Genomic DNA, 113,830 nt, shown 5'->3' on the forward strand with positions numbered 1-113,830 from the left:
CGAACGGCGAGAAGACCATCGTCCAGCTCATCCACGACGGCGAGGTCGACCTCATCGTCAACACCCCGTACGGCACCGGCGGCCGACTCGACGGCTACGACATCCGTACGGCGGCCGTGGCGCGGTCCGTGCCCTGCCTGACGACGGTCCAGGCGCTCGCCGCCGCCGTCCAGGGCATCGACGCCCTCAACCACGGTGATGTGGGCGTGCGTTCACTGCAGGAACACGCCGAGCATCTGACCGCGGCCCGCGACTAGCAGCCCTGAGGGGGACACCGGAGACGGTGTCCCCCTCTTCATGAGGCGCACGAGGCTTCAAGAGGACCAAGAGGACCAAGAGGGACACGGTCATGTACAAGCTTTTCTTCCGCCTGGTTTTCAAACGGATGGACCCCGAGCAGGCCCACTATCTGGCCTTCCGGTGGATTCGACTCGCCGTCCGCATCCCGGTGCTGCGCACCTTCGTCGCCGCGGCGCTGGCGCCCCGCTACGAGGAACTGCGCACCGAGGCCTTCGGGCTGCGCATGCACGGCCCCTTCGGGCTGGCCGCCGGCTTCGACAAGAACGCGGTCGCGATCGACGGGATGTCGATGCTGGGCTTCGACCACGTCGAGATCGGCACGGTGACCGGGGAGGCGCAGCCGGGCAACCCCAGGAAGCGGCTGTTCCGGCTCGTGAAGGACCGCGCGCTCATCAACCGCATGGGCTTCAACAACGAGGGCTCGCTCGCCGTGGCGGCCCGTCTGGCGTCCCGTGAGCCGGTCTTCAGGACCGTCGTCGGCGTCAACATCGGCAAGACCAAGGTCGTCCCGGAGGAGGAGGCCGTCGGCGACTACGTGAAGTCGACCGAACGGCTGGCGCCGTACGCCGACTACCTGGTCGTGAACGTGTCCTCGCCCAACACGCCCGGCCTGCGCAATCTGCAGGCCACGGAGGCCCTGCGGCCGCTCCTGAGCGCCGTCCGCGAGGCCGCCGACCGTACGGTGACCGGCCGCCGTGTGCCGCTGCTGGTGAAGATCGCGCCGGATCTCGCCGACGAGGACGTCGACGCCGTCGCCGACCTGGCCGTCGAGCTCGGCCTGGACGGGATCATCGCCACGAACACCACCATCGCGCGCGAGGGCCTCGGTTTGAAATCCGAACCCTCGCTGGTGAAGGAGACCGGCGGCCTGTCGGGTGCGCCCCTGAAGGCCCGCTCCCTGGAGGTGCTGCGGCGCCTGTACGCGCGTGTGGGCGACCGGATCACCCTCGTGGGCGTTGGCGGCATCGAGAACGCCGAGGACGCCTGGCAGCGCATCCTCGCCGGCGCCACGCTCGTGCAGGGATACAGCGCGTTCGTCTACGAGGGGCCCTTCTGGGGCCGAACCATCCACAAGGGGCTCGCCGCGCGCCTGCGCACCAGCCCGTACTCCACCCTCGCCGACGCGGTCGGCGCCGACGTGAGGAAGACCGCATGACCGAGTCCTTCGGTGCACGACTGCGCCGCGCCATGGACGAGCGCGGCCCCCTGTGCGTCGGCATCGACCCGCACGCCTCGCTGCTCGCCGAATGGGGCCTGAACGACGACGTGGCGGGCCTGGAGAGGTTCAGCCGTACGGTCGTCGAGGCGATGGCCGACCGGGTCGCCGTGCTCAAGCCACAGAGCGCCTTCTTCGAGCGCTTCGGGTCGCGGGGCGTCGCCGTCCTGGAGAGGTCGGTCGAGGAGGCGCGGGCGGCCGGTGCGCTGGTGGTGATGGACGCCAAGCGCGGCGACATCGGCTCGACCATGGCCGCGTACGCCGAGTCCTTCCTGCGCAAGGACTCCCCGCTGTTCTCGGACGCGCTGACCGTCTCGCCCTACCTCGGCTACGGCTCGCTCTCCCCGGCGATCGCGCTGGCGCGGGAGAGCGGCTCGGGCCTGTTCGTGCTGGCGCTGACCTCGAACCCGGAGGGCGGCGAGGTCCAGCACGCGGTCCGCGCGGACGGCCGCAACGTCGGCGCGACGATGCTGGCCCACCTGGCGGCCGAGAACGAGGGCGAGGAGCCCATGGGCTCCTTCGGGGCGGTCGTCGGCGCCACGCTCGGCGACCTGTCGAACTACGACCTCTCGATCAACGGCCCCCTCCTCGCCCCCGGTATCGGGGCCCAGGGCGCCACGCCTGCGGATCTGCCGGGCGTCTTCGGCGCCGCGGTGCGCAACGTCGTCCCGAACGTCAGCCGGGGCGTGCTGCGGCACGGACCGGACGTCGTCGCGCTGCGTGAGGCCGCGTCACGCTTCGCCGACGAGATCACCAGTGCTGTGTCGGGTGCCTGACCGTCGTCAGGTGCGTTCGAGCCGGTCGGGGAGTCGTCCGATGTGAGGTCGGCGGCGGACTTGAGTCTGGATACATTCTCAAATCCGGGGCATTATGTCCTAAATGTCCGGCCTGACGGAGGCTGACCAGGACTTTTCCGCTGTTCTCGCTGACTCTGGCGGACTTGGCCGCTAGTCTCCGACGAGTGAGGGCGCCTCCCACGCCCTTCAGGCAGTGGGGGAGAACGGGCAGCGTGTTGCTCGTGTCTCCCCAGGTGTGGGGCGACTAGGTTCCTCACCGGTCCGTATCCGACAGTTCGACATCCGAGGTGACGTAGGCGTGGCTCTTCCGCCCCTTACCCCTGAACAGCGCGCAGCCGCGCTCGAAAAGGCCGCCGCGGCTCGCCGGGAGCGGGCCGAGGTCAAGAATCGACTCAAGCACTCCGGCGCCTCCCTTCACGAGGTCATCAAGCAGGGCCAGGAGAACGACGTCATCGGCAAGATGAAGGTCTCCGCACTGCTCGAGTCCCTGCCGGGCGTGGGCAAGGTCCGCGCCAAGCAGATCATGGAGCGACTCGGCATCTCCGAGAGCCGCCGCGTGCGTGGTCTCGGCTCGAACCAGATCGCCTCCCTGGAGCGTGAGTTCGGCAGCACCGGCTCCTGAGTCCGCGCTCTTGAGACAGGGAGTCCCGGGCACTCCGGGATTGCTGGAATAATCGCTGCATGGCTGCAACATTCCGGGGGACGACCCCCGAGCCCCCGGACGTACGTCCGCGGCTGACCGTGCTCTCCGGCCCCTCCGGGGTCGGCAAGAGCACGGTCGTCGCCCATATGCGCAAGGAACACCCCGAGGTCTGGCTCTCGGTGTCGGCGACGACCCGCAAGCCCCGCCCCGGCGAGCGGCACGGAGTCCACTACTTCTTCGTCACCGACGACGAGATGGACAAGCTGATCGCCAACGGGGAGCTGCTGGAGTGGGCCGAGTTCGCCGGCAACCGCTACGGCACGCCGCGTGCGGCCGTGCTGGAGCGGCTGGAGGCGGGTGAGCCCGTCCTGCTGGAGATCGACCTCCAGGGTGCGCGGCAGGTCCGCGAGTCCATGGCCGAGGCTCAGCTGGTGTTCCTGGCCCCTCCCTCCTGGGAGGAGCTCGTGCGCAGACTCACCGGACGTGGCACCGAGCCGCCCGAGGTGATCGAGCGTCGCCTGGACGCGGCGAAGATCGAGCTGGCGGCCGAGCCCGAGTTCGACATGACCTTGGTCAACACCTCCGTCGAGGACGTGGCGCGCGAGCTGCTAGCCTTGATGGACGTTGTGTGATCGTCTCTGATCGTTCACACTGAATCTTTCCCATCCATCGGAAGGTAGAGCGTGTCCTCTTCCATCTCCGCGCCCGAGGGCATCATCAACCCGCCGATCGACGAGCTCCTCGAGGCCACCGACTCGAAGTACAGCCTCGTGATCTACGCGGCCAAGCGGGCCCGCCAGATCAATGCGTACTACTCGCAGCTCGGCGAGGGCCTCCTCGAGTACGTCGGTCCGCTTGTGGACACCCACGTGCACGAGAAGCCGCTCTCGATCGCCCTGCGCGAGATCAACGCGGGTCTGCTGACGTCCGAGGCCGTCGAAGGCCCGGCGCAGTAAGTAGTATTTTCAGCTTTCAGCTGGCTTTTCCACAGGCCCGGCAGCGCGACTGTCGGGCCTGTGGTCTGCTCGGGGGCGCGGGGGTTGCCTCCCGCTGTGATGCAGCATGGAGTCGTCGGTTCAACGAGTGGGAGGCCCGGTGGACAAGCCGAAGGTCGTTCTGGGGGTCAGTGGCGGCATCGCCGCGTACAAGGCCTGTGAGCTGCTGCGCAGGCTCACGGAGTCCGGCCATGACGTCCGGGTCGTGCCCACGGCCTCCGCGCTGCACTTCGTCGGCGCCGCCACCTGGTCCGCGCTGTCCGGCAACCCGGTCTCGACGGAGGTCTGGGACGACGTCCACGAGGTCCCGCACGTCCGCATCGGCCAGCACGCCGACCTGGTGATCGTCGCCCCGGCCACGGCCGACACCCTGGCCAAGGCGGCGCACGGCCTCGCCGACGACCTGCTGACCAACACCCTGCTCACCGCCCGCTGCCCGGTCGTCTTCGCCCCCGCCATGCACACCGAGATGTGGGAGCACCCGGCCACTCAGGAGAACGTGGCGACACTGCGCCGGCGCGGTGCGGTCGTCATCGAGCCCGCCGTCGGCCGCCTCACCGGCGTCGACACCGGCAAGGGCCGGCTGCCCGAGCCGGCGGAGATCTTCGAGGTCTGCCGCCGGGTGCTGGCCCGGGGTGTCACCGAGCCGGACCTCAAGGGCCGGCACATCGTGGTCAGCGCCGGTGGCACACGCGAGCCCCTCGACCCCGTCCGCTTCCTCGGCAACCGCTCCTCCGGCAAGCAGGGCTACGCCCTCGCCCGCACTGCCGCCGCCCGGGGCGCCCGCGTCACCCTGGTGTCCGCCAACACCGGGCTGCCCGATCCGGCGGGCGTGGACATCGTGCGGGTCGGCACGGCCGTACAACTGCGGGAGGCGGTCCTCAAGGCGGCCTCGGACGCCGACGCGGTGGTCATGGCGGCGGCGGTCGCCGACTTCCGCCCGGCGACATACGTCGCAGGAAAGATCAAGAAGAAGGACGACCAGGACCCCGAGCCCATCGTCCTGGTGCGTAATCCGGACATCCTCGCGGAGATCTCCACCGACCGCGCCCGCCCCGGTCAGGTGATCGTCGGGTTCGCCGCCGAGACGGACGACGTCCTCGCCAACGGCCGTAAGAAGCTGGAGCGCAAGGGGTGCGACCTGCTCGTGGTGAACGAAGTGGGGGAGCGCAAGACCTTCGGCTCGGAGGAGAACGAGGCGGTCGTGCTGGGCTCCGACGGCAGCGAGACGCCCGTACCGCACGGCCCCAAGGAGGCCCTGGCCGAAACCGTGTGGGACCTGGTGGCGCGACGGTTGGGGTGAATTGTTTGATGCGGGCGGGCCTCTCCGGTGGCTCCCTGGATTCGGGTGTGGCGTCCCTGGTCAAGGGTGTGTGACAGTGGGCAGAATGCCCGTGCCGCAGGTCACAGCGCTCCCGAGAGGCGAGACAGGGGGTCCGTGACCGAGCACGACAGATAAACTGTCCTCGGACGACGCCGGGCGCAGCCCCCGTCCCGTCCGCCAATGATCAGCCAGCAGCCGCTGCAACCACAGGGAGCGTTGTGTCCCGTCGCCTGTTCACCTCGGAGTCCGTGACCGAGGGTCACCCCGACAAGATCGCTGACCAGATCAGCGACACCATTCTCGACGCGCTTCTGCGTGAGGACCCGGCCTCCCGGGTCGCCGTCGAGACCCTGATCACGACCGGCCTGGTGCACGTGGCCGGAGAGGTCACGACCAAGACGTACGCGGACATCGCGACGCTGGTCCGCAACAAGATCCTCGAGATCGGCTACGACTCCTCGAAGAAGGGCTTCGACGGCGCCTCCTGCGGTGTCTCGGTCTCGATCGGCGCGCAGTCCCCGGACATCGCGCAGGGCGTGGACACGGCGTACGAGACCCGGGTCGAGGGCGACGAGGACGAGCTGGACCGCCAGGGTGCCGGCGACCAGGGCCTGATGTTCGGCTACGCGTCGGACGAGACGCCCACTCTGATGCCGCTGCCGATCTTCCTGGCGCACCGTCTGTCCAAGCGCCTGTCCGAGGTGCGCAAGAACGGCACGATCCCGTACCTGCGCCCGGACGGGAAGACGCAGGTCACCATCGAGTACGACGGCGACAAGGCGGTCCGTCTGGACACGGTGGTCGTCTCCTCGCAGCACGCGTCCGACATCGACCTGGACTCGCTTCTGGCCCCCGACATCCGGGAGTTCGTGGTCGAGCCGGAGCTGAAGGCGCTGCTGGACGACGGCATCAAGCTGGACACCGAGAACTACCGCCTGCTGGTGAACCCGACCGGTCGTTTCGAGATCGGCGGTCCGATGGGTGACGCGGGGCTGACCGGCCGGAAGATCATCATCGACACGTACGGCGGCATGGCCCGCCACGGTGGCGGCGCGTTCTCCGGCAAGGACCCGTCCAAGGTGGACCGTTCGGCGGCGTACGCGATGCGCTGGGTCGCCAAGAATGTCGTCGCGGCCGGTCTTGCCTCGCGCTGCGAGGTGCAGGTGGCGTACGCGATCGGCAAGGCCGAGCCGGTGGGCCTGTTCATCGAGACCTTCGGCACGGCCAAGATCGACGCCGAGAAGATCGAGAAGGCCATCGACGAGGTCTTCGACCTGCGCCCGGCCGCGATCATCCGGGACCTGGACCTGCTGCGCCCGATCTACGCCCAGACCGCCGCGTACGGGCACTTCGGCCGTGAGCTGCCGGAGTTCACCTGGGAGCGGACGGACCGGGTCGAGGCGCTGCGGAAGGCCGCGGGGCTGTAGGACCTGACGTCACGGGTTTGTGCGAGGCCCGGTGTCCCCTGGCGGGGCGCCGGGCTTCGGCGTTTCCCGGTGCGTCCCGATGCCGGACCGGCACCCCCCGCGGGAATCCGGGAAATCCGGCCGGGCGTCGGTTGTCAGTGGGGTTTGGTAAGAATGCAAGCGTGAGCAGCGAGAACGGGACTGGTGGCGGCGGGGCCGAGGGGGCGTCGCCGGAGCAGCTCGCGCTCATTCGGGAGAGTGTGCGGAAGGCCAAGGCGCCGAGGGCGAAGCCGAGGACATGGCGGGGGGCCGGTCTCGCCAAGGAGCTGCCTGTCGCGCGGGTGCTGGTCGACAAGGGTGTGCTGCATCTTGATCGGTACTTCGACTACGCCGTGCCCGAGGAGCTCGATGCCGATGCGCAGCCCGGGGTGCGGGTGCGGGTGCGGTTCGGGGCCGGGCGGCATCGGGTGCGCGAGGGGCGGCGTGAGGGTGGCGGACTCATTGACGGGTTCCTGGTGGAGCGGGTCGCGGAGTCCGACTACTCCGGGCCGCTGGCTGCTCTTGCCCAGGTCGTTTCCCCCGAGCGGGTGTTGAGCGAGGAGCTGTTGGGGCTCGCTCGGGCCGTTGCCGACCGGTATGCCGGAGGGCTTGCCGATGTGTTGCAGCTGGCCGTGCCGCCACGCAGTGCGCGCGCCGAGCAGCGGCCCTCGCCGGAGCCGCTGCCACGGCCCGGGGCGCCTGAGGCGGGGTCATGGGCGCGGTATGAGCGGGGGGCCGGGTTTCTGGAGGCGCTCGCCTCCGGGGGTGCGCCGCGGGCCGTGTGGAATGCGCTGCCCGGGCCCGAGTGGAGTGAGGAGCTGGCTCGGGCCGTCGTCGCCATGCTGGCCTCCGGGCGTGGGGCCCTGGTCGTGCTGCCGGACGGGAGGGCCGTCGCTCGGGTCGACGCCGCCCTGACCTCGCTGATGGGCCAGGGACGACACGCGGTGCTGACCGCCGACGCCGGGCCCGAGAAGCGGTATCGGGAGTGGCTCGCGGTGCGGCGGGGGAGTGTGCGAGCCGTTGTCGGGACTCGGGCCGCCATGTTCGCGCCCGTCCAGGATCTTGGGCTGGTCGCACTCTGGGACGACGGCGACGACAGCCACAGCGAGCAGCATGCCCCGCAGCCCCATGCGCGCGAAGTGCTGCTGCTGCGGGCCGCGCAGGACAAGTGCGGCTTTCTGCTGGGGAGTTGGAGCTGCACCGTCGAGGCCGCCCAGCTCGTGGAGAGCGGCTGGGCCGGGCCGTTGATCGCCGCGCGGGAGCAGGTGCGGGGAGCCGCTCCGCTCGTACGGACCGTGGGGGACCAGGATCTCGCCCGCGACGAGGCCGCCCGGGCCGCTCGGTTGCCCACTCTCGCCTGGCAGGCGGTGCGGGACGGGCTGCGGCAGGGGCCGGTACTCGTCCAGGTGCCCCGACGGGGGTACGTGCCGCGTATGGCCTGCGCCAACTGCCGTGCGCCGGCTCGGTGCCGGCACTGCTCCGGGCCGCTTGAGGCGCAGGGGTCCGGGGCCGAGCTGCAGTGCGGGTGGTGCGGGCGCGAGGAGGGAGCCTGGCACTGCCCGGAGTGCGGTGGGTTCCGGCTGCGCGCCCAGGTGGTGGGGGCGCGGCGGACCGCCGAGGAGCTGGGGCGGGCCTTTCCCGCCGTTCCGGTGCGGACCTCGGGGCGTGAGCATGTGCTGGACACCGTGCCGGGCACGCCCTCGCTGGTCGTGAGCACGCCGGGCGCCGAGCCCGTCGCCGAGGGCGGGTATGCGGCGGCCCTGCTGCTGGACGGCTGGGCGATGGTGGGGCGACCCGATCTCAGGGCGGGTGAGGACGCGTTGCGGCGGTGGATCGGGGCTGCCGCCCTGGTACGGCCGCAGGGTGCCGGGGGGACGGTGGTCGTCGTCGCCGAGCCCACGTTGCGGCCCGTGCAGGCGTTGGTGCGCTGGGATCCCGTCGGGCACGCGGTGCGGGAGCTCGGCGAGCGGGCCGAGCTGGGGTTTCCGCCGGTGTCCCGGATGGCCTCCGTGGCCGGGCCGGGGGAGGCGATCGCCGAGTTCCTTCGTACGGCCGAACTGCCGCCGGAGGCCGAGGTGTTGGGGCCGGTGCCGCTGCCTGTCACGGCGGCGGGGCGGCCTCGGCGGGTGGGGGCGCCGCCGCCGGGGGAGCATTGGGACCGGGCGTTGGTCCGGGTTCCGCCGGGGAGCGGGGCCGCGTTGGCTTCCGCGCTGAAGGCCGCGCAGGCTGCTCGGATGGCGCGTGGGGGTGGGGCTGGGGCTGGGGAGGCCGCGGCGGTTCGGGTTCGGATTGATCCGCCGGATATCGGGTGACGGCGCTCAGCTTGAGTGCTGGTGTGGCCCACCGACCCCGGCAGGGCCCCGGAACGGCCCCGGCAAGGCTCCGGAATGGCTCCGGCAAGGCCCCGGAATGGCTCTGCCCTCCCGGGTGCGCTCCGGGAGGGCAGAGTTCAGGGGGGTCAGCCGTTGCGCGGGCCCGGGAACGCCGTGGGCCTGGCCTCGTCGCGGAGGCCGGGGCTGCCTGCTGTCGGCTGGGTGGGCATGGAGCGGGCGGCGGGCACCGTCGGCACCGTGGGAAGGGTGGTGGAGACGTTGACCGTCCGGCTGCCTGCGGGATCCGCGGTCCGCTCGGCCTCGGCCGCCGCCTGAGTGGCGGCGCGGCGCGCGCCGTAGCGGCGATGGACGGCCTGCTTGGTGACGCCGAGGGCGCTGCCCACCGCGTCCCAGGAGAAGCCGAGTGAGCGGTCGAAGTCCACGGCTGCCGTGACCAGGGTTTCGACACTGTCCCGCAGCTCCTGGGCGAGACGCACCGTCGGGGCGGGAGCGCGTCCGTAGACGACGAAGCCCGTGGAGGGACCGGAGCGGCGCGGGCGGTAGACATTGCCCAGTTGCGCGGTCAGCGTGCGCAGTGCGTCCACCTGCCGGCGGACCCGCTCGATGTCCCGCACCAGCAAGTGCAGGCTGGCCCGAGCCTGGGCGTCGTGGGTTGCGTGGTCGGCCATGAACAAGCCTCTCGAACCGGCGTTGAAGGAGTGGGCCGCGAATACAGATGCGGCGCATGCGGCCCGTTGTGGTCAACTCTTTCTTGACCAACGCGGCAGCGCTCCGCTGGTCACGCACTGGGGGCGTGTGGGCATATGCCTACGCCCCTGAGTGGGGGGTCCGCGCGCCTTGGTGCCGTGGCCTTCGAGCTCGGCACGTTGCCGGGGGTGAGCCCCTGCGCCGTGCACCAATAGACTTGTGAGCTGCTCCTGCCCACCCCGCCCGAGAGGCCCGTGCCCACCCATGAAGCTTGTCTTCGCCGGTACCCCCGAGGTCGCCGTTCCCGCTCTGGACGCTCTGATCGCCTCCGGGCGGCACGACGTGGCCGCCGTCGTCACGCGGCCGGACGCGCCGGCCGGGCGGGGGCGCAGGCTGGTGGCGAGCCCGGTGGCCGAGCGGGCCGAGGAGGCCGGGATCGAGGTGCTGAAGCCCGCCAAGCCGCGGGACCCCGAGTTCCTGGAGCGGCTGAGGGAGATCGCGCCCGACTGCTGCCCCGTCGTCGCCTACGGCGCCCTGCTGCCGCGCGTCGCCCTCGACATCCCGGCCCACGGCTGGGTGAACCTGCACTTCTCGCTGCTGCCCGCCTGGCGGGGGGCCGCGCCCGTGCAGCACTCCATCATGGCGGGCGACGAGATCACCGGGGCCTCCACCTTCCTCATCGAGGAAGGGCTGGACTCCGGGCCCGTCTACGGCACGGTCACCGAGGAGATCCGCCCGACCGACACCAGCGGTGACCTGCTGACCCGGCTCGCCTTCGCGGGCGCCGGGCTGCTCGCCGCGACCATGGACGGGATCGAGGACGGCACGCTGAAGGCCGTACCGCAGCCGTCCGACGGGGTCACCCTCGCCCCCAAGGTCAACGTCGAGGACGCCCACATCGACTGGAGCGCCCCTTCCCTGCGCGTCGACCGGGTCGTGCGGGGATGCACGCCCGCGCCGGGTGCCTGGACCGTCTTCCGTGGTGAGCGGCTCAAGCTCATCCAGGTCCAGCCCGTGCCCGGACGGGACGACCTCGCCCCCGGTGCGCTTTCCGTCGGGAAGAACAACGTGTACGTCGGGACCGGGTCGTACGCCGTCGAGTTGCTGTGGGTGCAGGCGCAGGGCAAGAAGCCGATGCGGGCCGCCGACTGGGCGCGGGGCGTGCGGATCGGCGACGGGGAGCGCCTCGGGGCGTAACCGGACGTACGCGGGGTCGACCGTGCGACGTAGGCTGGGCGTACATCTCATCCAGTAATCCGGAGCACCTTTTCGTGAGCGACACCTCCCGTCGGCCCCGCAGAACCGGCAAGCCCTACCGTCGGCCCCAGAAGGACCCCGTCCGCATCCTCGCCTTCGACGCGCTGCGCGCGGTGGACGAGCGGGACGCGTACGCCAATCTCGTACTGCCGCCGTTGCTGCGCAAGGCGCGGGAGAAGGGCGACTTCGACGGGCGGGATGCCGCGCTCGCGACCGAGTTGGTGTACGGGACGCTGCGGCGGCAGGGGACATACGACGCGATCATCGCCGCGTGCGTGGACCGGCCGCTGCGTGAGGTCGACCCGCCTGTGCTCGATGTGCTCAGCCTGGGTGCGCATCAGCTGCTGGGGACGCGGATTCCCACGCATGCCGCGGTGTCGGCGTCCGTCGAGCTTGCCCGGGTCGTGCTGGGTGACGGGCGTGCCAAGTTCGTCAACGCCGTGCTGCGGAAGGTCGCTCAGGACGATCTCGACGGGTGGATCCAGCGGGTTGCGCCGCCGTACGAGGAGGATGCGGAAGACCATCTGGCCGTTGTGCACTCGCATCCGCGGTGGGTCGTCTCCGCGCTGTGGGACTCGCTCGGTGGTGGACGGGCCGGGATCGAGGCGTTGCTGGAGGCCGACAACGAGCGGCCCGAGGTGACGCTGGTCGCGCGGCCGGGGCGGGCCACGCGCGACGAGCTTCTTGGTGAGGAGGCCGCGGTGCCCGGCCGTTGGTCGCCTTATGCCGTGCGGCTTGCCGAGGGTGGGGAGCCGGGGGCGATCGAGGCTGTGCGGGAAGGGCGGGCGGGGGTGCAGGACGAGGGGAGCCAGTTGGTCGCGCTTGCCCTGGCCAATGCTCCGCTCGACGGGCGTGATGAGAAGTGGCTCGACGGGTGTGCCGGGCCCGGGGGGAAGGCGGCGCTGCTCGGTGCGCTGGCTGCTGAGCGGGGGGCTGCGTTGCTGGCCTCCGAGAAGCAGCCGCATCGGGCGGGGCTGGTGGCGAAGGCGTTGGACGGCAATCCGGGGCCGTATCAGGTCATTGCCGCGGATGGGACTCGGCCGCCTTGGCGGGCCGGGAGTTTTGACCGGGTGCTGGTGGATGTGCCTTGTACCGGGCTGGGGGCGTTGCGGCGGCGGCCGGAGGCGCGGTGGCGGCGGCGGCCGGAGGATCTGGACGGGTTTGCTCCGCTTCAGCGGGCGTTGTTGCGTGGGGCGATCGAGTCTGTGCGGGTGGGGGGTGTGGTCGGGTATGCCACCTGTTCACCGCATCTTGCTGAGACCCGGGTGGTTGTGGACGACGTGATGAAGGAGCGGGGTGGGGTTGAGCTGGTGGATGCTCGGCCCTTGTTGGTGGGGGTGCCGGAGTTGGGGGAGGGGCCTGATGTGCAGTTGTGGCCTCATCTGCATGGGACCGATGCGATGTATCTGGCGTTGATGCGGCGGGTGGGCTGACGCCCCGCTGGAACTGCCGCCCCAGTCCCCGCTTCGGCCCTTGAGTGGCCTTGTCTGGCCTTGTCCTCAAACGCCGGACGGGCTGGGGTGCGCACCGTCATCCTCCCGCGCCAGCCGATGCGGCCACCAGATCTTCGGGCCCACGTCCAGGAACAGCGCCGTCACCAGTACCGAGCGGACGATGAACGTGTCCAGCAGTACCCCCAGGGCCACCGCGAAGCCGATTTCGGCGAAGGCGACCATGGGGAGGGTGCCCAGGGCGGCGAAGGTGCCGGCCAGGACCAGGCCGGCCGAGGTGATGACCGCTCCCGTGGCGGCCAGGCCTGTGATGACGCCGGGGCGCGTGCCCTGGTGGGTGGCCTCCTCGCGGATGCGAGTGGTGAGGAAGATGTTGTAGTCGATGCCCAGGGCGACGAGGAAGACGAAGACGAACAGCGGGAAATCGGTCGACTCGCCCGCGTAGTCGAAGAGGTGCCGGAAGGCCAGCGCGCTGATGCCCAACGCGGCCGTGAAGGAGAGGATCACCGTGCCTATCAGCAACAGGGGGGCCAGGAGGGCACGGAGCAGGGCCGCGAGGATGAGCATCACCACGCCCAGCACCAGCGGGATGATCAGGATGTTGTCGTGCGTGGTCGCCCTGTCCATGTCCAACAGGGCTGCCGTACCGCCGCCCACCTGGGCGTCCGCGTCCGGCACCGCGTGCACGGCGTCCCGTACCCGCTCGACCGTCTGCTTCGCGGCCTCGCTGTCGGCGGGAGCGGTCATCGTCGCCTCGAAGAGCACCTTGCCGTCGTACGACGGTTTGGTGGCGGGTGGCAGGCCCAGCGAATCGGGGACGACACCCTCGGTGTCGGCGACCGCTCGGCCCACCTGCCGCGCCTGCGCCTGGTTGCTGACGATGACCAGGGGGTCGCCGCTGCCCGCCGGGAAGTAGCGCTCGGAGATCTCCTGGCCGGTGATGGACTCCGGCTTGTCGGTGAACGCGTCGGCGTTGCTCAGGCCCTCGGCCCGCAGTTGGATCAGGCCCAGGGAGCAGACCGCGAGGACCGCGGCCGTGATGGCCCAGGTCATGCGGGGGCGCCGGGCGATACCGCGGCCCGTGCGGGCCCAGACGCCGCGCTCGTGCGGGTTCTCCGCACCGACATGGGGGATCATCGGCCAGAAGATCCAGCGGCCGCAGATCACGAGGAGTGCGGGGAAGAGGGTCATCATCGCCAGCAGGCCCACCGCCACGCCGATCGCGGCCACCGGGCCGAGACCGCTCGTCGAGTTCATCTCCGCCGCCAGCAGCACCAGCATGCTCAGCACGACCGTCGCGCCGGAGGCGAGCACCGCCGGGCCCGCGCGGTGCAGCGCCAGGGCCATTGCCTCGTGGCGGTCCTCGTGACGGCGTAGTTCTTCCCGGTAGCGGGCGACGAGGAGCAGTGCGTAGTCGGTGCCCGCGCCGAAGACCAGGACCGTCAGGATGCCCGCGCTCTGGCCGTTCACCGTCAGGCCCGCGTGTTCCGCCAGCAGGTAGATGAGGGCCTGGGCGGTGAACAGGGCGACGATCACGGCGACCAGGGGGACCAGGAGCAGGGTCGGGCTGCGGTAGGTGATCAGGAGTATGACGATGACGACCGTCATCGCCGACAGCAGGAGGGTGGAGTCGATGCCCTCGAAGGCCTCGGCGAAGTCGGCCGATGTGCCGCCCGGGCCCGTGATGTGCACGGTGAGCCCGCCGCCGCCCTCGCCGACGATGTCCCGGATGGAGTCGACGGCGGGGGCGATACGGTCCCAGCCCTGCTCGTCCATCGGGACCTGGACCTGGACCTGGGCCGCGCGCGGGTCCACCTTGCGGTCGAAGACCGGGCCCCGCGTCTCGGCGCCGCGAATGCCGTGGTCGGTCAGCTGCTTGAGCTGGGGAACGTCCTCGGCGATCGCGGCCCGGTCCTGTGCCGTGAGGCCGTCGGCGCGGGCGTAGACCACGACCGCGGGGATCTGCTCCGGCCTGAAGTTCTCGGAGATCTCCAGGACTTGGGTGGATTCCGCGGACCCGGGCAGCCAGGAGGCCGCGTCGTTGTCCTGCGCGTCGCTCAGCTTCTGCGCGAGCGGTGCGGTCACGAAGAGCGCCGCCAGCCACAGGACGAGCACCACCCACTTGGCCCGCCGTCCGCAGACCAGGTGCGCGATGCCCTGCTGCCCCGACCTCGGCGTCCGCTTCTTCTCCTGGATCTCCGTCATGGCCACCCCCGCAGCCGCACAACGATCCGGTGGGCGGCCCAGCATGGCACGCCAGACCCGGACACAACATCCGATGAACGCCTTAGGTCTGGACCGGCGCGAACATTCGTGCCCGGACATGGCAGGCTTGGGTCATGGCCGCGCAGATCAACCCCAGCATCCTGTCCGCCGACTTCGCCCGCCTCGCGGACGAGGCGAAGGCGGTCGAAGGAGCCGACTGGCTCCACGTCGACGTCATGGACAACCATTTCGTCCCGAACCTCACGCTCGGCGTGCCGGTCGTAGAGTCTCTGGCCCGTGCGACGGACACTCCGCTGGACTGCCATCTGATGATCGAGGCCCCCGATCGGTGGGCGCCTCAGTACGTGGAAGCGGGGGCCTCCTCCGTCACCTTCCATGTCGAGGCGGCCGCGGCCCCGGTGCGGCTGGCCCGGGAGATCAGGGCGAAGGGCGCTCGTGCCGCCATGGCGCTCAAGCCCGCGACGCCCATCGAGCCGTACGAGGATCTGCTGCCCGAGCTCGACATGCTCCTGATCATGACGGTCGAGCCGGGCTTCGGTGGTCAGGCGTTTCTCGACATCATGCTTCCGAAGATTCGCCGCACCCGCGAGTTGATCAGCAAGCACGGCCTCGAGGTGTGGCTCCAGGTCGACGGCGGTGTCTCGGCGTCGACGATCGAGCGGTGCGCGGAGGCGGGCGCGGACGTCTTCGTCGCCGGTTCCGCGGTGTACGGGGCGGACGACCCGGCCGAGGCGGTCCGCGCGCTGCGTGCTCAGGCGGATGGCGTGACGAAGTCCGCTGCCTGGGCATGCGACCACTGAGCCAAGGGAACGTGAACGCCGCCCATCAGGGGCGGATCAAGAGCGCCGGATCTGCAAGGATGAACGGCGAATCCAGAGTGTGAACAGCAGTGAGGAGATCGCCGTGTCGGGTATGTCGGCGGGCCGGTCAGCCATGCGGATGGGACCCGCTGAGCTGGTGCAGGCGGCGGCCATGGCCCGCCGCTTCTACCTCGAGGGCAAATCCAAGATCCAGATCGCGGAGGAGTTCGGCGTCAGCCGCTTCAAGGTGGCCCGGGTCCTGGAGACCGCTCTCGAACGGGATCTGGTGCGCATCGAGATCCGTGTGCCGGCCGAGCTGGACGCCGAGCGCTCCGACGCGCTGCGTGCCCGGTACGGCCTCAGGCATGCCGTCGTGGTCGAGGCCCCGGCCGAGGCCGATGAGTCGCCCGACCCGGAGAACCTGGGAGAAGTGGCCGCCGACCTGCTCGGCGAGCTGGTGAACGAAGGGGATGTGCTGGGTCTGGCATGGGGCCGGTCCACCATCAACATGGCGGCCGCCCTCGACCGGCTGCCGCCCTGCACGGTGGTGCAGCTGACGGGCGTGTACGACGCCGGGACCGCCGAGCGCGGTTCGGTCGAGGCCGTGCGCCGTGCCGCGCAGGTCTCCGGCGGCGACGCGCACCCCATCTACGCGCCGATGCTGCTGCCGGACGCGGCCACCGCGGCGGCGCTGCGCCACCAGACCGGAATCGCCCGGGCCTTCGAGTACTTCGACAAGGTCACGGTCGCCTGTGTCTCCATCGGCTCCTGGGAGCCGGGCATCTCGACGGTGCACGACATGCTCAGCGACGAGGAGCGGGCGCACTACGCCTCGCTCGGCGTCGCCGCCGAGATGTCCGCGCACCTCTTCGACGCCGAGGGGCGCCGGGTCGGGCGGGACCTCCAGGAGCGGTGCATCACGGTCAAGGCCGACCAGCTCCGCCGTATCCCCGAGGTCGTCGCCATCGCGGGCGGACAGCGCAAGGCGGCGGCGATCGACGCCGTGCTGCGGTCCGGGCTCGTCACCTCCCTGGTGACGGACACCTCGGCGGCGGACTACCTGATGACGGCCGGTCCGACGCCGAAGAACACCCTCAACAGGGCCGACCCGGACGGGAACTGACGGGACGTCACGAGGGGGCGGCCGCAGGGGCCGTCCCCAGTCGTCCCCTCCTTCAGGGACGATCACTACGACCTGGGCGGTAACGGAATGACGGAGCTCGTGCTCACGCTGGACCTCGACGGGGTCACGGACAAGGCGGGCCTGATGGACCGCTGCGCCCGCGACCTGCGGCTGCCCGACTGGTTCGGGCGCAACTGGGACGCGCTGGCCGACTCCCTCTCCGACCGCGCCGTGTGGCCCGAGGGCGCCGTGGATCAGGGCATGCGGATCGTCGTACGGAACTGGCAGCCGTATGCGAAGGCGCGGCCCGACGAGTGGCGGATCGCCGAGGAGGTCTTCACCGAGGCGGTGGACCGCACGTCGGCGCTCTCCGTGCTGCTGGCCCTTGGAGGATCCTCCTAAGGGGCCTCTGACCTGCTTGGATGATGTGACCGTACAGCGCATTCCGGTCAGCATGGGACAATGAAGTACGTGCTCTTCCCCCTGGCTGACCTGTCCGGGGGCCACCTCTGATCGACTGGGATGTGCAGCACGTGCGTTTCCTCAATGACATCCAGCCCGCGTACGACCTGACGTACGACGACGTCTTCATGGTCCCGAGCCGCAGCTCGGTCGGCTCGCGGCAGGCGGTGGACCTCAGCTCCCCGGACGGCACGGGCACCACGATCCCGCTGGTCGTCGCCAACATGACCGCCATCGCCGGCCGCCGTATGGCCGAGACGATGGCCCGGCGCGGCGGCCTGGTGGTCATCCCGCAGGACATCCCGATCGACGTCGTCACCGAGGTCGTCTCCTGGGTGAAGAGCCGCCACCACGTCCTCGACACCCCGATCGTGCTGGCCCCGCACCAGACGGTCGCCGACGCGCTGGCCCTGCTGCCCAAGCGAGCCCACAACGCCGGTGTGGTCGTCGACGAGGACGGCAAGCCCATCGGCGTGGTCACCGACTCCGACCTGTCCGGCGTGGACCGCTTCACGCAGCTCGAAGTGGTCATGTCGCGCGACCTGCTGCTCCTTGACGCCGACATCGACCCGATCGAGGCCTTCAACACCCTCGACCACCACAATCGGCGTTACGCCCCCGCCGTGGACGCCGACGGCCGTCTCGCGGGCATCCTGACCCGCAAGGGCGCCCTGCGCGCCACGCTGTACACGCCGGCCGTCGACGCCGACGGCAAGCTGCGCATCGCGGCCGCCGTGGGCATCAACGGCGACGTCGCCGGCAAGGCCAAGCAGCTGCTCGACGCGGGCGTCGACACCCTCGTCATCGACACGGCGCACGGCCACCAGGAGTCGATGATCACCGCGATCCGGACGGTCCGGGCGCTCGACCCGCGGGTGCCGATCGTCGCGGGCAACATCGTGGCCGCCGAGGGTGTCCGGGACCTCGTCGAGGCCGGCGCGGACATCATCAAGGTCGGTGTCGGCCCGGGTGCCATGTGCACCACCCGCATGATGACCGGCGTCGGCCGGCCGCAGTTCTCGGCGGTCCTGGAGTGCGCGGCCGAGGCGAAGAAGTACGGCAAGCACGTGTGGGCCGACGGCGGTGTCCGGCATCCGCGCGATGTCGCCATGGCGCTCGCCGCCGGTGCGTCCAACGTGATGGTCGGGTCCTGGTTCGCGGGCACCTACGAGTCCCCGGGCGACCTCCAGCAGGACGCCAACGGCCGCCTCTACAAGGAGTCGTTCGGCATGGCGTCCGCGCGGGCCGTGGCCAACCGTACGTCGGAGGAGTCGGCGTACGACCGCGCCCGCAAGGCCCTGTTCGAGGAGGGCATCTCCACCTCCCGTATGTTCCTCGACCCGGCCCGCCCGGGCGTGGAGGACCTGATCGACTCGATCATCGCGGGCGTGCGGTCGTCCTGCACCTACGCCGGAGCCGGCTCCCTGGAGGAGTTCGCCGAGAAGGCGGTCGTCGGCATCCAGAGCGCGGCCGGCTACGCGGAGGGCAAGCCGCTGCACGCCAGCTGGAGCTGACGCCAACTCCCTTGCCGAAGGCCCCCGTTGCCCCGCCTCTGCGGGGAAAATCGGGGGCCGTCCGGCGTGCCCGGCCGCTACCGTCGGAGCATGGAGATCGCCACGTGCAGGGCCGAGGACATCGAGGCGCTGGACCGCTGCATGCCGTCGTACAGCGCCGACGGCAGCCATGCCGCCCGCTTCGCTCGGCAGGAGGCGGGGGACAGCACGTATCTGATCCCGTGGCTGGACGGCCGGCCCGTGGGCCACGCGGAGGTCCGCTGGACCGGGTGCGAGGCGCCGGAGGTGCGCGCGGCGCAGCCCGGGTGCCCGGAGATCAACGGCCTTCTCGTGTGGCCGGAATCGCTTCGCTCCCAGGGCATCGGTGCCGCACTGGTGCACACCGCCGAACGGCTGGCGCGCGAGCGCGGGATCGGCGTCATGGGCCTCGGTGTCGGCGACGACAACCCGCGCGCGGCGGCGCTGTACGCGCGGCTCGGATATCTGCCCACGGTGGCGTACATCGACCGCTGGACCCACCTCGACGACGGCGTGCGGCATGAGCGGGCGGATCCCTGTGTGTTCCTGGTCAAGGCCCTTTGAGGGAACTCCGCGCAACGGTCCACCAGCCACCCCGCAACGAACACCCACCCAGCCCCCGGACACGCAATGATCTTGCGGGCATACGCAAGGTTGCTGCATTTCATCAGCAACGCTGCTCCTCATAGGCTGTCGCCTCGTACGTGGCGTGGCAGGGACCCCGCTCGGTGGGTCCCTGTTGCAAGGGATGCCGCCGGTCCCTGTCGCACTGACCGGCAGCGATAAGGAGCCAACGCGTGCTCGACCAAGGCGCACCCCCGCAATCCCCAGGCCAGACAGCCGCCCCCGCGCCCCTCGGCGTCGGCGCGCGACTGATGCGCCGCAAGCCCGTGGAACACCTGGTCGCGGAGGGTGGTCAGGGCGAAGGAGGGTCCCTGCGACGCTCCCTCGGCCTGTGGCAGCTCACCATGATCAGCATCGGTGCCACCCTCGGCACCGGCATCTTCGTCGTCCTCGGCGACGCCGTCCCGGAGGCCGGCCCGGCCGTCACCCTGGCCTTCGTCATCGCCGGTCTCACGGCGCTCTTCTCGGCCCTGTCGTACGCCGAGCTGGCCGGCTCCATCCCGGTCGCCGGGTCCTCGTACTCGTATGCGTACGCAACGATGGGCGAGCTGGTCGCGTGGGTCTGCGGCTGGTGCCTGGTGCTGGAGTACGGCGTGTCGGTGGCCGCCGTCGCCGTCGGCTGGGGCGAGTACCTCAACGAGCTGCTCAACGGGACCATAGGCGTCACCATCCCCTCCGTGCTGTCCTCCGCGCCCGGCGAGGGCGGGATCATCAACCTGCCCGCGCTGATCGTCGTCCTGCTGGCGATGGTGTTCCTGCTCGGCGGCGTCCGCGAGTCCGCGCGGGCCAACACGATCATGGTGGCGGTCAAGATCGCCGCTCTGGTGCTGTTCTGCGCGGTCGGCTTCATGGGCTTCAAGTCCGGCAACTACGAGGACTTCATGCCGCTCGGCATGGCCGGTGTGAGCGCCGCGGGCGCCACGCTCTTCTTCTCCTACATCGGCTTCGACGCCGCTTCCACCGCCGGTGAGGAGGCCAAGGACCCCAAGCGGGACCTGCCGCGCGCGATCATGCTCTCGCTGATCATCGTGACCGCGCTGTACGTCCTCGTCGCGGGTGTCGCCGTCGGCGCCTGGAACTGGACCAAGTTCGAGGGCTCCGAGGCCTCCCTCGCCGCGATCATGAACGACGTCAGCGGCCAGAGCTTCTACGGCACCCTGCTCGCCCTCGGCGCCGTCATCTCCATCGCGAGCGTGGTCCTCACCGTGCTCTACGGCCAGACTCGCATCCTCTTCGCGATGTCCCGTGACGGCCTGGTGCCCAAGGCGCTCGGCAAGGTCCACCCGAAGACCGGCGCGCCGCGCCTCAACACGATCATCGTGTCCCTGTTCTGCGGTGCGCTCGCGGCCCTCATCCCGCTGGGCAAGCTCGTCGACGCCACCAGCATCGGCACGCTGTTCGCCTTCGCGCTGGTCAACATCGCGGTGATCGTCCTGCGCGTGAAGCGCCCGGAGCTCGAGCGCACGTTCAGGGTGCCGTTCGGGCCGGTGCTGCCGGTGCTCGGCTTCCTCTTCTGCGCGTACAACATGTTCAGCCTCGACACCGTCACCTGGGTCGTCTTCGGGTGCTGGATGGCCGCCGGTCTCGTGTTCTACTTCCTGTACGGCTATCGCCGTTCCCGTCTTGCCGTGCCAGAAGTGAAGTGAACGACCCGCAGTGCTGAACGATCTCGACGAACGCATCGTGCACGCCCTCGCCGAGGACGCCCGCCGCTCCTACGCGGACATCGGGCAACTCGTCGGCCTGTCCGCGCCCGCCGTGAAGCGGCGCGTGGACAGGCTGCGCGCGACCGGCGCCATCACCGGATTCACCGTACGGGTGGACCCGTCGGCTCTCGGCTGGGAGACCGAGGGGTTCGTCGAGATCTACTGCCGGCACAACACCTCGCCGGAGACCATCCGGCGGGGTCTTGAGCGGTATCAGGAGGTCGTGGCCGCGTCGACCGTCACGGGTGAGGCGGATGCGGTGGTGCAGGTCTTCGCCTCTGACATGCGGCACTTCGAGCGGGTCCTGGAGCGGATCGCCGGCGAGCCGTTCGTGGAGCGGACCAAGTCGGTGCTGGTGCTGTCGCCTTTGTTGCGGCGGTTTTCCTCCGGGTCGCCAACGTAGTGCGTTACCTGCGGGCCGGTGGGGGCTGGTCGCGCAGTTCCCCGCGCCCCTTTGGGGCGCTTCTGCTGACCCTTCTCAGAATGTGCCGTACGACCAGTGCATGCCCGCCGGTGCCTATGACCACTCGTCGGTAGAGGGCGCCGGCCCGCCCGGGGAACCTCGCCCGGGTCTCGGCCCGCAAGCGTGTGTGTCCCTGAGCCGCCTCGTCCAGGTGGAAGATCAGGGCGTACGTCGAGAAGGGGTGGCGGCCGACGAAGGCCATCTCGTGGCCAGGGGCCGACACCGCCGGCCGGAAGCCGCGCGAGCCGTGCATCAGGGTGTCCAGCTCGCGCCGGACGGCGTCTGCGCTCGCCTCGACGATCGTCGTGTGTTCGTCGACGAACGGCAGGGCGGGGATGTCGATGGCGTCCATGCCGGAAGTCTTGCCCGCCGGCACACGCGACCGCCTCCTCCGCGGGGTGGACCCGCATAGCCGTTCGGGGGAGGGGGTCAGTCGGCCGTCTTCCTCGCCAGGGCGTTGTTGTCGATCGAGTTGTGCACGCTGAAGCTCACCGCGTCGGAGCGGTAGCGGTCGTCCGACCACTCCACCGGGCGGCCCTCGCGGGTCGTCGTCACGCGTCGTACCCGCAGGAGGGGGCTCGTGCGGCGGATGCCCAGCAACTCGGCGTCCTGGGCGCCCGCCGACACCGCGTCGATGACGTGCTCGCCGTAGGCGAAGACCAACCCCGTGTCGTCGTACAGGCGTTGGGTGACGGACGGGCATTCGGGCTCTATGGCCTCGACGGCCGGGGAGATCCAGTCCGCGTAGACCGTGCGCTCCAGCAGCACCGGCTCGCCGTCCAGGCCGCGCACCCGCAGGACGTGCAACACCGGGGTTCCGGCGCTCAGTTGGAGGCGTACCGCGTCCTCCTTCGTCGCCGGGTGGTACTCCTGCGTGACGACATGGCCGGTGGCCTCCCGCCCCATCGCGTGCGCCCACTGGGCGAAGCTGCGCAGTTCGGCGAAGCTCTGGCTGCGGCGGCTGGCCAGCACCACGCGACGGGCGCCCTGGCGTGAGCCGATGAGCCCCTCGGCGGTCAGTGCCGCGACCGCCTGGCGGACCGTGCCGCGTGAGACGCCGTAGTGGGCCGCGAGGTCCGTCTCGGCGGGCAGCAGAGAGCCGACCGTGTACTCCTCGCGGTCGATCGCCTGGCGCAGCTCGTCGGCGATCTCCTCGTGTCGCGCCGCCATGCTTCCCCTCTGAGTCGGTTGCTGTGCACAGCGTGACCAGCCTAATCGAGATCGTCCAGTGCTCAGCATCAGTGGGGAGTGTGCAGAAATTCAGGGCAGAGGCTTTCGCCAGTGTTTACGAACGTGTCACCATCGGCGGGCCTACTGGGGCCAACTTGTTCAGACAAGTTCAAGACCTTTGCTGGGCAAGATCCTCCTGCACCCTCGCGCGTCCCCTGGAGAAAGCCGTGACCGTGTCCCTGCCGAGAAACGCCGTCCCGGTCGGCGCCCTCGCCGTCGTCGCCGCGCTCGCCCTGAGCGCCTGTGGCGCCGCCCCCGACAACGCGTCCACCACCGCCGACGGCAAGAGCGCCGCCACCGCCACCTCCGCCGCCGACCTCGGCGGCATGGACAAGCTGGTCGAGGCGGCCAAGAAGGAGGGCACGCTGCACGCAATGGCGCTGCCCCGCGACTGGGCCAACTACGGCGCCCTCATCGACGGCTTCCGGAAGAAGTACGGCATCAAGATCGAGGTCGAGAACCCCGACGGCTCCAGCCAGGACGAGATCAACGCCGTGACGTCGCGGAAGGGGCAGGACCGTGCCCCCGACGTGCTCGACCTCGGCAGCTCGTTCGCGATCAGCGCCGCCCAGCAGGGGCTGCTCGCGCCGTACAAGGTGGCGGCGTTCGCCGACATCCCCGAGGGTCAGAAGGACGCGCAGGCCCGCTGGTACAACGACTACGGCGGCTACATCTCCATCGGCTGTGACGCGAAGCGGGTCAAGGAGTGCCCGAAGACCTTCGCCGACCTGCTCAAGCCGCGGTACAAGGGCCAGGTCGCCCTCAACGGCAACCCCACCAAGTCCGGTTCGGCCTTCGGCGGCGTGTACGCGGCGGCGCTCGCGAACGGCGGCTCCTTCGACGACATCCAGCCCGGCCTCGACTTCTTCGCCGAGCTGAAGAAGAACGGCAACTACACGCCCGTCGAGTCGACCCCGGCCACCGTCGAGAAGGGCGAGACGCCGATCAGCATCGACTGGGACTACCTCAACGCCGGGTACGCCGAGGAGTTCAAGTCCAAGGGCGTCGACTGGCAGGTGTCGGTGCCCAGCGACGGCACGTTCGCGCAGTACTACTCCCAGGCCGTCAACAAGGACGCCCCGCACCCCGCGGCCGCCCGCCTGTGGCAGGAGTACCTCTACAGCACCGAGGGCCAGAACCTGTGGCTGAAGGGCTTCGCCCGCCCGGCGCTGATGACCGCCATGGAGAAGGCCGGCACCCTCGACAAGTCGGCCGCGGCCAAGCTGCCCGAGGTCTCCGGGACGCCCTCCTTCCCGACCGAGGAGCAGCAGAACAAGGCCAAGACGGTCCTCGGGCAGGGCTGGGCGAAGGCCGTCTCCGGATGACGGCCACCCTCACCCGGGCCGACACGGCGACCGCCGCTCCGCGGCAGCGGCGGCGCCGGGCCCTCGGCGGATGGCTCGCCGTCGTCCCGCTGCTCGTCTTCACCGCGCTCGCCTTCGGGCTCCCGGCCCTCGCCATGCTGGACGGCGCCTTCACCGTCAAGGACCCGGCCACGGGGGCGACTTCGTACAGCGCCGACAACCTGACGGCCTCGCTCCAGGGCGCCTACCTCACGGCCCTGCTCGGCAGCGTCAAGCTGTCCGCGGTCTCCGCCGCGCTCGGCACCCTGCTAGGGCTGCCCCTCGCCCAGGCCGTGGTGACCTCCCGCTTCCGCGCGCTGCGCGAGGCCGTGCTCACCGCGTCCGGGGTCCTCGCCAACTTCGGCGGCGTCCCGCTGGCCTTCGCCTTCGTCGCCACGCTCGGCAACGCCGGTGTGCTGACCCGGCATCTGGGTCTGACGGACAAGGGCTGGGATCTGTACAGCTTCTGGGGACTGGTGCTGGTCTACCTGTACTTCCTGATTCCGCTGATGGTGCTCACCATCACCCCGGCGCTGGAGGGGCTGCGCTCCCAGTGGCGGGAGGCGGCACAGAACAACGGCGCCACGACCGTGCAGTACTGGCGGCACGTGGCCCTGCCGGTCCTGCTGCCCACGCTGCTCGGCGGGTTCGTCCTGCTCTTCGGCAGCGCCTTCGCGGCATACGCCACCGCCGCCGCCATGGTGGGCAGTTCCATCCCGCTGGTCACCCTGCAGATCGCCGACGCGCTCTCCGGGAACGTCCTCGTCGGCCAGGAGAACGTGGCGCTCGCCCTCAGCCTCGACATGGTCCTGGTCGCCGGACTGGTCATGGCCGTGTATCTGCCCCTGCAACGACGGAGCGCGCGATGGCTCGCCTGAACCTGTGGCGGTGGGGCGTGCTCGGCCTCGCCGGACTGTACTTCCTGGTGCCGCTGGCCGCGTCGGTCGTCTTCACGGTCGACGTGCCGGGGCAGGGCCTCACCTTCGACGCCTACAGCCGGATCTTCTCCACCGAGGGCTTCGTCGCCGGCCTGCTGCTCTCGCTGGAGCTGGCCGCCGCCACCATCGCGATCGTCCTGCTGCTGATGGTGCCCGCCATGGTCGCGCTGCGGCTCGGCGCGCCCCGGCTGCGGCCGGTCGTCGAGGTGGTGTGCTCACTGCCGCTGGTCGTGCCGCCGATCGCGTTCGTCGCCGGGATCGGGACGGTGCTGAAGTGGGGGCCCGAGCACCTGTCGCGTACGCCGCTGTTCCAGACGTTCGTCGCGATCCAGAACCCGGACTTCCCGTTCGTGCTCGTGCTCGCCTACGTAGTGATGGCGCTGCCGTTCGTGTACCGGGCCCTGGACGCCGGGCTGCGCGCCATCGACGTACGCACCCTCGTGGAGGCCGCGCGCAGCTGCGGGGCCCACTGGCCGCAGGCGCTGATCCAGGCCGTTCTGCCGAACCTGCGCGGCGCCCTGCTCAACGCCTCCTTCCTCACCCTCGCCCTGGTGCTCGGCGAGTTCACCGTGGCCCAGCTGCTCGGCTTCCAGCCCTTCGCCGTGTGGATCGTGAACGTCAGCGGCTCGCAGGCCCAGCTCTCCGTCGCCGTGTCCGTGCTCAGCCTGCTCGTGACCTGGGTGCTGCTCCTCGTGCTCGCCGGCTTCGGCGGCCGTACCCGTACTACCTCCCGGGGATGAACCATGACCGTGCTTGAAAAGACAGCCGAAGACACGGCGACCAAAGCCGCCACCGTCGAATTCCGCGGACTGCGCCGGGAGTTCGGAACGACCGTCGCCCTCGACGGACTCGACCTGACCGTCGAGCCCGGCGAACTCCTCGCCCTGCTCGGCCCGTCCGGCTGCGGCAAGACCACCGCGCTGCGCATGCTCGCCGGGTTCGAACACCCCGACTCCGGCGCGGTGCTGGTCGACGGCCAGGACGTCACCGGCATTCCCGCGCACCGCCGGGACGCCGGGATGGTCTTCCAGTCGTACAGCCTCTTCCCGCATCTGAGCGCCCTCGACAACGTGGCGTTCGGGCTGCGCATGCGCAAGGTCGGCAGCGGCGAACGGCGCGCCCGAGCCGCCGAGTTGCTGGAGCTGGTCGGCCTCGCCGACAAGGGCGAGCGGTTTCCGCACGAGCTCTCCGGCGGCCAGCAGCAGCGCATCGCCCTGGCCCGCGCCCTCGCCCTGCGCCCGCGCGTCCTGCTGCTCGACGAGCCGCTGTCGGCGCTCGACGCCAAGGTGCGCCTGACGCTGCGCGAGGAGATCCGGCGGCTTCAGCAGGAGCTCGGCATCACCACGCTGTTCGTCACCCACGACCAGGAGGAGGCCCTGTCGATGGCCGACCGGGTCGCGGTCATGCGGTCCGGACGGCTCGAACAGTGCGCCGCGCCCGCCGAGTTGTACGGCCGCCCCGCCACCGCCTTCGTCGCCGAGTTCGTCGGCACGATGAGCCGGATTCCGGGCAAGCTCGTCGACGGCGGGGTGGAGGTGCTGGGCCGGCGGCTGCCCGTCGACGGCGACGCACCCTCGGTGGCCGACGTCGATGTGCTGGTGCGGCCGGAGGCGGTGGCCGTGCGCGCCGACGACGCCTCCGACGCGCGCGTGGTCGCCACGGCGTTCCTCGGGGCCACCACCCGGGTGACCGTGCGACTCGCCGACGGCACCGAGGTCAAGGCCGACCTGCCCGCGCACGAGAGCGCCCCGCTCGGTGCCGGAGCCGCGGTGAGCGTGTCGCTGCCGGAGCGGCCGGTGCTGGTGGCCGAACGCAGCCGCTGACCCCGTACGACGACCTGCTGATCCCCCCACGCAAGAAAGAGACAACCGTGACTGAACTCCCGCTCCAGGCCGTCCTGTTCGACATGGACGGAACGCTCGTCGACACCGAGCGACTGTGGTGGGATGCGGTGGAGCGGGTCGCCGGCCGGGAATTGACCGAGGCGGACGAGCCGGAAGTGCTTGGCCGGTCCGTCGAGCACACCGCCGGCTGGCTGGCCGCGGCCACCGGTACACCGGCCGCCGACCTGGCCGAACTGCTCCACCGCGAGTTCGCCGACCGGGTCCGCGTCGGCATCGTCCCCCGCCCCGGCGCGCTGGCCCTGCTCGACGCCCTGGCCCGCGACGGCATCCCCACGGCGCTGGTCACGGCGTCGCCCCGGTCCGTCGCCGACACCGTCCTCGAAACACTCGGCGCGAGCCGCTTCGCGGTCTCCGTCACCGCCGACGACACCGACCGCACCAAGCCCGCTCCCGACCCCTACCTCGCCGCCTGCCGTGCCCTCGGCGTCGACCCGAGGGCCTGCGTCGCCGTCGAGGACACCCGCACCGGCGTCAGCTCCGCCGAGGCGGCCGGCTGCACGGTCCTCGCGGTGCCCTCGCTCGCCCCGATCGAGCCGGCCCCCGGCCGGACCGTCCTCGCGAGCCTGGAGGGCGTCACCCCCGAGCGCCTGCGCACCCTGCCGAGGAACCCCCTGCCGTCCGACGAACTGCGCGTCATGAGCTGGAACCTCTGGTACGGCGGCACCAAGGTCCACGACCACCGGGCCAAGCAGCTCAAGGTCATCGCCGAGACCGGCGTGGACGTGGTCGGCCTCCAGGAGACGTACGGCACCGCCGCCCAGGAACTCGCCGACGCCCTCGGCTGGTACCACCACCGGGCCGGCGAGAACCTCGGCGTCATCAGCCGCCACCCGATCACGGCCCGCTTCGGCGACCCGGCCGTCGGCTTCTACGGGGCGGCCGGGGTCCGGATCCGGGTCGGGGACCGGCAGGTCGACCTCTGGACGGCCCACCTCGACTGCGCTCCCTACGGCCCCTACGAGTCCGCCTTCGACGGGCTGCCGGCCGCCGAGTTGATCGCCCACGAAGAGGTGCGGCTCGCGCAGATGCGGGACACCCTGGGCCGGATCGAGGAGGCGGCCGACCCCGCCGTGCCCGTCGTCCTCGTCGGCGACTTCAACAGCCCCTCCCACCTGGACGGGGACGTCGAGTGGCCGGTGACGAAGGCGGCCGAGGAGGCGGGGCTGCGCGACTCCTACCGCGAGGCGCACCCGGACCCGGCCACCCACCCCGGGCACACCTGGTCGCCGATCCACGCCGTGCACGAGGACGGCAGCGGACGCCCCGAGCCACAGGACCGGATCGACTTCGTCCTGCACCGGGGCCTCGGCGTGCTCCACAGCGAGACGTACGTCAGCGGGCGCCCGCGCCCGTGGCCGGACGTCGAGGACAACGACTGGCCGTCCGACCACGCCGCCGTGATCACCGGATTCTCCCTGCGCGAGTGAGCCGGCCCCGCCTACCATCGGTGTCATGACCTGGCGACATTGATCCACCAGCCGTGCCTCCCGAGGGCCGCCTCGGACGCCGTACCCCCGGCGTCCGAACAGTCCCTGCGGGAAGGCCTCATGACACTCTCACCTGCGCGTGTGCCCGCCACCGGTGCCCGGCGGCTGACCACCACGCTGTACGGCTACTCGTTCCTCGACGACTTCGTCCTGCTCTACCCGGTGTACGCGCTGCTGTTCGCCGACACCGGCCTGTCGCTCTGGCAGATCTCCTCCCTGTTCGCCCTGTGGTCGATCACGGCCGTGGTGCTGGAGGTGCCCTCCGGCGCCTGGGCCGACACCGTGTCGCGTCGCAGGCTGCTGTGGATCGGCCCGCTGCTCACCGCCGTCGGCTTCGCGCTGTGGGTGATCGTCCCGTCGTACTGGGCCTTCGCGGCCGGCTTCGTCCTGTGGGGCGCCGGCGGAGCGCTCGGCTCCGGTGCCCTGGAGGCGCTGGTCTACGACGAACTGGACCTGCTGGGCGCCGCCGACCGGTACGCCCGGGTCATGGGCCGGTCCCGGGCCGCGCGGCTGGTGGGCACCGCGGTCTCCGCCGGTCTCGCCGGTCCCGTCTTCGCGGTGGGCGGTTACCCGGCCGTCGGTGTCGCGAGCGTCCTGGCCTGCCTACTGACGGCGCTCACCGCGGCCCGCTTCCCCGAGCACCGGGTGCCACCGGGGACCGGGGACGACAGCTGGAGGACGACCCTGCGGGCCGGGCTCGCCGAGGTCCGCGGGGACCGTTCCGTACGCGGTGCGCTGCTGCTGGTCCCCGCCGTCGCCGCCGTATGGGGCGCGCTCGACGAGTACACCCCGCTGCTGGTCCGGGACATCGGCGTGGCGGAGGCGACCGTGCCCTATCTGATCCTGCTGATCTGGGCCGGCGTCACCGCCGGGAGCCTGCTGACCGGACCGGCCGAACGGCTCGGCACGGCCGGGCTGGCGGCGCTGCTCATGTGCGCCGCGCTCGCCCTGGCCGTGGGCGCCATGGCCCGCTCGGTGCCCGGCATCGCCCTCGTGGGTCTCGCCTTCGGTGGCTTCCAGCTGGCGGAGGTCCTCGCCGACGTCCGTCTCCAGCACCGCATCGACGAGTCCCGCCGGGCCACCCTCACCTCCGTGGCGAGCCTGGGCACCGAGCTGGTCACGGTCGCCACGTTCGGCGTGTACGCGCTGCTCGGCACGGACGCGGAGCACGGCACGATCTTCGCGGTGCTGGCGATCCCCTACCTGGTGACGGCACTGGCGCTGGCTAGAAGTCGGGCCGCCACGGCACGACCGTGAAGTCGCCCGTCCCCTTCCTGACCTTCTCGAAGGGGGCGGAGCCCACACACTTGGGCAGCTCCTTCGTCTCGACAGGGCTGCCCGTCGAGGCCCAGCTGTAGCCGAGCCGGTCGTGCCCACCGACGTCGTGGACGGTGATGCCGACCCGCTTGCCCTCGGCGCCCGGCAGGTCGGAGGAGGTGATGACCCCGGAGACCACGGCGACCTTCCCGCCGGTCAGCAGGCAGTCCACCTTCGCCTTCGCCCGGGCGCCCTCGCCGTTCAGGTAGTGGCTGAACTCGAAGGTCCCGGTGGCCTTCGTCGGGTCGGCGTTGTCCTTCGCCGCCAGATGCGCGTCGAACGAGAACGTGATGTCGTCCCCGGCCGAGCGGTACAGCTTGGCGGTGCCGGTGAGCGCGGCGGCCTCGCGCTGCCGAGGCGCGTCGTCCGTCGCGGTGGCGACGGAGGCCGCCCCGGCGGTGAGCAGCAGTGCGGAGCCCAGCACGACGATCTTCGTACGGCGGTTCATCGCGGTCCTTTCTGCAGGTCAAGTGGACGGTCACCACTGTCCCGGCGCCACGCCCGCGCCACATCGCACCGGGGGCGGGACCCCGCCTCCGCCGTCCGGCGGGGACGGCGTCGCGCCGTGCGCCCCAAGGAGGGGCGGACCTACGCCCGGGGTCGCGCAACGAATCGCCGCCCACCCCTCGACGCACGCAACGAACAGCTCACCGGCGCGCAACGGCTCCTGCTTGTCCGGCCTGGTCAGCCGCCCGTACCGTCTACGTGGCCCCCACAATCACCCTTCCGCCCCGGTGAGGACACGCATGCGCACCGCCCTGCTCCAGAGCTCCGGCCGCCCCGGCTCCACCGTCGAGAACCTCAAGGTCCTCGACGAGGCCGCGGGCCGCGCCGCCGCCGCGGGTGCCGGGCTGCTGGTCGCGCCGGAGATGTTCCTGACCGGGTACGCGATCGGCGACGACATCGCCCGCCTCGCCGAGCCCGCCGACGGCGACTGCGCGGACGCCGTCGCCGAGATCGCGACCCGGCACGGCCTGGCGATCGTGTACGGCTACCCGGAGCGGGCCGACGACGTCGTCTTCAACTCCGCCCAGCTGATCTCCGCCGACGGCACGCGTCTCGCCAACTACCGCAAGACCCACCTCTTCGGCTGCTTCGAGCGCGACCACTTCACACCGGGCGACCAGCAGATCGTCCAGGCCGAGCTGGACGGCGTCCGGATCGGCATCCTGATCTGCTACGACGTCGAGTTCCCGGAGAACGTCCGGGCCCACGCCCTCGCCGGCACCGACCTGCTTCTCGTCCCGACGGCGCAGATGCACCCGTTCCAGTTCGTCGCCGAGTCGATGATCCCGGTGCGGGCCTTCGAGAACCAGATGTACGTCGCGTACGTCAACCGGGTCGGCCGGGAAGGGGAGTTCGAGTTCGTGGGCCTCTCCACGCTCGCCGGTCCCGACGGGGTCGCCCGCACCCGTGCCGGCCGCGACGAGGAGCTCGTCCTCGCCGACGTCGACCCCGCCTTCGTCGCCGCCTCCCGCGAGGCCAACCCGTATCTGACCGACCGCCGCCCCGGCCTCTACGGGTCGCTCGTCTGAATCCCTCCAGCCTTCACCAGCAGCCCTCGCAAGGAGTCCGTACCCCATGACGTCCATGGTGCCCAACGCCGTCGAGCACACCGACGAGCAGCAGCAGCCGCCGATCACCATGTTCGGCCCGGACTTCCCGTACGCCTACGACGACTTCCTCGCCCACCCGGCGGGGCTCGGCCAGATACCCGCGACCGAGCACGGCACCGAGGTCGCGGTCATCGGCGGCGGCCTGTCCGGCATCATCGCCGCGTACGAGCTGATGAAGATGGGCCTGAAGCCCGTCGTGTACGAGGCCGACCAGATCGGCGGCCGGCTGCGCACCGTCGGCTTCGACGGGCCCAGCACCGAGGGCCTGACCGCCGAGATGGGCGCGATGCGCTTCCCGCCGTCCTCCACCGCCCTCCAGCACTACATCGACCTGGTGGGCCTGGAGACCCAGCCCTTCCCCAACCCCCTTGCCGAGGCGACCCCTTCGACGGTCGTCGACCTCAAGGGCGAGAGCCACTACGCCGAGACGATCGACGATCTCCCGCAGGTCTACCGGGACGTCGCCGACGCCTGGAACAAGTGCCTCGAAGAGGGCGCCGACTTCTCCGACATGAACCGCGCCATGCGGGAGCGGGACGTGCCGCGGATCCGGGAGATCTGGGCGAAGCTCGTCGAGAAGCTCGACAACCAGACCTTCTACGGCTTCCTCTGCGACTCCGAGGCCTTCAAGTCCTTCCGGCACCGCGAGATCTTCGGCCAGGTCGGCTTCGGCACCGGCGGCTGGGACACCGACTTCCCGAACTCCATCCTGGAGATCCTGCGCGTCGTCTACACCGAGGCCGACGACCACCACCGCGGTATCGTCGGCGGCTCCCAGCAGCTGCCGCTGCGCCTGTGGGAGCGCGAGCCGGAGAAGATCGTGCACTGGGCGTACGGCACCTCGCTCGCGAAGCTGCACGAGAACGGCGAGCCCCGCCCGGCCGTGACCCGGCTGAACCGCGCCGCCGGCAACCGGATCACCGTGACCGACGCGAACGGCGACATCCGCACCTACCCGGCGGCCGTCTTCACCGCCCAGTCCTGGATGCTGCTGTCGAAGATCGCCTGCGACGACTCGCTCTTCCCGATCGACCACTGGACGGCGATCGAGCGCACCCACTACATGGAGAGCTCGAAGCTGTTCGTGCCGGTCGACCGGCCGTTCTGGCTGGACAAGGACGAGGAGACCGGCCGGGACGTCATGTCGATGACGCTGACCGACCGGATGACGCGCGGCACCTATCTGCTGGACGACGGCCCGGACAAGCCCGCCGTGATCTGTCTGTCGTACACCTGGTGCGACGACAGCCTGAAGTGGCTGCCGCTGTCCGCGAACGAGCGGATGGAGGTCATGCTGAAGTCGCTCGGCGAGATCTACCCGAAGGTCGACATCAGGAAGCACATCATCGGCAACCCGGTGACCGTCTCCTGGGAGAACGAGCCCTACTTCATGGGCGCGTTCAAGGCCAACCTGCCCGGCCACTACCGCTACCAGCGGCGCCTGTTCACGCACTTCATGCAGGACCGGCTGCCCGAGGACAAGCGGGCCATCTTCCTCGCCGGTGACGACATCTCCTGGACGGCCGGCTGGGCCGAGGGCGCCGTCCAGACAGCGCTGAACGCGGTCTGGGGCGTGATGCACCACCTCGGCGGGGCGACGGACGCGAGCAACCCGGGCCCGGGCGACGTCTACGACGAGATCGCGCCGGTCGAGCTGCCTGAAGACTAGAGTCCGGCTGCCCGTACCTTCTCGTACACCTCCGCCGCGACGTCCTTGAGTTCCCGGGCGTCGCGCGGAGTTGTCTGCAGGTCGAGAAGGGCCTCCTCCATGCCGACCTCGGCATGCGCCGCGAGATCCGCCACGATCTGCTCGACACTGCCCTGGAAGGGCTGGCGGTCGTCTCCGTCGTAGGCCTTCGCCGAGTACATGACGTTCACCCGCGGCACTCGCTCGATCGGCGTGGTGCGGCCGCGCTCGGCGGCGATGTCCTGGAGCTGGTGCCACCCGTCGGCGTACCCCTCGGCGCCCATGGCGACCGGGATCCAGCCGTCGCCGTGGTCCACGACCCGCTTCAGCGCCTTCCTGCCGGTCGCGGCCACCAGGATCGGGATGGGACGGGCGGGCTTGGGGCCGACCACGGCGGCGTCGATCTTCGTGATCCGGCCCTGGTAGGACACCGGGTCCGGGCCCCACACCGCCCGGCAGACGTCGATGACCTCGTCCAGCACCTGGCCGCGCTCCTCGATCGGCCGTACGGACGCGGCGGCGAACTCGTCGGCCGACCAGCCCGTGCCCAGACCCGCGACCACCCGGCCGCCGCTCGCCGCGTCCAGCGTGGCCAGGGCCTTGGCGAGCTGGAACGGTCCGTGCAGCGGTGCGACCACGATGCCCGTGCCCAGCCGGACCCGTTCGGTGACCGCCGCGGCCAGGGTCAGGGTGACCAGCGGATGGGCCATCCCGCGGTACCAGTCCGGCCAGGGCAGGCCCGGGACGCCGTACAGCCCCTGGGTCGGGGACTCGGGGACGAGGGCACGCTCGTACACCCACAGGCTGTCGTAGCCGATCTGCTCGGCGGTACGGGCCACGTCCGTCACGTCATTGGCGAGGTCGTACTGCCGGAGCTGGGGAAGACCGAGTCCGAGACGGATGGCCATGACTGAGTGCTCCTTCGCGATGGGCGGGCCCCCACCGGCCAACGTACTGCGGGCGCGGGGAAGCGCCAGTCGAGGCCGGATCAGTCCGCCAGCGGAGTGAGCAGCATGCGACCCGCGAATCCCACCGCCGCGTCCAGCCGCTCGGTGAACTCCTCGGCGACGTCCGGGAGCCGGCGCAGCGCCCACAGCGCCCGCGCCGCCGACCAGGTGGCGTCCCGCGCGCGCTCCAGGCTCCAGGAGCCGAGCAGATGGGTGAGCGGGTCGGCGATCTGGAGCAGATCGGGGCCCGGCATCAGCTCTTCGCGGATGCGCTCCTCCAGCGAGACGAGGAGATCACCCACCCGATCGAACTCGTCCTCCAGATCGACGGGTTCGCAGCCGAGGCTACGACAGGCGTCCACCACGGCGAGCGCCAGATCGTGGCCGATGTGCGCGTTGATGCCCGCGAGCGCGAACTGCAACGGCCGTACGCCGGGATGCCGGCGCATCTGGAACAGGGGCCGCCAGCACGCGGGCGGACGCCCCTCGCCCTCGGCCGCCACCGCCGCGAGATAGCGCTCCGCGAACCGCACGTCCAGCGTGATCGCGGCCCGCACGTCCGGGAACCGGCCGCCGTCGATATGCCGGTCGACCGCCTCCGTCACGGCGAGGTAGACGCGGTTGAACACGGCGACGCCGTCGCGTTCGGGCAGGGTCGCGTCGAGGGCGCGCATACGGAAGACGACCGCGTCCACGGCTGTGGTGAATTGTTCGCATTGCGCCATGGGGGCAATGTCCCAGCTTTAGGCTGGCGGAGTTGTCGGCGGGCCCGGCGCTTCCCCAGAACGGGGGAACGCGCTCGCTGTGGGGGAGGGGGAGCGGGACCGTGCCAGGCTTACGTGCCCAGCGACTGGCCGCACGCAGGGCCGAGCGCAGGAGGGCCGCCCGGCGGGGCGCCATGGTCATGGCTGCCTCGGTCGTGGTCGCCGTCGGCGCGGCAACGGGCCTGCTGACCGCGTTCGACGACAGAAGGGGCGCCGACGAGGCCGGCCCGCCCGAGGTCACTCGCTCGCCGAGCCTTCGGTACCTGCCGATCGTGCCGTCCGCGTCCCCGTCGGTCACGAAGTCCGCCTCGCCCACGTCCGCCGCGCCGACACCCGCTCCGAAGCGGCCCACCCGCACGCCCTCACCGACGAGGACCGAGAGGAAGCAGCAGCAGGCCGTGGTCTCCGCCCGCCTCTACCGCCACCCCGACTCCCAGGTGCTGGAGTGGGTCCGCGACAACCCCGCCGACCCGCGCCACGCCGTCATCCAGTCCCGGATCGCCGCACAGCCGGCCGCGGTGTGGTTCGCCGACTTCACACCGGACACCATCACCGCCCGGGTCCGTGCGGTCACCTCGGGCGGGTCGGCGCTGGGGCGGGTACCGGTGGTCGTACCGTACGCCATACCGGACCGGGACTGCGGCGGCTACTCCGAGGGCGGGGCACCGAGCCTCGACGCGTACGACGCCTGGATCGACAGGTTCGCCGCCGGGCTCGGTTCCGGCGATGTCATCGTCGTCCTGGAGCCCGACTCCATCGCCCAGTCCGAGTGCCTCTCCGCCGGTGCGCGTGCCGAGCGCTTCGCCTCCCTAGCCCGCGCGGGCCGGGCCTTCAAGGAGGCCAACCCCAGGGCGCGCGTCTACTACGACGCCGGGCACTCCGGCTGGAACGGGCCCGGCAAGCAGGCCGAGTGGCTGAAGCAGGCCGGCGCCGCCTCGACCGCCTCCTCCGACGGCGTCTTCAGCAATGTCTCCAACTTCCACGCCACCGCCGACGAGATCGCCTACGACCGACAGGTCCTCGACGCTCTCGGCGGCCCGCCGGGCCTGGGCGCCGTCATCGACACCAGCCGCAACGGCGCCGGGGCACCGGCCGACGGCGAGTGGTGCGATCCGGCGGGCCGCAAGCTGGGCCGGGCGCCGACGCTCGCCACCGGCGAGACTCGGATCGACGCATATCTGTGGGTGAAGCTGCCGGGGGAGTCGGACGGCTGCAAGGGCAGGCCGGGGACCTTCACGGCGTCGTACGCCTACGACTTGGCGCGCTGAGCTCCCTCGCGGGCGTCGCGTGACGGCCCGATTGGGTCGTGCGTCCGTCGCCGACATCACAGGCCGCGCCGACCACGGCTGACCAGGGTCGATCCGAGCAGGCTGAGCGTCCGCTTAGGATGGGACCAGTCAACTCGTACGTCCCAGGAGTCCCGCACGTGACCGCCGAAGCCCCGATCGCGCCCCTTCTGTCCTACGGCCGACTCGTCCCCGTCACCGTCCACTTCGACGACCTGGACGCGCTCGGGCTGCTGCACAACGCGCGCTACCCGCTGATGGTCGAGCGGGCCTGGGCCGAGCTGTGGCAGGAGCACGGCTTCCGCTTCGAGGGCGACTGGGTGGCGGCCGGCGACGCCTGCAACGCGGTGAAGGAACTGCGCATCAGCTACGAGGCGCCGGTCACCAGGCCGGGCGTCTACGCCGTCCACCTCTGGCTGGAGCGGCTCGGCAACACCGGCCTGACGTACGGCTTCCGGTTCTGCTCGGCCGACGGCTCGGTGACCTACGCCCACGGCGCCCGGGTCCTGGTGCGGCTGGACGCCGGTACGCTGCGGCCGGCGCCGTGGAGCGAGGCCTTCAGGGCCGCGGGTCGGGAACTGCTGCGTCCGGCCGGCTGACCTTCGGGCGATCGCGGTCACCGGCGCGCAGGACGCCCGCGAAGACGGCGAGCCCGGAGGACAGCACCGTGACCACGCAGAAGGACACCATCAGGCTGCTCAGCTGGGCGAGCCCGCCGATCGCGCTCGGGGCGACCAGCCCCGAGGTGTAGGTGATCGTCGCGACGCCCGCGATGGCGAGGGAGGGGTTAGGGCTGCTGCGTCCGGCCGCCGCGAAGCACAGCGGCACGACCACCGCGATGCCGAGGCCCAGCAGCGCGAACCCGGTCATCGCCAGGGCCGGCCCGTCCGAGACGACGATCAGCAGTCCGCCGAGCGTGGCGAGGTAGCCGCCGAAACGGACCGTGCGCACGGCGCCGTAGCGGTCCACCACCTTGTCGCCCGCGATCCGGGCGAGCGCCATGGTGAGCGTGAAGCCGGTGGTGCACGCCGCCGCGAGACCGGCCGAGGTCTCCAACTCGTCCCGCAGATACACCGCAGACCAGTCCAGGCTCGCGCCCTCCGCGAAGACCGCGCAGAACCCGACCGCGCCGATGAGCAGCGCCGACTTGGGCGGCAGCGCGAACCGGGGCGGCGGCTCCTCGTCCTCGGCGGGCTGGAGGTCGAGCACCCACTGGCAGGCCACCACGCCGAGCACGGTGAGGGTCGCCGCCGCGAGCGTGTGGTGCAGCCGGGCGTCCGCGCCCAGGTGCGCCGCGAGTGTGCCGGCCGCCGAGCCGACCAGGGCGCCCGCGCTCCACATGCCGTGCAGGCCCGACATGATCGACCGGCCGAGCCGGGTCTCGACCTCGACGCCGAGCGCGTTCATCGCGACGTCGGCCATGCCCGCGGTGGCGCCGTACACGAACAGGGCCAGACACAGGGTCAGCAGATTCGGCGCGAGGGCGGGCAGGACCAGGGCGAGCGTCCACAGGGCGATCAGTCCGCGCAGGGCGTTCCGCGCGCCGAAGCGGTGCGTGATGCTGCCCGCTAGCGGCATCGCCACGGAGGCGCCGAGCGCGGGGAAGGCGAGCGCGAGCCCCAACTGGCCGGCGCTGACCCCGGCATGGTCCTGAATCCACGGCACGCGCGTCGCGAACGAGCCGGTGACGGCCCCGTGGACGGCGAAGACGGCGGCCACGGCGTACCGGGCCCGCCTCACCTCGCGCAGGTCGTAGACCACCTCGCTCATTGTCCGACCCCTCCCGGTCCGCGCTCGATGCTTGAGCCGCGCGTAAACTATCAGGAACCCTGCCTGATAGATAGAGTGCTTTCACGGCCGTCGTAGCCCCCGCTCTCCCGGCCGCGCCGATCTGGAAGGATCCCGGCATGCCCGCATCCCCGAGCACCGCCCGGGCCATCAACGACCGACTCGCCCTGCGCCTGCTCCAGCAGGAGGGCCCGTTGACGGCAGGGCAGTTGAAGCAGCTGACCGGACTGTCCCGGCCGACCGTCGCCGACCTGGTCGAGCGCCTCACCGACGCCGGCCTGATAGCGGTCGTCGGCGAGGCCGGCGAACAGCGGCGGGGTCCGAACGCCAAGCTGTACGGCATCGTCGCCGGCCGTGCCCATCTGGCGGCGCTCGACGTGCGTACCGAGGGAGTCTCGGTGGTCGTGTCCGACCTGGTCGGAGCCGTGCTCGCCGAAGCGGCGGCGCCGATCGGCGGCGACATCGGGACGGGGCCGGCCGTGGAGCAGGCGGCGGCGCTGGTGGAGCGGGTCGTGAAGGAGGCGGGGGCGGACCGGCTGCACACGGTGGGCATAGGCGCCCCGGGCCTGATCGACCCGGCGAGCGGCGAACTGCGTGACTCGACCGGCCTGCCCGAATGGCACCGTCGCCTCGTCGCGACCCTCCAGGAACGGCTTCCCGAGGCCCGCGTCAGCGTCGAGAACGAGACCAACCTCGCCGCCCTCGCCGAACAGCGCGACGGTGTGGCCCGGGGCCGGGACACCTTTGTCCTGCTGTGGCTCGGCCACGGCACGGGCGCGGCCGTGGTCCTCGACGGGGCGCTGCGCCGCGGAGCCTCCGGCGGAACTGGCGAGATCGGCTTCCTGCCGGTGCCGGGCACGGTGGGGTTGCCGTCGGCGGTGGACTGCGAGGGCGGGTTTCACTCGCTGGCCGGGTCGGCGGCGATCGTGGAGTTGGCGGAGGCGTACGGGTTCTCCGCCGAGGGCATGTCCGTGCGCGAGCCGGTTGCCGCGGACGTCGTGGGGGAGGCGGTGGCGCGGGTCGCGGGGGCGAGTGGTGGGGAGGCGGTGGCGCGGGTCGCGGGGGCGAGTGGTGGGGAGGCGGTGGCGCGGGTCGCCAGGCCGAGTGGTGGGGAGGCGATGGCGCGGGTCGCCAGGCCGAGCGGTGGGGAGGCGATGGCTGGTTCGCCGGAACGTGGTGGACCGGTTGCCCCTGCCGGGGCCCATCGCACCTCCGACCTGGCGGCGCCGGCCGGCGCGCCGCACGTGATGCCCTCGGCCGCCGCCCCCCGCGACGCCGCCTCGGCCGATCGCTTCCTCGACGCCCTCGCCGACCGCCTCGCCATCGGCGTCGCCTCCGTCGTCGCCATCCTCGATCCCGGCTGTGTCGTCCTCGGCGGCGAGGTCGGACAGGCCGGGGGAGAGGTGCTCGCCGCGCGGGTGGAGGAGCGCATCCGGCGGATGTCGCCGCTCGTGACCGTGGTGCGGCCCAGCAGCCTGGGCGGCGGTGCGGTCCTGCGCGGAGCGCTGCTCACCGCGCGCGAGGCCGCGCAGGACGAGCTGTTCGCGCCGCCGGACCGCTGACTGTCGTCGGACATCCGAGTCAGGTTTCGAGACGCCGGTTCAGACCCCCCGCTCCAGAAAGTCCTCGAACGTCCCCTTGCCCACCGCATGCTCGGGCGCCAGATGTCCGCCCGAGCGGAAGGCCCGGTACGCCTTGCCCCGCAGCGGCACGCGCAGCACGAGCCGCCTGCGGCCCGTCGCCTTGAGGTACGCGCGGGCCAGCGAGTCGAAGGTCCGGATCTCGGGGCCGCCCATGTCCTCGCCCCGCCCGGCCGGGGCCGCCAGGGCCAGTTCGGCGAGCCGGTCCGCGACCTCCGCGACCTCGACGGGCTGGTCCTTCACACCCGCGGGCAGCAGCACGACCGGCAGCTTGGACACGGCCCCCAGCACCCGCACCACCAGGTCGTGGAACTGGGTCGCGCGCAGTACGGTCCAGCCCAGCCCCGACTCCTCGACCAGCCTCTCCACGGCGAGCTTGGCCTTGTAATAGCCGAAGGGCACCCGGTCGACGCCGACGATCGAGATGTAGACCAGATGCCGTACCCCTGCCGTGCGCGCCGCCGCGATCAGACGTCGCGCCGCCTCCTCGTCACCGCCGCCCGGCGAGCTCGCGCAGTGCACGATCGTGTCCACGCCCGCCATCGCGGCGTCCAGACCGGGACCGCCCTTGCGCAGATCGACGGCGTACGGCTGGGCGTGCCGGCTGAGCACCCGCACCTCGTGGCCGCCCGCGCGCAGCCGCTCGGTGACGAGTCGGCCGAGCGTGCCGGTGCCGCCGGTCACCAGGATCGTGGTCATGCTGTTCAGTCCCTTCGGCGCCGGGCACTCCTGAACGGAGCGCCCCTCACCAGCTGGGACCGAGTACCCCACGCGAAATGTGACAGCCGGCTACGCCTGCCGCGCCAGCTGTCGGCGCACGAAGTCCAGCTTGTCCGGGTTCACCACGGCCCACGCGTGCATGACCAGCCCGTCCCGCAGCTCGAACGCCGTCACCGACATCAGCGTGTCGCCCGCCCAGACGGCCAGCGCGGGCGAACCGTTGATCTCGACGACCGTGAACTCCAGGCCGGCCAGGAAGGTCCGCGTCGCACCCGCCAGGAAGCGGAACACCTTCTCCCGGCCCTCGATCGGCCGCCGGGCCGCCGTGACCTTGCCGCCGCCGTCGCTCCACCAGGTGACGTCGGCCGCCAGCACCTTCTCCAGCCCGGCGAGGTCGCCGTCGCGGGCCGCCGTCAGGAACGACCTGACCAACTCCTCCTGCCGCTCGGGAGTCGACTCGAACCGCGATCGCCGCTCACCCACCCGCCGCACGGCCCGCCGATGGAGCTGCCGGCTGTTCGCCTCGGTCAGCTCCAGCACCTCGGCGATCTCCCGGTGGGCGTAAGCGAACGCCTCCCGCAGCACGTACACGGCGCGCTCGGTCGGCGTGAGCCGCTCCAGCAGCACCAGCATCGCCAGGGACACGGCGTCCCGCTGCTCGGCGGACTCCAGGGGCCCCAGCGTGCCGTCCGAGGTGGCCACCGGCTCCGGCAGCCAGGGGCCGACGTACTGCTCGCGCCGCGCCCTGGCCGAGGTCAGCCGGGTGAGACAGAGGTTGGTGACGACCTTGGCGAGCCAGGCCGCCGGACGCTCGATCGTGTCCCGGTCGGCGCCGCTGAACCGCAGATACGCGTCCTGGACGGTGTCCTCGGCCTCCTCGGCCGAGCCGAGCATGCGATAGGCCAGGCCGAACAGCCGCGGGCGATGGGTCTCGAACTCGTCGGCGGTCCCGGTGGTCATGACCTCACCCTGCCAGAGCCGCCGAAGGCGGGAACTGGGGGACCCGGCGGCGGGCAAGGGCCGTCGTCACCGCCGCCGGGCCGTCTGCGTGCCCCTGGCTCTCCAGTGGAAGAGGTCACACAGGGCGAGGGGGTTCCCGAACCGTCGTCGGTTGCGCTGACCCTAGAGAGGACTAGACCATAGCGTCAATAGGTATGGACCAATCTCAAGGTCGTTCCCGTTTGCGGCAGTTGGGCCGCCGTGAACTGCCGCGGATGTCCAGCGCAGCGGCCTGTGAGGCACCCCACAGGATTCGGCCGCATGGACGTCGATCAGGCGTGGCACACTGGCCCTGTACCAGAAGCAGCGCACTCCGGGGTCGGTGAAAGTCCGAACCGGCGGTTACAGTCCGCGACCCGGTCGCCTCCAGCGGCCGGTTGACCAGGTGAAATTCCTGGACCGACGGTTAAAGTCCGGATGGGAGGCAGTGCGCGGCGGGCGGGCATTCGTGCGCGCCGCCGAACCGGTTCGTCCATGGGGCGACCCCTGTCCGGCGTCGCCCCCGGTGTCCCTGCTCGTACATTCTGTCGTCATCGACAGGCCCCGGAGTCCGTGCCCCAACGTGGCAGGAGGACCCGGGAAGTGTTCACCGGAATCGTCGAAGAGCTGGGCGAGATCACCGCCGTCGAGACCCTCGACGACGCCTGTCGCTTCCGACTGCGCGGCCCCGTCGTCACCGACGGCGCGAAGCACGGCGACTCCATCGCGGTCAACGGCGTCTGCCTCACGGTCGTCGACCACGAGGGCGACGAGTTCACCGCCGATGTCATGGCCGAGACCCTGAACCGCTCCAGCCTGGGTGTCCTCACCGTCGGCTCCCGCGTCAACCTGGAGCGCCCCACCGCCGTGGGCGCCCGCCTCGGCGGGCACATCGTGCAGGGGCATGTCGACGGCACCGCCGAGGTGCTGGAGCGCAAGCCGTCCGAGAACTGGGAGATCGTCAAGATCTCGCTCCCCGCGGACCTCTCCCGGTACGTCGTCGAGAAGGGCTCCATCACCGTCGACGGCATCAGCCTCACCGTCGTCGACGCCGGCCCCGACTACTTCACCGTCAGCCTGATCCCCACCACCCTCGACCTGACCACGCTGGGCCTCAAGCAGCCCGGCGACCCGGTCAACCTCGAGGTCGACGTCATCGCCAAGTACGTCGAGCGGATGCTGGGCGACCGGCTCTCCTCCGAAGGAGCGACGAACCGGTGAACTCGCTGAACTCCGAGGCATTCGTCCTGTTCGGCCAGCACATCCTCTGGTCGGACATGGTCGGCAACCTCTTCGGCCTCGCCGCCCTCGCCCTCGGCTGGCGGCGCTCCATATGGACCTGGCCCGTGCAGTTCCTCGCCGGTCTGATCCTCTTCGGCGCCTTCTTCGGCCATCTGACCGGCAGCGCCGGTAAGCAGGCGGTCGTCATGCTCGTCGCCCTGTACGGCTGGTGGCAGTGGCAGCGCGGCAAGGGCCAGGAAGCGGACGGCCATATCGCCGTGCGGTTCGCCACCTGGCGCGAGCGCGGGGTGATGGTCGCCGCGGCCGCCGCCGGCACCGTCGCGGTGGCACTGCTCTTCAAGGCGTACCCGACCTTGTCCTGGGACCCCTGGCCCGACGCCTACATCTTCGTCGGCACCGTCGTCGCCATGTACGCCCAGGCGCGCGGCATGGTCGAGTTCTGGTTCGCCTGGCTGCTCGTCGACCTGGTCGGCGTCCCCCTCAACTTCGCCAACGGCTACGCCTTCTCCGGCTTCGTCTACGTCATCTACGGCGCACTCGTCCTGTGGGGCATGCGCGACTGGTGGCTGCGCTCCCGCAAGGACGCGCGGCCCGTCCTGGAAGGAGCGCCGGCATGACCACGGCACCGATCCTGTACCGCACCGAAGACGTCGAGAACCTCACGCTCGACCCGATCGAGCAGGCCATCGCCGACATCGCCGCGGGCCGCCCGGTCGTGGTCGTCGACGACGAGGACCGCGAGAACGAGGGCGACCTCGTCATCGCCGCCGAGCACGCCACCCCCGAGATCGTCGCCTTCATGATGAGCGAGTGCCGGGGCCTGATCTGCGCGCCCATGGAGCCCGAGGAGCTGGACCGGCTCGAACTCCCGCAGATGGTCGCGGACAACACCGAGTCGATGAAGACCGCCTTCACGGTCTCCGTGGACGCCTCCGCCGCGCACGGGGTGACCACCGGCATCTCGGCCTCCGACCGGGCTACCACGCTGCAGCTGCTCGCGAGCGGCAAGGCGGAGCGGTCGGACCTCGTCCGCCCCGGCCACATCTTCCCGCTGCGCGCCAGGCCCGGCGGCGTCCTCGTCCGCAACGGCCACACCGAGGCCGCCGTCGACCTGGCCCGGCTCGCGGGGCTGCGCCCGGCCGGTGCCATCGTCGAGATCGCCGGCGAGGACGGCGAGATGCTGCGGCTGCCCGAGCTGATCCCGTTCGCCCGCAAGCACGGCCTGACGATCGTCTCCATCGAGGACCTGATCGCCTACCGGCGCGGCGCCGAGCGCCCGAAGCCGGTCGAGCAGCGGACGGTCCAGCAGGAGCAGCTTCCGGCCGAGCCCGCCCTCCGCCGCGAGGCCGAGGTCCATCTGCCCACCGCCCACGGCGCCTTCACGGCGTACGGCTACCGCTCCACCGTCGACGGCGTCGAGCACGTCGCTCTGGTCCACGGTGAGATCGGCGACGGCGAGGACGTCGTGGTCCGTGTCCACTCCGAGTGCCTCACCGGCGATGTCTTCCACTCCCTGCGCTGCGACTGCGGCCCCCAGCTGGAGTCGGCCCTGGAGCGCATCCAGGCCGAGGGCCGTGGAGTCGTCGTCTACCTGCGCGGACACGAGGGCCGGGGCATCGGCCTGATGTCCAAGCTGCGCGCCTACGAACTCCAGGAGCGCGGCCGCGACACCCTCGACGCCAACCTCGAACTCGGCCTTCCCGCCGACGCCCGCGACTACGGCGCCGGCGCGCAGATCCTGGCCGACCTGGGCGTGCACAGCGTGCGTCTGCTGACCAACAACCCCGACAAGAGCGACGCGCTCCTCGCCCACGGCCTCAAGGTCACCGAACGGGAGCCGATGCCCGTACAGGCGGGCGAGCACAACCTGACGTATCTGCGCACCAAGCGGGACCGGATGGGCCACGACCTGCCCTGGCTGGACCCGGCCCCCGAGGCCCCGGCCCCGCTGTCCACCTGCACCAACCAGTAAGAGCACACGAGGAGACTCAAGAACGTGAGCGGCAAGGGCGCACCGGAGCTGTCCGTACGCAATGTGGGCGACCTGCGGGTCGCGGTCATCGCGGCACAGTGGCACGAGAAGGTGATGGATGGTCTGGTGGACGGCGCCCTGCGCGCCCTGCACGACCTGGGGATCGACGAGCCGACCCTGCTCCGGGTCCCCGGCAGCTGGGAACTCCCGGTCGTCGCCAAGGTCCTCGCGGGCCGCGGCTACGACGCGATCGTGGCCCTGGGGGTCGTCATCCGCGGCGGCACTCCCCACTTCGAGTACGTGTGCCAAGGCGTGACCCAGGGCCTGACCCAGGTCTCCGTCGAGACCGGCGTCCCCGTCGGCTTCGGCGTGCTGACCTGCGACACCGAGGAGCAGGCCCTGGACCGGGCCGGCATCGAGGGCTCCAACGAGGACAAGGGGCACGAGGCGGTGACGGCGGCCGTGGCGACGGCTGCCACGCTCCGCTCAGTATCTGAACCCTGGCGCTGACGAAAGCCGTATGTGGCATAGGCTGAGCGTCACCATGTCCAAGAAGACGTTCGAGGAGCTCTTCACCGAGCTCCAGCACAAGGCCGCCCACAGCGACCCCGCCACCTCCCGCACCGCCGAACTGGTCGGCAAGGGCGTCCACGCCATCGGCAAGAAGGTCGTCGAGGAGGCCGCCGAGGTCTGGATGGCCGCCGAGTACGAGGGCAAGGAAGCCGCCGCCGAGGAGATCTCGCAGCTGCTGTACCACGTCCAGGTGATGATGGTCGCCCGCGGGATCTCCCTGGACGACGTCTACGCCCACCTCTGAGCCGTAAAAAGCCGAAGAGCAACCCCGCACACCCGTAAGAGCGAACGAAGGAAGCCGACCTCATGCTGCGCATCGCCGTCCCCAACAAGGGTTCACTCTCCGGCCCTGCGGCGGACATGCTGCATGAGGCCGGCTACCAGCAGCGGCGCGAGTCCAAGGAACTGCGGATCGTCGACCCGGAGAACGACGTCGAGTTCTTCTACCTGCGCCCCCGCGACATCGCCATCTACGTCGCCTCCGGCCAGCTCGACATCGGCATCACCGGCCGTGACCTGCTGATCGACTCCGACGCCGAGGCCGAGGAGATCCTGCCGCTGGGCTTCGCCCGCTCCACCTTCCGCTTCGCCACCAAGCCGGGCACCGTCGGCGACGACCTGTCGGACCTGAAGGGCAAGACGGTCGCCACCTCCTACGAGGGCATCGTCGCCAAGCACCTCGCCGACAACGGCATCGACGCCTCCGTCGTCCACCTCGACGGCGCCGTGGAGACCGCCATCCAGCTCGGTGTCGCCCAGGTCATCGCGGACGTCGTCGAGACCGGCACCTCGCTGCGCAACGCCGGTCTGGAGGTCGTCGGCGAGCCGATCATGAAGTCCGAGGCAGTCGTCATCCGCCGCGTCGGCGCGGACGGCGAGGACTCCAAGGTCCAGCAGTTCCTGCGTCGCCTCCAGGGCGTCCTGGTCGCCCGGACGTACGTGATGATGGACTACGACTGCCGCGTCGAGCAGCTGGAGAAGGCCGTCGCCCTCACGCCCGGCCTGGAGTCCCCGACCGTCTCCCCGCTGCACAACGAGGGTTGGGTCGCCGTCCGTGCCATGGTTCCCGCCAAGGAAGCCCAGCGGATCATGGACGACCTGTACGACATCGGCGCCCGGGCCATCCTGACCACGGCCATCCACGCCTGCCGCCTGTAGAGAGCACAGAGATGTCCGAACTGCCTGCTCTTCCCGTCACGTTCCGACCGGGCCGCACCCGGGCCGTCCTGCTCACCGCGGGCGTCGCGATCTTCATCGTCATCACGACCGTCGCGCTGCTGCTGGAGAAGCTCGGCCCCGGCGAGCGCCTCAGCTTCATCCTCACCGGCGCGCTGATGTTCGGTGTGCTGGCCATGCTGGCCCGTGTGAAGGTCGTCGCCGACGAGTCCGGCGTCACCGTGGTGAACATCACCTCCAGGCGCCGACTGGACTGGGCCGAGATCCTCCAGGTGAACCTCCGGCCGGGCGACCCCTGGGTGTTCCTGAACCTCAGCGACGGCACCAGCCTGCCCGCACTCGGCATCCAGCCGGGCATCGCCAAGCAGCGGGCCATCGCCGACGCGCGCGCCCTGCGGGCGCTCGCCGAGGCCCGTGCCATCAGGGAGCCCGAGGACCATGAGGGCTGACTCGGCTCCGTTCACCCTGCCGTAAATCGCGATGTCTTGATTAATCTGTTGGCGGAGGCGTTTTCGTGACGCCTCCGCCGCTGATGTGCCCAACGGCCTTCAGAGGCCCCCTGCTACCCGAGGAGTGATTCCCTCCAGCGATGGACGGATCGTCCTGTAGTACCTGCGCCGCCCCCTCCCGACATACCGGGGCGGCCGCATCATGAGCATCCCCTTGCTGCTCCTGGCAGCCGCGTTCCTCCTGATTCTCGCCAACGGCTTCTTCGTGGCCGCCGAGTTCGGCCTGGTCACGGTCGAGGCGACGGACGCCGAGAAGGCCGCCGCGGAGGGCGACCGAAGGGCCCACCGGGTCGTCGAGTCGCTCAAGGAACTGTCCTTCCAGCTCTCCGGCACCCAGCTCGGCATCACCATCACCTCCCTGGTGGTAGGCATGCTCGCCGAACCGGCGCTCGCCCAGCTGCTGGGCGGCCCCTTCACCGCGATCGGGATCCCCGAGGGCGCGGTGTCCGGCGTGGCCGTGGTCGTCGGCATGCTGCTGGCCTCGGCCGTGCAGATGGTGATCGGCGAACTCGTGCCCAAGAACTGGGCGGTGTCCCGGCCGATGCAGGTCGCGCGGTTCGTCGCCGGCCCGCAGCACGCCTTCGCCCGGCTGTTCCGCCCGGTCATCGCCGGGCTGAACGCCGTCGCCAACCGTCTCGTCCGCTCGCTCGGCATCGAGCCCGCCGCAGAGCTGGCCTCCGCCCGCACCCCCGGCGAACTCGTCTCCCTGGCCCGGCACTCCGCCCAGGCCGGCGCCCTGGAACAGGACACCGCCGACCTGTTCGTACGGACCCTGTCGCTCGCCGAGCTGACCGCGCAGCACGTGATGACGCCGCGCGTGAAGGTCAGCGCGCTCCAGTCGTCGGCGACTGCCGAGGATGTGGTCAACCTCACCCGTGCGACCGGTCTGTCCCGTTTCCCGGTCTACCGGGAGAGGATCGACGAGATCGTCGGCATGGTCCATCTGAAGGACGCGCTGGCGATCCGTTCGAGTGATCGTCTGCGCACCCCGGTCGGCCGTATCGCCCGCCCGGCGCTGCTCGTCCCCGAGACCCTGCCGGTCCAGCCCCTCCTGGCCCAGCTGCGCAGCGAGCAGCCCATCGCCGTCGTCGTCGACGAGTACGGCGGTACGGCGGGCGTGGTGACGCTGGAGGACATCGTCGAGGAGATCGTCGGCGAGGTCCGCGACGAGCACGACGGGCAGGACCTGCCCGAACTCGCCGCCGCCCCGCCGGAGGACGGCCGGCCCGCCTGGGACGCCGACGGCAGCTGCCGTGTCGACATCCTCCAGCGGATAGGACTCGACGTGCCCGAGGGGCCGTACGAGACCGTCGCCGGACTCGTCGCCGACCTGCTCGGACGCATCCCGGCCGTCGGTGACAGGGCGGAGCTGCCGGGCTGGCGGCTGTCGGTGCGCCGGGTCGGCCACTACCGGGCCGAACGTGTCCGGCTGGTGCGGACCGGGGCCGTGGTGGAGGTCGCCCGATGAGCGTGCTCCAACTCGTCTTCGCCGCGCTGCTCGTGCTCGCCAACGGATTCTTCGTCGGCGCCGAGTTCGCCCTCGTCTCGGTCCGCCGCAGCCAGATCGAACCGCTGGGCACGGCACGGGCCCGTCAGGTCCTGTACGGCCTGGAGCGGCTGCCGCAGATGATGGCGGCGGCCCAGTTCGGCATCACCATCTGCTCGCTGACGCTCGGCGCGGTCGCCGAGCCCACGGTGGCGCACCTGCTGGAGCCGGTGTTCGAGTGGATCCATCTGCCGGACGGCGTGATCCATCCGCTCACCTATGTCATCGCGCTCGCCGCGGTGGTCTTCTTCCATCTGGTCATCGGCGAGATGCTGCCGAAGAACCTGGCCATGGCAGCCCCGGAGAAGGTCGCGCTGTGGCTCAGCCCCGGACTGGTCTACTTCGCGCGCTTCTGCCGGCCGATCACCGTGGCCCTCGGCGCCGTCGCACAGGCCATCCTGCGGCTCTTCCGCGTCGAGCCGAAGGACGAGGTGGAGGCGGTGTTCACCAGCGAGCAGCTCAACCGGCTCGTCGAGGACTCCGGCCAGGCGGGTCTGCTCGACCCCGAGGAGCAGGAGCGGCTGGAGGACGCCCTGGAGCTGGGCTCCCGCCCGGTGACGGACGTACTCCTGGGGCGTGAGTCCCTCGTCACCGTCAGTCCCTCGGTCACCCCCGGCCAGATCGTCGCGCTCACCGCCCGCACCGGGTACTCCCGCTTCCCGGTCGCGGCGGAGAACGGCGCCTTCATGGGCTACCTGCACGTCAAGGACGTACTGGACCTGGAGGAATCGGAACGGGCCGTGCCGCAGCAGGTCTGGCACCCGATGACGACCCTGCGCTCGGAACTGCCGCTGGACGACGCCCTCACGGTCATGCGCCGCGCCGCGACGCACCTGGCCCAGGTGGCCGACGCGTCGGGCAAGGTCCTCGGGCTCGTCGCGCTGGAGGACGTACTGGAGCTGCTGGTCGGCGAGGTACGGGATCCGGCGCATCGGGAGCTGCCGGAGGTCCGGGTGACGGGGCCACGGATGAGCACCGGGGAGCCGGAAGAGGCACTGGCCGGCTGATCCACGGCTACGGCGTCGCGGGATCCGTCACATGGCCGACGGATCCTGCGGCCCCCGCCCCGACAGCACCTCGCCGTACGCCTGCATCAGATCCGGCAGCCGAAGTGTCGACAAGTCGTCCCTCGTGAGCGCCCCCGGGTAAGTCGTCAACCGCAGATCCCGGTACGCACAGCTCTTCTCGTACAGGGTCCGCAGGAACCGCCCGTTGCCCAGCTCGTCGATCCATCCCTGGTCGACCACATGCCCGGCGATGGACCGCAGCTCGTCCAGCGCCTCCTCGTCCCACACGTCCCCGTTCTCCGCTGCGAGCACCTCGCCGATCGAGGTCAGTTCGAGGGGGCGGTACGAGGGGAAGTCGACCCGGGTCGTGAAGCGCGAGGACAGACCGGGGTTCGCGGTCAGCAGGCGGTCCATGCCCTCGGGGTAGCCGGCGAGGATCACCACCAGGTGGTCCCGGTTGTCCTCCGCCCGCTTCAGCAGCACCTGAAGGGCCTCGTCGCCGTACGCGTCGCCCTTGCCGTAGCCGGAGTTGGAGAGGGAGTAGGCCTCGTCCACGAACAGGACGCCGCCGAGCGCGGAGTCGATGAGCTCATTGGCCTTCACGGCCGTCTGGCCCAGATACTCGCCGACCAGATCGGCCCGCTGGGCCTCCACGAGATGGTCGCCGCCGAGCAGCCCGAGGGCGTAGAAGACACGGCCCAGGATGCGGGCGACCGTGGTCTTGCCGGTGCCGGAGGGGCCGGAGAAGACGAAGTGCCGTTTGGGCGGCTGCACCGGAAGGCCCTGCCCGGTGCGCAGCCGGGCCATGTTCAACTGGGCGGACAGCGCCTTGACCTGGCGCTTGACGGGTTCGAGCCCCACCATGCGCTCGAGCTCGGCGAGCGCCTCCTCGAGTAACTGGGGGTCGGTCGGCCCGGCCGGCAGCGGCTGCGACGACACGGCCGTCTTCTCGCGCACCGCCGGATCCACCACCGACGGCAGCGGCCCGGTCGGCGGCAGATCGGGGTCGGACAGCTTCAGGTCCCGTCCCTCGGTGCCGAAGAGCGGGTCCAGCCCGTCGGGACCGTCGGCCAATTCCCCGCCGAACCCGGTCAGCGTGATCGCCGCGAGGTCGGTGGCGTCGTCGTAGCCGTCGCCCTCGGCGATGGCCGCGAGCCTCGCCGAGGTGTCCATGAAGGCGGGGTCGACGCGGTGCACCGCGCGGTAGAGCGGGAGGGCGGCGGCCGAGCGGCCCGTGCCCTCGTGCGCCCGCGCCAGCCAGTACCGCAGCTCCTTGCGCTGCGGCTGCTCGCTGCGGCACCGCATCAGCGCGGCCGACAACAGCGGCTCGGCCTGCCCGTACATCTCCAGCCGGACCCGTGCCATGCCGCCGAACAGGCCGGCCTCGATACCGAGCATCGCGTCGTCGAGCAGCGGGTCGGTGTGCCGTACCAGCTGCTCCCAGTCCTTGACCAGATAGGCGCGGCAGGCGTGCAGGAAGCGGACCTGATGGTCGGTGTCCACGGGCGGGAGCCCGGCAAGCGCCCGGTCCAGCTCGGGGACGTGCCGGCCGTCCAGCCAGTGCGAGGCGTGGGCGAGGAGCAGGTCGCGCGGGCTCTCCAGGACCGGTTGCACCCACCAGCCCAGCCAGTACCAGGAGTTGATCGTGCGCCGGTGCCGGGTGCGCTGTTCGCCGAAGCGGTCCCGGTGCCGGAACATCCGCAGCAGCGCGGTCGTGGTGTCGACGCGCAGCGCGTGCAGGCCGAGCCATCCGTCGGCCATTCCCGGATCGATCCGTACCGCGGTGCGGAACTCCTCCTCCGCCTGCGGATACGCCCCCATCGTGTAGGCATCCACACCTCGCAGCCAGGCGAGGTCGGCCGGGGCCTCGGGGCCCTGCGTGCCGAAGTCCATCACGTCCCCCACAAACCGTGCCCCCGTCGGTTGGCCGACCGCTCGCCCGTCGGCCGCCTTGATCAGCTCGATCGAACCGCCCTGCCGCGGACCGGAGTTGCAGCGGTGCGCGGAGCGGCCGTCCGTAGGTCGCACCGAGGGCATCGTACCTGCGAGGGCATGGCGCGCCCCAGGGTGCCGCACGGGCCGTTTGGCGAGGTGAGGGCGGATCGGGGGGAGCGGAGCCGGTGACCGAGGGTGACCGGATCACGCCTCTCGGCGCCCGAAAAGAGGGGTGAAGGCAGAACGAAGCCCCCGATCACGGGGGAACAACCGGGGGCTTCGCGTCTTCGGGCGGCCTCGAGTGACCGCACATTGAGAACGTAAGTCCTGTACGGCCCCCGGGTCAAGCCGAGTTGAGGCACTCCGGGAACTTGTCCGGCAGGGCTCTTCACGAGTTCAGCACATTGCCGATGGGTCGTCACCGTGTGTGATGGACTGGTCCGGTCCAACCGTCCCGGCAGGCCCGGGAGTCACCTCATATCCCTTGCCACACTGCCGAACCAGAAGGTCGGCGAAGGGCCGGGAAGGGTCGTCGGCGAAGTGTTCCCGCTCCGCCCCGACCCACCCGTCCCAGAACTCCCGCTGCTCGTCCCCGTCCCGCGAGCGTCCCCGGGCCCATGACTCCTCGCGCGGCAGCTCCATCCACAGCAGCCGGGCGAGATACGGCCGCAGCGCACGGCGTCCGGCGCCGACGCCCTCGACCAGGATCACCGGGGCGGGCGGCAGGGCGAGCGGCGGTCCGAAACGGCGGGCCCGCCAGTCGTAGGGGGTGTAGTGGGCGGTCCCGCCGTGTGCGAGCGGTGCGATGACCTGGGTCAGCAGGCGCTCGGTCCAGGCGAACAGCTCGTCATGGCTGGCGATGTCGTCGAGGTGCAGCACCGGGGCGTCGTCCAGCGCCCGGGCCAACTGCCCGGCGAACGTGGACTTTCCGGAGCCGGCGTGTCCGTCGACGCCGATCAGGCGTACCGGGCCGCAGGACGGGGGGAGGCGGCGCAGCCGCGTGGCGAGGTCGTGAATCGTTTTTCCTGAAAGCTGAGCGGGGGTGGGCATATTTCGTTGGAACATTCTAGTAGTGGGTGAAAGCGGATGGGGCGGCGGGATGAGAAAAGGTGTCGCTTTGAACTAGCCGTCGGATGTCCGCAAAGCCGCCGAAAAACTCCGGCCACCACGGTGAAATCCACGTTCCGGTTGGGGCCCACGCTGAGTAAGGTGCCAGGTGCGCAACTGTGAGGTGACGTAACGGGGATGGGCTGGGACACATGGCCGCGGGGTTATTCGAGGGGCAGTATCTCTGGCATCCGGCGGCCGACGACCGTGTGCTGGCGAGCGTCTGCGTCGATGTCCGGGCCGGGCGTTGGCTGAGCGCCCGCGACGCCCTGGCCGAAACTCGCGGTGGCTTCGGCCTGCGGGCCCACCGCTCCCTCGTGCTCGCCTCGGAGGCCGCCGACTCCGACCTCGTCGAGCGCTGGCAGGCCGAGGAACCCGGCCCCGAGGCGGCCCTGATGTGGGCCCGGGTGGCCGTGCTGCGGGCGATGCGCGCGGCCGACATGCGTGACCCGCGGACCGAGGCGCTGGAGCGGATAGCGCTGGCCGCCTGCGACCGGGCCGCCACGGCGGACCCAGCCGACCCCACACCCTGGGTGGCCAAGCTGGCCATGGCCCGGCTGCACCGGCTGCGTGACCAGGCCCCGCGCGGGCTGCTCACCGCACCGGCCGGCCCATGGCGCCTGTTCGCGCACGTCCTCTCGCTGGACGCCTGGCACCGCGAGGCCCATCACCGCTTCCTGGCCTGCTTCTTCCCCCGGTACGGCGGCTCCGTGACCGCCGCCTGGGACGTCGCCGCCTTCCTCGGCCAGCGCGCGCCCGCCGACTCGCCGCTGCGCCTGCTCCCGCTGGTCGCCCTGGTCGAGTGCTACGACCCGACCCAACTGCTCGCCGACCGGGTCTGGGAGCAGCCGCAGTGGCGCTCGACCGCCCTGTCGATCCACCACAACTGGCTGCCCACGGTCGCCGACTACCCCTTCACTCCCGTCCTCGACCTGGCTTATCTCGCGCATGCCCTGGTCATGGCCGGGTGCGCGACGCAGGCGCACACCGTCTTCACGGCGATGGGCCCCTACGCCTCGCGCATGCCCTGGTCCGTCTTCGGCGACCCGGCCGAGCAGCTGTCCCGGGCGCGCCGCGCCTGCGGGCTGCCCGTACCGGCCGCCTGACGCACCACAACCCCCCACCGAGAGAAAGGTCCGGCCCGTGTCACACCGGATATCCGCGCCGCGTGCCCGAGCACGCGGGGGAGCGGATCCGAACGCACTGGACGACGACGCGACGCTGCATGCGATGGGTTATCCGAGAAAACTCACGCGGCGCTTTCAGGCGTTCGACAATTTCGCCATCTCGTTCACCATCATCAACATCATCTCGGGTATCTTCTCGGGCTTCGGATTCGGTCTGAACGCCGGCGGCCCGAGCATTCTCGTCTTCGGCTGGATCGGTGTATCCGTCATGGTGCTCTTCGTGGGAGCAGCGATGGCGGAAGTCGCCTCGGCCTATCCGACGAGCGGCGCGCTGTATTTCTCCGCCGGGAAACTCGCCAAACGGCACAAGGGCGCCTGGTCCTGGTACACCGGCTGGCTGAACTTCGTGGGCCAGGTCGGTGGCACGGCCGCCACCGGGTACGCCGCCGCCACCTTCGTGCAGGCCTTCATCGCCCTGCAGTGGCCCTCGTACCAGCCGACCGGCCACCGCACGGTGCTGATCGCGGCGCTGATCATCGTGATGCAGGGGCTCGCCAACACCTACACCGTGCAGCTGGTCGCCGTACTGAACCGGATCTCGGTGTGGTGGCTGCTCGGGGGACTCGTGATCATCGTGAGCGCCCTGATCGTGATTCCCGATCATCACCAGCCGGCTTCGTACGTCACGCATTTCGCGAACAACACCGGTTTCACGAGTGCCCTTTACGGCGGGATGCTCGGTCTGCTGGTGACCAGCTGGACCTTCACCGGCTTCGACGGCAGCTTCCACATGTCCGAGGAAACGGTCCGCGCGACGGTCAACGCGCCGAAGGGGATCACCAGGGCGATCGGTTACTCGGCAATCGCCGGGCTGCTGCTGATGCTGGCACTGGTCTACAGCATTCGTGACTACGACCGTGTGGCGGGCGCCGACGCCCCGCCCGTGCAGATCCTGATCGACGGGCTCGGCGTGGGCGGCGCGAAGGCGCTGCTGCTGATCGTGATCGGCGCGATGCTCTTCTGCGGCCTCGCCAATCTCACCAGCAACACCCGGCAGATCTTCGCCTTCTCCCGGGACGGCGCGATGCCCGGTTCGCGCTGGTGGCACTCGGTCTCGCCGCGCACCCGCACGCCCGTCAAGGCGGTCTGGCTGGCGGTCGGCTGCTCGCTGACGCTCGTGGTGCCCGGCTGGTGGTCGCACACGGCGTTCACGGCCATCGTCAGCGTCAATGTCGTGGGGCTCTTCCTCGCCTACGCCGTCCCGATCCTGCTGCGGCTGCGGCTCGGTGACGAGTTCCAGCCGGGCCCCTGGCATCTGGGCCGCTGGGGCAGGCCGGTCGGGATCGTCGCGGTGAGCTGGATCCTGCTCAGCAGCGTCCTGTTCATGCTGCCGCAGGCCTCGCCGGTCACCGCCGACTCGTTCAATTACGCGCCGGTCGCCCTGGCCGTGGTCCTGGCCGTGGCCACGGTGTGGTGGTTCACCACCGCCCGCCGCCGCTTCCACGGCCCGGTCAGCTACGGCCGTCCGGACGAGGTGGCGGCGATGGACCTGGTCTGACGCGTCGTCATCGGTCCCGGTGCGCCCGTCGCGGCGGTGGGCACCGGGACCCCGGCTCGCTCATCTCGCCCCGTTCGTACTGCGGTTGGGCCGGCGGCCACCCCCCGGACATGTCAGTGGTCGACACCAATATTCGTGGGCGCGCCAGGGGCCGAAGTGCTGGCAGACGGTGCCACCTGCGTTCATAGTTGGCGGACAGCCATGCACAGGATCCGCCCGACTCGGACACCTGGGGGTCTTCCGCCCATGAGCAGAGCCGAACAGCCGTCTCGCAGAACCGTCCTCGCCGCCGCGGTCGCCGCTGCCGTCGCCGGCGGCGCGGGGCCGGCCGCCGCCGACACCACCGGCGAGGCCGCCGCCCCCGCCGACGCCCCGGCCCGGACCGTCGACAACCGCGCCTGGACCACATACGCCGACTGGTGCTGCGGCACCGCCGACGGCACCGGCGCCGTCGCGGGCGCCCGCCCAGGAATCGTGATCGCCACACCCGTCGGCACCACCGACTACACGGACCCCCACACCGGCCGCACCGCCCGCTGGGAGTACGCGACCTGGACCTCCCCCGTCCACCGGCTCAGCGTCCCCGCGACCGAGGCGATCGCCTCCTGGAACGCCCACACCCCCGCCGGCACCTGGCTCCAGATCGAACTCGCCGGGAACTACTCCGACGGCACCGAGACCCCCTGGTACGTGATGGGCCGCTGGGCGGCCGGCGACCAGGACATCCGGCGGACGTCGGTCGACGACCAGAGCGACGGCAGGAGCAGCGTCTGGACGGACACGTTGGCCATCGACGACCCGGCGACCGGGCTGCGCCTGGCCTCGTACCGCCTGCGGCTGACCCTCTACCGCGCGCCCGGCACGAACAGCACCCCCAAGGTCTGGCGGGTCGGCGCCATGGGCTCCGACGTCCCCGACCGCTTCACCGTCCCGGCCTCCACCCCAGGCCTCGCCCAGGAGCTGGCCGTTCCGCGCTACTCGCAGGAGATCCACGTCGGCCAGTACCCGGAGTACGACAACGGCGGCGAGGCCTGGTGCAGCCCCACCTCCTCGCAGATGATCGTCGAGTACTGGGGCGGCCGCCTCACCCCGGAACAGCTGGCCTGGGTCGACCCCTCGTTCGCCGACCCGCAGATCTGCCACGCGGCCCGGTTCACCTTCGACTACCAGTACGACGGCTGCGGGAACTGGCCGTTCAACGCCGCCTACGCGGCCACCTTCGACGACCTCCAGGGCGTGGTCACCCGGCTCGGCTCGCTCACCGACCTGGAGACGCTGATCGCGGCCGGTATCCCGGCCATAACGTCCCAGTCCTTCCTGGCGGCGGAGCTGACCGGGGCCGGGTACGGCACCGCCGGTCATCTGATGACGGTCATAGGGTTCACCGCTGACGGCGACGTGATCGCCAACGACCCGAACTCACCGAGCAACGAGGCGGTGCGGCGCGTCTACAAGCGGCGCGAGTGGGAGAACATCTGGCTGCGGACCAAGCGGTACAACGCCCAGGGCAAGGTCGTCTCCGGCACCGGCGGCGTCTGCTACCTCTACTTCCCGGCGCGTCCGACCCCGCACCAGCGGGCCGCGCTCGCGGCGGTGGGAGTGCGCTGAGCCGGATGACGTGAGGAACGTCTCTGCCGCAAAAGCCCTTCCCGGTGGCAAGGTGGGCATATGACCACGCACTCCACCGCGGCCGCCCGTGTCCGCACCGGCGGCCCCAGGGAAGACGGCCCGAAGATCGTCGAGCACATCATGGGCTGGACCCTTGTTGTGGTCGTAGCGATGCTGGTGACCCAGCTCGGTCTGCTGTGAGCTGACACACACGGGGCGCTTTGATCGGACATTTACCGACCCGATGGTGAGCGGACGCATCAGAGTCGATCACACTCGAACGAGCAGTAGGTGAAGGTCTGCCATACTGCGGATGTCCCGCCGCCCGTTGAACAACAGGGTCGAAATTGAATATCAGTCAACAGCGCGACGCGGCCCGTCCCCGGGCCCGCGGCACCGAGCGTTCCGTAGCGCGCCGTGCCGAACTCATCGCCATCGGCCGTAAGTTGTTCGCGGACACGTCGTACGACGCCCTCTCCATGGACGACATCGCCCGGCAGGCCCATGTCGCCAAGGGGCTCATCTACTACTACTTCCAGTCCAAGCGCGGCTACTACCTGGCGATCATCCAGGACTCCGTCGTCGACCTGGTCGCCTACGCGGCGAGCGGCCTCGAACTCAAGCCGGTGGACCGGGTCCACCGCACCATCGACAGCTATCTGCGCTACGCCGAGCACAACCAGGCCTCCTACCGCACCATCGTCAGCGGTGGCGTCGGCTTCGACACCGAGGTGCACGCCATCCGGGACGGCGTGCGCGAGGCCATCGTCGCGACCATCGCCGAGGGCGCGTACGGCCGTACAGACATCGCCCCGCTGGCCCGGATGGGCCTGCTCGCCTGGGTGTGCAGCGTCGAGGGCGCCACCTTGGACTGGATAGACCGCCCCGAGCTGCCCAGGGACACCATGCGCGAACTGCTGGTGAAGATGCTCGGCGGCACCATGCGCTCCATCGAGGAACTCGACCCCGCCTACCGGGCCCCGGAGCCGGCCCGCCGGGACGACTGACCCGACGGCGCGCGCATGGGGCGGAGGTCTCGTGGCCCTCCGCCCCAAGCCCCCCGTGGGACCGGCTAGTTGATGGCCTTGATCAGCTCACCGTTCGCCGTGTCCCCGCTCAGCTCCCAGAAGAACGTTCCGCCCAGCCCCTGCTGGTTCTTGTACGTCATCTTGGTCGCGATGGTCGCGGGGGTGTCGTAACTCCACCAGTTGCTCCCGCACTTGGCGTACGCGGTGCCGCCCACCGTGCCGGTCGCCGGGCACTTGGACTTGAGCACCTTGTAGTCCTCGATGCCTGCCTCGTAGGTGCCGGCAGCCGCCCCGGTCGCCGTGCCGCCCGGTGCCGACTGGGTGACGCCGGTCCAGCCGCGGCCGTAGAAGCCGATGCCGAGCAGCAGCTTGGACGACGGGACACCGAGACCCTTGAGCTTGGCGATGGTCGCCGAGGTGTGGAAGTCCGCCTTCGGAATGCCGGCGTAGGAGTTCAGCGCCGAGTGCGGAGCCGTCGGGCCGGTCGCGTCCCAGGCGCCGAAGAAGTCGTACGTCATCGGGTTGTACCAGTCGACGTACTGTGCCGCGCCCGCGTAGTTCGCCGCGTCGATCTTGCCGCCGCTGGTCGCGTCGGCCGTGATCGCCGCGGTGACCAGGTTGCCGGAGCCGAACTTGGCGCGCACCGCCGACATCAGGTTCTTGAAGGCCTCACGGCCGCTGGTGTCACAGGTGGCGCCGCAGGCGTTGGGGTACTCCCAGTCGATGTCGATGCCGTCGAAGACATCGGCCCACTTGGAGTTCTCGACCAGGTCGTAGCAGGACTGGGCGAACGCGGCCGGGTTGCGCGCGGCCTCGCCGAAGCCGCTCGACCAGGTCCACCCGCCGAAGGACCAGAGGACCTTCAGGCCCGGGTGCTTCTTCTTCAGCTCGCGCAGCTGGTTGAAGGTGCCGCGCAGCGGCTGGTCCCAGGTGTCGGCGACGCCGTCCACCGACTCGGCGGCGGTGTAGGTGCGTTCGGTCGCGGCGTAGGAGTCGCCGATCGCGCACTTGCCGCCGGTGACATTGCCGAAGGCGTAGTTGATGTGGGTGAGCTTGTTCGCCGAGCCCGAGGTCTCGATGTTCTTGACGTAGTACTTGCGGTCGTAGGTGCCCCATTCCGTGAAGTAGCCGACGACCTTGGAGCCGGCGGCCAGTTTCGGCGAGGAGGCGGGTTCGGCGGTGGCGGTGCCCGCGCCGGCGAGCAGTCCGGCGCCGAGGACGGCCGCGCACAGGGCGGACACGAGAGCCCGCGGCCGGAGGCGGGGGCGGTGCGAGAGGTGCATCGGGTGTCTCCTCGTGGGGGAGAGGGGAGCATGCTCCGATTGGCATGAACGCGCTGATGCGTTGATCCGTCACCGTAGGAGGACTAGACCAGTACGTCAATGGTTCGGACCAATTTCGACACCGTCGATAACTTGCTGGATACTTCTTTGAGTGAGCGGTCGTTAACCGGTGACTCGATGCCTCCGATCGGGCATACTCACAGCGCACAGCCGCTGGTCAGCAGCTTCCGAGACCCGGGAGTGCGAGCATCGGCCCGGCACCAGTGAGACCCGGCGGAGCCGCCCCACCCAAGGCGTACGTCCGCCGACGTGCCCGACAGGGAGGATCGTCGCCATGCCCGACCGCGCCCCGCAGCCGGTGGACCGTCAACTGCCCACGGACGAGGCCCGGGATCTGCTCTCGCTCGTCCGCGACATCGCGCAGCGCGAGATCGCCCCGAAGGCGGCCGAGGAGGAGGACGCCGGACGCTTCCCGCGCGAGGTCTTCACCCTGCTCTCCGAGTCCGGACTGCTCGGTCTGCCGTACGACTCCGAGTACGGCGGCGGCGACCAGCCGTACGAGGTCTATCTGCAGGTCCTGGAGGAGCTCGCCGCGGCGCGCCTCACCGTCGGCCTCGGCGTCAGCGTGCACACCCTCGCCTCCTACGCCCTCGCCGCCTACGGCACCAAGCAGCAGCAGGTCGAGCACCTGCCCGCGATGCTCGGCGGCGGGCTGCTCGGCGCGTACTGCCTCTCCGAGCCGGCGTCGGGCTCGGACGCGGCATCGCTGCGCACCAAGGCCGTACGGGACGGCGGCGACTGGGTGATCACCGGCACCAAGGCCTGGATCACCCACGGCGGCATCGCCGACTTCTACACCGTCATGGCCCGCACCGGCGAGGACGGTCCACGCGGGATCAGCGCCTTCCTGGTGCCCGGTGACGCGGCCGGCGTCAGCGCGGCGGCGCCCGAGAAGAAGATGGGCATGAAGGGGTCGCCCACGGCCCAGGTCCACTTCGACGGCGTCCGGGTCTCCGACGACCGGCGCATCGGCGACGAAGGCCAGGGCTTCGCGATCGCCCTGTCCGCCCTCGACTCCGGCCGGCTCGGCATCGCGGCCTGCGCGATCGGCGTGGCGCAGGCCGCGCTGGACGAGGCGGTGTCGTATGCGACCGAGCGCCGGCAGTTCGGCAAGCCGATCGCCGACTTCCAGGGCCTGCGCTTCATGCTCGCCGACATGGCGACCCAGATCGAGGCGGGCCGCGCGCTGTACCTCGCGGCGGCACGGCTGCGCGACGTGGGCCGGCCGTTCGCCAAGCAGGCGGCGATGGCGAAACTGCACTGCACCGACACGGCGATGAAGGTCACCACCGACGCCGTCCAGATCCTCGGTGGATACGGCTACACCGCGGACTTCCCGGCCGAGCGCTATATGCGCGAGGCCAAGGTCCTGCAGATCGTCGAGGGCACGAACCAGATCCAGCGGATGGTCATCGCCCGTCACCTAGCTGGTCCCGAGGGACGCTGAACTGACCGTGCTTGACCTGCGGCGCCGCGAGCCGGATCCACTCCGGGTCGTGGCGCCCGGGCAGGGTGCGGCCCCGGTCGGCCCACATCCGCATCAGATCGCGGTAGATCGGCGGATCCTGCGGCTGCGGCGGTGCCGACGGCTGAAGCGATCCTGCGGGCCGGGGGACGAAGACTCGGCGCTGGGGCCCGGTCCCGTAGTAGGTGTGGGGCATACCAGGGCAACGCGGAGGTGGGGGGACAAGTCACCGCCGGTCGGAATCGGGCGTGAGTTCAGCCGCGTCCGGTTCCCTCTCTGGTCACCCGAGGCTGTCTGACGTACCGTCAGCCCAGCCCGCGTCCAGGGAGGCTTGCCGTGGCCGACGACGACCGCCCGGTACCGCTCGACGAGTACCCGGTGCACCAGGTGCCCCTGTCCATGAAGCACGTCGCGACCAGCGACCGCAACGCCTACGACCGCTGCATCTTCCACGTCCTCGACCACCGGGGACGGGCCCTGCTGATCCTCGGGCTCGGGGTGTACCCGAACCTCGAGGTGATCGACGCCTACGCGACCCTCAGGGTGGGGGACACCCTGTACGCCGTGCGGGCCTCGGACGCGCTCGGCGAGGACCGGATGCGGCTCGCCGTCGGGCCGCTGCGGATCGAGGTCGACGAGCCGCTGCGCCGACTGCGGCTCGTGTGCGACGACGACTCGCTGTCGTACGACCTCTCCTGGACCGCCGACTTCCCGGCCCTGTGGGAACCCCATCACGTCCAGCGCCGCGGTGACCGGCTCACCCTCGAAGGGCGCCGTTTCGTGCAGGCGGGAAGCGTGACGGGGGTGATCCGGGCCGCCGGAGAGGAGTTCCGGGTCACCGCCGCCGAGTGGACCGGCACCCGGGACCGCAGCTGGGGTGTGCGGCCCATACCGGGGGAGGAGGGCGGACGGCTGGCCGAGGAGCACCCGACCGAGGGCTTCCACTGGATCTGGTGCCCGGTCCGCTTCGAGGACCGCTTCCTGATGGTGATCGTCCAGGAGGACGCGGACGGCCATCGCTCGCTGAACGAGGCGACGCTGGTCCGCCCCGGCCACCGCGACCGCCAACTGGGCTGGCCCCAGGCCGAGATCACCTACCGCTCCGGCACCCGCCACCCCGAACACGCCCTCATCCACCTCGGCGACCTGCGCAAGCCGCAGGAGCTGGAAGTGGAGATCCTCACCTCCTCCCCGCTCGCCATCGGCGCCGGCTACCCGCCCGCCGACGACTGGCAGCACGGCACCTGGCGCGGCAGCGGCTGGACCGACCGGCGCACCTACGACCTCACCGCGGCCCACCCCTTGGCCGCGTACGGCGTCACCGACCACGCGGCGCGCTTCCGCCTCGACGGCCGGATCGGCCACGGGATCTTCGAGCACGGCACGTTCGGGCGGCACGACCCGAGCGGCTTCGCGGACTTCAAGTCGGTCGCACCCTAGGGGGTTCACGTCATGGCAGCCACGGCACCCCGCCCGCGCACCACGACCCGTGACCCCGAGGAGCTCACCCGCCGCCTCACCGCCTGGCTCGGCACCCGGCTGCCCGGCGCCCGAGCGGTCGGCGTCACCCTCCCCGAGTCCAACGGTCTGTCCAGCGAGACCCTGCTCTTCGACATCGAGCATCCCCAACCGCCCGCGCGCGCCTGCGCGTTGCGGCTCGCGGCGGACCCGGCGGCGTACACCGTCTTCCCGGTGTACGACATGCCGCGCCAGTACCGGACGATGCGGCTGGTCGCCGAGCGGTCCGACCTGCCCGTGCCGAAGGTGCTGTGGCTGGAGGAGGACCCGGGCCCGCTCGGGGCGCCCTTCTTCGTCATGGAGCGGGTCGAAGGGCGGGTGCCGCCGGACGTCATGCCGTACACCTATGAGGGCAACTGGCTGCACACGGCGAGCGACGAGGAGCGCGAGCGGCTGGAGGCGGCGACGGTGGGGCTGTTGGCGCGGCTGCACGACCAAGTGCCCTTGAAGGAAGCCGAGTTCCTGGCGCTTCCGGGCGAGGGTGACGCACTGCGGCGGCATGTCACGGCCCAACGCGCGTACTACGAATGGGTGGTTGACGGACTCGCCCGCTCACCGCTGATCGAGGACGCCTTCGACCGTCTGGAGGAACTCTGGCCCCGCGATCCGGGCACACCCGTGCTCAACTGGGGCGACGCGCGCATCGGAAACATCGTCTACGACGGTTTCGAACCCACGGCCGTCCTGGACTGGGAGATGGCGGCGCTCGCCCCGCGCGAGGTCGACCTCGGCTGGACCGTCTATCTGCACCGCTTCTTCCACGACCTGACGGTCGCCTTCGGGCAGCGCGGACTGCCGGACTTCCTGCGCCGCGACCGGGTCGAGGCCCGCTATGCCGACCTCACCGGCCACACCCCGCGCGACATGGACTTCTACACGCTGTACGCCGCCCTGCGGCACGGCGTCGTCATGCTGCGGATCGCCTACCGCCAGGCCTACTTCGGCGAAGTCGCCGTCCCGGCGGACCCGGACACACTGATCCTGCACCACGGCAGCCTGCGAGCCATGGTGCAGGGCAGCTACTGGGATTGAGCGAGCCGGTTCAGGCAGCCTGGCGGCGCATCTCCGGCACGCGCATGGGGCGCGAGCCCGGGCCGCCGACGTGCGAGAAGGGCTGTGTCCGCCAGTCCAGCCCCTGAGGGAGCGTCAACAGGAGGGCGGTGTCCTGCTCCTGGGGCTCCAGGGACTCGTCCGCCGAGCGGGCCTCGGTGGCCCTGCGGCCTGTACCGGCACAGACCGTGAGGCCGAACGGGTTCCACGGCGAGGCGCACAGCGCGTGCTCCGGCAGGACCTCCTCGTCCGCCAGCAGGGCGATGGGCTGCGCGCAGTCCGGGCAGATCACCCGGTACATCTCGTAGGTGTCGTACGCGTCGAGTTCGTCGTCCTCCTCCAGGGCGTCGGGTTCGACGCCCTCCGGAGCGGGCTCGACGACCGGCTGCGGCCGCTTGGGCGTGGTACGACCAGGGCGCTTAAGACTCTGCATGGGTTCTCCCCCTCGGGCTGGGCCGTGAAGGCACTGCGGCCTCGACCACAGCAAGCACTTCCCGCCTGCTCTCGGCGTTAATCACGGGGGCATCACGGAGGCTGTTCGAGGCCTGTGGCCTTCGTCACATGCCGCTCGCAGGTGCCCAGGGCGGCCGGTTTTGTCCCCCGGGCGGCGCACAGCCGGCCGACAGCCACCTCACAAACCGGGCATGACCTGGGCCGCTCAGGTATCCGAGGAGATCAACCGCACTGTAGGTTCTTGCGCCATGGAGGAGCTGGACCGGCAAATCGTGCAGCTGCTCGTCAAGGACGGGCGGATGAGTTACACCGATCTGGGCAAGGCCACCGGCCTGTCCACGTCGGCCGTGCACCAGCGGGTGCGGCGGCTGGAGCAGCGTGGCGTCATCCGTGGCTATGCCGCGGTCGTGGACTCCGAGGCGGTGGGGCTGCCCATGACCGCGTTCATCTCGGTGAAACCGTTCGATCCCAGTGCGCCGGACGACATCGCGGACCGGCTTGCCGATGTGCCCGAGATCGAGGCCTGCCACAGTGTGGCGGGCGACGAGAACTACATCCTCAAGGTCCGGGTGGCGACACCGCACGAACTGGAGGAACTGCTGGGGCGGGTGCGGGCGCTGGCGGGGGTGTCCACGCGGACGACCGTCGTGCTGTCCACGCCGTACGAGGCACGACCGCCGCGGATCTGACGACTGCGGATCTTCGCCGTGGAGCTGTTCGTCGCTCCCGGCCGCCGGTGATCGGCGGCTGGTGATCGGTGGGCGGTCGCGCAGTTGCCCGCGGCCCTTAGAGGCGCGTCAAGTCGGCCCCTGGTTCCGGTGCGGCGACGGCGAGGCGCGAAACTGTCTCCCATGAGTGACACCACCGCCCAGCCGCAGACCGTCCTCCTCCGCCGAGGAGAAGTCCACAGCCCCGCCGACCCCTTCGCCACCGCGATGGTCGTGGAGCGCGGCCAGGTCGCCTGGGTCGGGTCCGAAGGCGCCGCCGACGCCTTCGCGGACGGTGTGGACGAGGTCGTCGATCTGGACGGTGCCCTGGTCACCCCCGCGTTCACCGACTCCCATGTGCACACCACCGCCACGGGCCTCGCCCTGACCGGCCTCGATCTGTCCGGCGCCCCTTCCCTGGAGGCGGCACTCGCTCTGGTGCGGGACTTCGCCGCCGCCCGGCCGAACGACCGCGTCCTCCTCGGCCACGGCTGGGACGCCTCCCGCTGGCCCGGTGGCCGCCCGCCGACGCGCGCCGAACTCGACGCGGCCACCGGCGGCCGCCCTCTCTACCTCTCCCGCATCGACGTCCACTCGGCCGTCGTCACCACGGCCCTGCTGGACATGACGCCCGGCGCCCTCGGCGCGGACGACGCCCCGCTCGTCGCCGACGCCCACCACGCCGTACGCGCCACCGCGCTGGCCTCCATCACCCCGGCCCAGCGCATCGAGGCCCAGCGTGCCGCCCTCGCCCGCGCCGGCGCCCTCGGTATCGGCACCGTCCACGAGTGCGGCGGGCCGGAGATCTCCTCCGAGGACGACTTCGTCGGCCTCCTCCGGCTCGCCGCCGACGAGGCGGGGCCCAGGGTCGTCGGTTACTGGGCGCAGCAGGGCGACGAAGGCGTCGCCAAGGCGCGTGAGCTGGGCGCGGTCGGCGCGGCCGGTGACCTCTTCGTCGACGGCGCCCTCGGCTCGCACACCGCCTGTCTGCACCAGCCGTACGCCGACGCCGCCCACACCGGCACCGCCTACCTGGACACGGCCGCCGTCGCCGCCCATGTCACCGCCTGTACCGAGGCAGGCCTCCAGTCGGGCTTCCACGCGATCGGCGACGCCGCCGTGACCGCCGTGGTGGAGGGCGTACGCGCCGCCGCCGACAAGATCGGCCTCGCCCGTGTCCGCGCCGCCCGGCACCGCGTCGAGCACGCCGAGATGCTCACGCCGGACACCGTCGCGGCCTTCGCCGAGCTGGGCCTGACGGCCTCCGTGCAACCCATGTTCGACGCGCTGTGGGGCGGTGAGGACGGCATGTACGCCAAGCGCCTCGGCGTCGAACGCGCCCGTTCCCTCAACCCCTTCGCGGCCCTGCTGCGCGCCGGCGTCCCGCTCGCCTTCGGCTCCGACAGCCCCGTCACGCCCCTGGACCCCTGGGGCACGGTCCGTGCGGCGGCCTTCCACCACACGCCCGAGCACCGGGTCTCGGTGCGCGCCGCGTTCACGGCGCACACGCGCGGCGGCTGGCGGGCCGTCGGACGCGACGACGCGGGTGTCCTGGTGCCGGGCGCGCCCGCCGACTACGCCGTGTGGCGCACCGACGAACTGGTCGTCCAGGCCCCCGACGACCGGGTCGCACGCTGGTCCACCGACCCCCGCTCGGGCACCCCTGGCCTGCCCGACCTGACCCCGGGCCGCGACCTCCCGGTCTGCCTGCGCACGGTGGTGGGCGGACGAACGGTCTTCGTACGGCCGGGCGAGTGATCTCCCGGGGTGGCGCGAACCCGATTACTTCGCGCCGCCCCGTCGCGCGACCTGCGTATCCTCTGCGTTGACCAGCAAAAGGGGCGAAAAGTCGCAGGTCAAACGGCTGTTGACAGGCGGAGGCCGGAGGCCGGTAGGTTCGGCCGAGTCCACCACCGGACGCCCGACCGGACAACCGAGAAACTTCCGGGAACCCGTCGCAACGCCGCTGGGTCAGGGACGGTGTGCCGCACCGGGGCACCGCCACTGGGAGCCAGGCTCAGCGCTCGCGCGGCGACGACGGAACTTTCCGGCCGGTCGGGGAGGTGTGACCCGGGTGGGGCCCGGGCGCTCAGTAGACAACGGCTTTCGGTCGACCCGCAGCCAGCGGGTCCCAGGTCGGCCCGAAGGGCGCCGGGCCCCCATCCGCAGCAGTGGCGCCCCGTCGCAGTCACGCAAAACCCACACTTACCCCGCTCTTGTGGATTCGACACCGCCATACGAACGTGCTGTCACGTCAGCGCAGGCAGCGCCCACTATGGTGGACGTCTGCGTACGGAAGTGAAGGGGCAGCAGTGAACGACGGCGACGGGACCCTCGGGGCACAGGACCGCGGGAGGCGGTTCGGGCCGCTCGGCACGGCGTTGGTGATCATTCCGACCTACAACGAGGCGGAGAACATCAAGAGCATCGTCGGCCGGGTCCGCAAGGCGGTCCCCGAGGCGCACGTGCTGGTGGCCGACGACAACAGCCCCGACGGCACCGGCAAGCTCGCGGACGAACTGGCCGCCGAGGACGACCATGTGCAGGTCCTGCACCGGAAGGGCAAGGAGGGCCTGGGCGCCGCCTACCTCGCGGGCTTCCGCTGGGGCATCGAGCACGACTACGGCGTCCTGATCGAGATGGACGCCGACGGCTCCCACCAGCCCGAGGAGCTGCCCCGTCTGCTGACCGCCCTCAAGGGCGCGGACCTGGTCCTCGGCTCCCGCTGGGTGCCCGGCGGCCGGGTGGTGAACTGGCCCAAGTCCCGCGAGTTCATCTCCCGCGGCGGCAGCCTCTACTCCCGGCTCGCCCTGGACCTCCCCCTGCGCGACATCACGGGTGGCTACCGCGCCTTCCGCCGCGAGACCCTCGAAGGCCTCGGCCTCGCCGACGTGGCCTCCCAGGGCTACTGCTTCCAGGTCGACCTCGCCCGCCGCGCGGTCAAGGCCGGCTACCACGTCGTCGAGGTGCCGATCACCTTCGTCGAGCGCGAACTCGGGGACTCCAAGATGAGCCGCGACATCCTGGTCGAGGCGCTGTGGCGGGTCACCACATGGGGAGCGCAGGAGCGGGTGGGCAAGCTGCTGGGCCGCGCCAAGCCGTCATCGTCGTCGCAGCCGCCCTCACAGGCGTAGGCCCACGGCCGCACTTATCCCGCTCTGAGCCGCGTCCAGGCACACTGGACGCATGACGACTGGCGCACCGACCCCCACCTATCCGGCCCCGCCCCGGCGCTCCCGGCTGCGCACCTTCCTGCCGCTGGGCATCGCCGCGTGGCTGGTGCTGGAGATCTGGCTGCTGACCGTGGTCGCGGGCGCGACGAGCGGCCTCGTAGTGTTCCTGCTGCTGGTCGCCGGTCTGGTCCTGGGCTCGGTGGTCATCAAGCGGGCGGGCCGACGCGCGTTCCAGGCGTTGAACGAGGCGCTGCAACGCGGCGGCACCCCGGCGAGCGGTGGTGGCAACGGCCTGATGATGCTGGGCGGCCTGCTGATCATGCTGCCGGGCCTGATCTCCGACGCGCTGGGCCTGCTCCTGCTGATCCCGCCGGTGCAGAAGGCCCTGAGCGGCTATGCGGAGCGGTCCTTCGACAAGCGGCTGCGTGAGGCGAGCCCCGGTTCGTTCGGCGACGCCTTCCAGCAGGCCCGCATTCACCGCCCCGACGGCAAGGTCGTGCAGGGTGAGGTCATCAGGGACGAGCCCCGGGACGACCCGAAGGGGCCCAAGCCGCCGCTGACCGGCTGAGCGGTCCCGGCGCCGGTGCCGAGCAGGTCCCGGTGCTGAGAACTTCCCGGTGCCGATCTCGATCCGAGCACACGAAAACCGCGGGCGCCGTACGTGATGACCACGTACGGCGCCCGCGGTTGTACGCGTTGCCTGGTGGAACGTCCAAGCCGCGCAGGGACTAGGCCGTCTTGCGGCTGTCCCGGGGGTGAACCGCGATGTTCATCGCCCCGGAGCGCAGAACGGCGAGACGCTCCTCGAGGACCTCTTCGAGTTCCTCACGGGTGCGCCGCTCCATCAGCATGTCCCAATGTGTACGCGCGGGCTTGGCCTTCTTCTCCTCGGGGCCGTCGCCATCCACAAGGAGTGCCTGGGCTCCGCAGACCTTGCACTCCCACTCCGGCGGGATCTCCGCCTCCACCGAGAAGGGCATCTCGAAGCGGTGCCCCTTCTCGCATGCGTACTCCACGGCCTGGCGCGGGGCCAGGTCGATGCCGCGGTCCGTCTCGTAGCTGGTCACCACGAGGCGCGTGCCGCGAAGAGCTCGCTCACTCATGAATCGTGCCTCCCGGGCTTGTCGCCCACAGGACTGATGTCGCTGTCGTCGTCATCCGGTCAACGTCCGGTCGGCGGTAAAGATTCCCGTTCCGCGTCACGTTCCGGGTCGTGCGTCGCCGTCGTAGCCGCAGCCTTGCTGACCAATGTCGTACCCACCGGCGCCCGGTTTGTCACATCTGCTAGCAGATGTAACCCAGCGTTTCGGCATCTTTGACGCGCAGTAACGGTACGCCTGGCAGGCCAAACGCGTACACTACCGCCCTTTCACTCGGAACGCTAAATCGTCGTCGGCACCGGATTGCCCGCGTCGCTGATCGCCCGGCGCACCGGAACCCTCGCGAGCAGGGCGAACCCGATGACGAAGAAGGCCACGAGCGAGATGATCGCGTCCCGGTAACTTCCGGTCAGCTGGTAGGTGAGCCCGAACAGCAGCGGGCCGAGCCAGCTCATACCGCGGTCGCTCATCTCGTACGCGGAGAAGTACTCGGCCTCCTTCCCCGGCGGCACGAGATGGGAGAACAGGGAACGGGACAGGGCCTGGCTGCCGCCCAGGACCAGCCCGATGCCGGCCGCAAGCGCGAAGAACCACACCGGCGCCCCGGCCGGCAGGAAGTACCCGGCCGCCAGCGTCACCGTCCATGCGATGAGCGAGCCGAGAATCGTCCGCTTCGCGCCGTAGATCCGGGCCAGTCGGCCCATCGCCAGCGCCCCCGCCACCGCGAGGACCTGGACCAGCAGCACGGCGCCGATGAGCGTGGACTGTCCGAGCCCCAGTTCCTCGGAGCCGTAGATCGACGCCTGGGAGATCACGGTCTGGATGCCGTCGTTGTAGATCAGGTAGGCGAGGAGGAAGGCGAGCGTCAGCGGGTGGCGGCGCATGTCGCGGACCGTCGCCGCGAGCTGCCGGAAGCCCATCGCGCCCGTTGCCTTCTCCGTTCTCCCGCTCGTGGCGGGGCGGTCGCGCAGTCGTCGTAGCGGGATGAGGGCGAACGCGCCCCACCACAGACCGGCCGAGGCGAGACAGATACGGACGGCGGTGCTCTCGGAGACGCCGAAGGAGTCGTGCGCCAGGTACAGGACCAGGTTCACGATCAGCATCAGCGAGCCGGAGGCATAGCCGAAGGCCCAGCCCCGGGAGGAGACCGCGTCGCGTTCCTCGGGCGGGGCGATCTGCGGGAGGTAGGAGTTGTAGAGCATCATCGCGACCGACTGCGCCGCGTTCGCGACGATCAGCAGGAGGCCGCCGAGCAGATAGCGGTCGCCGTCCAGGAAGAACATGGCGGTGGTCGCGGTCGCTCCCGCGTAGGCGGCGACCGCGAGCAGCGGCTTCTTGCGGCCCGTACGGTCGGCTGCCGCGCCCACCAGGGGCATCACCAGGACGGCCACGATCACCGACAGGGACACCGAGTACGCGAAGAACGAGCCCGCGCGCACCGGGATGCCCAAGGGGTGGACGAACCCGTCCGCGTCCGCCGCCCCCTTGGCGACCGACGTCAGATAGGGGCCGAGGAACACGGTGAGCACGCTCGTCGAGTAGACGGAGCACGCCCAGTCGTAGAAGTACCAGCCGCGTTGCTCGCGGCGGCGACCGGCGGCCTCGTCGGCCGTATCCGTACGCACGGTATCGGTGCCCACCCCGCGCCCTCGCTTCCCCGTGGTGATCCCGCGCGAGGGCGGAGCCGGGAACGGGGTCAGGCCCAGACGTCCCGGTCCTCCAGGACCTTGCGCAATGTGTCGATGTGATCGGTCATGATGCCATCGACCCCCAGGTCCAGGAGCCGGTGCATCGCATCGGGATCATTGATGGTCCACACATGAACCTGGAGCCCGCGCGCGTGGGCGGCCTGTACGAAGCGGTGGTCGACCACCTGGATGCCGGACTGCGCCTCGGGCACCTGGGCGGCGACCGCCGAACGGCGCAACGCGGCCGGCACGCCCCAGGAGCGCAGCCGCAGATTCAGCACGCCCCGGGTGCCGTACGACGTCGCCAGGCGCGGGCCGGCCAGCCGCTGCGCGCGGATGACACGCGCCTCGGAGAAGGAGCCGACGCAGATGCGGTCCCAGGCGCCTGTGCGCTCGATCAGTTCCAGGAAGGGGTGGAGCGCCGGCTCCGCCTTGAGGTCGACGTTCCAGCGCACGTCGGGGAAGGTCTCCAGGAGCTCTTCGAACAGCGGCACCGGCTCCTGTCCCGCCACGCGCGCCTGCCGTACGTCGTCCCAGGGCAGGTCCGCGATCCGGCCCGCCCCGTCGGTCACCCGGTCCAGGGTCGCGTCGTGGAACGCGACGAGCTTGCCGTCGCGCGTGGTGTGGACGTCGGTCTCGATGTACCGGTAGCCCATGTCGACCGCGCGCCGGAACTGCAGCGTGGTGTTCTCCAGGCCGTCCGCCGCCCCGCCCCGGTGGGCGAACGGGATCGGGCCGGGGTGGTCGAGGTAGGGGTGCCGTATCCGCGTGGTGCTCACGGACGAAGTATCGCGCGCCGGGGTTGCCCGGTGGCAACGACCGTGCTGCCGTCGGATGCCCGCGGGACGGCGAACACGCGCAGGAAGAGCTGGGCGAGCGGGCCGATCGACACCGCGTAGAGGACGGTGCCGACGCCGACGGTGCCGCCGAGCGCGAAGCCGGTCACGACGACCGCGATCTCGACGGCCGTACGCATCAGGCGGATCGAGCGGCCGGTGCGCCGGTGCAGGCCGGTCATCAGGCCGTCCCTGGGCCCCGGCCCGAAGCGGGCGGCGATGTAGAGGCCGGTGGCCACGCCGTTGAGCAGGATGCCGGTCAGCAGAAGGGGGATCCGTACGGCCAGGGAGTGCGCCTCGGGGAGCAGGGCGAGGGTGCCGTCCATGGCGATGCCGACCACGAAGACGTTGGAGACGGTGCCGAGGCCGGGGCGCTGGCGCAGCGGGATCCACAGGAGCAGCACCGACGCGCCGACGATGATCGAGACGACGCCGATGGTCAGCCCGGTGCGTTCGGCGAGGCCCTGGTGCAGCACGTTCCAGGGCTCCAGGCCCAGGCCCGCCTCGACGAGAAGCGCCGAGCTCGCGCCGTAGAGCGCGAGCCCGACGTACAGCTGTGAAAGCCGCCGTATGAGATGCCCCTGCGTGGCCAAGTCGTGCCCCCTGTGGTCGTGGTGGACTGATGCATGACACCCTGTGGCTTGGGAAGCGGCCCCCTCCATGGCCAATTCGGAGAAGGTGGACTGAAATCATGGCGCAGTGGACTTCGGCGGTGGGTGCCGCGCAGCTCGCCCGGCTCCTCACCTCCCAGCAGGATCGCCCGGCCGGGCCCGGCAGCAAGCGCCCGCCCGCCTATCGGGCGCTCGCCGACGGTATCCGGCTGCTGGTACTGGAGGGCCGCGTCCCGGTCGCCGCACGGCTGCCCGCCGAGCGTGAGCTGGCCCTCGCGCTGTCGGTGAGTCGTACGACGGTGGCGGCGGCGTATGAGGCGCTGCGCACCGAGGGGTTCCTGGAGTCGCGGCGCGGCGCCGGGAGCTGGACGGCCGTACCGGCCGGGAACCCGCTGCCCGCGCGCGGGCTGGAGCCCCTGCCGCCGGAGGCGCTCGGCTCCATGATCGACCTGGGCTGCGCGGCGCTGCCCGCGCCCGAGCCGTGGCTGACCCGTGCCGTCCAGGGCGCCCTGGAGGAACTGCCGCCGTACGCCCACACCCATGGCGACTATCCGGCCGGGCTGCCCGCGCTGCGGTCGATGATCGCCGACCGGTACACGGCACGCGGTATTCCGACCATGCCCGAGCAGATCATGGTGACGACCGGCGCGATGGGTGCCATCGACGCGATCTGTCATCTCTTCGCCGGGCGCGGTGAGCGGATCGCGGTCGAGTCGCCGTCGTACGCCAACATCCTTCAGCTGATGCGGGAGGCGGGGGCCCGGCTCGTGCCGGTCGCGATGGCCGCGGGGCTGGCCGGCTGGGACATGGACCGGTGGCGGCAGGTGCTGCGGGACGCGGCACCGCGGCTCGCGTACGTCGTCGCCGACTTCCACAATCCGACCGGCGCGCTGGCCGACGACGACCAGCGGCGGCGGCTGGTGGACACGGCCCGCTCGGCGGGGACCGTGCTCGTCGCCGACGAGACCATGAGCGAGCTGTGGTTCGATCCCGATCTCGACATGCCGCGACCGGTGTGCGCCTTCGACCCCGCCGGGTCGACCGTCATCACCGTCGGGTCGGCCAGCAAGGCCTTCTGGGCGGGGATGCGGATCGGGTGGGTGCGGGCGGCTCCGGACGTCATCCGCAGCCTCGTGGCCGCGCGCGCGTACGCCGATCTGGGCACGCCCGTGCTGGAGCAGCTGGCCGTGAACTGGCTGTTCGGCACGGGAGGCTGGGAGCAGGCCGTGGAGGTGCGGCGCGGACAGGCCCGGGAGAACCGGGACGCGCTGGTCGCGGCGGTGCGGCGGGAGCTGCCCGGGTGGGAGTTCGAGGTGCCGCGCGGCGGGCTCACCTTGTGGGTGCGGACGGGGGGCCTGTCGGGGTCGAGGCTCGCGGAGGCGGGCGAGCGGGTCGGGGTCCGGGTGCCGTCCGGGCCTCGGTTCGGGGTGGACGGGGCGTTCGAGGGGTATGTGCGCCTGCCGTTCACCGTGGGGGGCGCGGTGGCTGAGGAGGCCGCGGTGCGGTTGGCTGCGGCCGCTCGGTTGGTGGAGCGCGGGGTTACCGGGGGGAGCGACGCGGCCCGGCCGTTCGTGGCGTGAGGGGGAGGCGGGCCACGCCGAGGCTCCTACGAGGTCTCGGCGACCACGGCCTCCGCCGGTACCGGCTCAGGCTCCGGCTCGTGCTGCGTCTTCTCCAGCCTGTCCAGCGACTCCGCCTCCACCGGCGTCGTCCGCTCCGGCAGCAGGTCCAGTACCGCCTGCCGGTGCGCGTCGCTCGTCGCGTCGTCGTACGGGTCCGGGGTCGCCGGGACCTGGAGGCGGTGGACCGGGCCGGTGCCGAGGCGGGCGTAGCCGCGGCCGGGCGGGATGTCGGCGACCGGCGTGGTGTGCGGGGGAGCGCCGAGGACCGTCTCCAGTTGCCGGGCCGTCGCCGGGCCGAGCACGACACGCGCGCGTGTGTGCTGTCGTACGGCATCGGACAGGGCGTCCATGGCGTCCCACTGCTCGGCCACGACCACGGTGACGTTCGCCGCGCGTCCGTGCCGGAGGGGAATCTGGAGCAGGGACTGCGGGTCCTTGCGGTCGTCCGCGGCGGCGAGGTGGGTGAACGCGGTCGGGCGGTCCAGCAGCAACCACAGGGGGCGCTTGGTGTCGTCAGGCGGCGGGTTGCCCGCCTGGCGGGCGCGGTTCACGGCGATCAGGCGCCGCTCCGTCTCCGTCGCCGCCCACTCCATGCTGGCCAGCGTCCCGGCCAGCCCGCACTCGACGGCCAGCACGCCGTCGCGGCCGGTCAGACAGGCGTACTCGCCGGTGCTGCCACCCTCGACGATGACGACGTCGCCGTACTGCAGGGCCTGCAGCGCGATGGAACGCAGCAGGGTCGAGGTGCCGCTGCCGGGCTGGCCCATGACCAGCAGGTGCGGCTCGGTGGAGCGGATGCCGGTGCGCCAGACGACGGGGGGTACGTCGCGCTGCTCCTCGCCGTGGGTGAGGGGGAGCCTGCGCTGCACGTGGCTGGGGTCGGTGAAGCCGAGGACCGTCTCGCCGGGGGCCGTGACGAAGCGCTGGGCGGCGATGTCGGTGGGCAGCGGGGCGAGGACGGTGACCGTGAGCTCGTTGCCCTCCTCGTCCCAGTCGAAGTGGTACTCCCGGCCGCGGCCGGACTTCGTGGTCAGCAGGTGCTCGATCCGCGCGCGGGCCTGCGCCTCCCCGTCGGTGAAGTAGGCCGGGTAGCGGACGAGGAGGCCGCTGACGCGTCCCGTGCCGTCGAACTCGAACTCCGGGAACGCCTTCTCCCACTCGCCGCCGTGGGTGTACAGCGGTTCCGGGTCGTCGGCGGTGGAGAAGTACGGGACCAGCGCCTCGTACAGCGACCGCAGCCGCTCCTGCTGGGACTCGTCGGGTCCCTCGGGCGTGGCCGGTTTGCGGTCCCGGCCCTGCCAGGCTGCCGCCGCCATCAGGGTGATGACGGCGAGCAGCGGCCCGTACGGTACGAGCGCCACGACCAGGATCACCGAGGCCACCAGGAACAGCAGCGGTCCGCGCTTGTCCTTGGGGGTCTCGGCCCATCTGCGCCGCCCGGCCGAGGCCAGCCGGCGCAGACCACGGGTGATCGTGATCAGTGGATGGAGGACGTCAGAGGCGCTGTCGCCGGCCGTCCGGGCCAGCTCCCGGCTTCTGGCGATCTGCGCCCGGGCCAGCTCCCGGCTCCGGGCGATCTGCGCGCTGCCTGTGCTCAGGATGCGGGGGAGGGGGCGGCGGGCCACTGCTGTCTCCTACAGGTGCGTACGGGCGGGTGGGACGGCGTCAGAACTGGATGCCGCCCAGGAGGCTCGCGAGACTCTCGCCGCCGGCCTTGATACTCGGGGCGATGGCCGTGCTCGCCAGGTAGAAGCCGAACAGAGCCGAGATCAGGGCGTGCGACGCCTTCAGTCCGTCCTTGCGGAAGAAGATGAAGACGACGATGCCGAGAAGAACGACGCCGGAGATGGAGAGGATCATCTGAGTGCTCCTGGTTTGGGGGGACAGTCACCATGAGTACTTCCAGGCTCACAGGATGTATCCATACGATAAAAGGTGCAACTGGGTGAAATGCGGCGAATTTCCCCCGGTCGGCGGAGTGTCCTTGACGGGATGGGCTTGGGTGTCGGGTTCGGCCGTGTCTGCGATGATCTTTGCCGTGGACGCATCGGGTCATGTGCCGCGCGAGCCAGTACTCTGGCGAATCACTCGTACGGCCGAGCACCGCTCGTCGGCCGTACCCGTGCTCCGCGCAGTTCCCGCAGTTCCCGCAGTCCCCGTGTTCGTAGTGAGAGGCGGTCCGGCCGATGACCGAAGCCCCCGACCCCGAGGTCGTGGAGTTGGCGACCAAGATCTTCGATCTGGCCCGGCAGGGTCAGACCGAGGCGCTCGTGGCGTACGTCGACGCGGGCGTTCCGGCCAACCTCACCAACGATCGCGGCGACTCCCTGGTGATGCTCGCCGCCTATCACGGCCATTCCGACGCGGTGCGTGCCCTGCTCGCCCGGGGCGCTGAGGGCGACCGTGTCAACGACCGAGGCCAGACACCACTCGCCGGTGCCGTCTTCAAGGGAGAGACGGAAGTGATCAAGGCCCTTCTGGAGGGCGGCGCCGATCCGGCCGCCGGCACCCCGTCGGCCGTCGACACCGCCCGCATGTTCGGCAAGATCGAACTGCTCGAGCTGTTCGGCGCACACTGATCCGAATGTTCTGACCAGCTGAAACGCAGAAAACGGGGGAGGCGGTACAGGGCCGCCGAAATTTCGGTCGCGGCAGATGGAAGTGCCGAGTCATCATGACGTCGTGATTCACGGACGCGATGGCTGGGCAGGTGATGCCGCACCGCGCGGGCCGTGATGCGGTCCGCATGGGCCACCGACGAGAGGCAGAGGAAGATGGTCTACAGCAAGCAGGAAACGGCGGGCGCCCCGACGTGTTGTCACGCGGCCAGGTGAAGCAAGAACCCCGGTTGCGTCGACGCTTGATGTGAGGCTGTTTCCCATGTTCGAACCGGTCATAGCGCCCAGCGGTACGCTGCTCGGCCTCCTCCAGCGGGGCCGCGGCGACGGAACACTGCACGCGCTCACCGCCCCGCGCGCCGAGGCGCTCGCGGCTCTGAACCACTGTGTGCTGCGCGATCCCCGCCACGACTGGCAGGTGGAGAACCGCTCCCTGTACTACGCCCGTCTCTACCTCGATCTGAACGGCGAGCTGGACGAGATCGAGGCCCACCTCTTCGACGTCGAGGACGCCTTCGACACCGAGGAGTCACGCACCGGGCTCACCCTGGCCGTCCTCGGCCATCTCGCCTCCTACGGCAGGCGGGACGCGCTCCACCTGCTGCGCAGGTACGCCGCCACGGGCTCCAACTGGGCCTGGGCCCTGGACGAGCTGGCGCTCAGGGACGACGACGCGGGGCTGTGCGCCCTTGCCGCGCCCGTCCTGGCGCGTTTCCCGGCCGATGCCGAGGGCGAGGCCGAACTGGCCACCGTCGTACGCGATGCTTTTGAGCCACGGCCGTGGCGGCTGTGGGCCGACGATCCGCGCGAATCGATCGCCACGCGTGTGCGTGCCGCTCACGAGGCCGGCTGCTTCGACCGCTGGCAGCGGCAGATGCGACCTACCGGGCCCCGTCCGGGGTGGAGCGTGCAGGCGGTCTTCGAGTGGGCCCAGCAGGGCATCGAGCGCGGTGCCGCGCTCCATGTGCCCGCCGCACGGTGTCTCATGGCCGTCGCCGGCCCGGAGGACCGGCCCGAGATCATCGCCGCCGCCAAGGACGGCACCGACGGAGCCCGCTGTACGGCCCTGCGCTACCTCGCCGACAGCAACGACCCGGAAGCCCTCGACCTGATCGAGGCCGCCGTGGTCACCGGCTCACCGGCGGTCGTGGAGGCCGCTACCGACGCATTCGAACGTATGCGCAGTATCGCCGCCGTCGACCGCGCGCGTGGCTGGGCCCGACGGCCCGATCCACTGGGCGCCGCCGCCGGACGCATGCTCGCCTGCCGGGGCGGAGCCGAGGACAAGGACCTCGTCCTGGCCGCGCTACGGGAGGCCGTACGCGGCGAAGGCCCCGACGCGCCGACCCTGTGGACCCTCGTCGACGGCACCGGACGGCTCGGCATCGCCTGCGCCGCCCCCGTGCTGCGCCATGTCTACCGCGAGACCGCCTCCTCCCATCTGCGCGGCCGCACCGCCCGCGCCCTCGCCGCCACCGACCCCTCCTTCGCCTCCGGATTCGCCGTCGAGTGCCTCTGGGACTGCGAGGAGACCACCCGCGAGATCGCCGCCCGGCACGCCGAGACCGGTGACACGCGCGTCGTCGAGCGACTGCGCCGGCTCGCCGCCGACCCGGCCGAGGAGGCCGAGGTCCAGACCGCCGTACGCAGCCGGATCGGACCGGACCCGACCGCCGGCTGATCATCGAACGGTATTTGTGTCCGCCCTGTGAACTTCGGGGAGATCCGCCCGCAGGGTGAACACCAGGTGACCGGCGGGTCAGGCGCGCATGGACGCGGCCTGACCCGCTCGGGTGCGCAGCGGAACGCTCATGGGACGTTTGTCGTTCGGAAAGATCCACTTTGACGCGGCCACGTCCAGCACGGCGACAACACGGGTATGCGTGTCGTCATCGTGACCGAATCCTTTCCCCCCGATGTGAACGGCGTGGCCCACTGCGCGCTCCAGACCGCCCGACACCTCGTCGATCGCGGTCACGCTCCCCTCGTCGTCGCACCCGCTCCGGCGCCCGGAAACAAGCTCGCCGCCCTGGCCGCGCCGTGCCCGGTCGTCCATGTCCCCTCCCTTCCGCTCCCCGGCTACCCCCAGGTCCGCGTCGCCCTCCCCAGCCGGCGCCTCGCCGCGGCGATGGTCCAGCACCGCCCGGACGTCGTGCACCTGGCCAGCCCCTTCGTCCTCGGTGTGCGCGGCATGGCCGCCGCCGCCAAGTTCGGCATCCCCGCCGTGGCCGTCTACCAGACCGACCTGGCCGGATACGCCCGCACCTACATGGGCGCCGGCGAGGCGGCGGCCTGGCGGCGCATACGGTCCGTCCACTCCGCCGCCGACCTCACCCTCGTCCCGTCCAGCGCGTCCATGCGCGACCTGGAGGCCCACGCGGTGCCCCGGCTCAAGCTGTGGGCACGCGGCGTGGACACCGCCCGCTTCCGCCCCGAACTCCGGGACGAGGCGCTGCGCCGCGAAGTCGCCCCGAACGGCGAGGTGATCGTCGGCTACGTCGGGCGGCTCGCCCCGGAGAAGCACATCGAGCTGCTCTCCGGCGTGTGCCGTATGGAGGGCGTGAAGGTCGTGATCGTCGGCGACGGGCCGAGCCAGCCCGCCCTCGCCGAGGCGCTGCCCGGCGCGGTCTTCCTCGGCCGGCGCGGCGGGGACGACCTCGCCCGGATCTTCGCCTCGTTCGACATCTTCGCCCACACCGGCCCGTTCGAGACCTTCTGCCAGACCGTGCAGGAGGCCATGGCCAGCGGAGTGCCCGTCGTCGCGCCCGCCGCAGGCGGTCCGCTCGACCTGGTCGACCACGGACGCACCGGCCTGCTGGTGCCGCCGCGCGACGCCGACGCCGTACGGGACGCGGTGCGGTCCCTGGTCGCCGACCCGGCGCTGCGTGCCGCGTACGGCGCCGCCGGACTCGCCACGGTCGAGGGCCGCACCTGGGCGGCCATCGGCGACCAGCTGATCGGCCACTACGCGGACGTGGTCGCCGCGCGCCGGACGGCGGTGGCGGCATGACCGGCCTGCGCATCGTCCGGCTCGCCAACTTCGTCGCGCCCGCTTCCGGCGGGCTGCGCACCGCGCTGCGCGAGCTGGGCAAGGGCTTCAAGCTGGCGGGCCACGATCCCGTCCTCATCGTGCCCGGTGAGAAGTACAGCGACTGCGAGACCGAGCAGGGCCGGGTGATCACCCTGCCGGGCCCCATGCTGCCCGGCACCGGCGGCTACCGCGTGCTCATCGACAAGCGGCGGGTCGCGGCCCTCCTGGAGGAGCTCGCCCCCGACCGCCTGGAGGTCTCCGACCGTACGACGCTGCGGTGGACCGGCAAGTGGGCCCGCCGCGCCCGCGTCCCCGCCGTGATGGTCTCGCACGAGACCGCCGACGGCGTGCTGCGCACCTGGGGCCTGTCGGAGAACCTGTCCCGGCGGGCCGCCGACGCCCTCAACCTCCGTACGGCCCACACGTACTCCAGGGTCGTGTGCACCACCGAGTTCGCCGAGCGCGAGTTCGTGCGGATCGGCGCCCGCAACGTCGTACGCGCCCCGCTGGGCGTCGACCTGATGAACCGGCGTCCCACCCTGCGCGACGCCGCACTGCGCGCCACGCACGCGCGTGCGGACGAGACGCTGCTGGTGATGTGCTCCCGCCTCTCGGTGGAGAAGCGGCCCGGCACCGCGCTGGACGCCCTGGAGTCGCTGCGCCGGCGCGGAGTGCGCGCCGTGCTCGTCGTCGCCGGGAACGGGCCGCTGCGCGCGGGGCTCGAGAAGCGGGCGCAGGAGCGGGACCTGCCGGTGACCTTCCTCGGGCACGTCGCCGACCGCAGCCTGCTCGGCGCGCTCCAGGCCTCCGCCGACGTGTGCCTGGCCCCCGGGCCCGCGGAGACCTTCGGGCTCGCCGCGCTGGAGGCCATGGCCTGCGGGACGCCCGTGGTGGCGAGCGCGTCCTCCGCGCTGCCGGAGGTGATCGGATCCGCCGGGGCCACCGCGGCGGACAACGGGGACGCCTTCGCGGACGCCGTGGAGATGATCCTCGACCGTCCTGAGCGCGAGCGCCGGGAGACCGCACGCGCGCGTGCGGAGTGCTTCGGCTGGGGCACGGCGGTGGACGCCTTCCTCACCGCGCACGACGCGGCGCTGCCGGCACGTCCCTTCATGCGTGCGGAGGGCGCGGCATGAGACCGCTCCGTTTCGTCGCCCTCGGGGACTCGCTGTCCGAGGGCGTGGGCGATCGCGTGGGGAACGGGTGGCGTGGCTGGGCCGCGCTGCTCGCCGGCGGGCTGGCCGAACCGGCCGCCGAGTTCACCAACCTCGCGGTCAGCGGGGCACAGACGCGGGACGTGCTGGAGAGCCAGCTGCCCGCGGCTCTGTCCCTGCGGCCGCACGTCGCGTCCGTCGTCGTGGGCGTCAACGACACACTGCGGAGCACCTACGACATCGAGAGGATCGCCGAACGCCTCGACAGGGTCTACGCGTCCTTCACCCGTCAGGGCACCGCCGTGCTCACGGCCTGTCTGCCCGACCCGGGCACGATGCTGGGGCTGCCGGCGGTGCTCGGCAACCCGCTGGCCCGGCGGCAGCGGGCGGTCAACACGGTGGTCCACACGCTGTCCGAGCGGTACGGGGCCGTGCATCTGCACGCGGTCGACGACGACTGGATCAGCGACCGCGCGATGTGGAGTGCGGACCGGCTGCATCCCGGGGAGCGCGGTCACCGGCAGATCGCGCTGCGCTTCCACGCGATGCTCCGGCAGAAGGGCATCGCGACCGGCACCGAGCCCTCGCCCGAGCCGGAGTTCGCGCCGCCCACCAAGTCGGCGAGCCTGCTGTGGCTGGCCACCGCGGGTACCGCCTGGGTGATCCGGCGCTGCAACGACCTGCTGCCTCAGCTGCTGCGCCTCGCGGCCACCGAGATGCGGCACCGCTCGCGGGGCACCAGCGGCCGGCTCGACCTGCGTGCGGCACAGGCGGTGTCCCTGGCGCTGGCCTCGCTGGCGGTGCCGGAGCCGATGCCGTTGCCCGAACACCGGCCGGCGGCCGAGCACAGGTCAGTGCCGGAGCACCGGTCGCTGTCGGCGCAGCTGACCCTGCCGGAGGGGCTGTCGGTGCCCGGTCAGCTGTCCCTGCCGGACGGGTCGGCCCTGTCTGACGGGCTTTCGCTGCCCGGTCAGCGCTCGGCTGCGGAGCACCAGCCCGAAACGGAGGCTGCGTAGCGTATTTGGGGGGTGAGGGGTGGTGGCCGTGGCGTGCGCGGTGTGGCGCGGGTCAGCGGCGGCGTACGGCCACGAAGCGGACCGGGGTGCCCGGTACCGCCTGTGCGGCTGCCGGGAGGTCGGCCGTGCGGAGGACGGCGATCACGGGGTAGCCGCCGGTCGTCGGATGGTCGGCGAGGAACACGACCGGCCGGCCGTCGGGCGGAACCTGGACCGCGCCCAGGACCACGCCCTCGCTGGGGAGTTCGCGAGTGAGTGCCCGTTCCAGGGCGGGGCCCTCGGTGCGCAGCCCGATGCGGTTGCTCGCGGGGGAGACGCGGTACACGCGCGAGGTGAAGGCACGCAGCCCCTCCGGCGTGAACCAGTCGTCGCGCGGGCCTGGCGTCACGCGCAGGACGAGTTCGGTGGGAGGCGCCGGCTGCGGGGCGACGTCCACGCGCGCGTGGAGCCACGTCGGCTGCCCCAGAGGCAGCACAGCGCCGTCCGTGAGGGGTGGTGGGCCGAGTCCGGACAGCAGGTCGGTGGAGCGGCTGCCGAGGACCGGCTCGACAGCGATGCCTCCGGAGACGCCGATATAGCTCCGTACGCCCGAGACGGCCGCGCCCACGTCCAGGAGCGTACCGGCGGGCACGTGCACCGGGGTGCCCCAGGCGACCGGGCGGCCGTCCACCGTGACCCGGCAGGGCGCGCCGCCGACCGCCACGGTGACCGCCGAACGGGGCCGCACCGCGCAGCCGGTCAGCGTGGTCTCCAGTACGGCCGCCTCGGGGGCATTGCCGACCAGCCGGTTGACGAGGGCGGCCGCGGGCCCGTCGAGGGCGCCCGAGCGGGGCACGCCGAGGTGGGCGTGCCCGGGGCGGCCGAGGTCCTGCACGGTGGTCAGTGCCCCCGCGCGGACGACGGAGAGCGCGCGGTCGGTCATGAGCTCCCCACCGGAACGAAGCGCACGCGCGTGCCCGGCGACAACAGCGCGGCCGGCACACGCGTGTGGTCCCACAGCACGGTGTCCGTGGTGCCGATCAGCTGCCAGCCGCCCGGCGACGAGCGCGGGTACACGCCCGTGTAGGGCCCCGCCAGCGCCACCGCGCCCGCGGGGACGGCCGTGCGCGGAGTGGCCCGGCGGGGGACGTCGTAGCGCGGCGGCAGGCCGGTGAGATAGCCGAACCCGGGGGCGAAACCGCAGAAGGCGACGCTGAATTCGGTGCCCGCGTGGATCCGGGTCACCTCCTGCGGGGACACGCCCCAGTGCGCGGCGACGTCGGCCAGGTCCGGGCCGTCGTAGCGCACGGGGAGTTCGACGACGTCACGCGCGCGTGGGGGAGCGGGCGGCACCTCGGATCGGGTCAGCTCGGAGGCGAGGCGGTCCGGGTCGGCGAGGCCGTCGAGCAGGACGGTCCGGGCCGCGGGGACGATCTCCCGTACCGACAGCGAGCCCTCGGCGCGCCGCCGCAGCAGATCCGTGTGCAGCGCCTGGGCCTCCTCGCCCGAGGCCACCTCGACGAGCAGGGCGTCGTCGCCGACGGGCAGCGCCCTCATACGAAGGCCTCCACCCGGACACCCGACTCCTCCAGCCGCGCCCGCACCCGGCGGGCCAGCTCCACGGCGCCGGGTGTGTCCCCGTGCAGGCACAGGGAACGCGCCCGTACCTCGATCCGCGCCCCGGAGTGGGAGGTGACCGCGCCCGACCGGGCCATGCCCACCGAGCGCTCCACGACGGCCTCGGGGTCGGTGACCACGGCGCCGTCGTGGCCGCGCGGCACGAGCGTGCCCCGGTCGGTGTACGCACGGTCCGCGAACGCCTCCGTGACGGCCGGGAGCCCGGCCTTCGCGGCCAGCTCCAGCAGCCGCGAGCCGGGCAGCCCGAGCACGGGCAGCGTGGCGTCCGCCAGGAGCACACCGTCGACGACCGCACCGGCCTGCTCCTCGTCGTGCACGACCCGGTTGTAGAGCGCGCCGTGCGGTTTGACGTACGACACGCGCGTGCCCGCCGCTCGCGCGAAGACCTCCAGGGCGCCGATCTGGTAGGCCACTTCGGCCGTCAGCTCGGCGGGCGGTACGTCCATCGCGCGCCGCCCGAAGCCGGCCAGGTCCCGGTAGGAGACCTGGGCGCCGATCCGTACCTCGCGCTCGGCCGCCAGCTCGCACACCCGCCGCATGGTGGCCGCGTCCCCGGCGTGGAAGCCGCAGGCCACGTTGGCGCTGGTGACGACCGACAGCAGCCGTTCGTCGTCGGTGAGCTGCCAGCGGCCGAAGCCCTCGCCGAGGTCGGCGTTCAGATCGATGGAGGTCATGTGTCCGTCGTTTCCTCGGTCAGGGGTCCGTCGAGTTTCCCCGGTCGGGGGCCCGTCGGGTTTCCTCGGTCGGGCGACCATGGTCAGGCGACGATGCGGTACTGCTCGTCGCGGGCGTCGGTCAGGAACATCTGGCCCGGTGCGTGGGTGATGGCGAACGGCGGGCGCGAGGCCATCACCGCGGCCTGCGGTGTCACTCCGCAGGCCCAGAACAACGGGATGTCGTCCGGCTCGGTGTCCACCGGATCGCCGAAGTCGGGGCGGCCGAGGTCGGCGATCCCGAGCGCCGCGGGATCGCCGCAGTGCACCGGGCCGCCGTGCACCGCCGGGAGCAGACCGGTCTCCCGCAGCGCCGCCGCCAGGTGCTGCGGCGGCACCGGACGCATCGACACCACCATCGGGCCGTGCAGCCGCCCCGCCGAACGGCACTGGCGGCTGGTCACGTACATCGGGACGTTGCGCCCCTGCTCGATGTGCCGGATCGGCACACCCGCCTCGGTCAGCGCCCACTCGAAGGTGAAGCTGCACCCGATCAGGAACGACACCAGATCGCCCCGCCAGTGGGCGCGTACGTCCGTCGGCTCGTCCACCAACTCGCCGTCCCGCCACACCCGGTAGCGCGGCAGATCGGTGCGCAGGTCGGCGCCCTCGGCGAGTGGCGTCGTCGAGGAACCGGCGTCCGTCACGTCCAGGACCGGACAGGGCTTGGGGTTGCGCTGGCAGAACAGCAGCATCTCGTACGCCCAGTCGGCGGGCACCGAGATCAGGTTGGCCTGGGTGTGACCCGCCGAGACCCCGGCCGTGGGGCCGGTGAGGCCGTCACGGAAGCGGGCGCGGGCCGTTTGCGGGCTCCACGCGTGCGCGTGCTCGTCGACGAGGGTGAGGGGGCGGTCCTGCGACGGCAGGGTGACGGGACGGTCTTCCGTCACGAGGGTCAGCGGTCGGTCTCCCGTGCGGTTCACGCCAGTTCCTTCCCGCGCGTCTCCGGCAGTCCGAACAGGGCAAGCGCCGCGATGCCGTAGCCGATCGCGCCGAACACCAGCGCGCCGCCCACGCCCCAGCTGTCCGCCAGGAAGCCGACCGTGGTCGGGAAGACGGCACCCACCGCGCGGCCGGTGTTGTAGGTGAAGCCCTGTCCCGTGCCGCGCACCGCCGTCGGGTACAGCTCGCTCAGGTAGGACCCGAAGCCGCTGAAGATCGCCGACATGCAGAAGCCGAGCGGGAAACCGAGCACCAGCAGCAGGGTGTTGGCGCCGCTCGGGATGTTCGCGTACGCCAGGATGCAGACCGCCGAGAGCAGCGCGAACAGCCAGATGTTGCGCCGCCGGCCCAGCCGGTCGGTGAGGTAACCGCCGGTCAGGTAGCCGATGAAGGCGCCCGAGATCAGGAACGTCAGATAGCCGCCGGTGCCGACGACCGACAGTTCGCGCTCGGTCTTGAGGTAGGTCGGCACCCAGGTGGCGAGGGTGTAGTAGCCGCCTTGGACGCCGGTGGAGAGCAGGCCCGCGAAGATCGTCGTACGCAGCAGGCCGGGCTTGAAGATCGCCGCGAACGAGCCCTTCTCGGTGCTCTTCGCACGCACGGCTACGGCCTCGGGGGCGTCGTGCACCTGACGCCGTATCCAGATGACGAGCAGCGCGGGCAGCGCGCCGGTCCAGAACATCACGCGCCAGGCCAGGTCGTCGTCGGCGAGCGAGAAGACCACCGTGTACATGATCGCGGCCAGGGCCCAGCCGACGGCCCACGAGCTCTGGATCGCGCCGAGCGTGCGGCCGCGGTGCTTTGCGCTGGCGTACTCGGCGACGAGGATCGCGCCGACCGCCCACTCGCCGCCGAAGCCGAGGCCCTGAAGGGCGCGGAAGACCAGCAGTGTCTCGTAGTTGGGTGCGAAGCCGCAGGCGACGGTGAAGACCGCGTAGGTGACCACGGTGATCATCAGCGCCTTGACCCGGCCTATGCGGTCGGCCAGCACTCCGGCGAGGGCACCGCCGATCGCGGAGACGACGAGCGTGACGGTGGTGAAGAGACCGGTCTGGCCGCTGTCGAGGCCGAAGTACGCGGCCAGCGCGACCATGCTCAGTGGCAGGGTGAAGTAGTCGTACGAATCCAGGGCATAGCCGCCGAAAGCGCCCGCGAAGGCACGGCGGCCGCGCGGACCGAGCGCGCGCAGCCAGGCGAACGCGCCGTCGTCGGCGGCGCGTTCGTCAGTGGCGGGGTGGGTCAGGGCCTGTGGCGGAGGGGGTGTGCTCATGGGCACCTCGCAGTGAGGGGACGGAGGGTGCGGAACTGAGCTGAACGGCGAGTTGAACGGTGAGTTGATCGGTGAGCTGAACGAGTGGGCTGAACGGTGAGCAGTAACGTAGAGGATCGTTGAACGATCCTTCAATACCCCTGTTGTTTCGTTCTCGTGTCTGCGGTTGAATTCCGGGCATGGCAGAGCAGCTGGGCGGACTGGCCGACGATCGTGCCCTCCTGGGGCGCACGAGCACGGCGGAGCGGGTCTCGGACATCCTCAGAAGCCGTATCGCCGAGGGCTTCTTCCCGCCCGGCACCCGGCTGTCGGAGGACAGCATCGGAGGGGCGCTCGGTGTGTCCCGCAACACACTTCGCGAAGCGTTCCGGCTGCTCACCCATGAGCGGCTGCTCGTCCACGAGCTGAATCGGGGCGTGTTCGTACGGGTCCTGACGGTGGAGGACGTCGAGGACATCTACCGCACCCGACGGCTCGTCGAGTGCGCGGTCGTACGGGGGCTGGGTGAACCGCCGTACCCCCTGGAGGGGCCCGCCGAAGCCGTCGCCGAAGGACAGCGCGCGGTGCGCGAAGGTGACTGGAAAGGGCTGGGTACCGCCAACATCCACTTCCACCGGGAGCTGGTGGCGCTCGCGGGCAGCGAACGCACCGACGAACTGATGCGCAGCGTCTTCGCCGAGCTGCGGCTCGCCTTCCACGTCGTCGACGATCCACACCGGTTGCACGAGCCCTACCTCGCCCGTAACCAGCAGATCCTCCGGGCTCTGGAGGCGGGGGACAAGGGCGGGGCCGAGAAGCTGCTCGCGGTCTATCTCGACGATTCGCTGGAGCGGGTGGTCGAGGTGTACCGGCGGCGGGTGGGGGAGGGCGAAGCTCTCCTGTAGGGGCTCGGGGCTCGGGGCACGGGGCACGGGCTCGGGCACGGAAGTCGGTCAACCGTCGCGGGGGTCGTCGACGACGTGGAAGGCGGGCCACAGCAGGGCGGGGGCCACAGCACGGCGCGGGCCGCAGCACGGCGCACCGCCCGAGGCGATCCGCGTCGTTTGGATCGTTGTCAGACCCAGGACCTAGTCTGTGCACCGTGACTTCGCCTGCATCGACGGACCGTGTTCCGCCCCAGCTCAGCGCGGGGCCGCGCCCAGCTCCGGGCCCGGCCGCCGACGAGGGCCTGGCGCGGCGGCTGCGCGCGCTCGCCTGCACCGCGCCGCTGCACGACCTCGACACACGCAAGGCCAACCTCGCGGGTGAGTACTCGGTGTACGGCATGGCGGAGGTGGCGCTCGCCGCCATCGACCTGGTCACACTGAACATGGACTTCGACACGGGCGCCGACCACGACCAGATAGTCGCCCGTCTCATCCCGCGCATCGCCGCCCAGGCCCCGCGGCGTCCGGTGGCCGAGCACGAGCGGGTGGCCCGCTGGGTCCTGGAGAACCTGATCAATGTCGGCAGCGTGGACCGCGGCTTCCGTGCCGTGTACGGCACCTTCGCGCCGGACGGCAGTTATGTCCGCCGGGACTACGACTTCAAGCTCATCGAGGAGGTCCCCGGGCCGGGCGGCACGGTGTACCTGCGTACGACCGACGAGGCGGTCAACGTCCTCGTCGGCGCCCTCGACACCGATGTGACCAGCGCCCAGATCGCCGCCGAGGTCAAGCTGGAGGTGCTGATCAACCGAGGCCGGCTGGCCGACGCCCAGCTTGCCGCCGAGCAGGCCCGGTACCGCACCGTGCAGTACTCCGAGACGCTCCGCCGGGCCCTCGACGCGACCCGGCGCAATGTCCGGGCGGTCGACTGGCTGAGCGCCGTACCGGACATGATCGCCGAGGCGCTCGACCACGTCGCCGACCGGTACCGGCATGAGAACGCGATCCTCACCAACATCCGCAAGGCGCGCGACGAGACCGAGGACGCGGAGCACAAGCGCCGCGCGGCCGAGCTGGTCGACATCGTGAAGGACTGCATCCGACGGCACACGCAGTTGCAGTCGCGGTTGCTGGAGGCCGGACCGCTGTTCCGTGCCGAGCAGGACCGCCAGGCCTTCGCCACGCCGATGACGACATCGGGGATCGACCTGTACGGCCATCTCGTCGCCCCCGTCCTGCCGTTGCCCCTGGAGCAGGCGGTCCGGGTCACGGACGCCTTCTTCGCGCGCGGCACGGGACTGCGTACGCCGGTGTCGGTCCGGGTGGGCGATCTCGTCGACATACTGCTGACGCCGCCCGTGGAGCGTGAGCACCTGGGCGCCGAGATGCCCGAGCCCGACCTCATCGCGACACCGGACGACAGCCGGTTCAGCGAGGAGCAGTTGGCCGCGGCGATGGTCCTGCTCGATCTGCCGGCCGACGCGCCGCGCCGGCTGTCGGGCCTGCTGGCCGAGGCACGGCGGCGGGATCCCGAGCTGCCCTATCTGGTCGCGCTGTTGGCCGTTCACGCGGCCAGTCCGCCGGTGGGCACGGCCTATCGGCAGGGCGAGGGCAAGCTGCTGTTCGCCGTGGACGACGGGACCGAGCTGGATGATCCCGAGTTCGGCGGTGCCGACCTCATCGTCGGCACGGCCCTGCTGGACGCCGCGGGGATGGCGGCCGACCGAACGGAAGCCGCATGAGCCGCGCCGAGCACCGTATGGCAGAGCACCGTATGAACGAGCAACACCGCACCAAGGAGCCGAAACCGTGACCGAGCACGTCGATCGGAGCGACCCGGAGGCCCCCGCCCCGTCGGCGACCGCCGCCGTCACTCCCGCCGACGCCGCCGACGCGGCGCGGCTCGTCGCCTTCGGGCTGCAGCCGAAGCTGCAGCCCGCGCGCGACCAGGAGTACACCGATCTGCTGCGCCGCTACCGCGAGGACCCGCCCTTCGCGCGACTCGCGGACGCCGTGGCCGCCGGGCTCGGACTGATCGTGCTGGAGGTATCCCCGCGCGCGGGGATGGCGGTGACGGCCGCCGAGGACTCGGTGTTCGCGGTGCGCATGGGCGACTACGCCCGCCGGACGTCGGCCGACGGCAGCGACCGGTTCCTGCACGGGCTGGCCCATCTCGCCGTCGCCGCCATGGCGTTCCCGCGGCCCGAGGACCTCGCCGACGACGGCTACATCGGCCGGGTCACCGTCAATGGCGTCGACGCCTTCGTCCGACAGGCCTGCCGTCGGCTGGAGGAGCGCGCGGAGGCGCAGGGGGAGAACACCGACCCCGCGACGGATGCGCCCGGCCTGGAGGCCGCCTGGCGGATCTGGGTGAGACGCAGCGCGACCGGCGCCACCAAGGACGCGCGTCGGCTCGCCGGCTCCACCACCGGCATCGTCGCCAAGGCCGTGGCCTTCCTGACCGACTCCGGATTCCTCCAGCGGACGAGCGACGACAACGGCGGCACATATCGGACGACCTCCCGCTACCAGCTCCAGGTGCGTGACATGGCCGGCAGCGCCGCCATGGCCGAGCTGCTGGAGCTGGGCGTGGTCCCGGTCACCGACGGCTCGCCCACCTTGCTGCCCGCCGAGGAGACGGACGACCTGGAGCTGGTGGCCGACGCCGGGCTGCCGTTCCACTCCGGCTGAAGCCCACTGGCTTCCCCGAACTTCCCCGATCTGCCGAAGACTTACGAGAGTCCGCCATGTACGAGCTGTCCCGGGTCCGCCTCTACTCCATCGGACCCGCCGGTGCGCGCTACGCCGACACCGTGCTTGATCTGCGCGGTGTGGGCGAGCCCGTGCCCGACCCCGCGCCCACGCAGGCGGAGTTCTTCGAGGAGGAGCCCGTCGGGCCGCCCCGCCGGCCCGCGCCCGCCGGGGTGCTCTTCCTGGAGAACGGCGGCGGCAAGTCCGTCCTGCTCAAGCTGATCTTCTCCGTGATGCTGCCGGGTCACCGCAACACCCTCGGCGGCGCCAGCTCCGGCGTACTGCGGAAGTTCCTGCTCGCCGACGACTGCGGGCATGTCGCCCTGGAGTGGCAGCACACGCTCACCGGCGAGTGTGTCGTGGTCGGCAAGGTGAGCGAGTGGCGCGGGCGCCAGGTCTCCAACGACCCGCGCAAGTTCGCCGAGGCCTGGTACTCCTTCCGCCCGGGGCCCGGGCTGAGCCTGGACAACCTGCCGGTCGCCGAGTCCACCGCCGTGCGGCCGTCCGTCGAGGGCCAGTCGGGCGCACAGGGCCGCCGGCGCACCATGAAGGGCTTCCGGGACGCCATCACGGAGGCGGGCAAGGCGTATCCGCATCTGGAGGTCCACTGGGAGGAGATCCACGACCGCTGGATCGAGCACCTCGGTGACCTCGGCCTCGACCCCGAACTCTTCCGCTACCAGCGGGAGATGAACGCCGACGAGGGCGAGGCGGCCGGCCTCTTCGCGGTCAAGAAGGACGCCGACTTCACCGACCTGCTGCTGCGGGCCGTGACCGACACGCGCGACACCGACGGCCTCGCCGACCTGGTCAGCGGCTTCGGCAACAAGCTGGGCCGGCGTGCCGAGCTGATCGCCGAGCGGGACTTCACCGCCGGCTCCGTCGACCTGCTGGGGCGGATCGTCGAGGCCGCCGAAGCCCGCTCACGCGCGCGTGACATCCACACCGGCGCCGAGCGGCGGACCCGGACCCTGGCCCGGCGGCTGTCCGCGCGAGGCGTCCAGGAGCGGGTGCGGGCCGCCGACCTCGCCCAGCGGGTCACCGCCGCCGCGTACGCCGTCACCCATGCCGAGGCGGCGCGTGAGCGCAGCTCGCTGATCGCCGCCGAACTGGCCTTCCGGCACGCCTCGTTGGCACTGGCGGCGGCCGAGAAGTCCGCGGCCGCGCAGAAGCGTGAGCTTGCCGACGCGCGCACCCTGCACTCCGCCTGGCAGGCCGCGGAGGCGGTTCTGCGGCACCGCGCCGCCTCCGACCGCGTCGCGCGCGTGGCCGTCGCCATCCAGGAGGCCGAGCGGGACGCGGCCCCCGCGCTGGCCGCCCGAGCCAAGGCCGCCGTCGATCTCGTACGGGCCCTGCACGGGGCCGCCGAGAGCGCCGAGACCCTCGCCAACGAGGGGGAGGAGCGCTCCGCCGCGCTACAGGAGGTCAGCGAGTCCGCGTACCGGGACTCCACCGCCGCCGCCACCGACGCGCAGCGGGCGCGCAGCGAGGCCGGGCATCTGCGGCAGCGGTTGACGGAGGTCGAGCAGGAGACCGCCGAGGCCGTTCGCGCGGGCTGGCTCGACGACAGCGCGCCCGACGCCGACCCGGCCCGCGCGGCCCTGGCCGCGAGCGACGCCGAGAAGACGGCGGTCGCCGCCTGGGACACCGCCCGCGAAGCGTCCCGACGCGCCTCGGAGCGCGCGCGCGAGGCGGCGTCGGCCGAGTCCCGCGCGGAGCTGACCGCGGCCCGCGCGGCAGACGCGGCGACCGGCGCGGAGCGGGCCTACGACGCCGAGCGCCGGCTCGCGGAGGGGCTGGCGGTGGAGGAGCGGCTCGCGGAACTGCTCAGCCTGACCGGCGGGTCCGTCGTGAAGCGCGGCTCCGTGCCCGCTCCGCGAGCGGGCGGCGACGGCAAGGCGAGCGCGCCCGCGCCCGACACCGGCCTCGCCGAGGGCGCTCTCACCCCGGAGGAGCTGGACCGGTTCGCCGACGAGCTGCGTGAGCTGCTCGACGACGCCGTCTCCGCCGCCGAGCGCCAGCTCTTCGAACTGCGTACGGCAGCCGCGGACGACGCCCGGATCCTGGGCGCGCTCGGCGACGGCGGGCTGCTGCCGCCCGGTCCGGACGTGCTGGCCACCGTGGAGTTCCTCGGCGAACAGGGCATTCCCGCGCTGCCGGGCTGGCGCTACCTCGCGCAGGCCGTCGACCCCGTCGACCATGCGCGCGTGCTGGCCGCCCGGCCCGAACTGGTCGACGGTGTGATCATCACCGACCCCGACACACACGCGCGTGCCCGCGACGTCCTGGGCGACGCGGCCCTGCTGCCCCGCTCGGCCGTCGCGGTGGGCACGGCGGCGGCCCTGCTCGCCCCGACCCCGACCGCCGACGAGCCGAGCGGTGACGTCTTCCTGGTCCCGCCGAACCCCGCCATGCACGACGAGCACGCCGCCGACGAGGAGCGGCAGGCGCTGCGCGCGCGGGCGACCGAGCGGGACGAGGAGATCCGCACCCTCGCCGCGCGGCTCGGCAAGGACCGGGAGCTGGCGGCGCGGCTCGCCTCGTGGCGGACCGGCTGCCCGGCCGGACACCTGGTCGAGCTGGCGCAGGCGGCCAGGGATACGCGCGCCTTCGCCGAGGAGGCCGAGGCCGAGCTCGCCGAGGCGCGGACCGCGCGGGCCGAGGCCGACGAAGCCGCCGCCGAGGCCGCCCAGGTCCGCGACGAGCGGCAGGAGGCGGCGCAGAGGGCACGGCGCTCCGCCGACGCCCTGGCCGGGCTGGCCTTCCGACTGCGTGAACGGGCCGGCTGGCAGGTCAAGCTGCGCGAACTCGCCGACGAGGCCACCGAGTCCGAGGCCCGCGCCCAGACCTGCCTGGAGCGTGCCCGAGCCGCCGACGAGGACCGCCGCGCCGCCCAGCGTGCCGCCGACGACGCGCGCCGCACCGCCCGCGCCCTGCGCGCCGAGCGCTCGGAGATCGCGGGCGCCCCCGACGACGTACCGGACACGGACGCGGATGCCCCGAAGGCGTCCCTGCCCGCGCTGCGCGAGGCGTACCGGGCCGCCTCCCAGGTGTACGAGAAGGTCGGCGTCGGGGCCGACCTGCGCGCCGAGCAGGCCCGCGCGGAGAGCGACGAGAGCGCGGCGCGCGCGGAGCTGGACCGGCTCAGCAACAAGGTCCGCACCCGGGCCGAACAGCTCCTTCAATCGCCCGACGGCTCCGACGGGCCGTCCCGGCAGGCGGCCGCCGCGCGGGCGGAGGAACTGGTCCAGCTCCTGGAGACGCGGATGTCCAGCGCGAGCGAGCAGCTCGGGCGCCTACGGGGAGAGGCCGAGCGGCATGCCCCCGAGGACGGCGAGACGCACACCGAGCTGTCCGAGGAACTCCAGCCGCGCGACGCCGACCACGCGCAGGCCCTGCTGCGCACCGCGACCGCCGAACTCGCCTCCCGCACCGAGGCGTTGACCCAGGCCCGCGAGGCGCACGCGGAGCTCCTCGAATCCCACCGCGCCGCCGAGGACGCGGCCGGCGGCTTCGACGAGATCGCCGCGATGCTGCGTGACCTGCTACGGGAGCACACCGCGGACGAGGAGCAGGAGGCGCCCGAACCGTACCCCGGCAGCCCGGAGGAGGCCCGGCAGTCCGCCGCCGAGGCCCGCCGGTCGCTGCGCGGCTGCGCCGCCGACCTCTCCGCCGCCGAGGCCGCCGTACGAGAGGCGAGCGATGTGCTCGTACGGCACGCCAACTCCACGCGCTATGAGCAGGTCCGCACGCCCGCCCGCCAGCAGATCCGTGAGCTGCCCGCCTCCGCGCTGCCCGAGCACGCGCAGAAGTGGGCCGACGCCTTCGCGCCCCGACTGCGCGTCCTCACCGACGAGTTGGCTCAGCTGGAGCGCAACCGCGACTCGATCGTGGACCGGCTCCGGGGCCTGGTCGAGTCGGCGCTGGCGACCCTGCGGTCCGCCCAGCGACTGTCCCGGCTGCCCGAGGGGCTGGGGGAGTGGTCCGGGCAGGAGTTCCTGCGCATCCGCTTCGAGGAGCCCGACCAGGCGACCTTGACCGAGCGTCTCGGCGAGGTCATCGACGAGGCGACCCGGGCGGCCGTGAAGAAGAACTCCGATCTGCGGCGCGACGGGATGTCGTTGCTGCTGCGGGGAGTCGCGGCCGCCCTTCAGCCCAAGGGCGTCGCCGTCGAGATCCTCAAGCCGGATGCGGTCCTGCGCGCCGAGCGGGTGCCCGTCGGGCAGATGGGCGACGTCTTCTCCGGCGGGCAGCTGCTGACCGCGGCCATCGCGCTGTACTGCACGATGGCGGCGCTCAGGTCGAACGACCGGGGCCGCGACAAGCACCGGCACGCGGGCACACTGTTCCTCGACAACCCCATCGGCCGCGCCAACGCGACCTATCTGCTGGAGCTCCAGCGCGCGGTGTCCGACGCGCTCGGAGTCCAACTCCTCTACACCACCGGCCTGTTCGACACGACGGCGTTGGCAGAGTTCCCGCTGGTCATCCGCCTGCGCAACGACGCCGACCTCAGGGCCGGACTGAAGTACATCCGCGTGGAGGAACACCTCCGCCCGGGGCTGCCGCAACAGCCCCAGGCGGGGGAAGCGGTGCACAGCGAGATCACAGCCACCCGGATGTTCAAACGCCCGGCGCCCGCAGCGCCGTAGGGGCGCGGGGAACGATGTGATCAGCCACGGTGCCGGCCTGCCTCAGTCGGCCGCCGGCTTTGTGAGGGGCGAGGTACCGGAGGTGGCCGAGGCGTCCAAGCTGTGCTCGGCGAGGACGCCCGTCCGGTGCCGCTGGACGAACCAGTAGTAGGCAAAGCCGCCGCCCGCGATGACGGCGACGAGCCGGCGAGCCAGCCCAGATGCGGATTGCCTATCTTCTTCGACCAGTTGTATACCGAGCCCGCCACGGGATACCGGGCGGCGAGCTCCGCGAAGCAGAGGGCGACCATGAACTGGCCGACGAAGACCATCGGCCATGACCACCAGTAGGCGGGGCCGCCGCTGCCGTAGCCGAAGTAGAACAGCTGGAACGTGCCGGTCAGGATCGAGATGTAACTGATCCCCGCGGCGAAGGTGTGGAAATTGCCCAGGGTGCGCTTGAGCTCGGGTTTGTAGCCGAACTCTGCGAGTTCGGCGTCGTCATGACTGGGTGGGCTTGCTGATTGCTCCGTGGTCGGCATGAGCGGACTCCTCGTGGGCCGGCGGAGGGGAGGGAGTGGCTCGGGCGGATGTGTAGATCAATGAGGCGGGACGGTGTCAGTGCGGCGGGACACCTGTCAATGAGGCGCATCAGTGCCGGTGGAGCGAGTGGGGTCGAACTGGCCGATGGGGGTGCTCGGTGCCGCCGGTCAGCGCGAGATCGGCGAGGATCTCGCCGACGACGGGCGACGACGAGGTGCTCATCGGGACCTGGCGTTCAATGGTGAACGGCACTCCGAGATGGGTCAGCGGCCGCGGCGCCCAGGCACCCGGGCAGATCACCAACTGGCCGGCGGCCCAGGTGTTCTCGGCCGGGTGGACGCGTACGCCGCCCCCGGTACGGCTCCTAGCGCGTCATTGCTCGTCGCGCAGCAGCAGGACGTACGCCGGATCCTCGAAGTACGACGGCCGGGTGATCCGCGAACCGCCATGGCTGGAGCGGCGGTCGTGCACGGGAACGGCGGCTCTTCGGCGTCCAGCCTTTCGCTCCAGGACGGCTCAGTCCACCTGGCATCCCGCGCCGGGCCGCCGCCCGACCACGCTCAGGGGTGCGAGAACTGTCCGGCCCCGCCCCGCTGACCTATCCGCTCCTGAGCGCGCTCCGCCTCTCGAGCCTGCTGTCGTGCCCGGCGCCGCTCGCGTCGCAGGGCACGCGCGGTGCTGCTCGGTGCCGAGACCACGCCATTGCGCTGGTTCCACACCTGGCGCGTCACCCACACGTCCACGGCACCCCAGGTGGCCACCACGGTGCTGGCCACACTGCTGATCACCATGGGGAACGCCAGCCAGGATCCCGCCAGGGTGCACAGGAAGGCCACCATCGCCTGTATCAGCGTCACCGCGATGATCAGCACGGCTCGCACCGCCGACCTGCGCACCGGATCGGGCATTCGCCGCCGCCGCGCCGGCTCCTCCACCCACAGCGGCCGGTAGCCCGACCAGCCCTCGGTCGCCCCGTCGCCGGCGGCCTCGGCACTGCTCTCGTCCCTCACCGACCTGCCACGGGAGCCGGTCACCACGTCGTCCTCATCCGCCGTCACCACGCTCGCGCCCTCCGGAATCTCCCGGCTCCCCGACCGCGGGCGTGCGCCCGCCGGAATGTCGCGATCCAGCGCCTCGGGGCCACGCCGCGCCCTCGTATGCGCCGCAGCGCCCTCCTCGGGCGTCTCACGCCGCTCCGCCGTGCCCATCACCGTGTCACTCCCCACCGCCAGCAGACCGCTTGCCCGTGCCCGAAGACACGGCTCCCCAGCGATTGCCCGGCTTGCGCTGTTTTACGCCCGCCAGAGGCAGGATGCGGCTCCTGTGGCCCATTCCGCCCCCGTTTCCCATAGAGAAGGACGAACGAAGCGTCCCGAAGATTCCCAGCAAAGATAAAATTCCGGCCAACTGGCCAGGGAGACCGGCCGGTTCCCTCAGCCAGGGGATCCCGCGATCGCGGTAGGCAATCTCCCGCAATGCCCGGACAACTCCCCATGTCTCGTCGCTGGTGCGGAAGTTCAGGTTCCGGACGGCTCTTCGAGTTAACTGTGCGTCGGTAGTAGGCTCGCGCCGACTGTTGACGCACAGGTGTGCCCCCTGACCGGTGGGGGTTTGAGCTGGGGGAGGCCATGCGCTTTCGCGGGAAGTCGATCCGCCGGAAGATGGTGGCGCTGCTTCTCGTGCCGCTGGTGTCCCTGACCGCGATCTGGGGCTTCGCCACGGTACTCACGGGGCGAGGTGTGGCCCAGCTGTTCACGGTGTCATCCCTCGTCGAGAAGCTCGGCTACTCCACCGAGGACGCCGTCCGCGTTCTCCAGCAGGAACGCCGTCAGGCGCTCGTCTATCTCGCCGATCGCCGGGCGTCGGACGCGCAGAGCGCGCTGCGCGTCACCCGGAACGCCACCGACACCGCCGTCGCCGAGATCCGCAAGAACGCCAAGGACCCCGACGTCCGCGACGGCATGGACCAGGGGGACGCGGAGCGCCTCACCGCCGTCCTGGACGCCTTCGACGGCATCAACTCCCTGCGCCGCAGCATCGAGGACGGGACGGTCACCCGCTCCCAGGCCCTCTACCTCTACAACCGGCTCGTCGATCCCTGCTACGCCCTGCTGGGATCCATCGACGGCATCGACAGCGTCGCGATGGACAAACAGGCCCGTGCCCTGCTCAACGTCACCCGCGCCCGCGAACTGCTCTCGCGCGAGGACGCGTTGCTCAGTTCCGCCCTCGTGGTCGGCAAGCTCACCCGCGAAGAGACCCGCGACGTCTCCGACCTCGTGGCCCAGCGCGCCGTGATGTACGAGATCAGCCTCACGGACCTGCCCTCGTCCGACCGAGAACGCTACGAGCGCTTCTGGAAGAACGCCTCCACCGCCCCGCTGCGCGTCGCCGAACAGGCCGTCATCTTCTCCCAGCCCGGCAGGCCCAGCACGGTCGACGCCAAGAGCTGGGACACCGCCGCCGGCAGCGTCCTCGAAGAGCTCAGCAAGCTCAACGACGAGGCGGGCACTCGCTATCAGGAACGCGTCCAGCCCGTCGCGATGGGCGTCATCATCAAGGCGGCCATCGCCGGCGTCCTCGGCCTGCTCGCCCTGCTGTTCTCGCTCTTCCTCTCCGTGCGCATCGGCCGCAGCCTCGTCCGCGATCTGCGGCAGCTGCGTCTGGAGGCCCACGAGGCGTCCGGCGTCCGGCTGCCCAGCGTGATGCGCCGCCTCTCGGCGGGCGAACAGGTCGACGTGGAGACCGAGGTCCCGCGTCTGGAGTACGACAAGAACGAGATCGGTGAGGTCGGCCAAGCTCTCAACACCCTCCAGCGCGCCGCCGTCGAGGCCGCCGTCAAGCAGGCCGAACTGCGCGCCGGCGTATCCGAGGTCTTCGTCAACCTCGCCCGCCGCAGCCAGGTCCTGCTGCACAAACAGCTCACCCTCCTCGACACCATGGAACGCCGGACCGAGGACACCGACGAGCTCGCCGACCTGTTCCGCCTGGACCACCTGACCACCCGTATGCGCCGCCACGCCGAAGGCCTGGTGATCCTCTCCGGCGCGGCCCCCTCCCGGCAGTGGCGCAAGCCCGTCCAGCTCATGGACGTCGTCCGCGCCGCGGTCGCCGAGGTCGAGGACTATGAGCGCATCGAGGTGCGCCGCCTGCCCCGCGTCGCCGTCACCGGTCCGGCCGTCGCCGACCTCACCCACCTCGTCGCCGAACTCCTGGAGAACGCCACGGTGTTCTCCCCGCCGCACACCGCCGTCCAGGTCCTGGGCGAGCGGGTCGCCAACGGCTTCACCCTGGAGATCCACGACCGCGGCCTGGGTATGGCGGCCGACGTCCTGCTGGACGCCAACCTCCGCCTCGCCGAGACGCCCGAGTTCGAACTGTCCGACACCGACCGGCTCGGCCTGTTCGTGGTCAGCCGGCTCGCCCAGCGGCAGAACGTCCGCGTCTCCCTCCAGCCGTCGCCGTACGGCGGCACCACCGCCGTCGTCTTCATCCCCGACGCGCTCCTCACCGACGACGTGCCGGACACCAACGGCATCGGATTCCGTCTCGACCGGCCCAAGCCCTCGAAGGAGGCGGAGCTGGAGAAGTCGCGCCGGGCCGCCCTGACCCAGGTGCCCGCCCGCTTGCCCGGCCTGCCCGCCGCACTACTGGACGGCCCGGTCGAGCTGGAGGCCCCGGTCGACCTCGACGCCCTCAGCGACTTCCCCGACGCCCTCGACGACGAGGACGGCGAGCGCGGCGGGCTCTTCCGTCCGCGTCGTGCCCCCTCCCACCCGGAGACCGAGACGGCAGGCCCGCTCGGCGAACAGCATCCAGTCTCCGGCATCCCAGAAGGGCCGAACCAGGCCGACGACGTGAGCGCCCCGGTGCCGCTGCCCCGCCGCAGTGCACCCAAGCTCGTCAGCTCGCACGGACGTCCGGTCACCGAGCAGCGCTCCCGGCGGGAGAAGGCCGACCCGGAGTCTCCCGCGGGCCCCAGCCGTCCGGAGCCGAACGGCCTCGCTCCACTGCCGAACCGCCGCCGCGGAACCGGCCCCCGTGCCGAGGCCACCGGCGGGCCGGACCGCGTCGAAGACCGCACCGAGCTCCCGTCCTCCGCGGGACGCGACGGCGGTGAACCGTCGGAGCCACCTACTCTCCCCAGGCGCACACGCCGCCCCGCGATCGCGTCGAGCAGCGCCGACGACTCCGTACCGACCCCGTCCACCGCGCAACGGCAGACCGGCTCCGGTGCGGGACCGCTGCCCCGGCGGGTACGGCAGGCCAATTTGGCGCCGCAGCTCAAGCAGGGCCCCGCACAGCGTGTCGACGACAAGCCGGAGCTCGCTGAGCGAGACGCGGATGAGGTACGCAGCCGAATGGCCTCACTCCAGCGCGGCTGGCAGCGCGGCCGCCGGGAGAACGCCGCGGGCGACGACGCCCACAGCGGCACAGCACCACAAGGAACGACTAAGGGGGACGGTCGATGACCGCACCGAAGGCGACCGGCCACACCGCGACCAACCAGTCCGGGGAGCTCAACTGGCTCCTGGAAGACCTGGTGGACCGCGTCGCCAGCATCCGCAAGGCCCTCGTGCTCTCCGGCGACGGCCTGCCGACGGGTGTGTCCAAGGATCTGACCCGCGAGGACAGCGAGCACCTGGCCGCCGTCGCGTCCGGGTTCCACAGCCTCGCCAAGGGCGTCGGCCGCCACTTCGAGGCGGGCAACGTCCGGCAGACGGTCGTCGAGCTCGACGACGCCTTCCTGTTCGTGACGGCCGCCGGTGACGGCAGCTGCCTCGCGGTGCTCTCGGATGCCGACTCCGACGTCGGCCAGGTCGCCTATGAGATGACGCTCCTCGTCAAGCGGGTCGGCGTACATCTGGGCACCGCTCCGCGCACCGATCTGCCCTCGGGCGGGTAGTGGGATGGCATGAGCGCTGACGGTCAGGGAAGAAGCCACTGGTTCGACGACGAGGCCGGACCGGTCGTCCGTCCGTACGCCATGACGCGCGGCCGCACCAGCAGTGCGGCCCAGCACCGCCTCGACCTGATCGCGGTGGTCGTCGCGGAACCGCACGCGGACGATCCGGACGCAGACTCGACGCTGTCCCCGGAACACGTGGACATCGTCGAGCTGTGCCGTGACGCCCCGCAGTCCGTCGCCGAGCTCTCCGCCGAACTCGATCTGCCCATCGGAGTCGTACGGGTTCTCGTCGGGGATCTCGTGGACGGGGAATTCGTCCATGTGAACCGGCCCGTACCACCGGCCGAGCTGGTGGACGAGAGTATTCTGCGCGACGTGATCAACGGCCTGCGGGCGCTGTGAGCGGCGCGGAAGCGGGGTAGTGACATGACAGGCTGGCAGTTCTGGGTCGACCGTGGCGGCACCTTCACGGACATCGTCGCGCGACGCCCGGACGGCCGTCTGCTGACACACAAGCTCCTGTCGGAGAACCCGGCGCGCTACTCCGACGCGGCCGTCGCGGGCGTACGCGAGCTGCTGGACGGTTCCCAGGACCCCATCGAGGCCGTCCGCATGGGCACGACGGTCGCGACGAACGCCCTCCTCGAGCGCAAGGGCGAGCGGACCCTGCTGGTCGTCACCCGTGGCTTCCGCGACGCCCTGCGCATCGCCTACCAGAACCGCCCGCACATCTTCGCCCGCCGCATCGAACTGCCCGAGCTGCTGTACGAGCGGGTCGCCGAGGTCGACGAACGCATCGCCGCCGACGGCACCGTCCTGCACACCCCCGACCTGGACGCCCTCGCCGGCCCCCTCCAGGAGGCGCACGACGACGGGATCCGCGCCGTCGCCGTGGTCTGCATGCACAGCCACCTCCACCCGGGCCACGAACAGGCTGTCGGAGAGCTCGCCGCGCGCATCGGTTTCCCGCAGATCTCGCTGTCCAGCGAGGTCAGCCCGCTGATGAAACTCGTCCCGCGCGGGGACACCGCTGTCGTCGACGCCTACCTCTCGCCCGTGCTGCGCCGCTACGTCCGGCACGTCGCCGACCAGCTCGAAGGCGTACGGCTGATGTTCATGCAGTCCAACGGCGGTCTTGCCGAAGCCGGCCAGTTCCGCGGCAAGGACGCCATCCTCTCCGGCCCCGCCGGCGGGATCGTAGGCATGGCGCGGATGTCGCAGCTCGCCGGTTTCGACCGTGTCATCGGCTTCGACATGGGCGGCACGTCCACCGATGTCTCGCATTTCGCCGGCGACTACGAACGTGTCTTCACCACACAGATCGCCGGCGTCCGGCTGCGCGCCCCCATGCTGGACATCCACACCGTCGCGGCCGGCGGTGGCTCGGTCCTCCACTTCGACGGGTCCCGCTACCGCGTAGGGCCGGACTCGGCCGGCGCGGATCCGGGGCCCGCGTGCTACCGCGGCGGTGGCCCGCTGGCCGTGACCGACGCCAACGTCATGCTCGGCCGGATCCAACCCGCCCACTTTCCCAAGGTGTTCGGCCCCGAGGGCGACCAGCCTCTCGACGACGCCCTCGTCCGTGAGCGGTTCAGCGCCCTCGCGCGCGAGATCCGCGAGCAGACCGGCGACGACCGGTCGCCCGAGCAGGTCGCCGAGGGCTTCCTCCAGATCGCCGTCGCCAACATCGCCAACGCCGTGAAGCGGATCTCCGTCCAGAAGGGCCATGACGTCACCCGCTACGCCCTGACCACGTTCGGTGGGGCGGGTGGCCAGCACGCGTGCATGGTCGCCGACTCGCTCGGCATCCGTACCGTCCTGGTGCCGCCCATGGCCGGCGTCCTTTCCGCGCTCGGCATCGGCCTCGCCGACACCACCGCCATGCGCGAACAGTCCGTCGAGGCCCCCCTGGAGGCGGCCTCGATGCCGGGCGTCCTCAAGACGGCGGAAGACCTCGAATCCGCCGCACGCAGCGAACTCCTCGACGAGGACGTCCCCGAGGACCGCATCAAGGTCACCCGGCGCACCCAACTCCGCTACGACGGCACCGACACCACCCTCACCGTCGAACTCACCGAACCCGACACGATGCGGCGGGCCTTCGAAGAACGTCATCGCGCCACGTACTCCTTCACCCTCGACCGCCCGATCGTCGTCGAAGCCCTCTCCGTCGAAGCCACCGGCATCACCGAACCCCCCGACCTCTCCGCTCTCGCCCCTTACGAAGCCACCCCTGAAGGCAGCCCGGCCACCCCGCGGTCGGTCCGCCTCCACTCCGGCGGCACCTGGCGCGACGTGCCCCTCCATCGCCGCGAGTCCCTCCCTCCCGGCGAAACGGTCACCGGCCCGGCGATCATCACCGAGGCCAGCTCGACGACCGTCGTCGACGACGGCTGGCAGGCCGCGACGACCGACGACGGGCATCTGGTCATGGAACGCGTCGCGATTACGGAGAGTTCCGATCTCGACACGAAAGCCGATCCGGTTCTCCTTGAGGTCTTCAACAACCTCTTCATGTCCATCGCCGAACAGATGGGCGCCCGCCTCGAGTCCACGGCCCAGTCCGTCAACATCAAGGAACGCCTGGACTTCTCCTGCGCCCTGTTCGACCCCGACGGAAACCTGGTGGCCAACGCCCCGCACATCCCCGTCCACCTGGGCTCGATGGGCACGAGCGTCAAGGAGGTCATCCGGCGCCGCGGCCCCCGGATGCGCCCCGGCGACACCTACGCCGTCAACGACCCGTACCACGGCGGCACCCACCTGCCCGACGTCACCGTGATCACCCCGGTCTTCGACACGGATCGCACGGCGAGCACGGAGAGTGAGCCGAGGATCCTCTTCTACGTCGCCTCACGCGGCCACCACGCCGAGATCGGCGGCATCGCCCCCGGCTCCATGCCCGCGAACAGCCGCACCATCGACGAGGAGGGAATCCTCTTCGACAACTGGCTGCTCGCCGAGAACGGCCGCTTCCGCGAGGACGAGACCCTCCGCCTGCTCACCGAGGCGCCCTACCCGTCCCGCAACCCGAAGACCAACCTCGCCGATCTGCGCGCCCAGATCGCCGCCAACCAGAAGGGCGTCGACGAAGTCGCCCGCATGATCGGGAACTTCGGCCTCGACGTGGTCCAGGCGTACATGAAGCATGTCCAGGACAACGCCGAGGAAGCGGTACGCCGCGTCGTCGACGCCCTGGACGACGGCGAGTACGCCTACGAGACCGACTCCGGCGCCGTCATCCGGGTACGCGTGCGCGTGGACCGCGCGAACCGCTCCGCCACCGTCGACTTCACCGGCACGTCCCCGCAGCTGGGCACCAACTTCAACGCACCCTTCTCGGTCGTCAACGCCGCGGTCCTGTACGTCTTCCGCACCCTGGTCGCCGACGACATCCCGCTCAACGACGGCTGTCTGCGTCCCCTCGACATCATCGTGCCGGCCGGCTCCATGCTCGCTCCGGAACCCCCGGCAGCGGTCGTCGCCGGCAACGTCGAGACCTCGCAGGCGATCACCGGAGCCCTGTACGCCGCACTGGGAGTCCAGGCCGAGGGTTCCGGCACCATGAACAACGTCACCTTCGGCAACGAACGCCATCAGTACTACGAGACCGTGGCGTCCGGATCCGGTGCGGGCGACGGCTTTCCCGGCGCACCCGTCGTCCAGACCCACATGACCAACTCACGCCTCACCGATCCCGAAGTGCTGGAGTGGCGACTGCCCGTACAGCTCGACGAGTTCGCCGTGCGGCGCGGCAGCGGCGGCGCCGGGCAGTGGCGCGGCGGGGACGGCGCCGTGCGCCGCATCCGGTTCCACGAGCCCATGACCGTCTCCACGCTGTCCCAGCACCGCCGGGTACCGCCGTACGGCATGGCGGGCGGCGAGCCCGGCGCGCCGGGCGCCAACCGCGTCGAACGCGCGGACGGCACGGTCACCGCACTGGGCGGAAGCGATTCGGCGGACGTCGGACCCGGCGACGTACTCGTCATCGAAACCCCCGGCGGCGGAGGCTATGGCCCACCGTCGCCCGACCCCCATCAAGCAGGAGAAGAGATCGATGATCTTCGGGCGTTCTGAGCGCGGGAAGCCTCCGGTCGAGCCCGTCACGCTCAAGATCCTGGTGGCCGGCGGCTTCGGCGTGGGCAAGACCACCCTCGTCGGCGCGGTCAGCGAGATCAGGCCGCTGCGCACCGAGGAACTGCTCACCGAGGCCGGACGCCCGGTCGACGACACGAGCGGCGTCGAAGGCAAGCGCACCACCACCGTGGCCATGGACTTCGGCCGTATCACCCTGCGCGAGGACCTGGTGCTGTACCTCTTCGGCACCCCCGGCCAGGAGCGGTTCTGGTTCATGTGGGACGAGTTGTCGGAGGGCGCGCTCGGCGCCGTCGTCCTTGCCGACACGCGCCGCCTCGAGGACTGCTTCGCGGCCGTCGACTACTTCGAACGGCGATCCATACCCTTCCTCGTCGGCGTCAACTGCTTCGAGGGAGCCGATCGTTACCCGGCGGAGGACATCCGGCAGGCCCTCGACCTCGACGAGGGCGTACCGCTGCTGCTGTGCGACGCCCGTGACCGGGAGTCCGTCAAGGAGACCCTCATCGGCGTCGTCCAGCACGCCATGGCGTATCAGGCGGACCGCCGGGAGACCGTGACCAGTTGAAGTCCGGGTACGGGCACGGCCCGTACCCCCGCCGACCGGGGTACGGGCCGTGGCTCACCGGCACGCGCGCGTGACGCACGCTCGCGTGGACCGTTCTCGGGCGTCAGCCGTGTGTTTCAGTTCTCGCCGTCCTCCTCCCAACCGAAGCTCTTCTCCACTGCCTTGTGCCAGTTGTGGAACTCGCGGTCCCGCACCTCGGCGGTCATGGCCGGCGTCCACTCGGCGTCCTTCGCCCAGTGCGCCTTGAGCTCGTCCAGGTCGTTCCACACGCCCGTGGCCAGCCCTGCCGCGTACGCGGCGCCCAGACAGGTCGTCTCGGAGACCTTCGGCCGGATCACCGGCACACCGAGCACATCCGCCTGGTGCTGCATGAGCAGGTTGTTCTTCGTCATGCCTCCGTCGACCTTCAGGTTCATGAGCTGGACGCCGGAGTCCTGGTGCATCGCGTCCACGACCTCACGCGTCTGCCAACTCGTCGCCTCCAGCACCGCCCGCGCGAGGTGCGCCTTGGTGACGTATCGCGTCAGGCCGGTGACGACGCCGCGCGCGTCGGAGCGCCAGTACGGCGCGAACAGGCCGGAGAAGGCGGGCACGATGTAAGCGCCGCCGTTGTCCTCGACGCTCGCCGCCAGCGGCTCGATCTCGTCGGCGGTACGGATGATGCCGAGCTGGTCACGGAACCACTGGACCAGCGCGCCCGTTATGGCTATAGCGCCCTCCAGGCAGTACACCGCTGCCTCACTGCCGATCTTGTAGCCCATCGTCGTCAGCAGCCCGCTCTTCGACGGCACCGGCCGGTTGCCCGTGTTGAGCAGCAGGAAGCTGCCCGTGCCGTAGGTGTTCTTCGCCGTGCCCACGTCGTAGCAGGCCTGCCCGAACACGGCCGCCTGCTGGTCGCCCAGGGCCGACGCCACCGGCACACCGGCCAGCTGTCCGACGGCGGTCCCGTACACCTCGGAGGAGGACTTGATCTCCGGCAACATGGCCTCGGGCACGTTCATGGCGGACAGGATCGAGGAGTCCCACTGGAGGGTCTCCAGGTTCATCAGCATGGTGCGCCCGGCGTTCGTCACATCGGTGACGTGGTGCCCGCCGTCCGTGCCGCCGGTGAGGTTCCAGATCAGCCAGGAGTCGATGGTGCCGAAGGCGATCTCGCCGTTCTCGGCGCGGGCCCTGAGACCGGGCACGTTGTCCAGCAGCCAGGCCGCCTTGGGGCCGGAGAAGTAGCTGGCCAGCGGCAGTCCGGTCTGCTCACGGAAACGATCCTGGCCGACCGAGCCGCCGAGCTGGTTGCACAGCGCCGCGGTACGGGTGTCCTGCCACACGATCGCGTTGTGCACGGGCTTGCCCGTCGCGCGGTCCCACAGGACCGTCGTCTCGCGCTGGTTGGTGATGCCGAGCGCGCTGAGCTGGTCGGCGCGCAGCCCGGCCTTCGCTATCGCCCCGGCGACCACCGCCTGCACCTTGGACCAGATCTCGGTGGCGTCGTGCTCCACCCAGCCGGGTTTGGGGAAGATCTGGCGGTGCTCGCGCTGGTCGACGGCGACGATCGCGCCGTCCTGGTTGAAGACGATGCAGCGGCTCGAGGTGGTGCCCTGGTCGATTGCGGCGACGAACTTGTCGGTCATGGCGTCCCCTTCGTCGGATCCTTCAGAACGCTGCGTTGAAGATGACCCCGGACAGCGCCCCGCCGATCAGCGGTCCCACCACCGGGATCCACGCGTAACCCCAGTCCGAGGTGCCTTTGTTGGGAATCGGGAGCAGGGCGTGGATGATGCGTGGGCCCAGGTCACGGGCCGGGTTGATGGCGTACCCGGTGGGACCGCCGAGCGACAGGCCGATGCCGACCACCAGGAACGAGACGATCAGGATCGCGGTGCCCGACACGCCGAGCCCCTTCGTCAGGCCGAACGCCAGGATCGGCAGCACCAGCGCGATGGTCGCGATGATCTCCGTGATGAGGTTCGCCACGGTGTTGCGGATCGCTGGCGCGGTGGAGAAGATCCCGAGGGTCGGCTGAGCGATCTCTTTGTCGGCGTTGGCCTGGAACTGCGCGAAGTAGACCAGCCAGCACAGCACGGCTCCGAGCATCGCGCCGACTATCTGGCCGGCGATGTAGATGTGGACCTTGTCCCAGTTCCCGGTGTCGATGGCGATCCCGATCGTCACGGCCGGGTTCAGCTGCCCACCGGACAGCGGAGCCGCGGTGTACGCCCCGGCCATCACGCCGAATCCCCAGCCGAAGGCGATGACGACCCAGCCCGCGTCCTTGGCCTTCGAATAGTTCAGTACGACCGCGGCGACCACTCCGGCCCCGAAGAGGATCAGGATCGCTGTGCCGATGACCTCACCGAGGAAGATGTCTCCGTTGCTCATGGCTGCTCCTAGGCCCTGGCCGGGACGATCGGCCCCGGTTTCTCCGTGCGCGGTGCGTTTCCCATGGCGACTTCAGCCGAAGGCAGGGAGGGTCCCGCGCCCCGCCCGGCGTCCGTGACGAGCGTGCCGTCGCAGCCGAATCGCCCGTGGGGGAGGGGCCTTCGTACAGGCGGAACCGTACGGCGCAGTGCGTGGATACGCCGAGAATGTACGGCGATGTCGACCGACACCGGGAAGTGTTCACCGGTGTCCAGGGGGCGTCAAGGTTGCCGACGCCAACGGTTCAGGGCGTGCCGACGGGTCACGGACCCACGCCGACCGTGCTCGCGGCACACCCGTTCTGGGATGGGACGAGCACCGAGGCCCTGCTGAGGCCGACGGGCGGGCCAGTTCCCGCTGGACCCGGCAGGGGTCGAAGTCATCTGCTGTGCTGAGGCCTGCGTCGCCTTTCGGTCACCGCTGACCTTCACGGGAAAGCGTCTCACCCTCTGCCCGGCTCCGCCACCGCGCACTCGGCCGGGGCCGCGGCCCCGGTCACCCCGCGAAGGATCTCGTGCCCGGGCAGCCCGGCGCGGCCCAGCACCCAGCTAGCCCCGCTCAGGGACTTCGCCGCCTTTTTGAGCGGCGCCAGACAGGAAGCGGCCTGCCGGTGGTCCGTCACGCTCCCCGGTTCGCACAGGACCGTGGCCAGGGATAACGTGACCTGAAGTCCACCCGCCGACCATGGTGCGTCCAGCATGGAGACGGCCAGCGGACTCAGCCTGTCCGGATCCGCGAGCACCAGGAAGTCGTCCCCGCCGATGTGGCCCACGCGGGTGGTGCCCGACGCCGCGTGCTGAAGCGCGCGCCCGACGGACCGGATCAGCTCGTCGCCCGCCGCGAACCCTGCCCCGTCGTTGACCTGTTTGAAATGGTCCACATCCAGCCAGCTCAGCGCGAACGTCCGCCCGTCCGCGATCCGCCGGTCCACCTCGCCGGTGATCGCGTCGGACCCTGGCAGCCGGGTCAGCGGGTTGAGCCCGGCTGCCTCCTCGACCCGGGTCTCGGCGAGGGCTCGGACGAGGTCCGCGAGCCGGACGACGCCCACGCACCGGCCGTACGCGTCGACCACGGCCACATCGTCCGAGGTACGGTCCCGGCCGCCGTCCGCGACCACGTCCAGCACCTCCCACGCGGTGGCGTCGACGCCGACCGTGCGCGGTGGGTCGCCGAGCTTGGCCGCGGGCCGGTCGGCGTACAGCGCGTGGCCGTAGCGCCCGGACATCGACAGCAGGAAGCGGGATCGGTGGACCGACCGCACCGGGATGCCGTACCCGTCCACCAGCAGCACCCCGGACACATCCGGCGACCCGGTCAGCAGCGCCCGCACCTGGCCGGCCGACGCGGTGGCGGGCAGCAGTGCCGCCGGCCGGACGAACTCCCGCACCGAGGGCCCCGAGCGCGGCGTCACCGCGAGTCCGGACGAGCGCGGCGGAACGTATACCTCCGCCGCCGGCAGCCGGGCCGGCGGAGCGAACAGCTCTCCCTGGGCCAGCTGCGCGCCCGACGACCGCACGGCCGCGCACTGGAGCTCCGTCTCCACGCCCTCGACGCACAGCAGTGCCCCGAGCTGCTCGCACAGCGTCCGCATCGCTCCTATCGCCGCCGGCCGGGCCAGCAGGGACGCGTCGAGCTTCACCAGCTCCGGTGCCATGTCCGTGAGCAGTCGCAGGGGGATGTCCCCGTCACCCACGCCGTCCGCGCTGATCCGGAACCCCTGCTCCCGCAGCCCGCCGACCGCCTCCAGAAGCGCCTGCTGCGGGACATGCGTGTACGGCGGACCGATGTCGATCGTCACCTCCCACGGCAGCCGCCCAGCCGCGCGCACGGCGTCGTGCAGCGGAGTGAGCCCGCCGAGGTCGGCGAGGGTGCCGGCGAACACATTGACGTACAGCGGGAACAGTGTTTCCTTGCGAGCCGCCGCACGGAACGCCAACACGGCGAGCTGGCCGTCGAGTTCGGGATTGCGGCGAGCCTCGGCCAGGACGTCGCCGGTCTCCGGGCGGGCGAGTATCTCCAGCCCCGCGACTCCACCGGTCGTCAGATTGACCACCGGTTGGAAGGCGAAGCGGAGAGTATCCGTCCAGGACTTCACGGGAGCATGATGGCTCCGCGGAAGCGCGCCCGAGCCCAGTTCATGAGACGTTCACGCAGCATTCCTGGCTGCTCACGCAGCGTAAATAAATGCTGATCGTCCTGGGTGGCGTGCGGGCCCCGGCACGTGCGTACGACCGCGCCGGGGGGCCCGCCGCAGGGGCGTGCCTCATCGCATCGCCACTACGGCCGACCCGTGCCCGAACAGCCCCTGGTTCGCCGCGATGCCCACGCGCGCTCCGTCGACCTGACGGTCACCCGCATCGCCTCTCAACTGCCAAGTGAGCTCGCACACCTGGGCGATGGCCTGGGCCGGGACCGCCTCGCCGAAGGAGGCGAGACCGCCGCTCACATTCACCGGTATTCGCCCTCCGAGCGCCGTCGTGCCCTCCCGTAGGAGCTTCGCGGCCTCTCCCCGGCCGCACAGCCCCAGATCCTCGTACCACTGCAACTCCAGCGCGGTGGACAGGTCGTAGGCCTCCGCGAACGAGAGGTCCTCGGGTCCGATGCCCGCCTCCTCGTAGGCGGCGCGTGCGATCGACTCCCGGAACGTCTCGGCCGCCGGTGGCACCGCCACCGCGGAGTCCGTCGCGATGTCCGGCAGATCCAGGACGGTGTTGGGGTAGCGCGGCGTCACGGTGGAAACCGCTCGAATCCGCACCGGGTTCGAGGCGCCGTGCCGACGCGCGAACTCCATACCGGCCAGTACGAGTGCCGCTCCTCCGTCCGACGTCGCGCAGATGTCGAGCAGCCGCAGCGGGTCGGCGACCACGGCGGAGGCGGCGACCTCCTCGGCGGTGACCGCCTTGCGGTAGCGCGCATTGCGATTCAGCGCCCCCAGGGCGGCGTTCTTCACCTTGACCTGTGCGAAGTCCTCCGGTGTGTCCCCGTGCACGGCCATCCGCCGACGCGCGTACAGACCGAAGTAGGTCGGATTCGTCGCACCCAGGACACGGAAGCGCAGCCAGTCCGGATCATCGGGCCGGTCGCCGCCCGCCGGCCGGAAGAAGCCCTTGGGAGCCGCGTCGGCACCCACCACGAGCACCACGTCCGCGAGGCCTGAAAGTATTTGCGCCCGCGCGGTGTTGATCGCCTGCGCCCCGGACGCGCACGCCGCGTACACGCTCGTGACCCGGGCGCCCTGCCAGCCGAGCGCCTTCGCGAACGTCGCCCCGGCCACATACCCCGGGTAGCCGCCGCGCACGGTGTCCGCGCCGACGATCGACCCGATCTCCCGCCACTCCAGACCGGCGTCGGCGAGTGCCGCGCGGGCCGCCACCGCGCCGTACTCGACAAAGCTGCGCCCCCACTTGCCCCACGGATGCATGCCCGCGCCGAGCACCGCCACGTCGTCCGTCATGCCGTCACCCCCGTCGGCCGCCACTGCCAGGTCGTCCAGATCGTCTCCGCGTCCTCATGGAGCACCCCGGGGACGACCTCCACCTCCATGCCCACCGTCAGATCGGCGACGGTGACCCCCGGAGCCGCCTGCCCCAGCACCACGAGACGCTCGGATTCCAGCTCCACAGCGATCAACGTGTACGGCTGCCACGGAAGTTCCGGATCAGTCACATAGGGTGACGGAGGCCGGTATCGGCTGTCCGTGCAGGACCAGACGCGCCCGCGTCGCGAGAGGGGCACCTCCTCCAGATCGCCGCCCGGGCAGCCCGGGTTCCGGCAGTGGGCGTCCTCGCGAGGAAAGAAGACCGAGGCGCAGGCAGCGCAGCGGGTGCCGACGAGCCGGAAGTCCTCCCCGTCACCGGCGAACCACCCGGCGATCACAGGTGTGCGCGTGCGTGGCATGATCCCTCCCCGAGAGTGACCTGACGGAACGTCAGAAGTGTGCCACGGGCGACCGGAACGCGGCAGGGCGCCGTGTTCGATCTTCAGGCTGGACATGACGCCCGCCCGCTTCCCCGCCCACCCCAACTCCTGATAGATGCAGGAGACATGACACGACTGTCGACCGCGGTACGGGGACTGATCACCACGCTGGCCACGCTGCTGGCCGTGACCGCGACCCCCGCCACCGCCCAGGCGAAGACCGAGCCCAAGGCGCCGAAGGACTTCGTGGCGCTGAGAAGCGTGGACCCCACCATCGTCCAGGAGATGCGGTACTTCACCCCGCACAACTTCGTGGGCGAGCGCATCGACGGCTACCGGCAGCCCCTGTGCATCCTCACCCGACCCGCCGCCGAAGCGCTCCACAAGGCTCAGCAGAGACTGCTGCGCCAGGGCTACACACTCAAGGTGTACGACTGCTACCGGCCACAGCGCGCCGTCGACCACTTCGTGCGCTGGGCCAAGGACCTCGACGACCAGGCCATGAAGAGCGAGTTCTATCCCGACGTCGACAAGACCCGACTCTTCCTGGACGGCTACATCGCGGAGAAATCCGGCCACAGCCGTGGCTCGACGGTGGACCTGACCGTCGTCCGGCTGCCGGCCAAGCCCACCAGGCCGTACGTACCAGGAGAGCCCCTGGTGCCCTGCTACGCGCCCCAGGGCGAGCGTTTCCCCGACAACTCCCTCGACATGGGCACCGGCTTCGACTGCTTCGACACCCTGTCGCACACCCTCGACCCGCGCATCCAGGGCAGCCGGCGCGCCAACCGGCTACTGCTCAAGGGCACCCTCGAAGCCCTCGGATTCGTGAACCTCGCCGAGGAGTGGTGGCACTACACCTACAAGCCGGAGGCCTATCCCGACACCTACTTCGACTTCCCCGTGTCCTCGAAAGCCCTGACGAGGAACTAGTGACCGGCCCCCGGAAGACGCCCTTCCACTGATCGGATACAGTCCGCCGCGTGTCCGAAACTCAAGCCTCCGTTCCCAACCCCGCAGCGGACTCCCACTGTTCCAGCTGCGGCGCGCCCTACGGAGAGGGCGTCTCCGGCTGGCCGCGCACCTGCCCGGTGTGCGGCGCCGTGGCCTACCGCAATCCACTGCCGGTAGCCGTCGCACTCCAGCCCGTGTACGACACCAAGGGCACCGCCCTGGTCGTCATCACCCGAACCGTCGCCCCCGCGCGCGGCGGCATCGCCCTGCCCGGCGGCTACATCGACGACCGCGAGGACTGGCGGCAGGCCGTCGTCCGCGAGCTCAAGGAAGAGACCGGCATCGACGCCGCCGGCCGCGACGTGCGCCTCGTCGACGCGATGAGCTCGCCGGACGGGCACCTGCTGCTGTTCGGCCTCCTCCCGGAGCGCCCCGCCGACCGCCTGCCGAACTCGGCAGCCACGGACGAGACCGAGGGCTGGCACCTCCTGCGCAGGGCGGAGGAGCTCGCCTTCCCGCTGCACACGCTGGCGGTACGGGCCTTCTTCGAGGGCCGTTACATCTGAGCCGGGCGTTCGCCGAGCCCGCGCACGCGCACCGGACGGGGCGTCGGGATCAGACCGGTCTCGTGCTCCAGCTCGACGACCACCTTGTGACCCTCCCAGCGGGTGACGTAGCGCTCGATCTCCGGCTCGTCCCAGCCGTCACCCGCGTCCGGCACGACCAGCCCGCCCCCGGTACGGCCCTGGGCGGGCGCCCACACCTCCAGTTCCAGCCCGCCGTCGTCCCCACGTACCGGGACGACGGCACCCGAGCGCACAAGCACCGGGATCCGTGACATGGGGGCGTCGAGAAGAACCTGCCCCGGCCCTTCGTACGCCTTCTCCGTCGCCGTGTCGTACCAACGCCCGCGCGGCAACTGCACCGCACGCCGGTCGGCACCCGGATCCAGCACCGGCGCCACCAGCAGACAGTCGCCCAGCAGAAACGCGTCCCCGCAGTCGCGCAATGCGCGGTCCTCAGGCGCCGACCACCACAGCGGACGCACATAAGGCGCCCCTGAGCGTCGCGCCACATGCGCCAGCGTCACGAAGTACGGCAGCAACCTCCGCCGCTCGACAAGCGCCACGCGCGCGTGCTCCAGAACCTCCGGACCGAACTCCCACGGCTCCCTGCGCCCCGCCCGCAGACTCGCATGCGTACGGAACAGCGGCAGATACGCGGCCATCTGGAACCACCGCAGATACAGCTCCGGCGAAGGACTCCCGTCGAACCCGCCGACGTCCGGCCCCGAGTACGGCACCCCGCACAGCCCGAGCTCCATCACCAGCGACAGCGACGCCCGCAGCCCGGGCCAGCCCGTGGCCACGTCACCGGACCAGGTGCCACCATAACGCTGCATGCCGGCCCATCCGGAGCGCGAGAAGACGAAGGGACGCTCCCCGGGCGCCAGTTCGCGCAGCCCCTCGTAGCCCGCCCTGGCCATGCACAGGCCGTAGACGTTGTGCGCCTCCCTATGGTCGCCGCCCCGCCCGTCCAGGGAGTGCCTGGCGGAGCGCGGCAGCGTCGACTCCCCGAACGCGGTGAACGAGGTCGGCTCGTTCATGTCGTGCCAGAAGCCCGAGAAACCCTGCGTCAGCCGCTCCTCGTACAGCCCACCCCACCACTCACGCACGCGCGCGTGCGTGAAGTCGGGATAGACCGACTCCCCGGGCCAGACCACGCCCCGCACGAGCTGCCCCGAGGCGTCCCGTACGAACACGTCCTCGGCCGTCCCGCTCTCGTACAAGGCGTTGCCCGGCGCGGCCTTGACCGCCGGGTCGACGATCGACACCAGGCGGATCCCGTCCCGCCGCAGGTCCTCCGCGAGCTGCGGCAGCTTGGGAAAGCCCTCATGGTCGACCGTGAACACCTGGTGCTCGTCGTAGTGGTCGATGTCCAGATGGACCGCGTCCAGCGGCAGGCCCCGCTCCTGGTAACCCGAAACGATCCGCCGTACCTCCTGCTCACCGCCGAACCCCCACCGCGCGTGATGGTGGCCCAGCGCCCACGCCGGCGGCAGCGCGGCCGCACCGGTCAGGGAGGCCCAGACGAGCAGCACGCGCGCGGGAGTGCCCACCATCACCCAGCAGCGCAGTGGACCGCCGTCCATTCGCAGCTCGCTGGTCCCCGCCCGATCATGGCCGGAACCGGCGCCTTCCTCGCCCTCCCGCAGCGTCACGGTGCCGTCCCACGAGGTGTCGTGAAACACCAGGTGCGTGGCCGCGTCGGCCACGACCAGCTGTACCGGCATGGTGATGTACAGCGGGTCGTCACCGGGACCGAACGGATGCCCGGGGTCGGTGTTCCACAGCCGGTACGTGCCGTCCTTGAGCCGGGGTCCCGACGCCCGCCCGCCGAGGCCGAAGAACCGCGCGTCCGCGGCCACCTCCGACCGCTGCATCCACCGGGCCTGCCCACCCGCGACGGGCTCCCACCAGCGCGGCGGCAGATCGCGCCGCAGCGTCACACCACCGGGCGTCTGCACCTCGACCGCCCCGTGCCGCGAGATGACGACCGTCACCCGCCCGGCCACGACCCGCCAGCCACCCTCCTTGTCGGGCTCCAGCACCGCCCGGGGATCCGGTTCCGGACACCGGCCGGCGAGCGCGTACGACGGCTCCGGAGCGGCCCCGTCCCAGCCCCAGAAGACGGCGCCGTTCACGGTCACCATGACACGCAGCTCGGACCGGCTGAACCGGATGACGCCACCGCCCGGACCGGGCCGCACCTCCTGCACAGGCCCGGGCACACGGGCCCGCTCGGCACCCCGGGGCGGCAGCCCCGCGGCGTCCGC

The 113,830-nt window shown here is 71.3% G+C and carries 99 protein-coding genes, 3 pseudogenes and 1 riboswitch (2 of these 103 running past the window's edge); of the genes and pseudogenes, 67 read left to right on the top strand and 35 right to left on the bottom strand.

Annotated elements, in window-relative coordinates; translation table 11 throughout:
• The 9 genes from carB to ACZ7NC_RS09985 form a co-directional block, all read left to right on the top strand.
• A protein-coding gene (gene carB / locus ACZ7NC_RS09945) for a carbamoyl-phosphate synthase large subunit (RefSeq protein ID WP_471486555.1) crosses the window boundary here: on the top strand, window positions 1-257 show its 3' portion. The gene continues 3,052 nt to the left of window position 1, outside the view; only the last 257 of its 3,309 coding nucleotides appear in the window; its start codon lies off the left edge, out of view; it ends in the stop codon at window positions 255-257.
• Between the two features lie 92 nt (window positions 258-349).
• A complete protein-coding gene (locus tag ACZ7NC_RS09950; RefSeq protein ID WP_471486557.1) occupies window positions 350-1,456 on the top strand; it encodes a quinone-dependent dihydroorotate dehydrogenase in 1,107 nt (368 codons plus the stop codon).
• Complete coding sequence (pyrF, locus tag ACZ7NC_RS09955) at window positions 1,453-2,292, top strand: orotidine-5'-phosphate decarboxylase (protein WP_471486559.1); 840 nt, start codon at window positions 1,453-1,455, stop codon at window positions 2,290-2,292. The genes ACZ7NC_RS09950 and pyrF overlap by 4 nt, the downstream gene beginning before the upstream one ends.
• 319 nt (window positions 2,293-2,611) lie before the next feature.
• Window positions 2,612-2,935: an integration host factor gene (locus tag ACZ7NC_RS09960; protein WP_003977346.1), complete on the top strand. Its 324-nt coding sequence runs from the start codon at window positions 2,612-2,614 to the stop codon at window positions 2,933-2,935.
• Window positions 2,936-2,994: 59 nt separating this feature from the next.
• Complete coding sequence (gene gmk, locus ACZ7NC_RS09965; protein WP_471486560.1) at window positions 2,995-3,588, top strand: guanylate kinase; 594 nt, start codon at window positions 2,995-2,997, stop codon at window positions 3,586-3,588.
• A 51-nt stretch (window positions 3,589-3,639) separates the two neighbouring features.
• On the top strand, window positions 3,640-3,912 hold the full coding sequence (gene rpoZ, locus ACZ7NC_RS09970; RefSeq protein WP_003988945.1) for a DNA-directed RNA polymerase subunit omega: 273 nt from the start codon (window positions 3,640-3,642) through the stop codon (window positions 3,910-3,912).
• Window positions 3,913-4,051: 139 nt separating this feature from the next.
• Window positions 4,052-5,254, top strand: a complete 1,203-nt coding sequence (gene coaBC / locus ACZ7NC_RS09975; protein WP_471486562.1) for a bifunctional phosphopantothenoylcysteine decarboxylase/phosphopantothenate--cysteine ligase CoaBC — start codon at window positions 4,052-4,054, stop codon at window positions 5,252-5,254.
• 239 nt (window positions 5,255-5,493) lie between these two features.
• The gene (metK, locus tag ACZ7NC_RS09980; RefSeq protein ID WP_471486564.1) at window positions 5,494-6,702 is read left to right on the top strand and encodes a methionine adenosyltransferase; all 1,209 of its coding nucleotides are present in this window, start codon (window positions 5,494-5,496) and stop codon (window positions 6,700-6,702) included.
• Window positions 6,703-6,863: 161 nt separating this feature from the next.
• Entirely contained in the window at window positions 6,864-9,032 is a 2,169-nt protein-coding gene (locus tag ACZ7NC_RS09985; protein WP_471486565.1) for a primosomal protein N', read from the top strand.
• 146 nt (window positions 9,033-9,178) lie between these two features.
• Here ACZ7NC_RS09985 and ACZ7NC_RS09990 read toward each other — a convergent pair whose 3' ends face one another.
• Complete coding sequence (locus ACZ7NC_RS09990) at window positions 9,179-9,721, bottom strand: hypothetical protein (RefSeq protein WP_471486567.1); 543 nt, start codon at window positions 9,719-9,721, stop codon at window positions 9,179-9,181.
• 283 nt (window positions 9,722-10,004) lie between these two features.
• On the opposite strand from ACZ7NC_RS09990, the gene fmt reads away from it, so the two are divergent.
• Both fmt and ACZ7NC_RS10000 read left to right on the top strand, forming a co-directional pair.
• Window positions 10,005-10,937, top strand: a complete 933-nt coding sequence (fmt, locus tag ACZ7NC_RS09995) for a methionyl-tRNA formyltransferase (protein WP_471486568.1) — start codon at window positions 10,005-10,007, stop codon at window positions 10,935-10,937.
• Between the two features lie 74 nt (window positions 10,938-11,011).
• Window positions 11,012-12,430 (top strand): RsmB/NOP family class I SAM-dependent RNA methyltransferase, encoded by a 1,419-nt coding sequence (locus ACZ7NC_RS10000; RefSeq protein ID WP_471486569.1) that lies wholly within the window; start codon window positions 11,012-11,014, stop codon window positions 12,428-12,430.
• Between the two features lie 66 nt (window positions 12,431-12,496).
• Here ACZ7NC_RS10000 and ACZ7NC_RS10005 read toward each other — a convergent pair whose 3' ends face one another.
• Entirely contained in the window at window positions 12,497-14,653 is a 2,157-nt protein-coding gene (locus tag ACZ7NC_RS10005) for an MMPL family transporter (protein ID WP_471486570.1), read from the bottom strand.
• A gap of 134 nt (window positions 14,654-14,787) precedes the next feature.
• Between ACZ7NC_RS10005 and rpe the strand changes: the two genes are divergently transcribed.
• The 7 genes from rpe to ACZ7NC_RS10040 all read left to right on the top strand — a co-directional run bounded on the left by rpe (window position 14,788) and on the right by ACZ7NC_RS10040 (window position 21,324).
• The gene (gene rpe / locus ACZ7NC_RS10010) at window positions 14,788-15,474 is read left to right on the top strand and encodes a ribulose-phosphate 3-epimerase (RefSeq protein WP_471486571.1); all 687 of its coding nucleotides are present in this window, start codon (window positions 14,788-14,790) and stop codon (window positions 15,472-15,474) included.
• Window positions 15,475-15,553: 79 nt separating this feature from the next.
• On the top strand, window positions 15,554-16,597 hold the full coding sequence (locus ACZ7NC_RS10015; RefSeq protein WP_403460590.1) for a sugar-binding transcriptional regulator: 1,044 nt from the start codon (window positions 15,554-15,556) through the stop codon (window positions 16,595-16,597).
• Between the two features lie 87 nt (window positions 16,598-16,684).
• Window positions 16,685-16,999 (top strand): barstar family protein, encoded by a 315-nt coding sequence (locus ACZ7NC_RS10020; RefSeq protein ID WP_471486572.1) that lies wholly within the window; start codon window positions 16,685-16,687, stop codon window positions 16,997-16,999.
• A gap of 131 nt (window positions 17,000-17,130) precedes the next feature.
• Window positions 17,131-18,573 carry a GuaB1 family IMP dehydrogenase-related protein gene (locus ACZ7NC_RS10025; protein WP_471486719.1) on the top strand — a complete coding sequence of 481 codons (1,443 nt, stop codon included), beginning with the start codon at window positions 17,131-17,133 and terminating at the stop codon, window positions 18,571-18,573.
• A 90-nt stretch (window positions 18,574-18,663) separates the two neighbouring features.
• Entirely contained in the window at window positions 18,664-19,155 is a 492-nt protein-coding gene (locus ACZ7NC_RS10030; RefSeq protein WP_471486573.1) for a GNAT family N-acetyltransferase, read from the top strand.
• Window positions 19,156-19,388: 233 nt separating this feature from the next.
• A complete protein-coding gene (locus ACZ7NC_RS10035; RefSeq protein WP_471486574.1) occupies window positions 19,389-20,861 on the top strand; it encodes an amino acid permease in 1,473 nt (490 codons plus the stop codon).
• A 10-nt stretch (window positions 20,862-20,871) separates the two neighbouring features.
• Complete coding sequence (locus ACZ7NC_RS10040; RefSeq protein ID WP_030947984.1) at window positions 20,872-21,324, top strand: Lrp/AsnC family transcriptional regulator; 453 nt, start codon at window positions 20,872-20,874, stop codon at window positions 21,322-21,324.
• Window positions 21,325-21,328: 4 nt separating this feature from the next.
• Here the strand turns inward: ACZ7NC_RS10040 and ACZ7NC_RS10045 are convergent, their stop codons facing one another.
• Window positions 21,329-21,736 carry a hypothetical protein gene (locus ACZ7NC_RS10045; RefSeq protein WP_471486575.1) on the bottom strand — a complete coding sequence of 136 codons (408 nt, stop codon included), beginning with the start codon at window positions 21,734-21,736 and terminating at the stop codon, window positions 21,329-21,331.
• A 77-nt stretch (window positions 21,737-21,813) separates the two neighbouring features.
• A complete protein-coding gene (locus ACZ7NC_RS10050) occupies window positions 21,814-22,554 on the bottom strand; it encodes a GntR family transcriptional regulator (RefSeq protein ID WP_471486576.1) in 741 nt (246 codons plus the stop codon).
• 227 nt (window positions 22,555-22,781) lie between these two features.
• On the opposite strand from ACZ7NC_RS10050, the gene ACZ7NC_RS10055 reads away from it, so the two are divergent.
• The 6 genes from ACZ7NC_RS10055 (at window position 22,782) to ACZ7NC_RS10080 (ending at window position 29,543) form a co-directional block, all read left to right on the top strand.
• Complete coding sequence (locus ACZ7NC_RS10055) at window positions 22,782-23,939, top strand: ABC transporter substrate-binding protein (RefSeq protein ID WP_471486577.1); 1,158 nt, start codon at window positions 22,782-22,784, stop codon at window positions 23,937-23,939.
• Complete coding sequence (locus ACZ7NC_RS10060) at window positions 23,936-24,835, top strand: ABC transporter permease (protein WP_471486579.1); 900 nt, start codon at window positions 23,936-23,938, stop codon at window positions 24,833-24,835. The genes ACZ7NC_RS10055 and ACZ7NC_RS10060 overlap by 4 nt, the downstream gene beginning before the upstream one ends.
• Entirely contained in the window at window positions 24,823-25,635 is an 813-nt protein-coding gene (locus ACZ7NC_RS10065; RefSeq protein WP_471486581.1) for an ABC transporter permease, read from the top strand. Before ACZ7NC_RS10060 ends, ACZ7NC_RS10065 begins: the two co-directional genes overlap by 13 nt.
• A 3-nt stretch (window positions 25,636-25,638) precedes the next feature.
• On the top strand, window positions 25,639-26,718 hold the full coding sequence (locus ACZ7NC_RS10070) for an ABC transporter ATP-binding protein (protein ID WP_471486582.1): 1,080 nt from the start codon (window positions 25,639-25,641) through the stop codon (window positions 26,716-26,718).
• Between the two features lie 47 nt (window positions 26,719-26,765).
• Entirely contained in the window at window positions 26,766-28,226 is a 1,461-nt protein-coding gene (locus tag ACZ7NC_RS10075; RefSeq protein ID WP_471486583.1) for an HAD-IA family hydrolase, read from the top strand.
• A gap of 120 nt (window positions 28,227-28,346) precedes the next feature.
• Entirely contained in the window at window positions 28,347-29,543 is a 1,197-nt protein-coding gene (locus ACZ7NC_RS10080; protein ID WP_471486584.1) for an MFS transporter, read from the top strand.
• Here ACZ7NC_RS10080 and ACZ7NC_RS10085 read toward each other — a convergent pair.
• A complete protein-coding gene (locus tag ACZ7NC_RS10085; protein ID WP_471486586.1) occupies window positions 29,512-30,051 on the bottom strand; it encodes a Repetin in 540 nt (179 codons plus the stop codon). The genes ACZ7NC_RS10080 and ACZ7NC_RS10085 overlap by 32 nt on opposite strands.
• Before the next feature lie 298 nt (window positions 30,052-30,349).
• Between ACZ7NC_RS10085 and ACZ7NC_RS10090 the strand changes: the two genes are divergently transcribed.
• On the top strand, window positions 30,350-31,138 hold the full coding sequence (locus ACZ7NC_RS10090) for a carbon-nitrogen hydrolase family protein (protein ID WP_471486588.1): 789 nt from the start codon (window positions 30,350-30,352) through the stop codon (window positions 31,136-31,138).
• Between the two features lie 46 nt (window positions 31,139-31,184).
• Window positions 31,185-32,888, top strand: coding sequence for a flavin monoamine oxidase family protein (locus ACZ7NC_RS10095; protein WP_471486590.1), 1,704 nt, complete (start codon window positions 31,185-31,187; stop codon window positions 32,886-32,888).
• Here ACZ7NC_RS10095 and ACZ7NC_RS10100 read toward each other — a convergent pair.
• Window positions 32,885-33,814, bottom strand: a complete 930-nt coding sequence (locus ACZ7NC_RS10100) for an LLM class F420-dependent oxidoreductase (protein WP_471486591.1) — start codon at window positions 33,812-33,814, stop codon at window positions 32,885-32,887. The genes ACZ7NC_RS10095 and ACZ7NC_RS10100 overlap by 4 nt on opposite strands.
• 80 nt (window positions 33,815-33,894) lie before the next feature.
• On the bottom strand, window positions 33,895-34,578 hold the full coding sequence (locus ACZ7NC_RS10105; RefSeq protein WP_471486593.1) for a DUF5995 family protein: 684 nt from the start codon (window positions 34,576-34,578) through the stop codon (window positions 33,895-33,897).
• Between the two features lie 173 nt (window positions 34,579-34,751).
• On the opposite strand from ACZ7NC_RS10105, the gene ACZ7NC_RS10110 reads away from it, so the two are divergent.
• Together ACZ7NC_RS10110 and ACZ7NC_RS10115 are read left to right on the top strand one after the other, a co-directional pair.
• Window positions 34,752-35,885, top strand: coding sequence for a glycoside hydrolase family 6 protein (locus ACZ7NC_RS10110; RefSeq protein ID WP_471486721.1), 1,134 nt, complete (start codon window positions 34,752-34,754; stop codon window positions 35,883-35,885).
• Window positions 35,886-36,043: 158 nt separating this feature from the next.
• Window positions 36,044-36,502, top strand: a complete 459-nt coding sequence (locus tag ACZ7NC_RS10115; RefSeq protein WP_471486595.1) for an acyl-CoA thioesterase — start codon at window positions 36,044-36,046, stop codon at window positions 36,500-36,502.
• Here ACZ7NC_RS10115 and ACZ7NC_RS10120 read toward each other — a convergent pair.
• The gene (locus tag ACZ7NC_RS10120) at window positions 36,462-37,673 is read right to left on the bottom strand and encodes an MFS transporter (RefSeq protein WP_471486597.1); all 1,212 of its coding nucleotides are present in this window, start codon (window positions 37,671-37,673) and stop codon (window positions 36,462-36,464) included. The genes ACZ7NC_RS10115 and ACZ7NC_RS10120 overlap by 41 nt on opposite strands.
• Before the next feature lie 137 nt (window positions 37,674-37,810).
• On the opposite strand from ACZ7NC_RS10120, the gene ACZ7NC_RS10125 reads away from it, so the two are divergent.
• The gene (locus ACZ7NC_RS10125; protein WP_471486599.1) at window positions 37,811-39,253 is read left to right on the top strand and encodes an ROK family transcriptional regulator; all 1,443 of its coding nucleotides are present in this window, start codon (window positions 37,811-37,813) and stop codon (window positions 39,251-39,253) included.
• A gap of 39 nt (window positions 39,254-39,292) precedes the next feature.
• Here ACZ7NC_RS10125 and ACZ7NC_RS10130 read toward each other — a convergent pair whose 3' ends face one another.
• The gene (locus ACZ7NC_RS10130) at window positions 39,293-40,030 is read right to left on the bottom strand and encodes an SDR family oxidoreductase (RefSeq protein ID WP_471486600.1); all 738 of its coding nucleotides are present in this window, start codon (window positions 40,028-40,030) and stop codon (window positions 39,293-39,295) included.
• A gap of 90 nt (window positions 40,031-40,120) precedes the next feature.
• On the bottom strand, window positions 40,121-41,011 hold the full coding sequence (locus tag ACZ7NC_RS10135; protein ID WP_471486602.1) for an RNA polymerase sigma-70 factor: 891 nt from the start codon (window positions 41,009-41,011) through the stop codon (window positions 40,121-40,123).
• 343 nt (window positions 41,012-41,354) lie between these two features.
• Window positions 41,355-41,485, top strand: a riboswitch (FMN riboswitch).
• Between the two features lie 147 nt (window positions 41,486-41,632).
• Here ACZ7NC_RS10135 and ACZ7NC_RS10140 point away from each other — a divergent pair.
• The 9 genes from ACZ7NC_RS10140 to ACZ7NC_RS10180 all read left to right on the top strand — a co-directional run bounded on the left by ACZ7NC_RS10140 (window position 41,633) and on the right by ACZ7NC_RS10180 (window position 49,054).
• Window positions 41,633-42,250 (top strand): riboflavin synthase, encoded by a 618-nt coding sequence (locus ACZ7NC_RS10140; RefSeq protein ID WP_471486604.1) that lies wholly within the window; start codon window positions 41,633-41,635, stop codon window positions 42,248-42,250.
• Window positions 42,247-42,888 (top strand): nicotinamide mononucleotide transporter family protein, encoded by a 642-nt coding sequence (locus ACZ7NC_RS10145; RefSeq protein ID WP_471486606.1) that lies wholly within the window; start codon window positions 42,247-42,249, stop codon window positions 42,886-42,888. Before ACZ7NC_RS10140 ends, ACZ7NC_RS10145 begins: the two co-directional genes overlap by 4 nt.
• Window positions 42,885-44,243, top strand: coding sequence for a bifunctional 3,4-dihydroxy-2-butanone-4-phosphate synthase/GTP cyclohydrolase II (locus ACZ7NC_RS10150; protein ID WP_471486607.1), 1,359 nt, complete (start codon window positions 42,885-42,887; stop codon window positions 44,241-44,243). Before ACZ7NC_RS10145 ends, ACZ7NC_RS10150 begins: the two co-directional genes overlap by 4 nt.
• 24 nt (window positions 44,244-44,267) lie before the next feature.
• A complete protein-coding gene (gene ribH, locus ACZ7NC_RS10155) occupies window positions 44,268-44,753 on the top strand; it encodes a 6,7-dimethyl-8-ribityllumazine synthase (RefSeq protein ID WP_003988915.1) in 486 nt (161 codons plus the stop codon).
• A 34-nt stretch (window positions 44,754-44,787) separates the two neighbouring features.
• Complete coding sequence (locus ACZ7NC_RS10160; protein WP_471486609.1) at window positions 44,788-45,060, top strand: phosphoribosyl-ATP diphosphatase; 273 nt, start codon at window positions 44,788-44,790, stop codon at window positions 45,058-45,060.
• A gap of 62 nt (window positions 45,061-45,122) precedes the next feature.
• On the top strand, window positions 45,123-45,974 hold the full coding sequence (gene hisG, locus ACZ7NC_RS10165; protein WP_471486610.1) for an ATP phosphoribosyltransferase: 852 nt from the start codon (window positions 45,123-45,125) through the stop codon (window positions 45,972-45,974).
• 11 nt (window positions 45,975-45,985) lie between these two features.
• Window positions 45,986-46,441 (top strand): PH domain-containing protein, encoded by a 456-nt coding sequence (locus ACZ7NC_RS10170; protein WP_471486612.1) that lies wholly within the window; start codon window positions 45,986-45,988, stop codon window positions 46,439-46,441.
• Between the two features lie 202 nt (window positions 46,442-46,643).
• Window positions 46,644-47,969: a hemolysin family protein gene (locus tag ACZ7NC_RS10175; protein WP_471486614.1), complete on the top strand. Its 1,326-nt coding sequence runs from the start codon at window positions 46,644-46,646 to the stop codon at window positions 47,967-47,969.
• Window positions 47,966-49,054, top strand: a complete 1,089-nt coding sequence (locus tag ACZ7NC_RS10180; protein ID WP_471486616.1) for a hemolysin family protein — start codon at window positions 47,966-47,968, stop codon at window positions 49,052-49,054. Before ACZ7NC_RS10175 ends, ACZ7NC_RS10180 begins: the two co-directional genes overlap by 4 nt.
• A 27-nt stretch (window positions 49,055-49,081) precedes the next feature.
• Here ACZ7NC_RS10180 and ACZ7NC_RS10185 read toward each other — a convergent pair whose 3' ends face one another.
• On the bottom strand, window positions 49,082-50,947 hold the full coding sequence (locus ACZ7NC_RS10185) for an AAA family ATPase (protein WP_471486723.1): 1,866 nt from the start codon (window positions 50,945-50,947) through the stop codon (window positions 49,082-49,084).
• Between the two features lie 438 nt (window positions 50,948-51,385).
• On the bottom strand, window positions 51,386-52,039 hold the full coding sequence (locus ACZ7NC_RS10190) for a uridine kinase family protein (RefSeq protein ID WP_471486618.1): 654 nt from the start codon (window positions 52,037-52,039) through the stop codon (window positions 51,386-51,388).
• A 209-nt stretch (window positions 52,040-52,248) separates the two neighbouring features.
• Here ACZ7NC_RS10190 and ACZ7NC_RS10195 point away from each other — a divergent pair, with 209 nt between their 5' ends.
• The 5 genes from ACZ7NC_RS10195 (at window position 52,249) to ACZ7NC_RS10215 (ending at window position 57,396) form a co-directional block, all read left to right on the top strand.
• Window positions 52,249-53,202 (top strand): hypothetical protein, encoded by a 954-nt coding sequence (locus tag ACZ7NC_RS10195; protein ID WP_471486620.1) that lies wholly within the window; start codon window positions 52,249-52,251, stop codon window positions 53,200-53,202.
• 37 nt (window positions 53,203-53,239) lie between these two features.
• Entirely contained in the window at window positions 53,240-54,781 is a 1,542-nt protein-coding gene (locus tag ACZ7NC_RS10200) for an amino acid permease (RefSeq protein ID WP_471486621.1), read from the top strand.
• 246 nt (window positions 54,782-55,027) lie between these two features.
• Window positions 55,028-56,389 (top strand): peptidase C39 family protein, encoded by a 1,362-nt coding sequence (locus ACZ7NC_RS10205; protein WP_471486622.1) that lies wholly within the window; start codon window positions 55,028-55,030, stop codon window positions 56,387-56,389.
• A gap of 60 nt (window positions 56,390-56,449) precedes the next feature.
• Entirely contained in the window at window positions 56,450-56,590 is a 141-nt protein-coding gene (locus tag ACZ7NC_RS10210) for an SCO1431 family membrane protein (RefSeq protein WP_471486624.1), read from the top strand.
• A gap of 146 nt (window positions 56,591-56,736) precedes the next feature.
• Window positions 56,737-57,396, top strand: a complete 660-nt coding sequence (locus ACZ7NC_RS10215) for a TetR/AcrR family transcriptional regulator (protein ID WP_471486626.1) — start codon at window positions 56,737-56,739, stop codon at window positions 57,394-57,396.
• Between the two features lie 65 nt (window positions 57,397-57,461).
• On the opposite strand, the gene ACZ7NC_RS10220 is transcribed toward ACZ7NC_RS10215, so the two are convergent.
• Window positions 57,462-58,700: a glycoside hydrolase family 18 protein gene (locus tag ACZ7NC_RS10220; RefSeq protein ID WP_471486628.1), complete on the bottom strand. Its 1,239-nt coding sequence runs from the start codon at window positions 58,698-58,700 to the stop codon at window positions 57,462-57,464.
• 334 nt (window positions 58,701-59,034) lie between these two features.
• On the opposite strand from ACZ7NC_RS10220, the gene ACZ7NC_RS10225 reads away from it, so the two are divergent.
• The 3 genes from ACZ7NC_RS10225 to ACZ7NC_RS10235 all read left to right on the top strand — a co-directional run bounded on the left by ACZ7NC_RS10225 (window position 59,035) and on the right by ACZ7NC_RS10235 (window position 62,775).
• Window positions 59,035-60,207 carry an acyl-CoA dehydrogenase family protein gene (locus ACZ7NC_RS10225; RefSeq protein ID WP_471486629.1) on the top strand — a complete coding sequence of 391 codons (1,173 nt, stop codon included), beginning with the start codon at window positions 59,035-59,037 and terminating at the stop codon, window positions 60,205-60,207.
• Window positions 60,208-60,561: 354 nt separating this feature from the next.
• Complete coding sequence (locus ACZ7NC_RS10230) at window positions 60,562-61,665, top strand: Rv3169 family protein (protein ID WP_471486631.1); 1,104 nt, start codon at window positions 60,562-60,564, stop codon at window positions 61,663-61,665.
• A gap of 12 nt (window positions 61,666-61,677) precedes the next feature.
• On the top strand, window positions 61,678-62,775 hold the full coding sequence (locus tag ACZ7NC_RS10235) for a phosphotransferase family protein (RefSeq protein ID WP_471486632.1): 1,098 nt from the start codon (window positions 61,678-61,680) through the stop codon (window positions 62,773-62,775).
• Between the two features lie 10 nt (window positions 62,776-62,785).
• Here ACZ7NC_RS10235 and ACZ7NC_RS10240 read toward each other — a convergent pair whose 3' ends face one another.
• On the bottom strand, window positions 62,786-63,226 hold the full coding sequence (locus tag ACZ7NC_RS10240) for a hypothetical protein (RefSeq protein ID WP_471486634.1): 441 nt from the start codon (window positions 63,224-63,226) through the stop codon (window positions 62,786-62,788).
• Between the two features lie 268 nt (window positions 63,227-63,494).
• On the opposite strand from ACZ7NC_RS10240, the gene ACZ7NC_RS10245 reads away from it, so the two are divergent.
• The 4 genes from ACZ7NC_RS10245 (at window position 63,495) to fxsA (ending at window position 67,694) form a co-directional block, all read left to right on the top strand.
• Window positions 63,495-63,935, top strand: coding sequence for an Lrp/AsnC family transcriptional regulator (locus ACZ7NC_RS10245; RefSeq protein WP_471486725.1), 441 nt, complete (start codon window positions 63,495-63,497; stop codon window positions 63,933-63,935).
• A 162-nt stretch (window positions 63,936-64,097) separates the two neighbouring features.
• Complete coding sequence (locus ACZ7NC_RS10250) at window positions 64,098-65,711, top strand: amidohydrolase (RefSeq protein ID WP_471486636.1); 1,614 nt, start codon at window positions 64,098-64,100, stop codon at window positions 65,709-65,711.
• A gap of 554 nt (window positions 65,712-66,265) precedes the next feature.
• Window positions 66,266-67,087 (top strand): polyprenol monophosphomannose synthase, encoded by an 822-nt coding sequence (locus ACZ7NC_RS10255; RefSeq protein ID WP_471486637.1) that lies wholly within the window; start codon window positions 66,266-66,268, stop codon window positions 67,085-67,087.
• Window positions 67,088-67,139: 52 nt separating this feature from the next.
• Window positions 67,140-67,694 carry an FxsA family membrane protein gene (gene fxsA, locus ACZ7NC_RS10260; protein WP_471486639.1) on the top strand — a complete coding sequence of 185 codons (555 nt, stop codon included), beginning with the start codon at window positions 67,140-67,142 and terminating at the stop codon, window positions 67,692-67,694.
• Between the two features lie 160 nt (window positions 67,695-67,854).
• On the opposite strand, the gene ACZ7NC_RS10265 is transcribed toward fxsA, so the two are convergent.
• The 4 genes from ACZ7NC_RS10265 to yczE all read right to left on the bottom strand — a co-directional run bounded on the left by ACZ7NC_RS10265 (window position 67,855) and on the right by yczE (window position 71,343).
• Window positions 67,855-68,229 carry an RNA polymerase-binding protein RbpA gene (locus ACZ7NC_RS10265; protein ID WP_403460538.1) on the bottom strand — a complete coding sequence of 125 codons (375 nt, stop codon included), beginning with the start codon at window positions 68,227-68,229 and terminating at the stop codon, window positions 67,855-67,857.
• 278 nt (window positions 68,230-68,507) lie between these two features.
• Window positions 68,508-69,866, bottom strand: a complete 1,359-nt coding sequence (locus ACZ7NC_RS10270; RefSeq protein ID WP_471486641.1) for an MFS transporter — start codon at window positions 69,864-69,866, stop codon at window positions 68,508-68,510.
• 56 nt (window positions 69,867-69,922) lie between these two features.
• Window positions 69,923-70,693 carry a glycerophosphodiester phosphodiesterase gene (locus ACZ7NC_RS10275; RefSeq protein WP_471486643.1) on the bottom strand — a complete coding sequence of 257 codons (771 nt, stop codon included), beginning with the start codon at window positions 70,691-70,693 and terminating at the stop codon, window positions 69,923-69,925.
• Entirely contained in the window at window positions 70,690-71,343 is a 654-nt protein-coding gene (gene yczE, locus ACZ7NC_RS10280) for a membrane protein YczE (protein WP_471486644.1), read from the bottom strand. The genes ACZ7NC_RS10275 and yczE overlap by 4 nt, the downstream gene beginning before the upstream one ends.
• Before the next feature lie 98 nt (window positions 71,344-71,441).
• Here yczE and ACZ7NC_RS10285 point away from each other — a divergent pair, with 98 nt between their 5' ends.
• Window positions 71,442-72,941 carry an SCO1417 family PLP biosynthesis transcription factor gene (locus tag ACZ7NC_RS10285; RefSeq protein WP_471486646.1) on the top strand — a complete coding sequence of 500 codons (1,500 nt, stop codon included), beginning with the start codon at window positions 71,442-71,444 and terminating at the stop codon, window positions 72,939-72,941.
• A 26-nt stretch (window positions 72,942-72,967) separates the two neighbouring features.
• Here ACZ7NC_RS10285 and ACZ7NC_RS10290 read toward each other — a convergent pair whose 3' ends face one another.
• Window positions 72,968-74,608, bottom strand: coding sequence for an ATP-binding protein (locus tag ACZ7NC_RS10290; RefSeq protein ID WP_471486648.1), 1,641 nt, complete (start codon window positions 74,606-74,608; stop codon window positions 72,968-72,970).
• Window positions 74,609-74,648: 40 nt separating this feature from the next.
• Window positions 74,649-74,843: a hypothetical protein gene (locus ACZ7NC_RS10295; protein WP_004002760.1), complete on the bottom strand. Its 195-nt coding sequence runs from the start codon at window positions 74,841-74,843 to the stop codon at window positions 74,649-74,651.
• A 326-nt stretch (window positions 74,844-75,169) separates the two neighbouring features.
• On the opposite strand from ACZ7NC_RS10295, the gene ACZ7NC_RS10300 reads away from it, so the two are divergent.
• The 5 genes and pseudogenes from ACZ7NC_RS10300 to ACZ7NC_RS10320 all read left to right on the top strand — a co-directional run.
• On the top strand, window positions 75,170-75,562 hold the full coding sequence (locus ACZ7NC_RS10300; RefSeq protein WP_471486650.1) for an ankyrin repeat domain-containing protein: 393 nt from the start codon (window positions 75,170-75,172) through the stop codon (window positions 75,560-75,562).
• A gap of 301 nt (window positions 75,563-75,863) precedes the next feature.
• Window positions 75,864-77,282 (top strand): HEAT repeat domain-containing protein, encoded by a 1,419-nt coding sequence (locus ACZ7NC_RS10305; RefSeq protein WP_471486652.1) that lies wholly within the window; start codon window positions 75,864-75,866, stop codon window positions 77,280-77,282.
• 198 nt (window positions 77,283-77,480) lie between these two features.
• Window positions 77,481-78,611: a glycosyltransferase family 4 protein gene (locus tag ACZ7NC_RS10310; RefSeq protein WP_471486654.1), complete on the top strand. Its 1,131-nt coding sequence runs from the start codon at window positions 77,481-77,483 to the stop codon at window positions 78,609-78,611.
• Window positions 78,608-79,768 (top strand): glycosyltransferase, encoded by a 1,161-nt coding sequence (locus tag ACZ7NC_RS10315; protein WP_471486656.1) that lies wholly within the window; start codon window positions 78,608-78,610, stop codon window positions 79,766-79,768. Before ACZ7NC_RS10310 ends, ACZ7NC_RS10315 begins: the two co-directional genes overlap by 4 nt.
• Window positions 79,765-80,604, top strand: a pseudogene (locus tag ACZ7NC_RS10320) (SGNH/GDSL hydrolase family protein); the annotation flags it as partial. The gene ACZ7NC_RS10315 and the pseudogene ACZ7NC_RS10320, both read left to right, overlap by 4 nt.
• A 250-nt stretch (window positions 80,605-80,854) precedes the next feature.
• Here the strand turns inward: ACZ7NC_RS10320 and ACZ7NC_RS10325 are convergent.
• The 5 genes from ACZ7NC_RS10325 to ACZ7NC_RS10345 form a co-directional block, all read right to left on the bottom strand.
• Window positions 80,855-81,724: a 5-oxoprolinase subunit C family protein gene (locus ACZ7NC_RS10325; RefSeq protein ID WP_471486657.1), complete on the bottom strand. Its 870-nt coding sequence runs from the start codon at window positions 81,722-81,724 to the stop codon at window positions 80,855-80,857.
• Window positions 81,721-82,338 (bottom strand): 5-oxoprolinase subunit B family protein, encoded by a 618-nt coding sequence (locus ACZ7NC_RS10330; protein WP_471486659.1) that lies wholly within the window; start codon window positions 82,336-82,338, stop codon window positions 81,721-81,723. The genes ACZ7NC_RS10325 and ACZ7NC_RS10330 overlap by 4 nt, the downstream gene beginning before the upstream one ends.
• On the bottom strand, window positions 82,335-83,093 hold the full coding sequence (locus ACZ7NC_RS10335) for a LamB/YcsF family protein (RefSeq protein ID WP_471486661.1): 759 nt from the start codon (window positions 83,091-83,093) through the stop codon (window positions 82,335-82,337). The genes ACZ7NC_RS10330 and ACZ7NC_RS10335 overlap by 4 nt, the downstream gene beginning before the upstream one ends.
• 83 nt (window positions 83,094-83,176) lie before the next feature.
• The gene (locus ACZ7NC_RS10340; protein ID WP_471486727.1) at window positions 83,177-83,998 is read right to left on the bottom strand and encodes a putative hydro-lyase; all 822 of its coding nucleotides are present in this window, start codon (window positions 83,996-83,998) and stop codon (window positions 83,177-83,179) included.
• Window positions 83,999-84,051: 53 nt separating this feature from the next.
• The gene (locus ACZ7NC_RS10345; protein WP_471486663.1) at window positions 84,052-85,344 is read right to left on the bottom strand and encodes an MFS transporter; all 1,293 of its coding nucleotides are present in this window, start codon (window positions 85,342-85,344) and stop codon (window positions 84,052-84,054) included.
• A 179-nt stretch (window positions 85,345-85,523) separates the two neighbouring features.
• On the opposite strand from ACZ7NC_RS10345, the gene ACZ7NC_RS10350 reads away from it, so the two are divergent.
• From ACZ7NC_RS10350 to ACZ7NC_RS10365, 4 genes are all read left to right on the top strand, one after another.
• Window positions 85,524-86,228 carry a GntR family transcriptional regulator gene (locus tag ACZ7NC_RS10350; protein WP_471486665.1) on the top strand — a complete coding sequence of 235 codons (705 nt, stop codon included), beginning with the start codon at window positions 85,524-85,526 and terminating at the stop codon, window positions 86,226-86,228.
• A gap of 197 nt (window positions 86,229-86,425) precedes the next feature.
• Window positions 86,426-87,952 carry a hypothetical protein gene (locus tag ACZ7NC_RS10355; RefSeq protein WP_471486667.1) on the top strand — a complete coding sequence of 509 codons (1,527 nt, stop codon included), beginning with the start codon at window positions 86,426-86,428 and terminating at the stop codon, window positions 87,950-87,952.
• Between the two features lie 67 nt (window positions 87,953-88,019).
• The gene (locus ACZ7NC_RS10360) at window positions 88,020-88,901 is read left to right on the top strand and encodes a hypothetical protein (RefSeq protein WP_471486669.1); all 882 of its coding nucleotides are present in this window, start codon (window positions 88,020-88,022) and stop codon (window positions 88,899-88,901) included.
• Window positions 88,902-88,957: 56 nt separating this feature from the next.
• Window positions 88,958-93,613, top strand: a complete 4,656-nt coding sequence (locus ACZ7NC_RS10365) for a hypothetical protein (RefSeq protein ID WP_471486671.1) — start codon at window positions 88,958-88,960, stop codon at window positions 93,611-93,613.
• 182 nt (window positions 93,614-93,795) lie between these two features.
• On the opposite strand, the pseudogene ACZ7NC_RS10370 reads toward ACZ7NC_RS10365, so the two are convergent.
• The 4 genes and pseudogenes from ACZ7NC_RS10370 to ACZ7NC_RS10385 all read right to left on the bottom strand — a co-directional run.
• Window positions 93,796-94,134 (bottom strand): annotated as a pseudogene (locus tag ACZ7NC_RS10370) (amino acid permease); the annotation flags it as partial.
• Window positions 94,135-94,243: 109 nt separating this feature from the next.
• A complete protein-coding gene (locus tag ACZ7NC_RS10375; RefSeq protein ID WP_471486673.1) occupies window positions 94,244-94,387 on the bottom strand; it encodes a hypothetical protein in 144 nt (47 codons plus the stop codon).
• Window positions 94,361-94,483 (bottom strand): annotated as a pseudogene (locus ACZ7NC_RS10380) (N-methyl-L-tryptophan oxidase); the annotation flags it as partial. The gene ACZ7NC_RS10375 and the pseudogene ACZ7NC_RS10380, both read right to left, overlap by 27 nt.
• Window positions 94,484-94,695: 212 nt before the next feature.
• Window positions 94,696-95,343, bottom strand: coding sequence for a hypothetical protein (locus tag ACZ7NC_RS10385; RefSeq protein ID WP_471486729.1), 648 nt, complete (start codon window positions 95,341-95,343; stop codon window positions 94,696-94,698).
• A 420-nt stretch (window positions 95,344-95,763) separates the two neighbouring features.
• Here ACZ7NC_RS10385 and ACZ7NC_RS10390 point away from each other — a divergent pair, with 420 nt between their 5' ends.
• From ACZ7NC_RS10390 to ACZ7NC_RS10410, 5 genes are read left to right on the top strand one after another with little or no spacing between them, the layout of a single operon-like run.
• Complete coding sequence (locus tag ACZ7NC_RS10390; protein ID WP_471486675.1) at window positions 95,764-98,607, top strand: sensor histidine kinase; 2,844 nt, start codon at window positions 95,764-95,766, stop codon at window positions 98,605-98,607.
• The gene (locus ACZ7NC_RS10395) at window positions 98,604-99,041 is read left to right on the top strand and encodes a roadblock/LC7 domain-containing protein (RefSeq protein WP_383418981.1); all 438 of its coding nucleotides are present in this window, start codon (window positions 98,604-98,606) and stop codon (window positions 99,039-99,041) included. The genes ACZ7NC_RS10390 and ACZ7NC_RS10395 overlap by 4 nt, the downstream gene beginning before the upstream one ends.
• 9 nt (window positions 99,042-99,050) lie before the next feature.
• On the top strand, window positions 99,051-99,446 hold the full coding sequence (locus ACZ7NC_RS10400; RefSeq protein ID WP_471486678.1) for a DUF742 domain-containing protein: 396 nt from the start codon (window positions 99,051-99,053) through the stop codon (window positions 99,444-99,446).
• Between the two features lie 24 nt (window positions 99,447-99,470).
• Window positions 99,471-103,121 carry a hydantoinase B/oxoprolinase family protein gene (locus ACZ7NC_RS10405; protein WP_471486680.1) on the top strand — a complete coding sequence of 1,217 codons (3,651 nt, stop codon included), beginning with the start codon at window positions 99,471-99,473 and terminating at the stop codon, window positions 103,119-103,121.
• On the top strand, window positions 103,102-103,707 hold the full coding sequence (locus ACZ7NC_RS10410) for a GTP-binding protein (RefSeq protein WP_471486682.1): 606 nt from the start codon (window positions 103,102-103,104) through the stop codon (window positions 103,705-103,707). Before ACZ7NC_RS10405 ends, ACZ7NC_RS10410 begins: the two co-directional genes overlap by 20 nt.
• 116 nt (window positions 103,708-103,823) lie before the next feature.
• Here the strand turns inward: ACZ7NC_RS10410 and glpK are convergent, their stop codons facing one another.
• The 5 genes from glpK to ACZ7NC_RS10435 form a co-directional block, all read right to left on the bottom strand.
• Window positions 103,824-105,335 (bottom strand): glycerol kinase GlpK, encoded by a 1,512-nt coding sequence (glpK, locus tag ACZ7NC_RS10415; RefSeq protein ID WP_471486684.1) that lies wholly within the window; start codon window positions 105,333-105,335, stop codon window positions 103,824-103,826.
• Window positions 105,336-105,357: 22 nt separating this feature from the next.
• The gene (locus tag ACZ7NC_RS10420; protein ID WP_471486686.1) at window positions 105,358-106,083 is read right to left on the bottom strand and encodes an MIP/aquaporin family protein; all 726 of its coding nucleotides are present in this window, start codon (window positions 106,081-106,083) and stop codon (window positions 105,358-105,360) included.
• A 481-nt stretch (window positions 106,084-106,564) separates the two neighbouring features.
• Window positions 106,565-108,217, bottom strand: coding sequence for an EAL domain-containing protein (locus ACZ7NC_RS10425; protein WP_471486688.1), 1,653 nt, complete (start codon window positions 108,215-108,217; stop codon window positions 106,565-106,567).
• Window positions 108,218-108,385: 168 nt separating this feature from the next.
• Window positions 108,386-109,576, bottom strand: coding sequence for a lipid-transfer protein (locus tag ACZ7NC_RS10430; RefSeq protein WP_471486690.1), 1,191 nt, complete (start codon window positions 109,574-109,576; stop codon window positions 108,386-108,388).
• The gene (locus ACZ7NC_RS10435; RefSeq protein WP_471486692.1) at window positions 109,573-110,019 is read right to left on the bottom strand and encodes a Zn-ribbon domain-containing OB-fold protein; all 447 of its coding nucleotides are present in this window, start codon (window positions 110,017-110,019) and stop codon (window positions 109,573-109,575) included. The genes ACZ7NC_RS10430 and ACZ7NC_RS10435 overlap by 4 nt, the downstream gene beginning before the upstream one ends.
• 147 nt (window positions 110,020-110,166) lie before the next feature.
• Here ACZ7NC_RS10435 and ACZ7NC_RS10440 point away from each other — a divergent pair, with 147 nt between their 5' ends.
• Together ACZ7NC_RS10440 and ACZ7NC_RS10445 are read left to right on the top strand one after the other, a co-directional pair.
• On the top strand, window positions 110,167-110,973 hold the full coding sequence (locus ACZ7NC_RS10440; RefSeq protein ID WP_471486694.1) for a M15 family metallopeptidase: 807 nt from the start codon (window positions 110,167-110,169) through the stop codon (window positions 110,971-110,973).
• A 50-nt stretch (window positions 110,974-111,023) separates the two neighbouring features.
• Complete coding sequence (locus tag ACZ7NC_RS10445; RefSeq protein WP_471486696.1) at window positions 111,024-111,560, top strand: NUDIX domain-containing protein; 537 nt, start codon at window positions 111,024-111,026, stop codon at window positions 111,558-111,560.
• Here the strand turns inward: ACZ7NC_RS10445 and ACZ7NC_RS10450 are convergent.
• Window positions 111,551-113,830, bottom strand: partial view of a glycoside hydrolase family 31 protein gene (locus tag ACZ7NC_RS10450; RefSeq protein ID WP_471486698.1) — the 3' portion only. 99 nt of this gene lie beyond the right edge of the window; the window shows 2,280 of its 2,379 coding nt (coding positions 100-2,379); the start codon falls outside the window, past its right edge — the gene reads right to left on this strand; the stop codon is at window positions 111,551-111,553. The two genes, ACZ7NC_RS10445 and ACZ7NC_RS10450, sit on opposite strands and share 10 nt — an antisense overlap.

Source organism: Streptomyces sp. NPDC111802, from assembly GCF_055634335.1.

Bases quoted from the DNA above. Each gene is read 5' to 3' on its own strand.
- ACZ7NC_RS09950 (WP_471486557.1), top strand. From the start codon at position 350: ATGTACAAGCTTTTCTTCCGCCTGGTTTTCAAACGGATGGACCCCGAG.
- pyrF (WP_471486559.1), top strand. From the start codon at position 1,453: ATGACCGAGTCCTTCGGTGCACGACTGCGCCGCGCCATGGACGAGCGC.
- gmk (WP_471486560.1), top strand. From the start codon at position 2,995: ATGGCTGCAACATTCCGGGGGACGACCCCCGAGCCCCCGGACGTACGT.
- ACZ7NC_RS09990 (WP_471486567.1), bottom strand. From the start codon at position 9,721: ATGGCCGACCACGCAACCCACGACGCCCAGGCTCGGGCCAGCCTGCAC.
- fmt (WP_471486568.1), top strand. From the start codon at position 10,005: ATGAAGCTTGTCTTCGCCGGTACCCCCGAGGTCGCCGTTCCCGCTCTG.
- ACZ7NC_RS10005 (WP_471486570.1), bottom strand. From the start codon at position 14,653: ATGACGGAGATCCAGGAGAAGAAGCGGACGCCGAGGTCGGGGCAGCAG.
- rpe (WP_471486571.1), top strand. From the start codon at position 14,788: ATGGCCGCGCAGATCAACCCCAGCATCCTGTCCGCCGACTTCGCCCGC.
- ACZ7NC_RS10020 (WP_471486572.1), top strand. From the start codon at position 16,685: ATGACGGAGCTCGTGCTCACGCTGGACCTCGACGGGGTCACGGACAAG.
- ACZ7NC_RS10030 (WP_471486573.1), top strand. From the start codon at position 18,664: ATGGAGATCGCCACGTGCAGGGCCGAGGACATCGAGGCGCTGGACCGC.
- ACZ7NC_RS10045 (WP_471486575.1), bottom strand. From the start codon at position 21,736: ATGGACGCCATCGACATCCCCGCCCTGCCGTTCGTCGACGAACACACG.
- ACZ7NC_RS10050 (WP_471486576.1), bottom strand. From the start codon at position 22,554: ATGGCGGCGCGACACGAGGAGATCGCCGACGAGCTGCGCCAGGCGATC.
- ACZ7NC_RS10060 (WP_471486579.1), top strand. From the start codon at position 23,936: ATGACGGCCACCCTCACCCGGGCCGACACGGCGACCGCCGCTCCGCGG.
- ACZ7NC_RS10065 (WP_471486581.1), top strand. From the start codon at position 24,823: ATGGCTCGCCTGAACCTGTGGCGGTGGGGCGTGCTCGGCCTCGCCGGA.
- ACZ7NC_RS10070 (WP_471486582.1), top strand. From the start codon at position 25,639: ATGACCGTGCTTGAAAAGACAGCCGAAGACACGGCGACCAAAGCCGCC.
- ACZ7NC_RS10080 (WP_471486584.1), top strand. From the start codon at position 28,347: ATGACACTCTCACCTGCGCGTGTGCCCGCCACCGGTGCCCGGCGGCTG.
- ACZ7NC_RS10085 (WP_471486586.1), bottom strand. From the start codon at position 30,051: ATGAACCGCCGTACGAAGATCGTCGTGCTGGGCTCCGCACTGCTGCTC.
- ACZ7NC_RS10090 (WP_471486588.1), top strand. From the start codon at position 30,350: ATGCGCACCGCCCTGCTCCAGAGCTCCGGCCGCCCCGGCTCCACCGTC.
- ACZ7NC_RS10095 (WP_471486590.1), top strand. From the start codon at position 31,185: ATGACGTCCATGGTGCCCAACGCCGTCGAGCACACCGACGAGCAGCAG.
- ACZ7NC_RS10100 (WP_471486591.1), bottom strand. From the start codon at position 33,814: ATGGCCATCCGTCTCGGACTCGGTCTTCCCCAGCTCCGGCAGTACGAC.
- ACZ7NC_RS10105 (WP_471486593.1), bottom strand. From the start codon at position 34,578: ATGGCGCAATGCGAACAATTCACCACAGCCGTGGACGCGGTCGTCTTC.
- ACZ7NC_RS10110 (WP_471486721.1), top strand. From the start codon at position 34,752: ATGGTCATGGCTGCCTCGGTCGTGGTCGCCGTCGGCGCGGCAACGGGC.
- ACZ7NC_RS10120 (WP_471486597.1), bottom strand. From the start codon at position 37,673: ATGAGCGAGGTGGTCTACGACCTGCGCGAGGTGAGGCGGGCCCGGTAC.
- ACZ7NC_RS10125 (WP_471486599.1), top strand. From the start codon at position 37,811: ATGCCCGCATCCCCGAGCACCGCCCGGGCCATCAACGACCGACTCGCC.
- ACZ7NC_RS10130 (WP_471486600.1), bottom strand. From the start codon at position 40,030: ATGACCACGATCCTGGTGACCGGCGGCACCGGCACGCTCGGCCGACTC.
- ACZ7NC_RS10135 (WP_471486602.1), bottom strand. From the start codon at position 41,011: ATGACCACCGGGACCGCCGACGAGTTCGAGACCCATCGCCCGCGGCTG.
- ACZ7NC_RS10150 (WP_471486607.1), top strand. From the start codon at position 42,885: ATGACCACGGCACCGATCCTGTACCGCACCGAAGACGTCGAGAACCTC.
- ACZ7NC_RS10160 (WP_471486609.1), top strand. From the start codon at position 44,788: ATGTCCAAGAAGACGTTCGAGGAGCTCTTCACCGAGCTCCAGCACAAG.
- hisG (WP_471486610.1), top strand. From the start codon at position 45,123: ATGCTGCGCATCGCCGTCCCCAACAAGGGTTCACTCTCCGGCCCTGCG.
- ACZ7NC_RS10170 (WP_471486612.1), top strand. From the start codon at position 45,986: ATGTCCGAACTGCCTGCTCTTCCCGTCACGTTCCGACCGGGCCGCACC.
- ACZ7NC_RS10175 (WP_471486614.1), top strand. From the start codon at position 46,644: ATGAGCATCCCCTTGCTGCTCCTGGCAGCCGCGTTCCTCCTGATTCTC.
- ACZ7NC_RS10180 (WP_471486616.1), top strand. From the start codon at position 47,966: ATGAGCGTGCTCCAACTCGTCTTCGCCGCGCTGCTCGTGCTCGCCAAC.
- ACZ7NC_RS10185 (WP_471486723.1), bottom strand. From the start codon at position 50,947: ATGGACTTCGGCACGCAGGGCCCCGAGGCCCCGGCCGACCTCGCCTGG.
- ACZ7NC_RS10190 (WP_471486618.1), bottom strand. From the start codon at position 52,039: ATGCCCACCCCCGCTCAGCTTTCAGGAAAAACGATTCACGACCTCGCC.
- ACZ7NC_RS10195 (WP_471486620.1), top strand. From the start codon at position 52,249: ATGGCCGCGGGGTTATTCGAGGGGCAGTATCTCTGGCATCCGGCGGCC.
- ACZ7NC_RS10205 (WP_471486622.1), top strand. From the start codon at position 55,028: ATGAGCAGAGCCGAACAGCCGTCTCGCAGAACCGTCCTCGCCGCCGCG.
- ACZ7NC_RS10210 (WP_471486624.1), top strand. From the start codon at position 56,450: ATGACCACGCACTCCACCGCGGCCGCCCGTGTCCGCACCGGCGGCCCC.
- ACZ7NC_RS10220 (WP_471486628.1), bottom strand. From the start codon at position 58,700: ATGCACCTCTCGCACCGCCCCCGCCTCCGGCCGCGGGCTCTCGTGTCC.
- ACZ7NC_RS10225 (WP_471486629.1), top strand. From the start codon at position 59,035: ATGCCCGACCGCGCCCCGCAGCCGGTGGACCGTCAACTGCCCACGGAC.
- ACZ7NC_RS10235 (WP_471486632.1), top strand. From the start codon at position 61,678: ATGGCAGCCACGGCACCCCGCCCGCGCACCACGACCCGTGACCCCGAG.
- ACZ7NC_RS10240 (WP_471486634.1), bottom strand. From the start codon at position 63,226: ATGCAGAGTCTTAAGCGCCCTGGTCGTACCACGCCCAAGCGGCCGCAG.
- ACZ7NC_RS10245 (WP_471486725.1), top strand. From the start codon at position 63,495: ATGGAGGAGCTGGACCGGCAAATCGTGCAGCTGCTCGTCAAGGACGGG.
- ACZ7NC_RS10250 (WP_471486636.1), top strand. From the start codon at position 64,098: ATGAGTGACACCACCGCCCAGCCGCAGACCGTCCTCCTCCGCCGAGGA.
- fxsA (WP_471486639.1), top strand. From the start codon at position 67,140: ATGACGACTGGCGCACCGACCCCCACCTATCCGGCCCCGCCCCGGCGC.
- ACZ7NC_RS10265 (WP_403460538.1), bottom strand. From the start codon at position 68,229: ATGAGTGAGCGAGCTCTTCGCGGCACGCGCCTCGTGGTGACCAGCTAC.
- ACZ7NC_RS10285 (WP_471486646.1), top strand. From the start codon at position 71,442: ATGGCGCAGTGGACTTCGGCGGTGGGTGCCGCGCAGCTCGCCCGGCTC.
- ACZ7NC_RS10295 (WP_004002760.1), bottom strand. From the start codon at position 74,843: ATGATCCTCTCCATCTCCGGCGTCGTTCTTCTCGGCATCGTCGTCTTC.
- ACZ7NC_RS10300 (WP_471486650.1), top strand. From the start codon at position 75,170: ATGACCGAAGCCCCCGACCCCGAGGTCGTGGAGTTGGCGACCAAGATC.
- ACZ7NC_RS10305 (WP_471486652.1), top strand. From the start codon at position 75,864: ATGTTCGAACCGGTCATAGCGCCCAGCGGTACGCTGCTCGGCCTCCTC.
- ACZ7NC_RS10310 (WP_471486654.1), top strand. From the start codon at position 77,481: ATGCGTGTCGTCATCGTGACCGAATCCTTTCCCCCCGATGTGAACGGC.
- ACZ7NC_RS10315 (WP_471486656.1), top strand. From the start codon at position 78,608: ATGACCGGCCTGCGCATCGTCCGGCTCGCCAACTTCGTCGCGCCCGCT.
- ACZ7NC_RS10325 (WP_471486657.1), bottom strand. From the start codon at position 81,724: ATGACCGACCGCGCGCTCTCCGTCGTCCGCGCGGGGGCACTGACCACC.
- ACZ7NC_RS10330 (WP_471486659.1), bottom strand. From the start codon at position 82,338: ATGAGGGCGCTGCCCGTCGGCGACGACGCCCTGCTCGTCGAGGTGGCC.
- ACZ7NC_RS10335 (WP_471486661.1), bottom strand. From the start codon at position 83,093: ATGACCTCCATCGATCTGAACGCCGACCTCGGCGAGGGCTTCGGCCGC.
- ACZ7NC_RS10345 (WP_471486663.1), bottom strand. From the start codon at position 85,344: ATGAGCACACCCCCTCCGCCACAGGCCCTGACCCACCCCGCCACTGAC.
- ACZ7NC_RS10350 (WP_471486665.1), top strand. From the start codon at position 85,524: ATGGCAGAGCAGCTGGGCGGACTGGCCGACGATCGTGCCCTCCTGGGG.
- ACZ7NC_RS10365 (WP_471486671.1), top strand. From the start codon at position 88,958: ATGTACGAGCTGTCCCGGGTCCGCCTCTACTCCATCGGACCCGCCGGT.
- ACZ7NC_RS10385 (WP_471486729.1), bottom strand. From the start codon at position 95,343: ATGGGCACGGCGGAGCGGCGTGAGACGCCCGAGGAGGGCGCTGCGGCG.
- ACZ7NC_RS10390 (WP_471486675.1), top strand. From the start codon at position 95,764: ATGCGCTTTCGCGGGAAGTCGATCCGCCGGAAGATGGTGGCGCTGCTT.
- ACZ7NC_RS10395 (WP_383418981.1), top strand. From the start codon at position 98,604: ATGACCGCACCGAAGGCGACCGGCCACACCGCGACCAACCAGTCCGGG.
- ACZ7NC_RS10400 (WP_471486678.1), top strand. From the start codon at position 99,051: ATGAGCGCTGACGGTCAGGGAAGAAGCCACTGGTTCGACGACGAGGCC.
- ACZ7NC_RS10405 (WP_471486680.1), top strand. From the start codon at position 99,471: ATGACAGGCTGGCAGTTCTGGGTCGACCGTGGCGGCACCTTCACGGAC.
- ACZ7NC_RS10410 (WP_471486682.1), top strand. From the start codon at position 103,102: ATGATCTTCGGGCGTTCTGAGCGCGGGAAGCCTCCGGTCGAGCCCGTC.
- glpK (WP_471486684.1), bottom strand. From the start codon at position 105,335: ATGACCGACAAGTTCGTCGCCGCAATCGACCAGGGCACCACCTCGAGC.
- ACZ7NC_RS10420 (WP_471486686.1), bottom strand. From the start codon at position 106,083: ATGAGCAACGGAGACATCTTCCTCGGTGAGGTCATCGGCACAGCGATC.
- ACZ7NC_RS10430 (WP_471486690.1), bottom strand. From the start codon at position 109,576: ATGACGGACGACGTGGCGGTGCTCGGCGCGGGCATGCATCCGTGGGGC.
- ACZ7NC_RS10435 (WP_471486692.1), bottom strand. From the start codon at position 110,019: ATGCCACGCACGCGCACACCTGTGATCGCCGGGTGGTTCGCCGGTGAC.
- ACZ7NC_RS10440 (WP_471486694.1), top strand. From the start codon at position 110,167: ATGACACGACTGTCGACCGCGGTACGGGGACTGATCACCACGCTGGCC.